Source organism: Mycobacterium sp. NPDC050551 (genome assembly GCF_040674075.1).
Taxonomy (GTDB): domain Bacteria; phylum Actinomycetota; class Actinomycetes; order Mycobacteriales; family Mycobacteriaceae; genus Mycobacterium.
This window is the reverse complement of sequence record NZ_JBFARC010000003.1, coordinates 681,729-793,847: the sequence shown is the minus strand read 5'-3', so window position 1 is coordinate 793,847 and position 112,119 is coordinate 681,729. Positions and strand designations below refer to the sequence as shown.

The following is a 112,119-nucleotide window of genomic DNA, read 5'->3' as shown; positions in this document are numbered from 1 at the left end:
AGGCCGCGCGGACCGCCGGTCATCACGTCGGTCGCGAGGAGACCGATCAGCAGCACACCGACCACGCCGCCGACGAAGTGCACGCCCACGACGTCGAGTGAGTCGTCGTAGCCCAGGCGGAATTTGAGGCCGATCGCGAACGAGCACACGATGCCCGCGACCAGTCCGACCACCGCCGCACCGACCGTGTTGACCGTGCCGCACGACGGAGTGATCGCGACCAGACCGGCGACCACGCCGGAGGCTGCTCCGAACGTGGTCGGCCTGCCGTCGCGCACCTGTTCCACCGTCAGCCAGCCCAGCATGCCCAGGCACCCGGCGACCAGGGTGTTCAAGAAGACCGCCGCGGCCGTTCCGTTCGCGGCCAGCGCCGAGCCGGCATTGAATCCGAACCACCCGAACCACAGCAGACCGACGCCGAGCAGCACGAACGGCAGGTTGTGCGGGCGCATCGCGTCCTTTTTGAACCCGATCCGCGGCCCCAGCACCAGTGCCAGCGCGAGCGCGGAAGCTCCCGAGACGATCTCGACGACGAGCCCGCCCGCGTAGTCCAGCACGCCGAGCTCGAACAACCAGCCGTTCGGCGACCACACCCAGTGCGCCACAACGGCATACACCACCACCGCCCAGACCGGCACGAACACCACCCAGGCGGCGAATTTCGCCCGGTCGGCGATCGCGCCGCTGACCAGGGCCGCGGTGATCACCGCGAAGCTCAGTTGGAAGGTGACGAACAACAATTCGGGGACCTGCCCGTGCAGGGTGTCCGGACCGATGCCGCTCAGGCCGATGTGCGACAGACCGCCGATCAGACCGCCGGGGCCGTCACCGGTGAACGCCAGTGTGTAGCCGAACAGCAGCCACGACACCGTGACCAGCGGGATGGCGATGAAGCTCATCATGATCATGTTGAGCACACCGGTGGTGCGAACCATGCCGCCGTAGAAGATCGCCAGCCCCGGCGTCATGAGCAGCACGAGGGCGGTGCTGGCCAACAGCCAGGCGGTTGCGGCGGGGTCGATCTGGTCCACTGTCCGGCTCCTTCGACGGTTCCGGACGAGAATGTCGGCCGCGCGTTTCATTCAAGCGACGGCGATGTTTCCGGCATGTTTCGTCCCGGATCGCGGCGGCGGCGCGGCCGCCGTGCTTCGCGTCAACGGGTGAGACGAACCACCGCGCTCCACGGCCTGTTGCGCGGCGGCCGGTGAGCGTCGGGTTGAGGCAGGCGGGCCGTCAACCTCAGGAACCACGGCAGCCTGCGCAGCCGGTGCGCGACGACGAACACCGACTCGACTTCGCCCACCCGCCAACCACGGGCCTCGAAGTAGCCGACGCCTTCGGGCGGCGCGAACTTGAACGGCGCGTTCCGCAGCAGACCGCCGCTCCTCTCGTTCATCGCCTTCTTCAGCCCCGGGCCTGCCAGATCGAGCATCCACCACGCGACCTCGGGGCGGGTCAAGGCTCGGGACAGGTCGTCGACATCGGCCGGTTCCAGGTACATGAGCAGGCCCTCGGTGAGCACCAGTGCCTTCGTCGCACCCGCCAGCGCCTCGATCAGGAACCGGTCCCGGGCCTCGGGGTCGGAGAGGTCCACCGGATACCTCGTCAGATGGCACCGCGGCGTCTCACCGGCGAGGAGTTGCTCCTTCTCGGCGACCAGACCCGGCAGATCCGCCTCGATCCAGCGGAACTCGGCGGGCAGATCCAACCGGTACGGCCGGGTGTCCAGCCCGGCGGCAAGGTTGAGTACCCGGTCGCAACCCGCCCGGATGGCGTCGAAGACGAGGTCGTCGATCGTCTTCGTGCGCGCGACCATCCACCAGCCCGTACGCATCATCCGCGGTACTGAGGCGACGATCTGGCGTCCCCGCTCACCGGCGAGCCGATCGGCATGGGGGTCGTCGAACACCGCATCCGGGCGCGCCGACTCGACGGCGCGATACACGGCCACCCACCGTGCGGTGTCCGAGACATTCGACACCGGTGTCGCCGCCGACCCGCCATTGCCGTCAGTGCTCACGTCTTCCCCTCCCGGAGGTGTCGCCCTGCTCGTTCAGGAGCGTAATCACGACAGCGCGAAGTCCGGGACGCCGCCTCGCGGCCGTACGATTCGCGCACCGCCGTCGCACCTGTTCGAACCGGACACGAAAGAGGCCACCCCGAACCGTGAACCGATCGTGCTACCCGCTCGTCGCGTCGGGCGCCGCGCTCATCGCGTGCTGCTACGGGCTCGCGCGCTTCGGATACGGCTTGTTCACGCCGGTGCTCACCGAAGAGTTCGGTCTGACGTCGACGGCGGTCGGCGTGATCGCGGCGGGAAGCTACGTCGGCTACTGCGCGGCGATCGCCGCGAGCGCCGCTGTCACCAACCGTGCCGGACCGCGGGTGGTGGCGGTCGGCGCCGGGGTCGTCGCCACGGCGGGGATGTCGTTGGTCGCGCTCGCGCCGTCGGCGTGGGTGTTGGCCGCCGGCGTCCTCATCGCCGGGACCAGCACAGGTATCGCCTCTCCTCCACTGGCCGCCGCGGTGTCACAACGCATCAGCGGCGATGCCGGTGACCGCGCGCAGACCATCGTCAACGCCGGAACCGGTGTCGGCGTCGTTGTCTCCGGGCCCATCGCCTTCGCGCTGTTCGACCACTGGCGGCTCGCGTGGGGCACATACGCCGTCATCGCCGCCGCCGTCACGGTGTGGGTGGCCGTCACCGTCCGCGGCACGGCGGACTCGACCGCCGGACGGACCGGCCCCCGATGGCGCGGCGGGTCCTTCGGCCTTGTCGCGGCGTCGTTGCTCACCGGGCTCGGCAGCATCGCGGTGTGGAGTTTCGGTCGGGACCTGATCAGCACGACCGGATCGGCGAGTGTCGCCGTCGCATCGATCGCGTGGACGGTCCTGGGCGCCGCAGGCATCGTCGGAGCGCTCGGCGGCGAGCTCACTCAGCGCATCGGCCTCCGGCGGGCATGGGTGATCACCACGCTGGCGATGTCGGCGGCGACGGTGGTCCTCGCGCTCGCCCCGTCGAACGTCGTCGCGGTCATGGTCGGGGTCGCGGTCTTCGGGGCGGCCTATATCGGCCTCACCGGACTCGTCCTCGTCTGGAGCACCCGCGTCTATCCCGACTCGACGTCCTTCGGCGTCGGCCTGGCGTTCTTCATGATCGCGTTCGGCCAGGCGCTCGGCGCTCCCGCCGCGGGAGCGCTGATCGAGACCTTCGGAGCCGCGACCACGTTCGTCGTGATGGCCGTGCTGGGTTCCATCGCGGCGCTGTTCGCGCGAAGATCGGAGAACCCGTGAGCGCAAGTACCGAGAGGGCACTCGAGGACCGTGACCGACATCAGCCGCCTGCATCGCGAGCTCATCGCCCGCGTGCTCGGCAGCGACGCGACGACGACGCCCGAACTCCGCCGGGCCGCATTCGACAACACCGGTCTGGACGAACCGATGCGGTCGTTGGTCGACAAGGTGGCTCTCGACGCTCGTTCGGTGACTGATGAGGACGTCTCCGCCGTCCGTGCCGCGGGTCTGAGCGAGGACCAGATCTTCGAGATCGTGGTGTGCGCGGCGATCGGCCAGGCGGACCGCCAGTACACCACTGCTCGTGCCGCGCTCGCCGATGCCACCGGACAAGGGTCGGGCCGGCGATGAGACTCGAGATCCTGGACCGCGGACACCCCTTCGGCACGAGAGCCCTGCTGGCCGTGATCCGGCTGGTGTCGCGTCACCCGGTGGTCGACGCCGTCAAGCTGGCGCTGTACCGAAAGGATTTCTACGGGGCAGGGGATCTGACCCATGAGGCGATGCGTGGGACGTCGTCCTGGTCGGTCGGCGATCGCGAGTTGATGGCCGCGGTCGTCGCACAGGCCGATGAATCGCCGTTCTGCGTCGCCGCACACTCCGCCACGTCGGAAATGTGGTTCGGCGATCCGGCAAAGGTCAGCGCAGCACTCACGGATCTGGACACGGCGCCGATCGAGGAGCCGCTGCGGGCGACGCTGCGGATGCTCCACAAGCTCGCTCGCGAACACACCGTCGACGCCGATGACATTCGAGATGTGTTGGCGGCAGGGGTTTCCGCCGCGCAGATCGAGGATGCGCTGGCCGTGTGTCTGGCGTTCGACATCACCGCCCGGCTGGCCAATGCCTTCGACTTCGCGATCGCACCGCCCGACGCCATGACGGCCGGGGCGCGACACCTGCTCAAACGCGGATACCGCTGAGCGGCGACCGCTAGCCGAGGTGGTTCAACGCCTCGTCGAGTGTCCGGTGGACGGAGACGATGGCGTCCACGGCGGTGAGCGCAAGCGGCCGGCGGGTGGCGGGACCGTCGGCGACCACCGCGAAAGGCACCGACGGTGGCATGTCGCATTGTGTGACCAGGAGCAGATTCATTCCGGCGGCCGCCAGAAAGTGCACTTCCGACAGGTCCACGATCAGGGCCGCGGGCACTTCGCGCAACGCCGCCTCGATCGCCTCGCTCAGCTCGGGCGCGGTGAGCATGTCAAGGTCTCCCGAGACCGAGATCACCACGAGGCTGTCGATCCACTCCCGGGTGATGCCGAATCCGGCGCGTACAGCGTGCTGGCGGTTCATGATTCCCCTTTCGACACGCTGATGGGTGAGATGCGGAGCGGCAGAGGCCGGCCCCGGTCGGACCGGAGCCGGCCTCTTCGCCGGCGGCGTGCCTAGCGGTGGCTGACGGACCTGCGTCCGCCGACGCGGAGCCAGATCACCAGAACGATGACGGCGCCGATGATCGAGCCGATGAGACCGGCCGGCTGCAGGAATCCGTCTGCACCGTCCTTGTGGAAGAGCAGGTATCCGAGGAAGCCTCCGACGAATGACCCGACGACGCCGAGCAGGACGGTCATCGGGATCGACAGGTTCTGCTTGCCCGGCACGAGCAGGCGCGCGAGGGCGCCGGCGATGAGTCCGATCACGAGGACGGTGATGATGAGACCGATCATGGCTGTCAGCCTTTCTGTTTCAGCGCGGTGTGCGCTGGGATCGGGCGGTCGGGCGGCTGCCTGACACTGACATCAGTCGAACACCCCTAAGGGTGATGCAGATACACCCCTAGGTAGGTAATCTGACGTCATGGCATCGCCGCCGAAGGCACCGATCACCGTCGCCCTGGTCGACGACTACGACGTCGTGCTGATGGGCGTGGCCAACATGTTCGATCGCTACCGCGACCGGGTCGTCGTCGCCGAGATCGATGCGAACATGGGCCTGGAGGACGCGGTCGACATCGTGCTCTACGACTCCTTCGCCCAGCCAGAGTCCGACCACGAGGAGATCGGCCACCTGGTGGCGAATCCGCGTGCGCGCCGGGTCGTGGTGTACACCTGGAACTTTCATCCCGATCTCATTGCGAGCGCCCGCGAACACGGTGCTCACGGATATCTCTCGAAGACGCTGCCCGCACGGGAGCTCGTCGCCGCCATCGAGGCGGTGCACGCCGGTGAGACGATCATCAGTGATCCCCCACCGCGGGTCCGAAGTGCTCCCGGGCTCGACTGGCCGGGCCGCGGCGAGGGGCTCAGCGACCGCGAGGCCGAGATCCTCGCGCTCATCACCCAGGGCAAGAGCAACGCCGACGTCGCGGCCCTGACCTACCTCAGCCCGAACACCATCAAGTCCTACATCCGCACGATCTACCGCAAGCTCGGCGTCGCCAGTCGCACCCAGGCCGTGCTGTGGGGCGTCAAACACGGCTTCACGCCCGACCACAACCGCATCGAGCACTGGAAGGGCGGCCCCTGACACCTCCGAGCACAATGCGCACAAGGGGTTATTCGCGGGTTGCGGAGGTAGTGCACACAACCACGACATCGTCGCTCGAGCTTCGTAATTTGAGGTCGACACCATCACCGGTGTGACCGAGAACGGAGCGCCCGATGCCGCAGGTGACAGCCCAGGCCCGGCGGGAGCCGACCGCTTCCGCCGCACGGCGCATCATCGCGGTGCTGCTAATGGTCAGCCCGCTCGAACAGGTCGCCTTCGACATCTACACCCCCGCTCTGCCGAGGATCGCCGAGCACTTCGCGGCGTCGAACACGATGGTGCAGAACACCGTCACCGCCTACGTGCTGGGAATGGCACTGGTGGTGCTTCCCGCGGGACTGCTCGCCGATGCGATCGGCCGTAAGCGCGTGCTGCTGGCCGGGATCGGGCTGATGACGGTGACGAGCATCGGGTGCGCGCTGGCGAACGATCTGCCGGTGATGATCGGACTGCGCCTGCTACAGGGTTTCGGCGGGGGCACCTGCCTGCTGCTGGCCGCCACGGTGGCGGCGGACTGCTTCCGCGGCGCCAAACTGGTGTCGGTTCTCGGCCTGCTCGGCGCGGCGTGGGGTTCGGCTCCCGTGGTGGCGCCGGCCATCGGCGGCTTCATATCGCAGTTCGGGTCGTGGCGGTTGGTCTTCGTGGTGCTGGCCGCGCTGACGGCGGCGGTCGCGCTGCTGGTGACGGTGGTACTGCCGGAAACGCTGCAGCGGGACCGCCGGTCGCCGGTGGACCTGCGCGTCGCGGCAGGTGTGCTGGGCGAGGCACTGCGGCACCGCGGCTTCGTCGCATTCGCCATGATGTTCGGTGTCGTCGCGGCGGCACAGACGGTGTTCGCAGTCGTCGGCCCCTTCCTGTACCAGGACGGTCTCGGATTCTCCTCAGCCGCTTACGGTTTCGTCGCACTCGGCGTCGGCGCCGCCAACTTCACGGGTGCGGCGACCTGCAGCGCGCTGGCCCGGCGGACGACGACGCGACGGCTGACCATCGCCGCGTCGGCGGTGCTCGCGCTGGCCGGGGCGATCATGCTCGCCTCCGCGCAGTGCGTCGGGTTGTCCGCGTTGGCGATCACCGGCGGCGCAGCGGTCGCGCTGCTCAGCATCGGCGTGCTGGACCCGCTGACCAAGGGTCTGGCGATGGGGGTGTTCTCCCGCAACATCGGCCTGATCACCGGATTGATCAGCACGTTCTGCTACGGGTCGATCGCGCTGGCGACGGCGTTGATGGCGTGGCTGCCCGAGCGGTCGCAGGCGCCGCTGGGCTGGTTCTACGTCGCGGCCGCGGCGGGACTGGTGGCGGTGCTGACGATCACCGCGAAGCAGAGGTCCCGGGCGACGGCCGCAGTGTTCGCCTGAGGCTACCGGCCCGCGTTGCCGGCCAGGTCGATCGCGAACTGGTTGACGAAGGTTCCCGCGCTCGGTGCGCCGCGGCACGAGCCGTCGGACTCACCGGGTCGTTTGACCCACAGGAAGGCATCGACCTGCGGGTTGCCGGTGGCGGTGGTGGGCGCGGCGCCCAGCGCGCGTCCGCTCGGGTTGCACCAGTACAGATCGTCGCCCTCCACCGGACCGGCGCCGTTGCGTGAGGTGTCGATGACGAAGGGCTTGCCGCCGGTCATCCCCGAGATCGCCCCGCCGTACCCGAGGTTCTCCTCGGTGGTGAAGAAGTTCGCGGTGTTGAGGCTGAACCCGCGCGCCTTGGCCACCCCGACGTCGTTCAGCCTGCCCGCCATGACGTCGGCCGCCACCCAGCGCGGATGACCCGCGTCGACGTACACCGCCGTGGCGGGATTGCGGGTGAGGGTGTCGACGGCGTAGCGGATCAGGTCGTAGCGCTCCTGCTGCTGGTCGGGCGACAGGCAGTCGGCCATGGCGAGTGCGTCGGGTTCGAGGATCACCGCGGCCGGTCCGGAGCCCACGGCGGCGGCGACGCCGTCGATCCACCCGCGGTACGAATCGGCGGAGCCGAAGCCGCCCGCGGCGAAGCTCCCGCAGTCGCGATTCGGGATGCCGTACAGCGCCAGGATCGGCACGGTGCCCGCCGCCTGGGCGGTCGCGATGTACTTCGCGTCGACCGAAGGGGTCGACAGGTGGTCCATCCAGTACGCCGTCGGGGTGTCGGCGATGGCGTTGAGCTGAGGGTTCGGCGGATCGACGCCGTCGGCGGCGCGCCTCGCCTTCGACGCCGGGTTGACGTAGAAGGCCTTTCCGGCCAGCGGGTTCGCATCACTGACCAGGCGCACGGCCGGGGCGGGTCCCACCGGCGCCGGGTCGGCGACCAGAGCCATCCCGGCGACGGCCGCCACTGCCAGGAAGGGGGTGAACCACCGCGCGACCGCGCCAACAGCTGAGGACATCACCCAAGGGAAATTAGTGGTTCGAAACACTTCGCGCCAATCTCCCTGTGCGCGGTGCGGGCGGATGGCGCGCCTCGCCCGCCGATAATCGTCGGGTGACCGTTGCGCTGCTGATCGTCATCGCGCTCGAGACCGCCGGCCTGATCGCGCTCGGGATCGTGCTGCTGGTGTCGCGGCGGAGCCTGGCGGCGGCCCGCAGGGCCCTCGAACGCCGACCGCGGGGAGACGACACGAACCACGCCGGCGCAAGCCGGTAGGCGTCGCGCCCCTGGCGGTCAGGGCGGTGACGAACACCGTGCAGACCGCCGACGCGATCCTCCGCAAGGGCATCGGCGGGCAGGTGCGCAGCTCGATCGAGGACCTCGCCGGCTGGGCCCGCGTCGAACGTCCCGACCTCGCGAAGATCACCGCCGCGGGGACGGTGGTCCTGGTGTTCTCCGACATCGAGGGGTCCACCCGGCGCAACGAGGCGATGGGCGACCGCGCCTGGGTGCAGCTGCTGGAACGGCACAACAGGCTGATCGCGGGGCTCGTCACCGACCACGGCGGCTATGTGGTGAAGAACCAGGGCGACGGGTTCATGATCGCCTTCCCCGAGCCGGTCGACGCGGTGCGGTGCTGCATCGCCGTCCAGGACGCCCTGATGCGCGGCGGCGGGCGGTGGGACGGCATCCGGGTGCGGATGGGCGCGCACGTCGGCACATCGGTGCGGCGCGGCGACGACCTGTTCGGCCTCGACGTCGCCGTGGCGGCGCGCGTCGCCGACCTCGCCGACGGTGGCCAGATCCTGGTGACCGCCGCGCTTCAGGAGTCGATCGGTGAGGTCGAAGCCTTCGGTTTCGGCGCGCCCCAGGAGGTGGAGTTCAAGGGGGTCCGCGGCACCCAGACGGTGTACGCGGTGCAGCATCCGCGGGTGCTGCAGCGGTGAGTCGAGCTCAGTGGCCGTTCGCCGGACAGGAACTCCTGGCCTCCATAGCGTTGCGGGGACGGAGGAAGGAACCGCCATGGGACGGTCGGCCTATCAGCGCATCCGCGCCGCCCACCTCGACGCCGTGCAGGCGGCGCTCGACGATCACGTGGGCCGTCTCGACTGGCCGGCGGAGCAGATCCGGCAGCACCGCGACCTGAGGCTGCGTTCCCTGCTCGCGTATGCCCGCGAACGCTCCGCGTTCTACTCCGAACGGCTGCGGGGCGTCGATGTCGCGGCGGTGACAGCCGCAGACCTGGTCTCGATCCCGATGCTGACGAAATCCGAGGCGCAGACCCACTGGGATGCGATCGTGACGACGCCGGACCTCGATCGCGCAGCCGCGGAACGCCTTCTGGGCGAGCAGACATGGTTCTCCTACACCGCTGACGATCACCAGGTGTTCAGTAGCGGCGGCTCGAGCGGCGTGCGGGGGGTGTACGTCTGGGACTGGCAGTTCTTCGTCACCACCGCATGCCTTGCATGGCGCATGCAGGCGCGAGCGGAACGTCGACGCGAGCCGATGCCGAGGGCGCTGCTGGCGGTGCTGACCGCCGGGGTGCCACCGCACGCCAGCACGCCGCTGTTCGACGTGCCCACCGTCGCGGGCATGGACACGGTCGTGATCGAGGCCGGAGCGCCGTTCGACGAGGTGCTCGCGGCGGTGCAGGAGCATGACCCCACCCACCTCGTGGGCTATGCCAGCGTCATCGGCCGACTGGCTCGCGCCACGCTCGCCGGCGATCTGCGGGTCCGGCCGTCGCGAGTGAGCACCAACTCCGAGCCGCTGCTGCCGGAGGATCGTGACGCGATCGTCGATGCGTGGCATGCACCGCTGCACAACCTCTGGGGCTCGACCGAAATCGGCGTGCAAGCGGTGGGTTGCGGGCAGGGGCAGGGGCTGCACATCTGCGAGGACGAGGTCATCCTGGAACGCGTCGACGGCGATGGTCTGCCGGTGGCGCCCGACGAGCCCGCGGTGCGCACCCTGGCCACCGGTCTGTCCAACCGCACGTTCCCGTTCATCCGGTACGACCTCGGCGACCAGATCACGATGATGCCCGAGCCGTGTGCCTGTGGCAGCGCGTTCGCCCGGGTCGCCGACATCAGCGGCCGGCGCGACGACGATTTCGTCTACGGCTCACAGTCGGTGCCCGCCAGCGTCTTTCGACATGTGCTCGGCACCGACCCCCGCGTCGCGGAGTACCAGGTGCTACAGACCGAGGGCGGTGCGGACGTGCTGGTGATCGCCGGCGCCGACGTCTCGTCCCTGGCCCCCGCGCTGGTCGCGGCGATGCAGCGGCACGGCGTCGCGGACCCGGCGATCCGGATACGGGCGGTCGACACGCTGGGCCGTCACGCGACCAGCGGCAAGCTCAAGCGCTTCGTCCCGCTGGCGTCACGCTGACCGGGTCAGCGGAACGAACGCCCGCAACGCGTCCGCCATCGCTTCTGGCTGGTCCTCGGGGATCAGCGTCCAGGAGTCGTCGACGATCACCTTCGTCGCGTCGGGGTACAGCTCGACCAGCCGGTCGGCATGCTCGAGCGGCATCATCAGATCCTCCCGCGCCCAGACCACGAGCACCGGCCGGGTGAATGCCCGCATCTGCTCCGACATCTCGAGCAGACGCCGGCGAGACGGCGCTCCGGTCGCGAACTTGACCAGATCGCGCCGGATCGCGGCGTCCTGCACAGCGGGGCGGAACCACTCGTCGTACAGCGCGTCCGGCAGTCCCTTCTTGCTCATGGCGCCGTAGGCACGCCGGCTGTGACGGAAGAAGCGGGTGCCAAACATCCTGCTCAGGAGCCACCCGCCGCCGGGGAACCGGCAGAGCAGAGCGGCCGGGCGCGCCGGCTCGGGCGGGTAGTTGTCGAAGGCTGTGCACGACGCGAGCACCAGCCTGCCCACGCGCTTGTCCCGGCCTTCCGATATCACGAATTGTCCTCCGCCCCAATCGTTGAGCACCAGGGTCACGTCGTCGAGGTCCAGCGCGTCGAGGAAGTCGGCGAGTATGCGGGCCATGCCGTCCTCGGTCAGCACCGCGTCGTCGTTCATCGGCGTCGTATGGGCGCCCATGGGCAGGGTGGGCGTGATGCAGCGGTACCCGGGCAGCAGGGGCAGCACCTTGCGCCACTGCCTGCCGTCCATCAGCAGGCCGTGGCCGAAGACCAGGACGGGCCCCTGCCCACCGGTGTCCTCGTACGCGATGGGGCCGGCCGGCACGTCGACTGTGGGCATCCAGGCCTCCTAGATAGATCGTTCTACTCAGGCCGACGATATGCTGTGCCAGGACCCTTGCGCAAGGAGGAGTTGTGATGGCGGATCTCGGCACCCGCGACCGGATACTGGAGGCGACGGCGGAGCTGTACCGGCGCCAGGGGATGTCCGCGACCGGCCTCAAGCAGATCTCCGGCGCGGCGCGGGCGCCGTTCGGCTCGATCTACCACCACTTCCCCGGCGGCAAGGAATCGATCAGCGCCGAAGTCATTCGCAGCGAAGGAGTCCGGTACGGCGAATTCGTCGGCGCGCAGTTGGCGCAGGCCGACCCGGCGACCGGCATCCCGCAGTTGTTCATGAACGCCGGCGAGCTGTTGCAGACCCAGGACTACAGCGAGGCCTGCTCGATCGAGACCATCGCCCTCGAGGTGGCGAGCACCAACGAGCGGCTACGCCTGGAGGCCGCCGAGGTCTTCGAAAGCTGGTTGGCCGGGCTCGCGGACTGGTTCGGCCGACTCGACATCACCGCCGAACAGAGCCGGCGATTCGCGCTCGTGACGCTGACGGCGCTGGAGGGAGCGTTCGTGCTGTGCCGCACGCTGCGCTCGATCGAGCCGATGATCGCCGCGGGCGACGGCGTGCAGTCCGCCGTGAGTGCTGCACTCGCGGACGTGCGCGCATAGGGATCGAACCGTCAGGTGGGCTTGGCTCCGGAGAGCTGGCGGATCACCTTGATCTCGTCCTCGTCATGGGGCCGTCCGTCGGGATAGAGCAGGTCACTGAACCACCGCTCCGGTGGCTCGGCGTAGGGTTTCTTCCAGGAATCCCACGGCAGGTACGTCTGCGTCCGTCCGGCGATGAACCCCCAGTTGTAGGCGGCGACGTTGCGCCGCTTCGCCACCGGCAGCACGCCTTCCACGGTGCTGCCCAGGCCCCTCGCCAGGTATTCGGTGCACAGGATCGGCCGTCCGAGCGGCGCGAGTTCGTCGATGCGGGCCTCGAACTCGGCAGGATCGCCGTAGCTGTGGAAGCTGATGACGTCGGAGTGCTCGAGCTGGATGCTGCAGATCTTGCTGCGGCTGCCGGGATCCTGCCAGTGCCCCTGCCAGACGCCGCTGGTCAACGGCTGCACCGGATTGACCGCACGTGTCCACTGGAACACGTGCGGGAGGAACGCGGCCACCAGTTCCTGCTTGTCCTCGTGTTCGACCTTGCGGTAGTCGCGGGCCGGGTTGTCCGGCTCGTTCCACACGTCCCAGCCCAGCACGCGAGGGTCGTTGGCGAACATGCCGACCACGCCCGTGACGTAGCTCTGCAGCACGCGGGTGTAGGCGGGGTCCTGGAGGCGGTGCGCCCCCGGACCTTGCACCCAACCGGAGTTGTGCACTCCGACGACCGGCGCCCGCTGCCGCCCCGGTTTGGGCAGCGGGTCCCAGCACGAGTCGAACAGGACGAAGAGCGGCTTGATGCCGTTGCTGGCCGCGATGCCGACGAACTGCGTCAGCCGGCGCTTGAACCCCTCCCGGTCGGTGGCCCACAGCTGGTCGTGCAGGAACACCCGGACGGTGTTGAATCCGAGGCGCTGCGCCAGCCGGAGCTCGGCGTTGATGCGGGTCGGATCGTAGGTGCCGGCCTGGAACATCTCGATCTGGTTCACAGCGGTCGAGGTGACGTAGTTGGCGCCGAGGAGCCAACCCTGGGCTGCGTACCAGGCGTTGGCGCGGTCAGCCGACCATCGGGGCGCCTCAGCAGAAGCGAGAGGCACCCTGGTCAGCGTCGCAGCTGCTGCGAGGTACAGCGGGAGCTTGAGAGCAGTTCGCCGTTGCACGACGTGACTCTAGTGTTCGTCACGGGACCGACGACCGCCAGAATGCGTCCTGCAACACAACGGATTTCGAATCGTTATCGATTCCCGGCCGAGTGCGGTGCGCGCCGTGGGTCGTCCGTATCGTCTTACGGATGACCGCACAGACATCGGGTCCAGGATGACGCCCGTCGCGGTGCTGATCGCCGTCGCCGCCATCGCACTCGCCGCGATCGGCATCGGCGCGCTGGTGCGACGACGCGCGTCCCCCGACGCCGGCGCGGCCAGGCGATCCCACACGTTCAGTGCGGTGGCGATGCTGCTCACCGCCGCCTTCGCCGTCGCCAACGCGGTCATCGACGCCGACTCGCGCGTGTTCCTCCTGGTCCTGGCCGCGATCATGGCGGTCACCGGCCTCGTCGTTCTGCGGCAGGTCGCCAGGGGACGGTTCGGCCGGCACGGCTGACGAGTGCCGACCCTGCCGCTGATTTGCTTCCGCCCGCAACGGGCACAACAGGGGTCCGCTGTTCCCATGGCCCAGCTCCGCCGGCCACGCCCTTCCAGACAGGACGCTGCGCTTCATGGTCTCCCACGCTGTCATCTCGGGCGCCGGCATCGCCGGCCCCGCGCTCGCCCACCAACTGGCCGCCCGCGGCTGGCGGACGACCGTCGTCGAGCGCTTCCCCCGCCGCCGCGAGGAGGGCCAGAACGTCGACATCCGCGGCGCCGCGCGGGAGGTGGCCGCACGGATGGGCATCGAGGACGACATCCGCGCCGCAGGCACCGGTGAAGTCGGCACGCGCTTCGTCAGGGCGGACGGATCGGCGGCGGCGTCGTTTCCGGTGGCATCGCCCGGCGGTCGCGACGGTCCCACCGCCGAACTGGAGATCCTGCGCGGTGAACTGTCGCGCATCCTGATCGAGCACACCGAGGAGACCACCGACTACCTCTTCGACACCCGGATCGACGACGTCAACGATCAGGGCAGCCACGTCACCGCGATGCTCGACGACGGCGCCGCACTCGACGCCGACCTCGTGGTGATCGCCGAAGGCCTGCACTCGCGCTCACGCCGCTTCATCTCGTCCGTCGACGTCAACGAACTCGGGATGTACTTCGCCTACGCCACCATCCCCCGGCACGAGTCCGACGACCTGTGGTGGAACTGGCAGCATGCGACGCAGCATCGCGGAGTGCATCTGCGGCCCGACAATCTCGGGACCACCCGCGCCATCCTCAGCTTCATCAGCGACGTGCGGGGATTCGACGACCTCGACCGGGACGGTCAGATCACCATCTTGCGCAGCACCTTCGCCGATGTCGGCGGCGCCGCGCCGCGTGTGCTCGCCGCACTCGAAGACGGTGCGCCGATGTACTTCTCGGCTGTCGGACAGGTGCGCACCCCGTCGTGGAGCAGGGGCCGCGTCGCGCTGCTGGGCGACGCCGCATTCTGCAATGCCACATTCGGTGGCGCCGGCACCAGCCTCGCGCTGATCGGCGCCTACGTCCTCGCCGGAGAACTGGCCCGCGGCAGCGACATTCGCACCGCGCTGGTCGATTACCAGCGCGCGATGCAGCCGTTCGTCGACACCGCGCCCAACGTACGGGCCGGCGTGCTACGACTCGCCAATCCCCGGACGCGCAACGGTATTCGTATCCTCCACGCTGGCGCCGGCATAGCCGCGGGCCCCGTCGGCCGGGCCGTCGCCGCACTCAGCAGCAGGGGCCTGGGCAACATCGGAGGCGACTCGCAGGCTCTGCCCGACTACCCGGGCGAACCCCGATGACGGCAGTCACCGCCGCTAGCCGGGCCGGTCCATGGTGAAGACGCCGTCGGGTCCGATCTCCGAGTAGTTGGCGGGCCCGCCTGCCCGCAGGATCGGCCGCGGACCGGGTGTGTCGTAGATCCCGTCGACCAACCACTGCCGGTCGATGTGCACGGCGACCACCTGACCGAGCACCAGCCACGTCTCGACCTCCTCGCCGTCGGTGTCCTGCAGCTGGACGAGCTGCGTCAGCCGGCACTCGAAGTTGACCGGACTCTCCAGCACCCGTGGTGCCGCGACCATCGTCGACGCGACGGGCGTCAGCCCGCCGCGGACGAATTCGTCGTCACCCGGCGGCAGTGTGGCCGAGGTCTCGTTCATCGCGCCCGCGAGTTCCCGTGTGGCGAGGTTCCAGACGAACTCGCCGGTGGCGTCGATGTTGGACACGCTGTCCTTCCAGCCGATCGAGGCGAACCCGACGATCGGAGGACGGTAGTTGAAGCCGTTGAAGAAGCTGTACGGGGCGAGGTTGCGCACCCCGTGCGCGTTCTGCGTGGAGATCCAGCCGATCGGGCGAGGTCCGACGATGGCGTTGAACGGATCGTGCGGGAGCCCCGTTCCGTCGGCTGTCCGGTAGTAATGGGCCCCTGTCCCGGCCATGTCACCTCTTCTGATCGCGCGGCAGCCGTCCCAGTCTGTCAGCATCGTGCGGCACGGACAGCGCCTGATGCGCCGTACGGCTTCACCCGTAGCGCGTTGCTTGCGACACTCGGGTACGGCGCGGGTCGTTTCCCGGCCGACATGTGTGACGGAGGCGGGCGTGGCTGACTTCTTGGTGACCGGCGCCGCCGGCGGGGTCGGCGGAGTGAGCCGATCGCTGGTCGAGCTGTTGATCGGCGCAGGCGCATCCGTTCGGGCCATGGTCCGTCGCGAGGACGAACGGGCGGAGGCGTTGCGGACGCTCGGGGCGCAGGTGGTGGTGGGCGACCTGACCGAGCCGCGCGATGTGTACGCCGCTGTTCAGGGCGTGGGCGCGATGTTCTTCAACATGAGTGTGTCCGAGGCCTACCTGCGCGCCACCGCCGTGGTGTGCGCCGCCGCGCAGGAGTCGGGTGGTCCGGGTCTGCTGGTGAACATGTCGCAGATGACGGTCTCGCAGATGACGCTCACCAGCACGACGGAGTCGCAGCAGCATCGGCTGCACTGGCTGGCCGAACGGGTCATCGACTGGTCGGGGCTGCCCGTCACTCACCTGCGACCGACCGTCTTCATCGACAATCCGCTCTTCGTCCATCTCAATGCCGCATCTGTGCGCGACCGCCACGAGTTGGTGTTGCCGTTCGGCGACGGTCGCACCTCACCCATCGCGCCGGTCGACGTCGCAAGGGTGGCCGCCGCGATACTGCTCGATCCCAGCCGAGGGCGTCCCCGCATCTGTGAGTTGACCGGACCGGAGGTCCTCGATCACCAAGGCCTCGCCCGTGCCATGTCTCAGGCACTGGGGCATCCGGTGGCGGCGGTCGACCTGGACTACGACCTCTGGGTCGCCCAGGTACTGCGGCCCGCGGGCCTGCCGTCCCACGTCGAGCAGCACATCGCGACGATGGCACGCCTGCACCGGATGGGGCGTTACGACCGGCTGACCGACGTGGTGGCCGACGTGACCGGCCGGTCGGCGATGACGGTCGAGCAGTACGTCAGCCGGCATCGCGTCCGATTCGGCGGTTGACATCCGGCTCGGAAATCTCGTGCCGACCGGTCGGCGCAGCGCAGCGGCGTGAATGGTGCGGCAGCCCGCGCGTTAGTGTGCATTGGTCGGCCTCAGCGACCAAGCCGATGGAAGAGTTGAGCACATTCATGACCGCAGCAGCAGAACCTTCGCCGCTCGAGGCGCGGGTCGGCCACTACTACCAGATGGACGGCACCTACCTGGTGGGCCGAGAGACGTTACGCGACTACGCCCGCGCGGTGCAGGACTACCACCCTGCGCACTGGGACGTCGCGGCAGCCGAGAAGCTCGGTTATCCGGACCTGGTGGCGCCGCTGACCTTCACCTCGACGCCGGGCATGAAATGCAACCGCCACATGTTCGAGCAGGTGGTCGTCGGCTACGACACCTACATGCAGACCGAAGAGGTCTTCGAGCAGCACCGCCCCATCGTCGCCGGCGACGAGTTGCACATCGACGTGGAACTGACCTCGGTGCGCCGGATCGCCGGTAGAGACCTCATCACCGTGACCAACACGTTCACCGATGCCGCGGGCGAGCGGGTGCACACCCTGCACACCACCGTCGTGGGCGTCACCGCCGAGGATCTCAACCCGGAGATCAAGACCGCGGTGAACAACGCGATGATGCACGACGTCAACATCTTCGGGGTCGGCGAAGAGGAGTACCGCAAGACCGAGCGACCCGACGGCGAGGTCCGGATCTCCACCCGCGACGCCGACCGCACGCCGGGCACGCCCTCCTTCGACGACGTGAAGGTCGGCGACGAGATCCCGGTGCACCACGCCCGGCTGTCCCGGGGCGACCTGGTGAACTACGCGGGCGTGGCCGGGGACGCGAACCCCATCCACTGGGACGAGGACATCGCCAAGCTGGCGGGGCTGCCTGATGTGATCGCCCACGGAATGCTCACCATGGGTCTCGGGGCGGGCTTCGCCTCGGCGTGGTCGGGCGACCCGGGTGCGGTCACCCGCTATGCGATCCGGCTGTCCGCGCCCGCGGTCGTGTCGGCCGCCGAAGGTGCAGACATCGAGTTCAGTGGCCGGATCAAGTCGCTGGACCCGGCGACCCGCAGCGGCACCGTCATCGTCGGTGCGAAGTCGGGCGGCCGGAAGATCTTCGGCCTGGCGACGATGGACGTCCGCTTCCGCTGACCGACTCCGCGCCGGCGCGGGGAATCGGCGGTTCGCTAGCGGCGACCGCTTATCGTTGCCGGATGAGCACCGGCCGATCGCGCAACGCTGCGCAGACGCGCGCCGACATCCTGGCGGCGGCTCGGCTCCGATTCGGATCAGACGGCTACCAGAACACCACGTTGCGTGCCGTCGCCGCGGATGTCGGCATCGATCCGGCGCTCATCATCCGGTACTTCGGAACCAAACAGGAACTGTTCGCCGAGGCGGCCGAGTTCACGATCGACCTGCCCGACCTGAGTGCCGTCGACCACGATGAGATCGCCGACGTCCTGCTGTCCCGCTTCTTCGCGGTGTGGGAACGCGACACCACGTTCGTCGCCCTGCTTCGTGCGGCGATGACGAGCGAGACGGCGGCGGACACCATGCGCAGGGTGTTCGCCACCCAGGTGGCGCCGGCGTTCGCCGCTGTCGCGCCGGATCATCCCGCCCAGCGCGCAGGCCTTGTGGGCGCGCTGGTGATCGGTTTGGCCACTACGCGTTACGTGCTCGCCAATCCGGCTGTCGCCGATCTGAGCCAGCAGGAGCTCATCCGCTGGACCAGGCCGCTGATCCGGCAACTCCTCGTCGGCCCCTACTCCGCCTGAGTCTCAGCGATTTCGGCAGCCGGTCAGGTGTTGAAGTCGGGTGGGGTCGCGACGGGCTGGTCGGTCGGGTCCTGCGTCTGCGTGTCGTCGTCGAGCGCCTGCTGCTGCACTTCCGCGGCGTGACGCAGATTGTCTCCGGTGTTCTCCGCGTGGTCGGGCGTGGTCATAGAGGGGTTCCTTCCCGTCGAACCCATGGCTTACCCGAATGGCGGTCCGCTCTACCACCTCACAGCTGCGTGACCCGGCCGCCGTCCACCCGCCACGATCGGTCCAGCCGGACGTTCTGCAGCATTCGGCGGTCGTGCGTCACGAGCAACAGCGCGCCCTCGAAGGTGTCGAGTGCCTGCTCCAGCTGCTCGATGGCCGCGAGGTCGAGATGGTTGGTCGGCTCGTCGAGCACCAGCACGTTGGTACCGCATGCCTGCAGCAGAGCCAGGCCGGCTCGGGTCCGCTCACCGGGAGAGAGCGCGTCGACCGGGCGTTCCACGTGATCGGCGCGCAGCCCGAACTTCGCGAGCAGCGTCCGCACGTCGGCGGTCGACCATGTCGGCACGCGCTCCTCGAAGCGATCGACGAGCCGCCCGGTACCGGTGAAATCGGCTCGCGCCTGGTCGATCTCGCCGACCGCGACGTTGGCGCCCATGCTCGCACGGCCCTGATCGGGTCGCCGACGGCCGAGCAGCAGTCGCAACAGCGTCGATTTCCCTGCGCCGTTGGGGCCGGTGATACCGATCCGGTCACCGGCGTCGACCTGTAGCGACACCGGCCCGAGCACGAAATCGCCCTGCTGCACCACGGCTTCGTCGAGCGTCGCGACGACCGAACTCGACCGCGGCGCAGCGCCGATGGTGAATTCGAGCGTCCATTCCTTACGAGGCTCGGCGACCTCCTCGAGGCGCGCGATCCGGCTCTCCATCTGGCGGACCTTCTGCGCCTGCTTCTCACTGGACTCGGTGGCGGCGCGGCGCCGGTTCTTGTCGTTGTCGGGAGCCTTGCGCATCGCATTGCGAACACCCTGGCTCGACCACTCCCGCTGGATTCGGGCGCGCGCCACCAGATCGGCCTTCTTGTCCGCGAACTCGTCGTACTGCTCGCGCCGGTGCCTGCGCGCGACCTCCCGCTCCTCCAGGTAGCTCTCGTAGCCACCGCCGAAGACGGTGGTGGTGTTCTGCGCCAGATCCAGCTCCAGGACACGGGTCACTGTGCGGGCCAGGAACTCCCGATCGTGACTCACCAGCACCACACCGCCGCGGAGCTCGCGGACGAACTGTTCGAGACGGGCCAGCCCGTCCAGGTCGAGATCGTTGGTCGGCTCGTCGAGCAGGATGACGTCGAACCGCGACAGCATCAGCGCCGCGAGACCGACCCGCGCCGCCTGCCCACCGGACAGGGCGGTCATCGGCGTCGCCTCGGGCCGCACCGCATCGGAGTCGAGGCCGAGGTCGGCCAGCACGGCAGGCACCCGCTCGTCGAGGTCGGCTGCGCCGGCGGCGAGCCAGTGATCCAGCGCGGAGGAGTAGACAGCGGCCGGATCGGCGTGCGCAGGGTCTGGGTCCGCCAGGGCCGCGGCCGCTTCTTCCATCGCCCGCGTCGCGTCGGTGCAGCCGGTACGGCGCGCGATGTAGCCGGCAACCGTCTCCCCCGGGACCCGCTCGTGCTCCTGCGGCAGCCACCCGACGAACGCGTCGGCCGGGGCGATGCTGACCGTGCCGTCGAGCGGTTCGAGGTCCCCGGCCAGGATCCGCAGCAGCGTGCTCTTCCCGGCGCCGTTGGCGCCGACCACTCCGACGACGTCCCCGGGTGCCACGGTGAGGTCGAGCCCCTCGAAGAGGGTGCGGTGGGCGAACCCGCCGGCCACGTTCTTCGCGACGAGCGTTGCGGTCATGGGTTCATCGTCGCATCATGCGGTGCGGCGGCCGCTGCCGCGACTACACGTCCGACGCGTACGAAGCTCGCGGCACGTCGCCGTGTGGCTCTTCCCCTTCAGGGCCGAACTTCGACCCCGTCTTGCGCAGTCGGCGTTCGAACAGTCGCTGCAGCGGGGTGGACATGAACGTGGTGATGATCGTCATCAGCGCCAGGATGGTGTAGAGCTTCCCCGATATCAGCCCGGCTTCCAGTCCGATGTTGAGCAGGATCAGTTCCATCAGGCCGCGTGCGTTGGCCAGTGCGCCCATCGAACCGGCCTCGTACCAACTCATTCCTTGCGAGCGCGCAGCCAGTCCGATGGCACCGAACTTCGCGGCGAAGGACACCACCAGCACGAGCCCCGCCATCAGCAGCGTCGACGGGTCGAGGATCAGGGTGAGCTGCGTGTTGAGACCCGAGTAGATGAAGAACGCCGGCAGCAGCAGATATCCCACCAGCGGTTCGAAGCGCTCGCGGATCGCGTCGAGCAGTGCACCGCGAGGCATGACGGCGCCCGCCACGAAAGCGCCGAAGACGGAGTAGATCCCGACCACGTCGGTGAACCAGCTCGCCATCAGCACGACGATGAGGATGATGCTCAGGTGCGCGATCGGCAGCCCGCCGGTGCGTTCGACGTCACCGCGGGGCGGTGTCCACGTCTCCAGCTTGGCGAGCAGCGGGCGACCGAGGTAGACCATGAACACCAGATAGGCGAGCCCTCCTCCGATGGCGAGGAACGCGCCGAACAGACTGCCCTTGGCCGTCGCCACGACGGTGGCCAGCAGGACCCAGGCGCACGCGTCGTCGACCGCGGCGCAGGACAGTGCCATCGTCCCCAGCCGGGTGTTGAGCAGACCCGAGTCGTAGATGATCCACGCCAGCATCGGGAACGCGGTGATGGCGACGGCAGCCGCGACGAACAGCCCGCCCTGCCACTGCACCACCTTGTCGGTGAAGTATCCGCCGAGACCGACCATCCACCATCCGACGAGCCCACCGAGCACCAGGGGGACGCCGATGCCCGCCGCTGCGGTGACACCCGCCTGCCGCACGTGTGCGCCGAGGATGTCCAGCTTGAACGACACCCCCACCAGGAACATGTAGAGCACGAGGCCTAATTGGCCGACGACGTAGATCGCGGTGAGGTTCGGGTGGGTGAACGTCTCGGCCCCGATGGTCATCTTGGTGGGGAACAGCCACTGCTGCGCCGCCGGCCACAGCCAGCCCAGCACCGAAGGGCCGAGCACGAATCCGGCCACCATGATCGCCACCACCTGCACCTGGGCCAGCCGGCGGAACAGCGGCCAGAGCAGGCGGTAGGTCAGCAGGATCACCGCGATCTGCAGGAAGAAGTGGGCGGTGATCGAGAGCAATGAGGGCAATGTGACTCCTAACGCCGGTCCGACCAACGGAACACCGACAGGCACGCCAGCAGACCGGTGATGCTCCATGCGGCCAGCACCAGGAAGATCCGGCCGTGCTCCCAGCTGCCCGCCGGTTCGAAGGCGACCATGTCCGGCGGCAGCAGCACCGAGCGAAAGCCCTGAGCCATCCACTTGACGGGGAATATCGATCCGGCGATCAACATCCAGGTCGGCAACACCATGAGCGGTACGTAGGTTCCCGACAGGAACTGCAGGCCGACGGCCGGGCCGTTGGTGATGACAGCAGCCGAAAGTGCGTTGCTGACAAGGTTGCTGACGAAGATCCCCAGCAGTGAGCAGCTGATGATGCCGAGCACGAAGACCCACGCCAGGGTGAACCACCCGGACACGTCGGCGGGCAGGTTCAGCCCGAAGACCAGCACACCCACCGCCAGCAGGATCACGGCCTCGGCGAGACTCACGATCGCGACGAGCATGATCTTGCCGATGAAGTACGACGACGCGGTGGCCGGTGTGCCGCGCAGTCGCCGCAACGCTCCGGTCTCGCGATCGGCGGCGATGCCGACGCCGAGGTTGACGAACGATGTCGAGAGAATGCCGTAGGCCAACATGCTGGCCGCGATGACGGCGCCCGTACTGGTCTGCGTGCCGGGCAGTTTCGCCGTGAAGATCGAACCCAGTAGCAGGCAGATCACCGCAGGCATCGAGAACGTCAGGACCACCTGTTCGGGCCTGCGGTAGAACATCTTCAGTTCCGGGATCACCCGCGAGAAGCCGATACGGACGGCCGAGGGCAGCACCGGCTCCGGGTTCGGGGCGCGGTGCCGCGCGGGCGTGGTTCCAGTCATGGGCTCGAGGGACATCACGCCTGACCGATCAGATGCAGGTAGGCGTCTTCCAGCGTCGGCCGGGTGATCGTCAGCTGAGCCAGCTCGACCCCGTCTGCACTGCGGCGCCGGACCAGCTCGGTCGGGAAATCCGTTGTCAGTTCCCGGACCTCGCCTCCCTCCACCCAGCGGACCGTCGCCGCCGAGCTGACGTGCTCGGTCAGTTTCACCGGTGAGTCGACGGCCGCCACCCTGCCGCCCGCGATCACCGCGACACGGTCTGCGAGCGCCGCGGCCTCCTCGAGATAGTGGGTGGTCAGCAGGACGGTCGTGCCGTCGGCCGCCAAAAGCTTGATCAGTTGCCAGAACTGGCGCCGGGCCTCCGGGTCGAACCCGGTGGTCGGCTCGTCCAGGAACAGCAACTCGGGCCTGCCGATGATGCCGAGCGCGACGTCGAGCCGGCGGCGTTGCCCGCCGGACAGCGCACGCACCCGCGAGTCCGCGACGGCGCCGAGCCCGACGAGGTCCAGCACCTCTGCGGGTTCGCGCGCCGTGCCGTAACAGCTCGTGAACATGCGTACGGTCTCGTGCACGGTCAGCATCCCGGCGTCGCTGACCTCCTGCAGCACGATGCCGATCCTGGCCCGCCAGTTCCGACCCGCCGTCCCCGGGTCAGCTCCGAGCACCCGCACGTCTCCGGAATCGCGGGTGCGATTGCCCTCCAGGATTTCGATGGTCGTGGACTTGCCTGCGCCGTTGGGTCCGAGGATGGCGAAGACCTCGCCGTAGCCGACGTCGAGATCCAGGTCGCGCACCGCCTGGGTGCGTCCGTAGGCCTTGGACAACCCCCGGACGTGTATCGCGGTCGAGTTCGCCACCGTCATGGGGCGGCGCCACCCTCGAGTTCGGCCAGCAGTTCCCGTAGTTCGGCATCCGACAGCTCGTCGATCAGCCGGTCCACGTCCTGGTCCGTCGCCGGCTCCGCGTGGCTCTCGACGTCGGGCGCGTCGGGCGCCGCACCGATGCCGGTGGCGGTGGGCACGTCGCCGTGAATCGAACGGAGCTCGGCGAGCACCCGTTCGGCCAGTGAGTCGACGCTCACGCCCTTGAGGATCTCGAGCACGGGGAGGTCGATCGAGAACGTGGTGTTGATCCTGACCCTGAAATCCATCGCCATCATGGAGTCCAGCCCGATGTCGTCGAGCATGTCGTCGTTCGCGAAGTCGCTGACCGCGCAGTCGAAGACGGCAGCGACGAGGCGCTCGACCCGGCCGACGACCACACCGAGACGCTCCGGCTCCGGTGTGCTCGAGAGCGCGTCGAGTATCGAGCCGTCCGAGCTGGTGTGTGCGGCCGAGGCGATGGCGGCGTCGAGGTCGGCGTACATCTTCGGCAGGTGCCCGCCGAGGAGTTGCCGTGCGCGGCTCCAGTCGGCCGTGATCGCAACGACGTTCGGAGTCGCCTGGCTGATGAGTCGGTCGAGGATCCGGGCGCCCGCCGAGGGGGTGATCAGTTCGATCCCCCGCATGGCGTAGACCTTTTCGAGGTGGAGGTCCTCGACCATGCCCACCGACCACGGTCCCCACCCGATGGTGAGCGCGGGCAGACCCTGCGCCCGGCGCTGGTGCGCGAAGGCGTCGAGGAAGGCGTTGGCCGCGGCATAGTTGCCCTGGCCGGGCGAGGCGATCACCGATCCGGCAGAGCCGAACATGACGAAGAAGTCGAGGTCCTGGCCGGCGAACGCCGAGTGCAGCGCGCGGGTACCGGTGATCTTGGGAGCCAGCACCTTGAGGAAATCGTCCTCGCTCACGTTGACGAGGAGCTGGTCATGAACCGATCCCGCGGCGTGGATGACTCCGCGGACCGGCCGGCCGCTCTCACGGGTGACGCAGGCCAGCCAGGAGTTCAGCCCGTCGGCGTCGGTGATGTCGACACCGGGGGTGTCCACCTGCGCACCGGCACGTTCGATTGCTCCGATGGTCTGCACGGTGGCGAAGTGCGCGTCGCCCTCGGTCATGTCCGGCCAGCGATCCCGGGGAGGCAGTCCGCTGCGGCTCAGCAGCACGATGTGCCGCGCGCCGCGTTCGGCGAGGAAGGTGGCCACGGTGCGGCCGAGCGCTCCGGTGCCACCGGTGACGACGTAGGTCGCTTCGGCGGCCAGCTTGGTCGGGAACGGCTTCGTGAGCGTCGTGCTGAGACGCAGCCGCGGGACCAGCGTGACCTCGCCGCGGATCGCGACCTGGTCCTCGGACTCCGCGTCGAGGATGTGCCTGCAGACGCGGGCGGTGGTGGCGTCGATGTCGTCGGCGATGTCGATGTCGACGAGTCCTCCCCAGCGTTCGACGAACTCCTGGTGCCCGATGACCCTGCCGAGCCCCCAGATCGCGGCCTGGTCGACGGCCAACGGCTCGGTTCCGAGTGCCGGCTGCGCGTTGGCGGTGATCAGGTACAGCCGGGGGGTGACGGTGTCGTGCGCGGCGAGTGCCTTGGTCAGGCGCAGGATCGTCAGGACGCCAAGGTGCTGACCCTTCTCGGAGGTGTCCGCATCGACGTCCAGCGGCCAGCAGTCGACGATGCCTCCGAGGGCGCCCTCCTTGTCGAGGTGCAGATCGAACAGCCGCGCCAGCTGCTCGGGGCTGCGTGGGTCGATCGCGTATCCGCCGTCGGTCTCGGTGACCGCCTCGACGTCTCGGTGCGCGACGGTGCGCACGCCATGGCCGCTCTGCCGTAGCCGGTCGGCGAGGCCTTCGCCGACCCCGGACTCGTCGACGAACACCAGCCAGGATGTCGGCGTCACCGCGGCGGGGTCCGCGTCCCGGACTGCCTCGGGTTTCGGTTCCCAGTGCAGTTCGTAGAGCCCCTTGTCGATGCGCTCGGGCGACATGCGCGACGAGGCGCTCAGCGACGCGACCGTGAAGCCCTCGAAGACGGCGAGCAGTTCGCCACGGCGGTCGAAGATCGCGATGTCGCTCTCGATCTCCTCCGCGGTGGCCGACACCACCCGCAGCCGCACGGTCATGTCTTCCTCGGGCGAGCCGTACACCGCACTGTGCCGGATCCTGCTCGGCAGGTAGGTGCTGTCGTTCCCGTCGCGGTTGAGAAGCGGTGCGCCGAAGAGCGTCTGGAAGGCGGCATCCACCAGCGCCGGATGGAAGCGGTAGTCGTCGAGTTCCCCGCCGAGCGACGCCGGGATGCGGATGCCGGCGACCACCCAGCTGTCGCCGGCGGTGAGCTCCTTGATCGACCGGAACGCGTCACCGTAGTCGAAGCCGATCGCCCGGGTGAGGGCGTAGAAATCGTCGCCGCTCATCTCGGTGACCGGCTGACCGCCGGTCGTGACGTCGCGGGCACGAGCAGATCTCGGGAGCGTGTTGAGCTCCGCGGTCGCCGTGATCGTCCACTTGAGGTCCCCGTCGGCCGACGCCGTGAAGGCCGCGAATTCCAGTGCGCCGGTGTCCTGATTGAGTGTCGTGCGCAGGATGGGGTCGCAGGTGTCGTCCAGGATCAGCGCACGGTGCAGCACGAGGTCGTCGACGCCGAGGTCCGTACCGTAGGTCTCCCGGGCCGCGGCCGCCGCCATCTCGATGTACACCGCTCCGGGTACGACGACGCTGCCCTGTACGCGGTGATCGGCGAGGAACGGGACGAGGCTGGTGCTCAGCTCGACTTCCCAGGCCGGATGCACCGCGTTCACCGGTTGCCCGAGCAACGGGTGTACCGGGTTGTAGTGCAACGACTCCGCCGCTTCCTGGGTCTCGTTCCAGAACCGCCTCGACTGCCACGGATAGGAGGGCAGCTTCAGCAGCTGTGCGCGAGGATGCAGTGCGTCCCAAGCGATGTCGTGACCGTGGTCGTGCAACGCGCCGACGCCGGCCATGAACGTACGCACGTCGTCGTCGTTGCGCCGCTGAGTCGCGAGGACCACGGCCTTCTCGGTTCCGGCGATCTCGTAGATCGACGCCGCGAGCACGGGATGCGGGCCCAGCTCGATGAAGTGGGTGTAGCCGTCTTCCATCATGCGTCGGACCGCAGGTTCGAAAAGGACTGTGGCGCGCGTGTTCTGCCACCAGTAGGCGGCACCGGCGTCGTATTTGTCCAGGAGTTCGCCGGTGACCGTCGAGTACAGCGGCACGGTTGCCGGGTCGGACGACAGCCCCTCGAAGGCGTCGTGCAGATCGTCTCTGATCGCCTCCATGTAGTGGGTGTGGTAGGGCACCTTGCCGGTGAGGAACCGGGTGAAGATCCCGGATTCGTCCAGCCGGCGTGCGATGTCGTCGAGGACGGCGCCGTCACCGGCGATGGTCACGGCGGACGGACTGTTGATCGCGGCCACGGACACTCGTCGGCCGAACTCGTCGCGCGCCTCCTCGTCCAGTGCCGCCATCAGCGATTCGGCGTCGAGACCGACGGCGAGCATGCGGCCGAGGCCGCTGGTGCGCTGTTGAAGCCTGCTGCGGTGATAGATCACCTCTACGGCCTGCTCGAAGCCGAGCAGCCCCGAGAGATGATGTGCGGCAACCTCACCGGCACTGTGGCCGATGATCGCGTCGGCGGTGATCCCGAACTGTTCGAGTTGCGCGGCCAGGGCGACCTGGATGGCGAAGTTGGCCGGCTGGGCGAACTCGGTTTCGCCCATGCGGGATTGGGTTTCGTCGCGGCGCAGTTCTTCGATGAGTGACCAGTCAGCGTGGCGGGCCAGTTCACGATCGGTGCGGGCGATGCTGTCGGTGAAGGCGGGCAGCACGTCGAGCAGGTCCCGGCACATCCGCCACCACTGGGGACCCATCCCGGTGCAGACGAACGCCAGCTTGGGCGTCGTCGACGCCGTGCGGGCCGAGGAGATCTGACCGCCCTCGGCGAGGGCCAGCAGTTGGTCTCGCGCGTCGGCGACGTCGGCCGTGACCAGAGTGTGGCGATGGTTGAGGTGGGCGCGCCGTCGGGACAGCGTGTAGCCGAGGTCCGGCAGGGTGATGTCGCGGTGCGTGCCCAGGTGGTCGGCCAGCTGGCGGGCCGTGGCCACCAGGGCCTCCTCGCTGCGCGCCGAGATCGGCAGCAGGGTGAGCGGCAGGTCGCGAACCGGCTCCGGAACGGGGTCGGCCACCGGCGCGGGCGGCTCGGCGAGCACGGCGTGGGCGTTGGTGCCACCGAATCCGAACGAGTTGACCCCCGCGACGCGTCGGTCGTGGCCGGGAAACCCGCGGCCCGTTCGAGGCACGTCGAGCTTCAGCTCGGCGAGGGAGACCTGGCTGCTGGGGTTGCGGAGATGCAGGTGCGCGGGGATGTAGCCGTGCTTGAGCACCAGGGCCGTCTTGATCAGTCCGGCCACCCCGGCGCCCGCTTCCAGGTGCCCGATGTTGGTCTTCACCGAGCCGATCAGCAGCGGATCGGTGGCGGACCGGTCCGCCGTCAGTGCGGCGGCGAGTGCCCGCATCTCCACCGGGTCGCCGACGGGGGTTCCGGTGCCGTGCGCCTCGACGTACCCGATGTCGCCGGCGTGCACGCCCGCCCGCCGCAGCGCCGATGTGATCGCCGACGCCTGCGCCTCCGCGCGGGGCACGGTGATGCCGTCGGTGCGGCCGTCCTGCGACACCGCGGTTCCGAGGATCTGCGCGTAGATGTCGTCGCCGTCACGAAGCGCCTGATCGAGCGGCTTGATGACGACGACGGCACCGCCCTCTCCGCGCGCGTAGCCGTCGGCGGACTCGTCGAAGGCCTTGCAGCGGCCGTCGGGGCTGAGGAATCCGCTCTTGGACTCCGCGATCGCCGTGTTCGGGCCGATCATGATGTTCACGCCGCCGGCCAGGGCGAGGTCGCTCTCGCCGTTCCAGATGCTCTGCGCCGCCAGGTGCACCGCGACAAGCGAACTCGAGCACGCCGTGTCGATCGTCATGCTCGGCCCGCGGAAGTCGAAGGCGAACGAGATCCGGTTCGCCAGCATCGTCATCATCATCCCGGCGGCGGAATGGGTCTTGAACTGGTAGCGGCTGCCGCGGCCCAGATTCTGCAGCAGTTGGTAGTCGAGGGTGAAGCCGCCGATGAACACCCCGACGTCACGTCCGGCCAGCCGGTCGGCGGGAATTCCGGCGTCCTCCAACGCCTCCCACGTGGTCTGCAGCATCAGCCGCTGCTGCGGGTCGATCGAATGGGCCTCGCGCGGCGAGATCCCGAAGAACTGCGGATCGAACTGGTCGATGTCGGCCAGGAAGCCACCCCGGCGGGTGACCATCTTGCCCACCTTGGCCGGATTCGGGTCGTGGAATCGTGCGGCACTCCACCGCGATTCGGGTACGTCACCGGTGGCATCGGTGCCGCTGGTCAGCAGGCTCCAGTAGCCGTCCGGAGAGTCGGCGCCGCCGGGCAACCGGCATCCGATCCCCACCACCGCCAACGGAGTTGGCGTCCCTCGATCACTGAGCATCTCCATGCGTGCCCCTCACGCCTCCTGGTGAAACACGGTGAATCGCGCCGACGCGGGAGTGTCGCGACTCAACTCGGACGGAGCTCGGCGACGGCGGTGTGGATCCACTCCGCGCTGACCGGGTTGTCCTGCTGCTCGCGGCGGTAGACGGATCGAAGCTCGCGCAGCAGGGAGTCGCGCTGCCACGCCTGCACCTGCGCGACCGCGGCGTCGTCGGTGAACATGCCGGACTTGGCCGCGAGAACGGTCTCGACCAGCTGACCCGCCAGCTGACGCAGCAGGCGGCCGTTGGCGTCGAACTGCTCGGCGAAATTCGGCGCGGTTCCCATCATCGCTGTGTGCAGCGCCACCATGAAGTTCAACGGCGAGTAGAGATCCACGAACTGCACCGGGGAGCCGCCGCCCTCCACCGCGGCCCACTCGCGGAAGAACCGTTGGACCCGGTTGCTGAGCGCGATCAGCCCTTCGAGGTGCGGCACCACCGCGGGATCGTCGGCGACGGAGACGAAGCGGTCGTTCTGGTAGAGCAGTCCGACGAATCCCCAATAGAAGGCGACGTCCCAGATGATCTTCGCCGACATCACCGTCGGCGTGCCCATGAGCGTGTACTGGTCCTGGTACACCGCGAGCCACATGTCGGTCAGTGAACGGAACAGGGAGTCGCTGATCCCAGACCTCGCCACCACGTCCTCACCGTCGAGGTCGCGGATGACCATGTCGGTGATGAGGCCGTTGCCGATCGCGACCAGGTCCAGCCCCGACGAGTACAGCGGGTCGAGGAAGATCGCCGCGTCACCGGTGACGGCCCAGCGCTCCCGGCCGTCGAACACCTTGGTGGCGCCGTGGCTGTAGTGCTTCATCACCCTGAAGTCCTTGATCAGGTCCTCGTGCTTGGCCAGTTCGTCGGCGCACTGCGGCTCGTGTTCCCGGATCCACGCCTTGGCCTTGGCGAGGGTGTTGAAGTCGTCGAACGCATGGAAGCGGGGATCGGCGACGATGCCGACGCTGGTGGCGCCGGAGGCGAGCCGGATGAGCCACACCCAGTAGCCCTCGCCCATCAGGTGGTTCGTGGACATCGCGCGGTCACCCTCGACCAGGCGCGACTGCCAGCTCGGGTCGTCGCTCCACTGGCCGACGTCGAGTTCCACCGCGACCCGGAACCAGGCGGCGTTGCAGTGGTGCTCGGTCGCCCGCCTCAGATCCAGCTGACGCGGCAGTGTCCGGTTGCGTCCCGAGGCGTCGACCACCCAGCGGGCCGTGGTGCGGGAGGCCTGGTCGCCGTCCTGGAAGGTGACCGTGTGCGGAGCGCCGTCGGCACCGAACTCGACGTGGCGGACCCGGCCGCGGGCGATGTCGACACCGGCCGCCAGGCACCGGCGGACGAGTTCGTTTTCCAGCCTGCCGCGGTCGATCTGGTAGGTCACCTGCGGCACGAAGGACGAACTGCCCAGTTCCACCCGCCGGGCGATGTCGGTGTTGCCGTCGTGCGAGAAGAACATCCGCAGCCCCATCTTGCGGATCTGCGCGGTGCTGAGGTGGTCGCCGAGGCCGAGCCGGTCGCGCAGGTAGTGGGCGGAGACCTCGACGGTCGACTCGCCCACGGTGTGGGTGATCTCGGGGACCGGATGTGCGGCCGGCTCGATGATCCGAATGCGTGTCCTGGGCCTCGCCGAGCGGATCTCCAGAGCCAACGTGAGTGCGGCGACCCCGCCTCCGACGATCACGAGGTCATGGTCGGCGGAGGCACCGGCGCCATCGGAGAGCTGGGATCGGATCCTGCGGGCCAGTGCAGCCCGGGTCTCGGAATCCAGCCGCGACACCTGCGCTCGCACCTCCACGCCGACACCTTTCCTTTCTCGACGCCAGGTCGAACAGATTCCCCCTGACGGCGACGTTACACAGCCGATCTCGGATGAAACGCCTGGTGAGCGGGTTTGTCACGAAGACGTCAGTTTCCTGTGCGCCCGGGTCTCGACAGGCCTCACGTCGTCTGCCTCGGGTACTCAGCCCCGAGGCGATGAGACCGGTCATCGCGTCGACCGCTCCTCCGGCCGTCCGCACTGAATTGACGAAAGCGCAACGCTTTTCACAGTTCCCCCATAGCATCCGGCCGGGTCGTATTCGGGTCGGAGGGGATGCATGAGTCAAGTCTCGGCGTGGGTGGGTGCCGGTGTGTTGACCGCCGGCGTGTCGGCGGCGATGTTCGCGGGGGCGGGCGCGGCCAGCGCCGAGGAAGGAAAGTCGGACGCCGGCGGTGCCGCGACATCGTCGACCAGCGACGCCGCATCGAAGCCGACGGCCCCGGCCGAGCAGCGGAAGCGCCCGGCCTTCGGCGAACGGGATTCCGCAACGGCAAGAGAACCCAGGCGCCACGGTCACCTCCGGCGCGGCGAGGCCTCGGTGCGCGAGAGTGTTCGCGACGACGACCACCCGAGTGCCGAGAACGCCGCATCCGCCGGGCAGGAAACCCCTCGAACCGCGCGGACCGACCGGAAGCCTCGCCGCGTCGTCGGGGCCGACGCACAGGCCGGCACCGAACCCGGCACCGAAGCCGCGGCGGCGCCGACCGTCACCGCTGAGAAGCCGGCCACCCGCCCCGGACTGGCCGGCATCCGGCGCGAGATCAGTGCGCGTCTGACACCGCGGGTGCCGGAGCGGGCGCAGGCCGACGCCGCCGAGACCACCCGCAGCGGGTTGGTCACCGACACCGGCCCGGGCACCGGCACCGGCACCGGCACCGAATCCGTGACCACCCTGCAGACGTCCGCCGCCGCTGACACCGCACCCGTGGACGCGTCACGGAAGATCCCGATCATCGGGGACATCCTCGGGCCGGACCAACCGGATTACCCTCCGCTGGTCAGGGCCGTCGGATCGGCGATCTTCAACATCCTCGGCGCCGTGGTGCAGGCCGTCGACGGACCGCCCCAGGTGCCGCAGGAGTTGCGGGACTCGGTCAAGGTCAGCAGCTCCACGTTGGTCGTCTCGCCCGGTAACGAGGTCGCGGCCGACTGGTACTTCCCCGCCGACGCCGATCCGGCGAAGCCTCCGCAGCGGATCATCTACCTGCAGCACGGCATCCTCGCGAGCGGGCCCATGTACAGCCACACCGCGTCCTATCTGGCGCAACGCACCAACAGCGTCGTCGTCGTGACCACGGTGACCTCCAACCCGTTCGCCGACGACGGCATGTGGCTGGGCGGCGACAACATGCACAAGGCGGTCGCGCAGCTGTTCCTCGACGACGACCGTGAAGCGCTGAACGCCAGCCTCACGACGGCCACACTCAAGGCCGACGCACCCGTCATGACCGTGCCCAAGGATTTCGTCCTCGTCGGGCACTCGCTCGGCGGCGGCTTCGTGCCGGGTGTCGCCGGCCACTACGCCGAGGGCCTGGTGGCCCGCCGCGACGACCCCGCGAACGCCGAGGACGAGGCCAATCACCTGGCGGGTGTGGTGATGCTCGACGCGGTGCCGTTCCACCCGATCATGCCGCGGGCGATGGAACGCCTGAAAACCCTCGAGTCCAGCGGTGACCCCGCCGATTACGTGCCGATGTACGAAATCGGCGCGCCGACCAATCTCCTGAACGCGTTCAGTTCGGTCAACGACGAACTCACCGAGGCGCGGCCGGGGAAGTTCAACGGCGTGGTCATCAACGGCGGTGTCCACATGGACGGGATGCTCGGCGGGAACCCGCTGATCCAGGCGGCGGCTTACCTCGTCGCCGGGATCCCGCAACCGCAGAATCCTCCGGCCGTCCAGTGGCTGATGGCCGGGTGGATCAACGACATGTTCGAGGGGACCATCGATCCGACGACCGGCCGCTGCCTGGGCGCCGACTGCCACGGCATCTACGGGGACACGGGCAGCACGATCCACATCCCCGCCGAGAAGGGTGACGCGTCGGCCGTGGTGATCGACTCCGGTGAGCTTCCTGCCGCCGCACGGCCGACCGACCGGTTCGCACCGCGGGATGCGTCGTCTGCCACTGTGCCGCACGGCTGGCAGTACTGGATCCCGCTGCGCATCGCGGCCTGAGCCTCGCTACCGCGGCTTAGGCCTCAGGAACCTCTGACGCGCCAGCCGACATACGTCACGCCGATGCCCGCCGCGGCAATCAGGGGGCCGGCGATCGACCACGTCGTCGTGTTGCTCATCGGACTGCCGCCCACCAACCCGATCCCCTGCAGGGTGAACAGCACACCCGCCAAGGTCACCAGGATCCCGACCGCCACCAGCAAGACGCTTTTCACCGAATCACCGTATCCCGCCGATCCGGCGCACCTAGCCGCCGGGCGTGGCGAAGACGAACAGCGCCATGAAGGCGACGTTGATGAAGAAGGTCGCCTCCACGAGGCTGATGGTGATGAAGAACGGGGTGTAGAGCCGGGTCAGCGCCTCGGGTTGGCGGGCCACACCCGCGATGAGTTGCGCACCGGCCATGCCGTCGCCGACACCGGCGCCGATCGCTCCGCCGGCGAGGACGATCGCCCCGGCCAGGAGTGCGTTGCCCATGAGTTCGTCAGCGGCCATTTCGTGTCTCCTGCGTCGGGTGAGTGTCCAGTCGTGCCGCGATGTGGCCGGCAGCGACGGCGGCGCCGTCCTCGTCGGCGAGCAGGTGCGAAAGTTGTTCCGCCCCTTCGCGGTATGCCGCAGATGTCGTCGCCGCCGTGATGGCTGCGGCGAGATCGTCGGCGGTCAGCGTATGGCGGTGCAGCGGCCGGGTGGCCGCGCAGAGGCGGTGCAGCCGGTCTGACCAGAACGGTTGGTCGACGATCCCGGCCACCGGTACCGACGGCACACCAGCGCGCAGGGCGGCGGCGGCGGTGCCCGCGCCGCCGTGATGGACGATCGCCGCCATTCGCGGGAACAGCCAGGCGTGCGGGACGTCGTCGACGGTGAGGACGTCGTCGCCTGCGCAATGCAGGCGCGCCCATCCCGACTGCACCACGCCCCGCACACCCGCGCCGTGCAGCGCTCGGGCGATGGTCTCGGAGAGTTCCTCGCCGTGTGCGGTCGCAGTGGAGCCGAACCCCACGTACACCGGAGGTGGCCCGGCTTCGAGGAATTCGACCAGCTCGGCCGGCGGCCGCCAACCTCGCGCTTCTACCGGCCACCAGTAGCCGGTGACGTCCAGACCGGGGCGCCAGTCCCGCGGCCGCGGCACCACGTGCGGACTGAATCCGTACAGGATCGGCCATCGGGCTGCACGCTCCGCCTGATACGCGCGGCGGGAGCGGGGCGGTACACCGAGGCTGCGCCGCAAGTCGTCGATCAGCGGCGTGTAGACCTTCTCTCCGATCCCGCCTGCCACGTGCCACGCCATCCGGTTGCCCATCCGGCCGAAGGATCGCGCCGTCAACGGCGGAGGCGCGAACTCTGCTGTGACACTGGCGGGCTGGAGAGCCACACCCATGCTCGGGACATTCAGTGCCTCGGCGACGTGATAGCCGAGCAGGGACCCGACAGGACCCTCGAGGAGCAGCAGGTCGGCGTCGCGGCCGGCGTGCGCCATCGCCTCCCCCACGCCGGCGAGATCGTCGCGCATCGCGGCCAGCACCGCCTTCGACGGGCGCATACGCGCGCCGTCGACGAGCGCCTGCCCGTAATTCGACGTGCGGGTCGCCTCTTCGGTGTCCCTCGGCAACAGCCGGAATTCCAAGGCGGCCGCCGTGATCATCTCCTCATAGGGTCGCTGCGCGGCGATCGCCACGTCGACCCCGAGGTCATCGCGCAACCGGGCGCCGAGCCCGGTGAGCGGCGACACGTCACCACGTGTGCCGAATGCTTCGATCACTATTCGCGTCATGTCTGCGCCCTCGATGCGAGTTGGAACACGGTCACGAGCTCCTCGCCGTAGCCGACGACGTCGTACTCCGCGTCACGGGCGACCTCCCACACCGCGCCGTCCAGTGCTGCGCGCAACGCGTTCTTCATGAATTCCGCTGACAGCGAGCGGAACTCGCCGCTATCCACTCCTTCGATGAAAATCGTCGACGGGTCGAGCAGCGCCAGGTCGCCGGTGGGCGGATCGTCGCCGACCGACTTCGCCGCCGCCTGGTCGAACCGCAGGCCGTCGCTCGACCGGTAACTGGTGACGATGTCGAGCAGCGCGACCGCCGCGATGCGGTTCTCGGCGATGAAGCGGGCGTTGGCCCGGATGTACGCGGTGAGCCTGCCTGCCGCGGTGGTTTCGGCGCGCACAGCGGGGACGATCGCGGAAGCGGCCTGTGACATGACCGCCGCCACCGCCGCCTCGATGATGTCGTACTTCGATGCGAAGTGGTACAGCACAACGCTTTTGGCAATGCCGATGTGATCGGCGATCTTGGCCACGGAAGCCTGCGCGTAGCCGCCGGTTCCGATGATCTCCATGGCCGCCGCCACGATCTGGTCTCGGCGCGCCCGTTCGGTGAACGTCAACTCGCTGTTAGACCGCATGGTCAGAATATAGACCGATCGGTCAGACGAGGGCAACCGCCAAGGGGTCGATGTCGGCGCGGCCGAACCCTGACGTCGTTTCTCTAGAAATATAGAGAAAAGTCTTCCCTGGCGACGGTCGCGTTGTTACCGTCCAGTAATGCACCGGTCCGGGGGGATCCTTTTCATCGTCATGGTCGCCATCTGCGGCCTCATCACTGCGGCGCCGACGGCGGGCGCCGACAACGGCTACGTCGGCGACTTCTACCTGCCGCCCGATCCGCTACCACCGGGCCCGCCGGGAGAGGTGCTACGCACCGAGCCCTCCCGGATCCCTGCCGCCGTCGACTTCCCGGCCGCGCTCCCCGCAACTGCCACCCGAATCATGTACCGCAGCACCAACGCTCGCGGCGGGGCCATACCGGTCACCGGCACCTACATCCGGCCGACGCTGCCATGGACCGGTCCCGGGCCGAGGCCGCTGGTGTCCTTCGCGGTGGGCACCCACGGTCAGGGCGACCAGTGCGCCCCCTCCCGCCTGATCAACGAATACCTGTATCAGAACCGGGTTCTCGACACCTTCCTCGAGTACGAGCTGTTGCTCATCCAACGCATGATCAAACGCGGATGGGCCGTCGTGGTGACCGACTATGAAGGGCTCGGCACCCCCGGCGTGCACACCTATGTCAACCGCCTCGCATCCGGGCACGCCGTCCTCGACGCCGCCCGTGCCGCCCGCGGTCTTCCCGACTCCGGCCTCGACCCGGCGGGACCGATCGCCCTCTACGGATACTCACAGGGCGGTGCGGCCACCGCATCGGCGGCCGAACTCGCCGCCACCTATGCACCCGACCTGCCCATCGTCGGCACCTACGCCGGCGCACCGCCGGCCGACCTGTCGGTGATGCTGCCGTTCCTCGACGGCAGCGCCGTCGCCGGAATCCTGGGCTACGTCATCAATTCGGCGATCGCGTCCTATCCGGATCACGCCGACGCCATCCACCACGCCCTGACTCCCGACGGTGAAGACCTGATCGCCAAGACCCAGAATCAGTGCCTCGGCGAGACGATGGCGAACTTCCTGTTCCGCCACAATCAGCGCTACTTCACCGTGGACACCGCTGTCGCGCCCACCAGGGAACCATTCAAGGGTCTGTTCGAGCAGCAGCGCATCGGCCGCCTCAAACCGGCTGCCCCGGTGCTGATCGTCAGCAACCGCTACGACCCGCTGGTGCCCCACGAACCGGCGGCGCAAATGGGCCGGGACTGGTGCGCGCTGGGCGCCGACGCCGAGTTCTTCACCAACGAACAACCGCCGCTGTTCAACAAGCTCATCGTCAACCACGCGTTTCCCATCGTCGTCGACGCGCACCGCGCGCTCGAATGGGTCGAGGCCCGCCTCATCGGTGGACCACCCACCGCGCCCAACTGCGGCCGCTTCTGAACCGAATGAATCACGTCGACCTGGCGTGGGCGCTCGAGGCATCGATTCGGTCGTCATCCTCGGTGCCGGCTACGACACCCGCGCATATCGGATGCCCGCCCTGTCGCGGATCAGGGTGTGCGAAGTCGCCTGCCCGGCAACATCAGTGCGAAGACCGCCACAGTTCGCCGGTGCACCGGTGGCGTTTGGAATTCAACGCTGGGTTCGATGCGCGATGTCATCCCACCGACCACAGCACCAGGCTGATCGCGAACGCGGTGAGCCCGAGGGTCGTCTCCAGCACCGTCCACGTCTTGAACGTCGTCTTGACGTCCATCTCGAAGAACCGGCTGACCAACCAGAAGCCGGAGTCGTTGACATGCGACAACACCGTGGCGCCCGCGGCGATGGCGAAGACCAGCGCGCTGAGTTGCAGATTGCTGAGGTCGGCCTCGGCGACCGCCGCGGCAAGTAGACCGGCGGTGGTGGTCAACGCCACCGTGGCCGATCCCTGCGCGACGCGTAGCAATGTCGAGATCAGGAACGCCTGCAGGATCAGCGAGATCCCGAGGTTGGACAGCGAGCCGCTCAGCGCATCGCCGATGCCGCTGAGCCGCAGCACGCCGCCGAACATGCCGCCGGCGCCGGTGATCAGGATGATCGCGCAGATGGGTCCGAGGGCCTTGTCGAGGATGGTGGTGACGTCGGCCATCGAGCCCTCGCGCCTACCCAGTACGAAGATGGCGACGATGACGGTGATGAGCAGCGCCACACTCGTGTTGCCGAGCAGCCGCAGGAACTGCGCCCAGGTGGCGTCTTCACTGATCACTCCTGCGGTCATCAGCGTGTTGAGGACGGTGTTGAACGAGATGAGGACGAACGGCAACATCAGCACGCCGAGGACGACACCGAAGGACGGTGCGGTACGGGCTTTCGTCTCGATGACCGAACCGCCATCTCTCCCAACGCCGGTCGCACCGGCGTCACCGACGGCGGTCTCCTCCGTCGTGCGGCCGTTGTTGATCTCACCGAACAGTGCAGTGGGGACGTCGACGTAGAACCGGCGACCGAGGAACTGCGAGATGAGGAACGCCCCGAGGTACCACGCCACAAAGGCAACCGGAACGCCGACGAGCAAGGTGAGCCCGATGCTGGCACCCAGCGCTTCGGCGGCCGCGACGGGGCCGGGATGGGGCGGCACCAGCGCGTGCATCGCCGCGAATGCGCCGGCCGCGGGCAGCGCGTAGAGCAGTACCGATCCGCCGAATCGCCGGGCGACCGTCATGATGATCGGCAGGAACACGACAAGACCGGCGTCGAAGAAGATCGGGAACCCGAAGATCAACGCTGCGATTCCCAGGGCCAGCGGTGCCCGCTTCTCCCCGAAGCGGCCGATGAGCGTGTCGGCGAGCACCTGCGCACCACCGGTCACCTCCAGGAGTCGGCCGATCATCACGCCGAAACCGACGAGCAGGGCCACCGAGCCGAGGGTGTTGGAGAACCCGTAGGACAGCGCGTCGGGGATGTCGCCGATGGGGATGCCTGCGGCCAGCGCCGTCAACGCGCTCACCAGGACCAGGGCGATGAAGGCATGCAACTTGACCTTCATGATCAGGAACAGCAGAACCGCAACGGCCACCGCTGCGATGAGCAGCAGGATGCCGGAGCTGTATACCGGCTCGATTGCTTCCACGATGCCTCCGATTTGTCAGGGCCGGCTCGGGCCGGACTTCTTTCGATCACTAGGGATTCGCGCACGCGTCATACGGACTCACGCCTCATCAGTGCTGCGGCCCGCCGGCGTCCGGATCGGTTGCGGCGATGAAGTCCTCGATGATGGAGTCGATGTCCTGGCCTACGTCGATGGCGATGCCGCGCTCGTCGGGCTCCAGCGGTTCGAGCGTGCTGAACTGAGAGGCCAACAGCGCTGCAGGCATGAAGTGGCCGGGTCGGCTGGCCTGCCGCCTGCCGATGACTTCGAGCGTGCCGGCCAGGTGTAGGAATTCGACGTCGGCGCGGTGCCGGCGCATCTGGTCCCGGTACCTGCGCTTGAGCGCCGAACAACTCATCACTCCACCGGCCTCACGCGCCGCGAGCCACTCCCCGATCGACTCGAGCCAGGGGTAGCGGTCGTCGTCGTCGAGAGGATGCCCGGCGGTCATCTTGGCGATGTTGGCCGGCGGATGGAAATCATCGGCATCTGCGAAGGGGACCCGCAGACGTTGCGCGAGTGCAGCTCCGACCGTCGACTTGCCGGACCCTGACACTCCCATGACGACGATGGGTGCCACCATCTGCTTCACCTACCCGTTGTGTTTGGCATCACAAACACTGCACCAAATAGGCCTATCTTTGCAAGCATTCCATGCGAAAATCTGCTTAAAGCTCTTCAGCAACTGCTGTGTCAGGATGTGTTCATGTCGGATCGACCAAACGTCGGTGCTCTGCACGGCAGTTTGCTCGCCGCACTCGGCACGGCGATCGTCTCTGGCACGCACCGGCCCGGTGACGTGCTGACTCTCGACGCGGTGAGCGCCGAGCACGGCGTGTCCCGCAGCGTCGCTCGCGAGGCGATCCGCGTCCTGGAGTCGATGGGCATGGTGGGTTCCCGGCGCCGGGTGGGCATCACGATCCGACCCGCGGAGGACTGGAACGCGTTCGATCCCCTACTGGTGCGCTGGCGGCTCGACTCCGGGGAGCGTGCCGCTCAACTGGCCTCGCTGTCGGAACTACGCCGGGGAATCGAGCCGGCCGCGGCGGCGCTGGCCGCGCAGCGGGCGGACGCACACCAGTGCCGGATCATGGCGGCCGCCGTATCCGACATGGTGGTACACGGGCGGTCCGGCGACCTCGCCGCATACCTGCAGGCGGACAAGGTCTTTCACCGGACCCTGCTGGAGGCCAGCGGCAACGAGATGTTCCGGGCACTCAATGTCATCGTCGCCGAGGTGCTCACCGGCCGAACGCAACACGGCATGATGCCCGCGACACCGAACCCTGCTGCCATTGCACTGCATGACGACGTCGCGCGCGCCATCAGGACGGGTGACGAAGCGGGCGCCGAGCGAGCGATGCGCGCGATCATCGACGAATCGGCATCGGCAATGAGCGAAGGGCCCGTCCAGCACGGGTCATGACGCTAAGGGGCCGCCTGCAGACACAGGCGGCAGCCTTCTGTGATGGCTCGCAGGCGATCGATCGAGTGAGTTTCGGTGTGTTACGCCGTGATGCGCATCTCGGCGCCCGGGTGCGAACTGAGCGTGACCATCACCGTGCCGCTGCCCGTTCCGAATGTGGTGTTGGCATAGCCGATGAAGCCGTAGTGCCCGTCGATCGTCGACACCGCCGTGATGGGACTGCTTCCGGAAGCTCCGGTGTCCAGATTCTGCCAGGCGGCGGTCACGGTGAGAGCACAGGAACCGTCGTAGATGCCGGCGTCGTAGTGGATCGCGACGCGGACCCCGTTCTCGGCCCGACCGTCGACCTGCACCGGTGTCACCTGGGCCTCGGCACGGACGCTACCTCCACAGGTCGGGGACGCCACCACCGGAACCGGACCGAGTTCGGCGAAGGGCTCGGCCTGCGCGGCGGCGACCCACCACCAGGGCGCGCTCAGCGCAACGGCGAATGCACCGGCAGTTCGGAACGAGGTCATGCTCTCCTATCGGCGGCGACCGCGTTCGCGTTAGCACGCGGCGCCGCGGGCGGGGACGTCGGCCTCGCACCTGTCCACCAAACAGGTCCGCGGCCGCGGCGGATGCACCACAATATGTCTCTCAGCCGGCCGATGAAAGACCTGGCAGGACCCGCGTGGCACATGACGTGATCGCTTTCGACACGACGCTGGGTCATGCATGTCCGGACGTCTGGCGCATCCTGGAGGCGCCCGACTCTTACCCGCGGTTCTTCCATGGAGTCGGATCCTGCGAGCAGGTCACCGGCGCCGCCCGGCAATTCGAGGTCCGGCTGTCCACACCCCGCGGCGCCGTCGTCGTCCTCGAGATGCGCCAGACGGTCCGCCGGTCGGGCCTCGAGGTGCGGCTGGAGTCGATGCAGGCGAGTCGGAGCTTCGTGTCGATCCGGCTCAACCCCGAGGCGGGCGGCACCCGGATCGCGGTGCGGATCTTCGCGGTCGGCCTGCTCCACCCCGACATCGCAAAAGCCAGTGACAGCGCAGTGGCGCGCTGGGTCGGGGAGGGTCTGATGCGCATCTCCGACTACCTCTCCGGCAAGCCGTCGTCGGTGCTGGCCAACATGGGCGACGGACCTTCGCTGCATCTCAGCGTCGCCAAGACCATGCTCGTCAGCGGGGTGGTTCGCGCCTCGCGACCTGATCGTGGTCTTCGACAGCTGAATTCGCTCGCCCGATGGGGGTTCACGCTGGCCGGTGGCCTCGGGGCGGCCGCGGCCCGGTCACCGCAGAACACCGCGTCGATCGACCGGTACGGGATGTCGACCTACGCGGACGTGGCCCGGCGCACCTCGTACCTGGTCTCGGGCCTCGTCGGCGAGGGCTACACCAAGGACAGCACGTTCGCGGTGCTCGCACGCAATCACTCGGCGATGGTCGAGTGCATGGTCGCGTCGAGCAAGTTGGGCGCCGACCTGGTGTTGCTCAACACCGGCCTGGCGGCGCGCACCATCGAAGACATCGTCCGCCACCATGGAGTCGACGCCATGTTCGTCGACGACGAGTTCGAGCCGCAGGTACGCTACCTTCCCCGCGACATGTCGCTATTCGCCACGCACGTCGAATCTGGTGATCCGCAACGGCGTTCGGTCGAGGATCTCATCTCCGCGGGGGCGGGCGCGGGACCGGTGGCGCCTCCGAAAAAACCCGGCAGGCTGATCGTGCTGACCTCCGGCACCACCGGCACGCCCAAGGGCGCGCGTCGGCCCACACCACCCGGCTTCGGCGCCATCGCCGCGATGTTGTCCCGGATGCCGCTGCGTCGTGACGAAGTGATGCTGCTCGCCGCTCCGCTGTTCCACGCCTGGGGGCTCGCCGCACTACAGGTGAGCACTCCGCTGCTCGCCACAGTGGTGCTGATGGAGCGCTTCGACGCCGAGGAATGCCTGAGAACGATTGAGCGGCATCGCTGTACCGTGCTGGTATTGGTGCCGGTGATGTTGCAGCGCATCCTCGAGCTGGCCGCCGCCGTGATCGGCCGATACGACACGTCGTCGCTCAAAGTGGTCGCGAGCAGCGGGTCGCCGATCGCCGGCGCAGCCGCCGTCAAGTTCATGGACACCTTCGGCGATATTCTCTACAACTTCTACGGTTCGACCGAGGTGTCGTGGGCGACGATCGCCGATCCCACCGACCTGCGCCTCGCGCCGACCACCGCGGGTCGGCCGCCTCTGGGTACCCGGATCGCCATCCTCGATCCGAAGGGCGATCCGCTACCGGTCGGCGCCGTCGGCCGGATATTCGTCGGCAACGACATGCTGTTCGACGGCTACACCAATGCCGCCTCCCCCGCCATCGAGGATCAGTTGATGGACACCGGCGACCTCGGGTACCTCGACGCCAGTGGGCGGCTCTTCGTCGCCGGACGCGACGACGACATGATCATCTCCGGCGGTGAGAACGTCTTCCCGCGGCCGGTCGAAGAAGCGCTTGCCGTGCTACCGCAGGTGGCCGACGTCGCCGTGGTCGGGGTGTCCGACCCGGAGTACGGTCAGCGCCTCTCCGCGTTCGTCGTCCGTGCCGAAGGCGCCTCACTGGACGAGGAGATGGTCAAGACCTACGTCCGCAACCGGCTGAGCCGCTTCTCGATTCCGCGCGACGTCACGTTCGTTCAACAACTTCCGCGCACCACGACGGGAAAGGTGCTCAAGCGCCACCTGGTCGACGGACAGTTTCCGCTGGGGAGCGGCTGGCCGGGCGGCTAGTGCCGGCAGACGTGGCCGCCGCTGCCGCTGTGCGAGTGCGCGCCTACCAGGAGCGAGCCAACCCGTCCCGCGTACGGGGACTGCCACCAGCCCTGCACAGCGTTCTCATGGGCATCGACCAGGAGATGGGGAAAGACATGGACGCAAACCAGATCATCCGTGCCGTCATGGACGAGTGGCAGTCCGCCATCGACGCCCACGACCCGTCCCGGGTGGCCGCCGTGTTCACCGAAGACGCCGTCTTCCAGGGTCTGCGGCCCTACGGCGTCGGACCTGACGCCGTCGCCGCGTACTACGACCCCCAGCCCGCCGGTATGGCGGTCACCTACCGCATTCTCGAAAGCCGCAGTCCGGCAGACGGTGTCGCGGTGGGCTACCTGGGCGCGACGTTCACCTACCCCGACCGGACCGCGGCGGAGCTCACGATCGGTGTGGTGCTCACCCGGAGCAGCGGGCGGTGGCAGATCGCGCAGTACCAGGCGTCGCGGCTGTAGACCCCTGCGGCCTCGGGTGGTGGCACGCCGATGAGTTCCGGCAGGGACGTTCGTCTACATCAGTGAACAGCCGAACGCACCCATTGGAGGAGAGCCGTGACCGCCACCTACACCTTCGACGTCTTCTCCAGCCTCGACGGCTTCGGCGGCGTCAGCAGCGGCGACTGGGGAGGTTACTGGGGCAAGCAGGGCCCCGAACTCCTCGATCACCGCCTCGCGCTGTATCAGACCGAGCAACGGATGGTTCTCGGGCGCACCACCTATCAGATGTTCGCGGAGATGCTGTCCTCGGGCACCGAGCAGGCGGTGCTCGACCCATGGGTGACGCGAATGAGGAGCCTGCCGGCGACGGTGGTCTCGACCACCCTGGCCGGACCTCTCGACTGGCCGGACGCGATCGTCGTGAGCGGTGACGCCGTCGACGTGGTCGCCCGCCTGAAGAAGGAGTCCGCGGTGCCGTTGCGCTCGCACGGCAGCCTGTCGATGAACCGGGCGCTGATGGCCGCCGGCCTCGTCGACCGCCTCCAGGTGACGATCTTCCCCGTGATCACCGGTCAGACCGGCGACGATCCGATCTTCGCGGGCGCGCAGGACTTCGACCTGGAACTCATCGACGGCCGGACGCTGGACGGCGGTATCCAGGAGCTGGTCTACCGGCCCACGCTGCACCGCTGACAGGTGAGGCGCGACAACCTTTCTCAGCAGAAAGGGCGCCCACCGGAGCGGGCGCCCTCTCTGCACTGGGACCGATCAGTTGTGCACGGACGTGTCGACGTGCGGCACCCTCACCGTGGGGTACAGCTGATCGAGCCATGGGTAGTAGCGATCGTCACGGTCGTAGCCGTAGTGATAGCCGTGGCCGTGCCCGCTGATGGCCAGATCAGGTACCTGAGCCTGCGCCGGCCCTGCGAAGCCGATCACGGCCGCCGACAATGCGCCGGCGACAATTCCTGCCAGTCCGAATTTCTTCATCGTCCCGCCTCTTCCCTCTGTACAGCTCTGTCGACAGGCCGAACGCCCGGGACCCTCTCTGTAACGGCAGGATCGGACAGTTGATTCCACCGGGCCGCGAGGTCACGTCGAGCTGCTGACCAGGTGGCGCAGAGCGATTGGCGCAAGACCACCCCCCGTGCGCACGGAATACTCAGGCGCATGTCTGACACGCTCGACCCGGGCCGGCGGCGACACCCGGGAGACATCGCCGGCACGTTGGCGCTGCTGCTGCTGCACGTTCTGCTGGCACTGCTGTTCGTCGTGCTCAGCTTCGGCATCGCGATGAGCACCGATTCGTGCGCGTACGTCGAGTGCGGAGACGAGAAGTGGGTCGGCGTCGCGATGTTCCTGGCGTTCTACGGCAACGTGGCGGTTCTGCTCGCCGACATCGTCACGTCGACGGTGCTCCTCGCCAAGGGGCGAAGGACGGCCATCGTTCCGGCGCTGGGCTGCGTCGTCCACGTGGCTCTCATCATCGCGGCCTTCCAGTTCGCCGCCCTGTCAGGACCCGTGAACGGGTCCTGACAGCGCGTGGCGCCTTCGGCCGCGCGGGGAAAGTCAGTCCTTGCCGCGCGGCGGTGGTTCGACCGCGACACCACCGGACTCGTGTTCGGGTCCAGCGTCAGGATGCTCGGCGGGCACCCGCTCGCGGAAGCGACTGGCTTCACTCGGGCCCTGCGGCCCCGCCCGTCGCTCGCCGCTGCGATATGGGCCGGGCTTCGGCCTCGGCTTTCCGCCGGGGAACGCCAGCCGGAAGATGGTGCGGTGCACCGTGAACCACTGCTTGCCGAATCGGCCTGAGTTGTAGGGCAATTCGTAGCGCTCGCAGATGTCTTTGATCTTCGGCGCGATCTCGGAGTACCGGCTGCTCGGCATGTCCGGGTACAGGTGGTGTTCCACCTGGTAGCCGAGGTTGCCGCTGATGACATGGAACAGCGGGCTGCCCTCGATGTTCGCCGCGCCGATCAGCTGGCGGACGTACCACCCGCCGCGGGTCTCGTTCTCGACTTCCTCTTCACTGAAAGTGTAGGTCTGGTCCGGGAAATGGCCGCAGAAGATGATCGCGTGGGCCCATACGTTGCGGATGAGGTTGGCCAGCGCGTCTGCGGCCAGGGTTCGCAGGAAGGTGCTCTCAACGCCGGGCAGCAGCCGGTCGGCCGTCGCCGCGGCGGCGCCCGTCCGGCCCTTGCTCGAGATCTGGCGGAGCCGACGTCCGACACGGGAATGCGTGGGCTGGTCGATCCGGTCACCCAGCGCCAGCTTGGTCAAGGCGAATGCGCCTGCGCTGATCAGAGGCCACCCGATGTAATCCTTGATGATCTGCAGGCGCGCCTTGCCGGCGATTCCCTTGAAGTCTTCCTTGAGGTCCGCCATCGTCTTCTCGCCCCGCCACAACGCCTCCACGTCGGTGTCGTGCATCGCGACGCCCCACTCGAACAGAAGCGTCAGCAGCAGGTTGTAGAAGGGTTGGCCGAGGTTGGCGGGGCGCCACTGCTGGTTGGGGTCGATCCGCATGATCTCGTAGCCGAGATCCTTGTCCTTACCCCGGATGTTGGTATACGTGTGATGGATGTAGTTGTGGGAGTGCTTCCATGCCTGCGCCGAGGAAGCGGTGTCCCAGTCCCAGACCGAGGAGTGGATGTCGGGATCGTTCATCCAATCCCATTGGCCGTGAAGGATGTTGTGGCCGAGCTCCATGTTCTCCAGGATCTTGGCCATGCCGAGGCATGCGGTGCCGAGTACCCACGCCGTTCGTGACCGCGACCCGAGCAGCAGCACCCGTCCCGCGACGACGATCTGGCGCTGTACCGAGACCACCGTCTTGATGTAGTGCCGGTCGCGGTCACCGAGTTCGGCGAAGATCTCGTCGTGTATCGCGTCCAGCTCTTTGGCGAGCTTCTCGAGATCTTGCTCGCTGAGGCGGGTGAGTGGGCTCTCGATGGTTGTCGTCACAGTTGACTCCTTCACGGTCACAGTGCGAACTCCACGTCACCTTCGGCAGCGTGGATGCAGATCCTGACGTCCTGGTCGACGGGCTCGGTGACTTCCCCGGAACGCAGGTCGCGAACTTTCCCCGACTTCAGCGTCCCGACGCAGGTGTGGCAGATGCCGATTCGGCAGCCGAACGCGAGCTCCAGGCCGGCTTGTTCGCCTGCCTCCAGGATGGGAGTGCCCCCGTCGCAATCGGCGGTCGTGTCGCTGTTGAGGAAGGTGATCTGCCCGCCCTCACCTTCGGCGGCGTCGGCGTCGATCTTCGGCTGGAAACGCTCGAAGCGGAGCCGGTCCTTGTCGCCGTGGTGCTCCCAGTGTTCGATCATCGCGTCGAGCAGTTCGCTCGGACCCGAACAGAACGCGTCGCGTTCGCGCCAGTCCGGGCACACGTCGTCCAGATCTTCTGCCGACATACGGCCGCGATCAGCGGTGAGCCGCAAATCCAACCGCACGCCGTCGTGGCGGCGGTCGAGACCTTCCAGATCCTCCAGGAACATCACCTGGTCGCGGGTGCGGGCCGAGTGCAGCACCACCACGTCGCCGATCTCGCCCCGGTGATCGAGGTTGCGCAACATGCTGATGATCGGAGTGATGCCGCTGCCTGCGCTGATGAACAGCATCTTGGCGGGCACCGGTTCGGGCAGCGTGAAGACGCCCTCCACCTCGCCGAGCCGAACCAGTTCACCCGGCTGGATCTTCTCCACCAGATACGGCGACACCACGCCCTCGTCGACCTTCTTGGGCGTGACGCTGATCAAGCCGTCCTCCGGCTGCGGGTCAGACGTGAGCGAATACGCGCGCCAGTGGTAACGACCGTCGATCACCAGTCCCAGCCGCACATACTGGCCGGGCTTGTGCCCTGGCCACTCGTACCCCGGCCGGATCAGCACGCTGACCGCTTCCGATCCCTGTTGCTCGACGCGCTCGACCTTGCCGCGCAGCTCCTTGGTGGTCCAGAGCGGATTCACCATCTCGAGGTAGTCGTCGGGGCGTAACGGGTTGAACAGGTAACGCACCGCGCGGAGGAACAGCCGACGCCCCCGCGGGACGGGAGGCTCGGCACCGCGTTCCGCCATAATTCCCCGCTTCTCGTGTTCAACTCGGCGAGAATCGACCCCAGCGGCCGACTCAGGTCCCTGTGTTACCGCTCCGCTGTGATCTGAAACACAAGTACGTGGAGGTTGAGCATCTGTGTCAGATCGGGGGTCGAGTCGCTCGGGTCCAGTGCCCGCGGACGTCATCCGGGCCACGCTGCGTTCCGCCGAACGCCTCGGCCGCGACGTCGCCGATGTGCCGATCGTCGTGATCGCGCACGCCCTCGGGGTTTCGCGCAGCACACTGCTGCGTCAGCTCGGCGGGTCGCGTCGCCCCCTCGATGACGCGGTGCGGGACATCGGCGTCGACCCCGGCGGGCGCCCGCCGGTCAAGGTGCGCGCAGTCGAATCGGCGGCCGCGCTGATCGGCGCCGGCGGCGTGTCGTCCGCCACGCTCGAGGCGATCGCCGAGGATGCCGGGTGCTCGGTGCACAGCCTGTATGCGACATTCGGCGGACGTGAAGGCCTGTTGCGCGCGGTCTACGACCGGTACATCCCTGCGCTCGACCTGGAAGACGTCATCGGATCGGCGAGCACTGACCTGAGGCAGACGGTCCGCGACATTCATCGCACCCTCGCCGACCTCTACCTGCGAAAGCCGCGGGTGCTGGCCGCCGTGCTCGGTGAGACGCTGGCCCGTCCGGCGGGCACCGGCGCGGGCGCACTGATCGAGCACGGCGCGCTGCGCCTCATCGCGGTTCTCGAGAGCTGGCTGGATCGCGAGGTCGCCGCGGGCCGGGTACGGGATCTACCCCGTTCCCTGCTCATCCAGCAGCTGATCAGCCCCGTCTCCGTGCACGCCATCATGCGGCCCGGACTGGTCAACTTCCCTCAGGTCGCCCTGCCTGACCTGGAGGCGACGTGCGACTTCTTCGCCGACGCCTTCGTGCGCGCGGTCGCCACCGACCCTAGGTGACGTCCTTTTCCGCGTCGGCCAGCGCCGCGAACTCCTCGTCGGGCGAGTTGGCCACCAGATGGTGCCGGCTGTAGAACCCGAAATAGGCCATGAACGCGGCGAAGACGACCAGACACCAGGTGGCCGCCGTGCTGTCCACCACGAAGGTGGCCACCACCGACAGCGCCGCGATCACCAGCGCAAAACCCGTCGTGACGACGCCGCCCGGGGTCCGGTAGGGCCGCGGCATGTCCGGCTCACGCCTTCTGAGCACGATGTGGCTGATCATCATCAGCACGTAGGACAGGGCGGCGCCGAACACCGCCATGTTGAGCAGCATTGCGCCCTGGCCGGTCAGCGACAGGACGAAGCCGATGATGCCGGGGACGATCAGCGCCAGGGTCGGCGCTTTGCGGGAATTGGTCACCGACAGCCGCTTCGGCAGGTAGCCGGCGCGCGACAGGGCGAACAGCTGGCGGGAGTACGCGTAGATGATCGAGAAGAAGCTGGCGATCAGCCCCGCCAGGCCGATGTAGTTGACCACCTTGGCCATCGTGGAGTCACCCAGCGCCTCCACCAGGGGATTGCCGGATGCGCTGATCACCTCGGCACCGCCGGCCCCCGCCGCCAGCACCAGCACGGTGGTTCCGGTGACCACCAGGACGGCCATCGCCGCGATGATCCCGCGGGGCACATTGCGGGCCGGGTCCTTGGCCTCCTCGGCGGCCAACGGCACACCCTCGATGGCGAGGAAGAACCAGATCGCGAACGGGACTGCCGCCCAGATCCCGAGGTAGCCGAACGGCAGGAACGACGACGCGCCCGCCGCATCGGTGGGGGCGATGTCGGTGAGGTTCGCGGTGTCGAATCTGCCGATCGCCGTGATGGCGAACACGATCAGTCCGGCGAGTGCGATGCCCGTGATGACGAACATGACCTTGAGGGCCTCGCCGACACCACTGAGGTGGATGCCGATGAACAACAGGTACACGGCCAGATACACCCACCAGCCGTCGGTGATGCCGAACAGCCCGAGTGATTCGACGTAGGCGCCGATGAAGGTGGCGATCGCGGCCGGTGCGATCGCGTACTCGATCAGAATGGCTGTGCCGGTGGCGAATCCACCCCATGGCCCGAGTGCGCGACGGGCGAAGGTGTAGCCGCCGCCTGCGGCCGGCAGCGCCGAGGACATCTCGGCCATCCCCAGCACCATCGCGAGATACATGCCTGCGATCAGGACACCGGCGATCAGCAATCCGCCGAACCCGCCCTCGGCGAGGCCGAAGTTCCATCCCGAGTAGTCGCCCGAGATCACATACCCGACGCCGAGACCGGCGAGGAGCAGCCATCCCGCCGTGCCCTGCTTGAGGGTGCGCTTGGCGAGGTACTCGTTGGATTCAGATGCGGTCTCCACTCGCTGATGCTAGATCGCGATCGCCCTCTGCGTCGGTGAACCCGCGGTCTGCGAGGGCGACGGTGAATTCCGCGATCGATCGCGGATCCTGCAGTCGCTCACCGTAGACGTCGCGAAGCTGGCGAAGCCGGTAGCGGACCGTGGAGGGTGACACATGGAGGTCGGCGGCGATCTCGTCACGGCGGCCGTGATGCAGCAGCCAGGAGCGCAGCGTGTCGGCGAGCCGGGCGCGGGTCGCAGCGGGAAATCCCTCGAGTGGTGTCAGCGTGCGTGCCCGCAGGTCGTTCAACGCCTCGGCATCGGCACTGACCACCAATGCCACGAGGATCTGGTCGGTGTCGAGGAGCGCGGCCGGTTGCGCCGGCTGGATCTCCGCTGCCCGTTTGACGCGACGAATCGACGAGTGCGCCTGCATCCACGGGCGGACCGGCCCCACCACCGCGCCTGTCCCGGCGACCGAGTCGAGAAACGGTGCCCGTGCCGTTCCGCCGACACCGGACACCAGGAACATTCGCATTCCCCGTGGCAGCTCGATCGCGTCGTCGGGCACTTCCAACGTGCGCGGATCCGCTGTGATGAACCCGCCACTCTCGTGGTGCCGGTAGGGAAGTGCCACCGCGGTCAGCGTCTGCGACGGTGTCCAGGCTGCCTCTTCAGCCGCCCGTCGCAGTTCGTCGGCGGACCCCTGGCGGAGTAGGGCACGCACCAGCCGCTCCCGGTGGCGCTCCCGCGCCAACCCAAGCCGGGCGAGTTCGTCGGCGTGCCCCGCGACGCCCGCTGCCGAGATCCGATCGAGGTAGGCGAACGACGTCTCGGCGAAGACGCTCACCTCGTCGCTTCCCACGCCGTGGCGGACGGCCAGCGCCGACCACTCGCGCCAGATCTCCCGGACCCCGATTCGGTAGGCCGCCAGCTGCACCTCGGTTGGCCTGCCCTGGCGGGCTTCCCGACGGCCGAATCCGTATGCGGTGTCCAGCACTTCCTGCATCGGCGTCGCCGAGGCCTCGGGGTCGACCGCACCACGGAGCTGTTCGATCAGCGCGGTCAGTAGCTGATCGGCCGACGCGTAGATCACCGGCCGCCATGACTCCTGTGCGGCGAGTGCGAACGCGGGCACCTCCGCGATCACCGCCTCCACCATCCGGTCGGTGAGCGCAGGCAATCCGGCTCGCATGGCCTCCAGCGTTTGTGGTGGCAGTTGAGGAAGCCTCGCCGCGGCGGGCGGCACATTCGACATATCAGGCGATGGTAGGCCGTGTGCGGGCTCACAACTGTCCGCAGGGGACAGTTTCACGCCGAAGTTTGGCCCGCACGAGGCGAGAAACTGTCCAGAGAAGTCGCCATGATGGTCCTCATCGGGTCGCGCGGCATCCGCGTCGGCCGTGCACCCAGTCGTCGAGAGAGGACCTCATGACTGCATCCGCTTCACCCAGCGCCCCGGGCCGGGACGACTTCGCCCTTCGGCTGCTCAAGGGTTCGGCCAAGAAGTCCTACGAACCGGTCGTCGACATCAACTGGGACGCACCGCTTCCCGAGGACAAGTTCTTCCTGCCACCGCAGATGTTGAGCCTCTGCGGCACACCCCTGTGGGAGCGCATGAGCGACCGGCAGCGCCTCGACCTGTCCCGGCAGGAGTTCGTCAACTACATCTCCATGGGAATCTGGTTCGAGAACATGCTCAACCAATCGCTGTTACGGGCGATGATGCACTCCTCGCCGACGGCGCACAGCACCTTCTACGAGCTCACGGAGCTGGGCGACGAGGCGCGCCACATGTTGATGTTCGGCAAGGCCATCGAACGGGTGGGCGTGGAGCCGTTCTGGCCGAAGAAGCGCGGCGCGCGCAGGGTCAACACCTTGGCGCTGATCTTCCGGGGACCCATGCTGTGGATCGGGGCGCTCGTCGGTGAGGAGCTCTTCGACGCAGTGCAACGCCAGATCCTCGACGACGCCGACGAGATCCAGCCTCTCGTGCAACGCGTGATGCGCATCCACGTCACCGAGGAAGCCCGCCACATCCAGTTCGCCCGCGACGGCATCCGCCGCGACGTCGGCGAGTTGGCCCCACTCACGCGACTGGCCATATCGAATCTGCACGGCCTCGGGGCCTCGCTGTACTTCGGCCACTTCACCCGCCGCGGCCTGTACGACCGGATCGGCCTGGACGGGATCGAAGCGCAGCGCCAGGCCCGCGCCAACCCGCAGTTCCACGCGACACTGCAAGCCGGATTCGCGCCGCTGGCCGCATTCCTCGACGAGGTCGGCCTCATGGGTCCGATCGCCCGCCGGATGTGGGCGAGGTGCAATTTCCTGTGACCATCGGCCCTGACGGCGTGTACGACGGGCCGGCCAGCCTCGTCGTCGGCGACCAGCGCCATCCCGTCCGCATCCGACTGGCCGGGCGTCTCAACCCCTTCGACGGCCACTACCACTGGCAGGGCACCGTGCACGACGCACCGGCTCAGATCACCGCGGGCGGAGCCGTCGTACTGTGCGTCGGCGACCGGGACGCCACCGCACGACTGGTCGAGCACACCGCCGCCGGTGACCTCATGATCAGCGGCACGGGGCGTCCGCCGTTCTGGCCGTGACCGCCGACCATCTCGCCGAGGCGAGCCACTGATCGCCGGTGGGGACGCCGCTCAGTCGAGGTAGGTGCCGTGCCCCTCACGCACGAGGACGCCGTCGAAGATGAGGACTTCGTTGACCAGTCCACCGCGCTGATTGCGGTAGTTGATCACCAACAGCGACTCTCCCCGGTACACGCCGAGGAGCTCGAACCGCAGGTCCGCCATGCCGGCCAAGGCCGTCGTCCAGTATTCGCGCAACGCCTGCTTTCCCCGGACCACTCCCCCGCTGCCCGGCAGCACCTGCGCGGCGACCGGCGAGGTGAACAGCACGTCGTCGTGGAAGTGAGCCAGCACCGCCTCGACATCGTGAGAATTCCAGGCGAGCACCCACTCTCGCGCGAACGATTGCGGATCCGGTGTGGGCATCGGCTCAGCCTTCCAGACAAGGGCGGTGTCGGCCGCGCCTCGGTATTGACTGATTATCAGTCACTGTGCCAGCCTAGGGACACTCGATCACATCCGTCTTTGCGCCGGGATCTGCCGATCGAGACGAAAGGGCCACTGTGTCAACACCTCCACGAAGCATGCGCTCATGAGCGGCGGTAGGGTCCACCTCGAGGGCGCCAGGGTGCTGCTCACCGGCGCATCCAGCGGTATCGGCCGGGCATTGGCGGTGCGCCTGGCTTCCGAGGGAGCCGACCTGATCGTGGCCGCCCGTCGCGTCGACCTGCTCGACGAGCTCTGCGACGAGATCGCCGCGTCCGGTCACCCCAGACCGGTGTCCGCGGCCACTGATCTCGGCGTGCCCGGCGAGGCCGCGGTGCTGGCCGCCTTCGCGCTCGATCACTTCGGCCACGAGCTCGACGTGGTGATCAACAATGCCGGCGCGAGCCTCACTGCACCGCAATCGCGTCTCGGCGACGGCGATGCCGCGCGCATGGTGTACGAGGTGAACCTGTGGTCCCCGTTGGCGCTGACCGCGGCCCTGGCTCCGACCATGCTGGCACGCGGGCGAGGGACGATCGTCAACGTCACCTCGACGGTGCAGTCGGTGCCTCTGCCGCTTCTCGGCTACTACGGCTCGTCCAAATCGGCACTGGCGCAGGCGACCCGGTCTCTGCGGCTGGAACTGGCGGACACCCCGCTGACGGTGGTCGAGGTCGTTCCAGGGTCCACCGACACGGCGTTGCGTGACATCGACGAACTGCCCTGGAAAACGTCGCCTCCCCGAACGCTGCCCCCGGTGTCGCCGCGCTCGAGTGCCGCCGCGATCGTCCGGGGCCTCACACGCGGAGCGACCCGCATCGTCTACCCGAGCTATTCACTGATTCCGCTGGAGCTGCCCGCGATCGGCCGGCTGGTCGCCCGTATCGGTGGGCGGCGGGTCAACACCCGCGACGCGGTCGACCCCGACCACCTTGTCGACGAAGGAGCCCGGTGACGTGGCCGACCGGCGACAGCAGCTGATCGACAGCGCCCGCACCCTGTTCGCACAGCGGCCTTACGACCAGGTCACCACCACCGCGATCGCCAAGAAGGCCGGCGTGGCCTACGGCCTCATCGCGCATCACTTCGAGAACAAGCGCGGCTTGTATTCCGCGGTGATGAACGACATCGCCGCGGAGATCGCCGGGGTGCACCTCACGCCGCCACCCGAGGGCGCCACCCTCGACGATCAGTTACGCCACGCGCTGCGCGCCCACATCTCCTACATCGACGACTACTCGAAAAGCTTCATCGCCCTCGTCCGAGGCCATCTCGGCTCCGACCGAGAACAGCAGGACACCGTCGACGGGCTGCGCTGGCTGGGCGCGCAACGGATCCTGCTCGCCGTCGGCATCGGCGAACCGATCTCACCGATTCTGCGCACCGCGATGCACGGCTGGGTCGGCTTCCTCGACGAGATGATGATCGACCGCATCAACAACGGCGATCCCCACCGCGAAGTACTGGTCGAACTTGCCGCCGCCACATTGGTTTCCACTCTGCAGGCCGCTCGCACACTGGACCCTGCAATCCCCCTCGACCCGAGCGTCGTCAAGGTACTGAACGAGTTCCGTGTGAAGACGTCCGGCCGTGAAGTGATCAATCGAGGTAGGCGTCGAGCGTGACACCACCCGTTCCTGCACCGCTGCACGGACTGCCTTTGACTGCGTTCGGCGCGGCCATGATCCGCGCACAGGAGTCCCGGCGGCCCGACCCCTTGTACGCCGACCCCTGGGCGCAACTCTTCCTCGACGCCGCCGAACCCGCCTATCGCGGGCCAACCGCGCCGGCGGGTGCCGCCGAGACGTGGACACGACTGCAGGCGATGGCCGAGGCGATGTACGAGGGCCGAACCATCGGCGTCCGCCTCGTCGACGACGACCTCACCACCTGGGTGGCCGCGGGGAACCGGCAGATCGTCCTGCTCGGCGCAGGACTCGACAGCCACGCCTTCAGACTCGACTGGCCCGGACCGGCGCGCCTTTTCGAAGTCGACCTCCCACCCATCTTCGGCTTCAAGGAGCCGGTGCTCGCAGCGGCGGGGGCCACACCGGTGTGCGAGCGCCATCTGATCGCCGCAGACCTCACCGCGTCCTGGGCCGAGACCCTGCTCGCCGGCGGATTCCGGTCCGACGAACCCACGTGCTGGATCGACCACGCCATACCGTTCACGCCGCGTGAGGCCGCACGCAGCGCAGCCATAGTGATCACCGAACTCTCGGCGCCGGGCAGCACCTACAGCTACCCCTTCATGGCCGCCAGGGCCGTCTCAGCCAACCTGCAGTCGGTCGCACGTCCGCAGTCCCTCCAACGGGATGACGCCGGCGTGACCGGCCTGGGGACGGGCGGGCGCGACCTGCTCGAAAGCCTCGGCTGGACCACGGATTTCGAACCGTTCCCCGAGACGGCCGCCCGCTACGGCCGTGCCCTCGCAGCAGATGCCGAGTCCGGAACCGTCAGGGCGACCCGGCTGTGATCCGGACCCGCCGGTTGGATCATCGGCGCGTGAGTCCCCCGTCGACGGCGTACTGACTGGCGTTGACGTAACTCGAGTCGTCGGAGAGCAGGAACAACGCGACCGCCGCAGCCTCGTCGGGCGTTCCGATGCGGGCCAGCGGTACGCGGTTGAGAACGCCGGATTCGAAGGCGGCTCGGTCGGTGTCGGCCATGAATCCGCGGAAGTCCGTGTCGATGGCGCCGGGAACCAGGGTATTGACCCGGATTCGACGTTGTGCAAGCTCTGCTGCCCACGTTCGGGCGACGGCGATCAGTGCTGCCTTGGTCGCCGCGTACACACCCGTTGCCGGTGCGCCCTCATATGTCGAGGTCGACGAGGTCACCACCACCGACGCCCCGCTGTTGAGATGTCCGCTCAGCGAGGCCATGTGGAGAAGTGGACCTCGGACGTTGGCGGCCATCATCCTGTCGAACAGGTCCGCTGTGACGTGCGGTATCGCGACCACCTCGGCGTAGCCGGCGTTGAGCCAGAGGCCATCGAGGCCGAGACCGGCCGTCGACTCGGCGAGCGACCTCCCCGCATCCGTATCTGTGGCGTCATTGAAGAGCACTGTCGCGGAGGGGAACTCGCGGGCGAGGGCGGACAGCCGCTCGGAGTTGGTGCCGGTGAGTATGAGTTCGGCGCCCTCGGTGGACAACCGGCGGGCGCCCGCCCGTCCGATCCCACTGGTAGCGCCCGTGATCAGCACACGCTTGCCGACGAATCGATCGTTCACACCCAAGAAGCTACGATCTAGAGCGCACTCTAGGTCAAGGCAGTCGGAGGTTCGCGTGACCGTTCACACCATCGGTGAAGTGGCGGAGGCGGTGGGGCTCAGCGTGCACGCACTACGGTTCTACGAGCGCGAAGGCCTGCTCATCGGACCCGTGGAGCGCACCGCAGGCGGGCGCCGCCGCTACCGTCAGATCGACGTCGACTGGCTTCGAATCTGCACCCGGTTGCGGGAATCGCTGATGCCGTTGTCCGAGCTGAAGCGATTCGCCGACCTCGTCCGCTCCGGACCCGGCAACGAAGCCGACCGCCTGGCGCTACTCGACGCGCACCGCGCCCGTGTCGACGCTCAGATTCGGGCTCTGGAGCAGGCCCGCGACATCATCGCTTGGAAGACCGAGGTTTACGAGGAGAAGCTCCGCGGCGGGCAGACTCGCGGCGTGTGGGATCCGACGGTGAGCGAGACCGCCCCGTGACGCGCCGACCGTCGATCACGTGTTCCGTTTGGCCGTTTTCTTCGCCGCCGCGGTGCCGGCCGCCTTCGACGCCGGTTTCGTTGTCGTTGTCGCCGCCGTCTTCTTCGCCGGCGCCCCCTTCGCCGGCACCGTCTTCTTCGCCGGCACCGTCTTCTTCACCGGCGCCGTCTTCTTCGCCGGCGCCGCCGCCGCGGCTGATGCGGCACCTCGCCCCGGTGTCGTCTTCGCCGGAGTCGCAGCGCGCGACGTGGCTGCCGCCTTCTTCGACGGCGTCGCGGTCTTGGGCACCGCCTTCTTCGCCGGCGCCGCCGAGGCCTTTCCAGGTGGTGACTTCTTGGCCGGCGATGGAGGTGGCTTCTTCGCAGGAGCAACACCGGCTGCCGGGGTCGGGGCAGCTTTCGCCGCTGTGCGCGCGACGGACTTCTTGACGGGTGCGGGTTTCGGCGCCGGCTTGGCCTTCTTGGCAGTGCTCGGCGGCGTCGGCTTCTCGGCGGACGATGCGCTGCCGCGCTTCGGTGTTACGCGACCGGCTCGCTTGGCGGCGGATCCGATGGTGCTGTTGACGACTTCGACAGTCGCTTTGACGGCCTGTTCGGCTCCCTCGCGCAGCCTGCGGCCGAGACCCGAGCTCTCTTTGGTCATATGCACCTCACCCCTGGTTCCTTTGCACTCAGGTACCTATTTTTCTTCGGATGCAAACCGGCGGGCGGGTCATGTTCCCGTGATCGCCTGCGCAAGCCCTTTGGCATTCGCCGCGATGCGTCGCTTGCTCATCTTCACCTCGCGGCGTTGATATGCGTAGAGCTGCGGGTCCACTGATGCCAGCAGCACATCGGCGTGCCAGCCGGCGTTCACTGCATCGAGGTCGGGACGGGACGCGCGCAACAGCGTGACGATGTGCAGCCGCCAACCCTGATAGGCACCCACTTTCAGGCGCCCCGGCGGGATCGTGTCGGTCACCAGGAGCGCGCCGAGGTTGCGCTCGGTCAACGACACCAGCGCGTCGAGGAATGCGGCCATCCGGTCGCCGGCGGGGGCGCCGGGGCCGAGGGGTGGAGGTCCGGAGAGTATCGCTTCCTGCAGGGTCTGCTCGTCGTCGCCGACGACGGCGGCCAGCAGTCCGGCCTTGTCACCGAATCTCCGGTAGAGCGTCCCGACGCCCACGCCTGCGCGTAGGGCGATCACGCGCATGTCGACATCGCCGGCGTCGGGTCCACGAAGCAGTGCGCGTGCGGCGTCGAGCACGCTCGCTTCGTTGCGCGCCGCGAGTTCACGTTGCGGCTGCCACCCCGTCGACCCTGTTCGCGGCATGTCGCCATCCTATTGCGGAATACGGTTCCGCACCTACGCGTTGCAGGCACGGAACACGGTTCCGCAACTTGGAGGTTTGGGATGAAACGAGTGCTGCTGGTCAACGCCTCTCCCCGAGGCGAAGACTCCCATTCATTACGTCTGGCCAATCGGTTCCTCGACGCCTATTGCATGAATCAGGCCGACGTTGCGGTGGACCGTCTGGACACGTTCTCCGACCTCGCCCCGTTCGGCCAGGGGCAGGTCGACGCGAAAATGGCGGTGATCACCCGACGGCCGGTTCCGGAGGAAGCAGCCGGCGACTGGGCGAAGGTGCTCGACGTGGCGGCACGCGTGCAACTCGCCGACACACTGGTCTTCGCGGTGCCGATGTGGAATGGCGGCATCCCGTGGTCACTCAAGCTCTTCATCGATACCGTCACGCAGCCCGGCATCGCCTTCACCTTCGATCCAGCGATCGGTTATCGCGGCCTGCTCGGCGGTCGGCGCGCGGTGACGATCTACACCAGCCGGGTGTACGCGCCCGGTGTGAGCCCGGCCTTCGGCGTGGATCACCAATCGGCGTACCTACGGTGGTGGCTCGAATACTGCGGCATCACCGACATCCACGAACTGCGACTGCAGACGCTGACACCAGACGAGGATTCGGCGGTTGATGCGGTTGTGCGGCTCGCCGAAGCACTCGCACCGCGGGTTATCCGATGACAGCGTGGGCCTGGCTGCTGACCGCGGCACTTGCGGAAGTGGCGTGGTCACAGAGCATCAAGCCGACCGAAGGCTTCACCAGACCATGGCCGACACTGCTCTGTCTCGCACTCGCCGTCGCCGCCGTCTACCCGCTCACCCTCGCCATGCGCGACATTCCGGTCGGCACCGCATACGCCGTGTTCACCGGCCTCGGAGCCACCGGCGCCATCCTCCTCGGGATCCTGATCTACGGCGATCCCGTCACGGCGCTGCGACTCACCGGCATCACACTCGTCATCAGCGGAGTCGTCATACTTCAGGCTTCGGGCCCTTGATCGCGATGAGTTCGGCTCCTTGGGGCAGTCTGACCCGCATGGGCACACTCATCTACGGCTTCAACGTGTCGGTGGACGGATACATCGCCGACGCGCACGGCAACATCGACTGGTCCGATCCGAGCGACGAACTGCACCAGTACTGGAACGACTTCGAGCGGGAGACCGCGCTGGCGTTCTACGGGCGACGGCTCTACGACCTGATGTCCGCGTACTGGCCGACCGCGCACGAGGCCCCGGACGCCACCCCGACCATCGTCAACTACGCGAACATCTGGCGCGCCATGCCCAAGGTCGTGTTCTCGCACACCCTCGAGGCCGTCGACTGGAACTCCCGGCTGGAACGCGGCGACCCGGTCGATGTGGTGACGAAGCTCAAAGCCGAAACGGACGGCCAGCTGGAGGTGGCCGGCGCGACGCTGGCCGCACCGATCGTGCAGGCCGGGCTGGTGGACGAGTATCGGATCGTGATGGCGCCCACCGCCGTGGGAGGCGGCACACCGTTCTTCCCGACGCTGCCCTCGTGGATCTCGCTGCGACTGGTGGAGAACCGCACCTTCCCGTGCGGCACAGTCCTGCTGCGCTACGCGGCGAAACACGACTGATCAGGGCCACGCACCCTTCTGAGCCAGTTCGATTAGCCTGATTAACAGGTGGGCACAGGGGCTACCCCCCTGGTTCAGCATCTGGTCAGAGGAGATTCATGCGTCAGCGACTGCCGGGACGGGCAATGACGGGTATGGCGATCGTCGGCGTGGCCGCGCTGCTCGTCAGCGGCTGCGAGGCCCAGGTCTGGGGCACGCCGCCAGCCGCGGAGAACGGCCCGCAGGCACCAGTGGCCGCCCCGCAGGCCCCTGTTCCGGCGATGCCGGCTGCCCCACCTGCCCAGCCGACGGCCTCATTCGACGGACTCGACGCCCGCGTCCAGCAGGCCACCGCCGACGCGGCGGAGTCCGGGGCCGACATCGAGACCGTCGTCATGGACCGCAACACCGGTCAGATCGTGTCCAACGGAGACAACAGACCTTTCCCCATCGCGTCCGTGGTGAAGCTGTTCATCGCCGACGACCTGCTGCTACAGGAGTCGGAGGGCAAGACGCAGCTCTCCGACGCCGACCGCAAGTCGCTCGACGTCATGCTGCGTTCCTCCGATGACGGCGCCGCGCAGAACTTCTGGGATCGCAGCGGCGGGAACGCCATCATCGCCCGCGTGAAGTCGCGGTACGGACTGGCGGGCACCACCGCGCCGTACAACAGTCACTGGGACGTGACCACCAGCACCGCAAGCGATCTGGTCCGTTACTACGACATGCTGCTGGACGGCACGGGCGGGCTGCCGCCCGAACAGGCCAACGTCATCGTCGACAACCTCGCCAAATCCACGCCGACGGGGAACGACGGCTACCCGCAGCGGTTCGGCATCCCCGAGGGGCTCTACGCCGAGCCTGTTGCGGTGAAACAGGGCTGGTTCTGCTGCTGGAACGGCGCCAACCAGTTGCACGTGTCCACCGGCGCGATCGGACCCGAACGCCGCTACGTGATGGCCATCGGCTCCCTGGACCCCACCAGCGAGGCCGCCGCCCGCCAGAACATCACTGCGGCCGTGAAGACGATGTTCCCGGGCGGCAAGATCTGACCTTCGAGAACGAAAACGGTTGACCCGCAGAGGAACCCGAAGGCATCACCTCGCGGCTGGTCGCCGAAATTTGGTGCGTCACACCGGTGCGGCACCCGGTTAGGCTGAGAATTCCGGGACGCGAGGCGGGACAGGGCAATGCTCAGTGAAGTGTGGAATGACTACTGGTGGGTGCTGCCGACACTGCTGTATTTCGCAGTGCTCATCGTTGTGATTCGCCGCGGTCTGTGGGCGACGGTGGGACAGGTGATCTTGTTGGCGTTCCTCTGCCAGCTGATTCTGTACCTCCCGTTCAGCCACCCGCCGATGAGCTACGTCCTGGCAGTGCTCACCGTGGTCAACCTCTTGTTGTTCGTGCGAGTCAACGTTCAGCTCCCGTGGACGGGCCGCGCACGTCGTGGCACCGAGTCCTGAGGCGTCTCTGACCCGCTGATCATCCCCCGCACTGGAGGGTGGCACTTCGTCCGCGATGTAGTGCCGCAGTCTGCAGTCATGCCGTCGCGGCTGCACGAAGATGTCCGACCCGCCGTTTACGATTCCTGCGGCACTCCCGTGACCGTTGGAAGGATCGAGAAGTGAGTTACACCGCCGCCGACATCACCGAGCTCGACGATGTCCAGCACACGCGCCTGCGGCCCGCGGTGAACCTCGGCCTCGACGTGCTCAACACCGCGCTACGCGAGCTGGTGGACAACGCGATCGAAGAGGTCGCCGATCCCAGCCACGGTGGGTCATCCGTCGCCATCACGCTGCACGCCGACGGTTCCGTCAGCGTCGCCGATGACGGACGTGGTCTGCCCGTCGACTCCGACCCGGTGAACGGGAAGAACGGGATCGTCAAGACACTCGGAACGGCACGGGCGGGGGGCAAGTTCTCCGCTCACACCGACGCGACGAGCACCGGCGCCGGCCTGAACGGAATCGGCGCCGCGGCCGCGGTCTTCATCTCCGCGCGAACCGATGTGACGGTCCGCCGCGCCGGCAAGACCTACCTGCAGAGCTTCGGCGGCGGGTATCCCGGCGTGTTCGAGGGCAAGGAGTTCGATCCGGACGCCCCGTTCACCCGTGCCGATACCCAGAAGCTGCGTGGCTCCGGCAACCGCAAGCCCGACGCGCACGGCACCACGGTGCGCATCCTGTTCGACCCTGCCGTGGTGCCGGACTCGAGCGTCGACATCAACGAGGTGCTGCTGCGGGCGCACGCCGCCGCGCGGATGTCGCCCGGAGTGCACCTGATCGTCACCGACGAAGGCTGGCCCGGCGAGGAGGTGCGGCCCGAGCTGACCGAGCCGTTCACCGGACCGTGGGGCACCGACACCCTCCTCGACCTCATGTGCACCGCGGCCGGCACCCCGGTTCCCGGTGTGCGCGCGGTGGTGGAGGGCCGCGGCGAGTACACCACCGGGCGCGGCCCGACGCCGTTCCGCTGGTCGATGACCGCCGGACCCGCCGAGCCGGCCACCGTCGCCGCGTTCTGCAACACCGTGCGGACCCCCGGCGGCGGCTCCCACCTGAACGCCGCCGTGAAGGGGCTGTCCGAAGCGCTCGCCGACCGCGCGTCGCGCATGCGCGATCTCGGCCTGGCCAAGGGCGAGGACGGCCCGGAAGCCCAGGATTTCGCTGCGGTGACCGCGCTGGCCGTGGACACCCGCGCCCCCGATGTGTCATGGGATTCGCAGGCCAAGACCGCCGTCTCGTCGCGATCACTGAACGTCGCGATGGTTCCTGATGTGGCACGCAGCGTCACCATCTGGGCGGCCAATCCCGGCAACGGCGACGCGGTGTCGCTGTGGACCAAGATGGCGCTGGAGGCGGCCCGCGCCCGGCGCAGCGCCGAAGGCGCCAAGGCCCGGTCACGGGCGGCGTCGAAGGCCAAGGGCCTGGGGACCAACCTGTCGCTGCCGCCCAAGCTCCTGCCCAGCCGGGAGACCGGACGCGGGTCCGGAGCCGAGCTGTTCCTGTGCGAGGGCGACTCGGCGCTGGGCACCATCAAGGCGGCGCGCGACGCCACCTTCCAGGCGGCGTTCCCACTGAAAGGCAAGCCCCCCAACGTCTACGGCTTCACCCTGAGCAAGGCCCGGGTCAAGGACGAGTTCGACTCCATCGAACGGATCCTGGGGTGCGGCGTGCGGGACAACTGCGATCCGGAATCGTGCCGCTACGACCGCATCCTGTTCGCCTCGGACGCCGATCCCGACGGCGGCAACATCAACTCGAGCCTCATCTCGATGTTCCTGGACTTCTACCGGCCGCTCGTCAAGGCCGGGATGGTCTATGTGACGTTGCCGCCGCTGTTCGTCGTCAAGGACGGCCAGCAGCGGATCTACTGCCAGGACGAATCCGAGCGCGACGCCGCCGTCGCACAGATGAAGGCCAATTCCAAACGCAAAGTGGAGGTCCAGCGAAACAAGGGTCTCGGCGAGATGGACGCCGACGACTTCTGGAACACCGTGCTGGATCCACAGCGCCGCACTGTGATTCGAGTGCACCTCGACGACGGCGACCCCAAGCTGCACCACACTCTGTTCGGCGGACCGCCGGAAGGCCGGCGCACGTGGATGGCCGATGTCGCCTCGCGCATCGACACCGCTGCTCTGGATCTCGAATAGGAGTTCGACGTGACCGCCATCATCGAGCAGAATCCCGACCTGGTACTCGACCAGAGTGCCGACGACTACTGGAACCACTACCAGCTGACCTTCGCGCTCTACAGCGTCAGCGACCGTGCCATTCCGTCCGCGTTCGACGGCCTCAAGCCGGGGCAGCGCCGTCTGCTGTACCAGATGTACGACTCCAGGCTGCTGCCCGGAAACAAGCCGCAGAAGTCCTCGAAGGTGTGCTCGGCCGTCACCGGCAATCTGCACCCGCACGGCGGCGCGTCGATGTACGGCGCGGCGGCACTGATGGCCGCCGAGTTCCAGCGCGTGAAGGTCATCGACGGGCAAGGTGCCTTTCCGCGCATCCAGGGCGACATCCCCGCGGCGGACCGCTACACCGAGATGCGGTTGTCGGCGCCCGGCGCGGCACTGACCGCCGAACTCGCAGACCACGCGGTGCCGATGGTCTCCACGTTCGACGGCGAATGGATCGAGCCGACGGTGCTGCCGGCGCAATGGCCCGTGCTGCTGTGCAACGGTGCCGTCGGCATCGCCGAGGGTTGGGCCACCAAGGTGCCCGCACACAACCCGCGGGAGATCATGGCTGCCTGCCGAGCGCTGCTGAAGACCCCCAACATGACCGACGACAGGTTGGTCAAACTCATTCCCGGCCCCGACTGGGGCTGCGGCGCAACGGTGGTCGGCGCCACCGGCCTACGGGAGTACATCACCACCGGCCGGGGAGCGTTCACGGTGCGCGGCACGGTGTCCGTCGACGGCAAGAACGTCGTCATCACCGAGCTGCCACCCGGGGTCGCGAGCGCGACTGTGCAGGAACGGATCCGGGCGCTGGTCGACTCGGGCGAACTGTCCGGGGTGGCCGACATGTCGGACCTGACCGACCGCCGCAACGGGCTGCGCATCGTCGTCACGGCCAAACGCGGCCACAGTGCCGACACGATCCGTGAGCAACTGCTTGCCCTCACACCGCTGGAGTCGACGTTCGCCGCCAGTCTGGTCGCACTCGACGAGAACCGGGTACCGCGCTGGTGGTCGGTACGCGAGCTGATCGCCGCGTTCCTGTCGTTGCGCGATTCGGTGGTGCTGCACCGCAGCCAGTACCGGCTGGAGAAGGTCACCGCGCGCCGTCACCTGGTGGCCGGCCTGATGAAGATCCACCTCGACATCGACGCCGCGGTGGCGGTGATCCGCGGATCCGACACCGTCGACGAGGCCCGGCAGGGACTGCAGCAGCGATTCGCGATCGACACCGAACAAGCCGATTACGTTCTGGCGCTGCAGCTGCGCCGGCTGACAAAGCTCGACGTCATCGAGTTGCAGGCCGAAGCGGAGAAGCTGGACGCCGAGTTCGTCGCGCTCACCGAACTGGTGTCGAACCCCGACGCGCGGCGGGTGGTGATCGACCAGGAGCTGGTGGAGACGGCGAAACTGTTCAAGGGGCCCGAATTCGACCGCCGCACGGTGCTCGACGTCGACGCCACACCGACGGTGCACGGATCCGACGAGGACGGCGCGCGCGAGCGAAAGGTCAACACCGCCTGGCGACTCGATGACCGGGGCGTGTTCTCCGACCGCCACGGAGAGCTCCTCAGCTCGGGTCTCGGCTGGGCGGTGTGGACCGACGGTCGGGTGAAGTTCACCAACGGCAATGGCCTGCCGTTCAAGATCCGCGACATCCCGGTGGCGCCGGACATCACCGGGCTGGTGCAGTCGGGGGTCCTCGCACCCGGATCGCATCTGGCCTTGGTGACACGACGCGGCAAGGTGCTGCGGATCGATCCCGCCGCGGTGAACCCGCAGGGCGCGGCCGGTAACGGCGTGGCCGGGGTGAAGTTGGCCCCCGACGGCGACGAGGTGATCGCCGCGTTGCCGCTCACGTGCGAGAACGGCGAGGCGATCCTGTCGATCTCCGAGAAGGGCTGGAAGGTCACCGAAGTCGCCGACATCCCGGTGAAGGGCCGCGGTGGCGCAGGCGTCGGATTCCATCCGTTCGTCGGCGGCGAGTCCGCGCTGCTGGCGGCTGCGGTCTCGGCGACCGGGTACGTACGCGGCAAGCGGGCGGTGCGAGCCGAGAAGCGCGCCAAGGCGTCCGTCAAGGGTTCCGGCAGCGACGTGACCCCTGCGGGGTAACTCGCCGCCAAGCAATCGCGGTCGATCTCGTGCTGTCGGCACTGCGCCCGGCTACCGTCGACCGGGTGACGGTGTCACGCTCGCGCCTTGCCCGGCTCTTCGCGGTTGGAGCCGTGGTGTGCACTTTCGCTGCGGCCCCGGCATGCGGACATACTGCATCTCCACCGCTCGACACCGGCACACCGAGGACGACCGCTCCGACTACCCCGTCGCCGGCACCCGCCGTCGCTGAAGTGACTCCGACCGGAGACTTCTCCCCCGTCTCCCGGCTCATCGAAGACGCCGTCGCGGCGCGGCAGCTACCCGGCGCCGTCGTCCAGGTCGGGCACGAAGGCAAGATCGTCTTCCGCCAGGCCTTCGGCTCGCGCAAGCTTGCCGGCGAACCGGGGCTGGACGGGTCACCCGCCCCGGCGGAGCCGATGACCGAGGACACCATCTTCGACCTGGCCTCGTTGACGAAGAGCCTCGCGACCTCGACCGCCATCATGCAGCTCCACGAAGAAGGCCGGGTTCGGATCGACGAACCGGTTCAGGCGTACCTTCCCGACTTCAACCCGGCCGACGATCCGCGCCGCGCGCAGGTCACTCTGCGCATGTTGCTCACCCATACCTCGGGCATAGCGGGGGACCTGAGCCTGGACGGTCCGTGGGGTCTGGACAAGGCCGACAAGGCGGGGGGCGTTCGCCGTGCGCTCGCCGCGTGGGTGGTCTTCATTCCCGGAGAACGCTTCCACTACTCCGACATCAACTTCATCATCCTGGGCGCGCTGCTGGAGAAGATCACCGGCGAGCCCGAAGATGTCTACGTTGAGCACAACGTGTTCGGACCACTGGGGATGTCAGACACCCACTACCTCCCGGCCACCAAAGCGTGCGGCCCACACCGGATCCGGGGAACGGCGATCGCCCTGGATCCCCGGGGACCGACGGTGGGGAGTTGCCCGGCGGATGCGTGGAGCACCGACTTGCTGGGGCGCATCGCACCGACAGCTCTCGACGAGGACACTCCGGGCATCAACCCCGACTACGGTCACCCGCTTCGCGGGACCGTGCACGACCCGACGGCACGCCGCATGGGCGGGGTGGCTGGGAGCGCCGGAGTGTTCACGACGGTGCACGACGTGGGCCTCTACGCGCAGGCGCTTCTCGACCGGCTCGCCAACCGCCCGAGCACCTTTCCGCTGAGGCAGGCGAGCGTGCAGATGATGACGACTCCGCAGCAACCCGGGCACCATGCCGGCCAGGTCGAGGCGGCGAACGAGGCGACCGAAACGGTCTTCACCGCAACAGATCAACTGCTGGCTGCGGACTACCCGGCAATACCGGGACTTGATCTGCGCGGCTTCGGCTGGGACATCGACACCGCCCACTCCAGACCACGCGGCGCCGTCTTTCCCATCGGTAGCTTCGGCCACACCGGGTTCACCGGAGTCACGTTGTGGATGGATCCGGGGTCTGACACCTACGTGATCGTCCTCGCGAATGTGATCCATCAGCGCGGCGGTCCACCGATTGCCAGACTGAGCGGTTACGTGGCCACCGAGACCGCACGTGCCCTCCATCTTTACGGCACCTAGGTCGAGATCCTCGTCGTGTGGTCTTCACATGCTGCTGCGGATTGATCCGTCGGCTCCGCGCGTCCCCTCGGGGCAACGAACTGGCCGCCGCGCCGATGATGAGCTCAAATCACAGCTGTCACATTGGTAACATCCGCCCGTGTCCCTGTCACGGCGTGATGCGCTGCGCTATGCCGCCGCAGCGTCGGCGCTGGCCGGACTGGGTGCGGCAACGGGTGCCCGCGCACCCGAGGCGGCGGCCGCCGCTCCGACGCTGATCGATTACGCGATGCGTCAGATCCCGGCCCGGGACATCCGGGCCGCCGGCCACGCCGGGGTGATCAACTACGTCTCGACCTCGCGGCCTGGCTCGTCGTTCGGCGCCAAGCCGATCACCCTGCCCTATGCACAGTCGCTGAACGCGGCCGGCCTGGTCATCGTCAGCAACTACCAGTACGGCAAGCCCGGCGGGACAGCGCCGTCGGACTTCACCCGCGGGTACGCCGGAGGCGTCGCCGACGCGCGCACCGCGTGGCAGCTCCACACCGCTGCGGGCGGCGGCCGGAGCGCCCCGATCTTCTTCAGCGTCGACGACGACATCGACCGCGAGGCATGGAACAGACTTGCGCTGCCGTGGTTTCGTGGAATCAATTCGGTGATCGGAGAGATGCGTACCGGGATCTACGCCGGCATCAGACCATGCCAGTGGGCGGCGGCCGACGGTGTGATCGGAAGGTCGAAATCACCCGGCAAAGTGTGGGCGTGGCAGACCCGATCCTGGTCCAACGGTCAGATCTACCCCGGCGCGGTGCTCTACCAGCGGATCATCGACACCGCCTCGAATCCGGGACCGGTGGTCGGCGGCATCCGGGTCGACGTCAACGACGTACTGGCGCAGGACTGCGGCCAGTGGAATCTGCACCCGTGATGGCTAGCCGCGTGGCGTCGTGGTGATGTGCACGTGGTCGTAGTGGCCGTAACCCGATGCCTGCGGACCCGCCGGCGTGTAATACGTGCCGCGCCAGATCACGTCTTGTAACCCGAACCGGCCGGCATTGCTCATCGCGAAGGCGAGTATCTGGTCGCCGAGCGCGATGCCCTCGGGGCTCTCGGGGTTGGGGATCATGATGTCGATCGCCAGTCCGCTCGGATGCCACGGCTTCGAGTCCGGCCGAACGCCGTCGATCTCGGCAATCTGCGGGAACTGCCGGCTGACGGCCCTGGCGGCCAGGACGGTGTTGGGCTGCAACCCGGCCTCTGACGCGACGCCGACGGGCAGGGCCTCCGGGATCTCTGGGACGGCGGCGGCAGGGGGTGGAGCCACGTCGCCGGGAGGCACGCCGGGTGGCGCGGCGATCGGCGGAGCCGGCGCGCTCGGCGGCGGAGGCGCGTTGTCGATGATCGCTCGCTGCTGCGGTGTCAGCGCCGCATACTGCGCCTCCGCGGCGGCGATCTGACGCAGCAGCTCACTCAACTTGGCCTGCAGTTCTTTGCGCACCGCGGCGGCCTTCTCCGCCGCGGAAGTGGCGTCGGCAGCCGATCTCTCCGACGCCTGGGCGGCGGTGGCCGCGCGCCCACGGGCTGCCTGGAAGGCCTTCATCTGATCGGCGATGGTCGAGCCGACCGTCCGTTGCAGCGACAGCTGATCGATCAGCTGTTGGGGCGAAGTTGCGGACAGCACCGCCGCCATCTGGCCGTCACGCCCACTCATGTAGTTCATCGCCGCGATCCGGTCGGCGGCGGTTTGAAGGGGCATCAGCTGTGCGTTCGCGACCTCGAGTGCCGCCAGGTCGGCACGGTGGCGGTCGGCGGCCGCGGCCTGCTCGGCCAGTCTGGCGTCGGCATCCTTTTGAGCGGCCGTCACGGCCTTACGGGTCTGCAGCGCCTGCTGAGACAACTCGTTGAGCTCGGCCAACGCGTCGGCCGCCGGATCCGCGTTGACGCCACCCATCGACATGGCCAGCACCAGGACCGCGGTCGCCACACCGCACACCGTTCGCCGAAGGAGGTCACGCACCCCGGTCACGCGGATTGTCACGATCCTTCGGTCGAAGACTGATCTTGGCTTGGCTCTCGCGGGAAAGGCTACGAACTGGTGCCGTCGATGTCCACTCCGGATGGCCCTGGGCCGCGGTGCGCGACGCGCCTGACGTCAGCCGCCCTCGTTGGCGTCGCCGGGATGGGGCGCATTGTCTTCGTCGACGTAGGCCTCGTGATCGGTGTCGACCCCTTCGTGGTCACGCGGACCTTCGTTGGGGCCGACATTCTCCACCGCGTCTGCGGCGTCACTGGGCATCGTCATGTATTACGTCCTCCTTGTAGCGCCGCCGGGCTCGTCCCGTCGGATGCGAGTGCCCCGTCTGCGCTACGCCCAACCGGGAAGCCGACACATTCTGATGCGGTCATCGGCACCGGGCCGCGCTGATCGATCCCGGCGAGGTGGACGAGCCCTGGCCGCCGACGCGGCGCTGCTAAGGTCGCCGCGTGCCACCACATGACCCGATCGCCGACCATGACAGAACGAGGGTCTGACCACGCGTCGGAGTTGGACCGGGCGGGTGAGATACCCCCGCTCGATGTCGTCGGCTCCGAGATTCTTCCGCCTGTCGCCGACGACGTCCGCAGGCGGTTCCGCCTGCTGGAGCGGCTCGCGCCCCGCTTGGGCTCCCGATGGGCGGTGGAGTTGTGGTGCACCCCGCCAGTCATGGAATCGGCTCTGCGGATGCCGCCGGGTGTGCCGCCGGGCAAGCCGCTCGAGGCGTACTGGGATGGGCACCGGGTGGTCGGTGAAGAGTGGGGCGAGGGAGCGCCGATCTACCTGGTGCACGGCTGGGGCGGGCGACGACCGCATCTGGCGATGTTCGTCAAGCCACTGGTGGCGGCCGGCTACCGCGTCATCGCGTTCGACCTGCCCAGCCACAACGAGTCCGACCCGGGCGAGCTGGCGCCGGGGCGGACGACGTCGGTCGAGTGTGCCGAGGCAATCAAGGCCATGATCGAAACCCACGGGCAGGCCCACGCGGTGGTGGCGCATTCGCTCGGCGGGAATGCCACGGTGTGCGCGGCGGCCGAGGGCGCAAACGTCGGGCGATTGGTTCTTCTCTCGCCGATGGGCGATTTTCCCCTGTATCTGGATCTTTTCGCAGCGCGGCACGATTTCGGCCGCCGGATTCGGGCCGGGCTTCAGCGCCGTCTGGAGAAGCGGATCGGTATGCCGCTGCACGAGACGAACATGGACCACGTCGGCCGGCGCGCGGGCTTCCCGCCGCTGCTCGTCATCCATGATCCCGACGACCCCGATGCCCCGTATGCGGCCAGTCAGCGACTCGCGGCGAGGTGGCCGGGCGCGCGCCTGCTGACGACGAAGGGCCTCGGCCGGCTGGCTCACTACCGGATCCTGCGCCACCGGCCCGCCATCACCGCCGGGGTCGAATTCGTCGTTCAGCCGTAGAGTCATCACCACTATGTCGGTGATGCGCAGGGGCGTGCGATTGGCGCTCGTCCTCGCGGTCTTGCTGTCAGGCAGTGCTCTCGGGTCAGCTACTGCCGGGGCCGTCGGACTCGACGACTACCTCTGGGAACGTCGTCCCCTACTCCTGTTCGCGCCCACGGAAGGCGACCCCCGGCTCCTCGAGACTCTGGCCCGTATCGAGGCCAGCCGATGTGAGTTCGCCGACCGCGACATGGTGCTCGGCCTCGTGGTGACCGAGGGCACGAGCACGCTGGACAGTCAGGTCATCACTGCCGAGGAGTCTCGACGGCTGGCAGGCAAGTATGGGGTCGGTGCCAACGCCTTCGCGGGTGTGCTGATCGGCAAGGACGGCGGCGAGAAATTGCGCGTCGACGACGTGCCCGATCTCCGGAGAATCTATGCCGTCATCGACGGCATGCCCATGCGAGGCCGTGAGACGAGGGCCGCGGGTCGGTGTTGATGCCGGGGGCAGTTCGACGGTGCCTGACGGGTCTCGTCCTCGCATCATCGGCCGTGCTCGTGGTGTCGTGCGGCGCCGCGCCATCGTCCGACGCGAACATGACGACGAACAGGTCGGAGACTCCTCTCGTCGACCTCGACGATGCCGACGAGGTGGCCTCTTGGACCACGGTGAACGATCCCGTCATGGGCGGTGAGTCCACCTCGCGCATCACGTTCGGTAACGACGGCGGCCTGGTGTTCTCCGGCGAGATCTCGCTGGCGAACAAGGGCGGGTTCGCCTCGGCCCGCAGTCCGCAGGACACCGAGATCGGACGCCGAGCAACAGGCGCAACGTCGCTCCGCGTACACGCTGTGGGCGACGGCAAGACCTACCTGGTGAAGGTGGGCATTGAAGGGCAACCCTGGTCCTACGCCCAGCGTTTCGCCACGGAAGCGGACGTCCAGCGGACATACGAACTGCCAATCGAGGCCTTCCAGCCAGTGGGCATGCGACTCGACCCTGAGCCCAACGCGCCACAGACGCTGAATCCTTCACGCCTCAGCCAGGTGTCGGTCTACATACTCGACAAACAGCAGGGCCCCTTCGAGCTCACCATCAGCGCGATCCACGCAACTGCCTGAGGGCTCGAGAGATTGCCTTTGGCCCTCGTCCTGGGTGACGGATCAGTTGTCGGTTCGGGTCACCCGCACTCCCGACCCGAGTCGTGACAGGGCCTCGTTGAGCGTGCGGATGTGCTCATCGTCGCTGTCCACCGCGTCGAGCAGATCCAGCAGGGCCAGCGGCCGTTCCTCCGCGGGGATCAGCAGTGCCCCGTGGTGCTGATTTGTATCGAGCGTGTCGCCCACCCACTCCGGCGTGAGCATTCTGCCGTCGAAACTGCGCATGAAGCCGGCGGTTTGCAGGGTGTTCTCGGCCTTACCGCTGGAGATCTGAACCGACTCCGAGGAATAGGCGTCTGGATGGCTGTAGCGTCCCGTCACGATCCCGTTCCTGTCCATGAGATAGCGCAACCGGCCCTCGCGATAATCGATTCGGCGGGCGTGCAGCAGAACGCTCACGGCGAAGGGGCGCACAAGTACGCGTCCCAGCGCTGAGCGATTCGGGATCGCGTCCAAGCGGATCAGGCCGTGAAGACGTGAGCTGTCTCGAACTTTCGATGAGAGTTCTACGACCATCGTCTGCCCAGGTTCGAGCCAAGGGCGAATCTCACCTGTGACCACGTTCCCGCGCCGCCGGTAGTCCGCGGGCCAATTTCCATACGGCCGATAGTCGGCGTTCCACCTGACTCGTTCCCAGACGTAAGCCTTCCGTTCCTTGCCGGTGTGGACCGGCCAGCCATCGACCGGTGCGAAATCAGCGGTAACGGTGTATCCGACGTCCGAATCCGCGATGTTGGTGATCTGCAACTGGTAGCGGGTGTCCCAGCCGTCGCCTGACGGTTCGCTACCGATCTCGAAGTTGGATACCAGCATGACCGTCTCCGCTCTTCGTTGTGGTCACGGCAGGTTCAGGTGTCCCCACACCCACCCGTGCCCGCCCGGCACCGCGTCGCCCGACACCTCGCACCACGACTCCGGTGCACAGTCGCGCACCAACTTCACGGCGCCGCCCTGGCGCAGGATCCCCATTACCTGCCCGACGCCATCCGGCTCGTTCTTAGCGTTGTAGACGTCGACATCGTCGGCGACGGTGGCGGTCGGGGCAGTCGGCACCGGCCCGTTGAAAGCTGGGAGATCGATTTGCTTCTCGAGGTAGGGCGTCGGTGTGCCACCGTCGACCGGCACCTTCGGGAGCGTGCGGCCGCGATCGTCCACCGGCATCGGAACGGTGAACCTCTTCTCGTCCCACTCGGTCCACGTATGCGAGGCGAAGCTGCCTCCAAAGCCGGTGTCGCCCCCTTGCACCTTGAGCACGTAAGTCGCCCCGGGTTTCACGTCGCGGATCTCCCAGTAGGGGGCGAATGACTCGAACTGGTGCTCCACCAGCGCGGGCGGGAGGCCTGTGATGAGTTCCTCTGCCGTTCCGTACCGAACCTGGTAGACGTCCATGTTGATGGCGCTATCAGTCCACGTGAACTCCAGGGTCGTCGGGTCTTTCATGTAAATCTTGTCGATGCACGGCCGTGCCTTCGGGCTGCACGTCGCATAGGCTGGCGCAGCCCATACCCCGCCGGTCACCATGAACCCCGCGGTCAGGGATGCGACGCTGATGAGAGCTCGCCCCTTGCCAGGGCGGCGGTCGTTGTTGGTCATCGCAAGTCCTCCTCATTTCAGGTGTGGTGAGGAGTCTCGGTCGGGTGGGCGGCGGTGGCGACAGTAGTCCGGTACCTCAAATCTGGCGCGCCACTACTTAACTTCCCTATGCGCACTGGCGTCGTGTGTACGTCAGGTCGGGGCAGACATTAGAAGAGTCCGTTCATACAGGGTTCCCGCCGGCGAAGACCTACCGCATCACCCGCGTCAATCACCGAGCATCGCACCGTTGCGGGCACGCTCTGTCCGTGCGCAATCGAAGACAAAGGTGGGGTGTAGCTTCGCAAACTCCATGTCCAATCGCGACGCGATGAACTGGGGCCAACGCGCGGAAGCCTGCACCAGCGAGGCGGTGGGGTACTCGGCGAAAATTGGATGCCGATGTGGTTGGCGCCGGCCGTGAAATGATCGTTGATCTGGGCGTAACCCAGCTCTTCGAGTTGAGGCGCGTATTCGATACGGGGCGCATCACCCAGTGCGGGATTGAGCCATGCTCCGTATGCGCGAACCGCTCGTGTGTGTCGTTCATCGCGGCGCGATGGTGCTGAAGATCGGCCAGCAGATCTCGGTTGCTGTGAACCGGAACGGATCGGTGGCAGTGCCGCCGAGGTAACGCTCGCGGATGGGCCCCTGGCTGCTGATCAGATGTTCGTTGACGTAGATGCCCAGGGCCGCGTAACTGCGATCGATGCCGTCGTGACCGCCCGGGTGGGTGAGCACCGCGAATTCGGTCCTGGGTAAGACCTCGGCACGGATACCCTCGGGGGGATCTGCGGATGGTGATGCTTCGACGAACATGGTTGCGCTGCCGCGCTGTTCGAGAAACAGCGCGCGGTCGTACAGGCCGCCCGGCACCACCGCGGTCGGCGCGCCTGCTGCCACGGCGACGGCCCGGTGCAGTGTCCGCAGTGACGCCGTGAACCAGTCGTCTATCCCGGAGGTGTCGATGGTGGCGCTCACGGACCACACGGCGAGCGCCGGTTCGTGGCGCGATGTGACGTGTGTGGGAGTACGCACGGGGGAGAGCAGTTCGCGCAGCGCACCCACGGTGTCACGGGTCTGCTGCAGCTGAGCCTCCATCTGTTCGAGATGAGTGGTGATGATGTCGGTACGGGCCCCGGCGTCTTCGGTGCTCAATAGCGCCTTGATGTCGGGAATGGACATTCCGAGCGATCGGAACCGGCGGATGATGTGGGCGTGATCGACCTGGCTGGTGTCGTAGAAGCGGTAGCCGGTATGGGGATCGATGTGGGCGGGTTCGAGAATGCCGATGTCGTGGTAGTGGCGTAGCGCCTTCCTACTCAGACTGGTCATCACTGCGAAGTCTCCGATCGAGACCTGTGCGCCCATGGCGTCCTCCTCTGCGTTTGCATCGCCCACGTGATGGGACACGGCCATCCTCAAGCCTCCCCCTAGGGCAAGGTCAACATCACGGCGCGAGTCGAACCGGGGGTTGACCTTCCCCTTAGGGCAAGTTTCATCGTGGGGTCATGACCAACACCCGAGACTGGGATGCACTCCCAAAGACCATAAGAACGTTCATGACTGCGCTCGATGCCCGTGAGGTGGATCAAGCACTGGCCACACTCAGCACCGATGCCGTGGTGACCGACGAAGGCCACGACTTGAAAGGACATGACGAGATCGGGGCCTGGGTGGCCACCGCGGCCGGCGAGTACACATACACCACTGAGTTCACCGGTGCGACGGTGCTCGAACGGCAGACCGGTACGACTGTCGACGTCGCACAGCACCTGGAGGGCGACTTCCCGGGCGGGGTCGCCGACCTGCGCTACCGCTTCACCCTCGACGGCACAGTGATCAGCCGGGTGGTGATCGAGCCATGACGCGGCGTTGGTTCATCACCGGAGGCACCCCCGGCAACTTCGGAATGGCGTTCGCCGAGGCGGCCCTCGAGACCGGCGACCGCGTGGTACTCACCTCCCGGCGTCCGAAGGAGCTGGCGACGTGGGCCGAGCAGTACGGCGAACGCGTTCTCGTCGTGCCACTGGAACTCACCGATGCGGCGCAGGTGCAGCGTGCGGTGCGTGCCGCCGAGGAGCACTTCGGTGGTATCGACGTGCTGGTCAACAGCGCCGGCCGCGGCTGGTACGGATCGATCGAGGGGATGGACGAGTCCGCGTTGCGGGCGATGTTCGAGCTGAACTTCTTCGCAGTGCTGTCGGTGACGCGTGCGGTGCTGCCGGGGATGCGCGCCCGCCGAAACGGGTGGATTGTCAACGTGTCCTCGGTGGCCGGGCTCGTCTCAGCGCCTGGATTCGGCTACTACAGTGCGACGAAGTTCGCCACCGAAGCCATCACCGACGCGCTGCATGACGAGGTCGCTCCACACGGCATCTCCGTGTTGACCGTCGAACCGGGAGCGTTCCGCACGAACGCCTACACCGGATTCGCCGACGAACCCGTCGACGAGCCGATCCCGGACTACCACGCCATGCTCGAAGAGGTCCGTGCCACCTTCGTCGGGATGGACGGTGTGCAGCCCGGCGATCCGCGTCGCGGTGCCCGTGCGGTGATCGCGGCGATGGCTCAGGACCCACCTCCCCGTCGGCTGGTCCTGGGCAACAGCGGATACGACGCCGTGATCGATGAGCTGGAGAAGAATCTGGCCAAATTCCGGGCGAACGAAACACTCTCCCGCAGCGCCGATTTCCCCACTTGAGAGGCCGACCGAGCGAGACAAGCACGACCCGGGTGTGGCCCCACCAAGTAGGTCTCGATCGGCCGTCCATCTGACCTTGGGGTGACGTCGATGCCGCAGCATCCGATAGGTCGGCAACCGCGGGTGCGGCAGAAGCTACACATGTAGCGGCGGCGGCGGCGACGGCGGCGACGGCGGCGGCGAACTTGAGTCCCACTCAGGTCCTGTGTCCGCGTCGGCCACGCAGTCGGCGGCTTCGGCATTCTGCAAGGTCTAGCGTGGGCGCAATGGGTTTGTTCAGCCATGAGGATTTCCGCGACCCGGACGAGGGCGTTGCTGGCGGCGCTAGTGGTGGGGCCGTCGAGAGGGCTCGCGGTGCTGATGTTGACGAATTCGGGTCAGATCATCCGGTGGTCATTGGTCCGGGGTTACCGCCCGAGGATGGTTCTTGCGGTCAATTCGCCGTGCAGTTTCACGTGTCGACGTCAATGCTGGTCGGGTTGAAACGTATTGCTGATATGCGCGGGGTCAGCGTGCCGGAGGTGTGCCGGCAGGTTATCGGTGTGTTTGTCGCCCAGCAGGAGGGCGAATTGGGTGCGTTGCTCGCTGCTGAGGCCGAAGTGGCGGACTACCGGCCGAGTTTGGGTGACGCATAGGCGCACCCTGCTGGGGTGGATCACTCGGACAGTGTCGTCGGCCGGCGCCGTTCAGACGGACCGGTGTACTCACCGGGGTGTGACAGCCAGCTTTCCTGAACGGTACCTGTCGAGCGCCGTAGTCCGGCGGGTGAGTTCGACGAACATCGGCTCGTGGCCGGGCTCCGCCTCGACCGCCGCCCACAGGCGGTCCCGGCCAGCGGCCGAAATCGGCAGCAGCGCGGAATCATCAACCACCGATAACAGGGCATCGAAGTCCTGCGCGGAGGCGCGCAACGGCCGTGGGTTCGATTCGTCCAGTGCGCGTTTCACGACTGCGGCCATCGGCCCCACGCCGAACAGGCGCAGCGCAGTCTCGTAGTCACCGCCCAGGATGTCGGTCAGGTCGAGCGCCTCGCGCAGACCGACTTCGGCGGCCATGACGAAGGTGTTGGTGATCAGCTTGTACTTCACGCCCGCACCGGCCGGACCCACCCGCTCCACGTTGCCCAGGGAGACGAGCACCCGCTCTGCCCGCGCTACCGCCGCCGGCTCGCCCCCGACGAGAAACGTCACCGACCTCTCCCTGGCGTATTTCACGCCGCCGACGATCGGCGCGTCAACCACGTGTCTGTCCGCGCCAGCCCCATTTCGGACCTCGTCCAGCAGGGTCGGGGTCGTCGTCGAACACAGGACGAGAACCGCGTCAGGGCGCAGACCCGCCAAGATGCCGTCCGCGCCGAAGTGGGCGGCGGGAATGTCCTCGGACATGACCAAGCTCAACGTCACCTCCGAACGCCGGGCCGCATCAGCCGGCGACACGGCGGCCATCGCTCCGTCCCCCACGGCGGCCTTCAACCGTTCGGGGTCGGGGTCGAATGCCCACACCTGATGTCCTTCGGCCACCAGATGGGGAACCATCTCCGAGCCCATGTCTCCTACACCGACCATGCCAATCAAGGTCATCAGCGATCTCCTCAGCTGCGAAAGTTATTCCACGAGAGACGAAATCCCTGATCGGATGGCTCTGTTCCCTCGTCGTCAGAGCTTATTCGCGGACGAGGTCGGTGACATTGCAGCCAGCAGGAGGACCGACCAACTGCTAACCCCCGCGCCAATCGATCACGCCGAAGGCGCGCCGGTCCCGCATGAGTCGCATCGACGTAGGGATACCGCGTGCCGACAGTGCCCGGGAATCCCAGGCAGAGAGGCCAGATCGATCCCTACTTCGCCATGTTGGCGAAACGCGACAGGTGCAGTTGGTGCGCCACGGTGATCGTCTTCGTCGGGCCGTTGCGGTGCTTGCCAAGAATCAGGTCCGCCTCGCCGGCGCGCGGGTCGTCGCGCTCGAACGCGTCCGGCCGGTGCAAGAGAAGCACCATGTCGGCATCCTGCTCGAGGCTGCCTGACTCACGAAGGTCCGACACCATCGGCTTCTTGTCCGTGCGCTGCTCCGGCCCGCGGTTCAGCTGGCTGATCGCGATCACCGGCACGTGGAGTTCCTTGGCCATCAGCTTCAGGCTCCGAGAGAAGTCCGAGACTTCTTGCTGGCGCGACTCATACTTCTTGCCCGACGACATCAGCTGCATGTAGTCGACCACGATCATCCGCAGCCCGACCTTCTGGCTCAGCCGCCGCGCCTTGGCCCGGATCTCCATCATCGTCAGGTTCGGCGAGTCGTCGATGTAGAGCGGCGCCTCGCTGATCTCACTCATCCGCCGGGCGAGGCGCGTCCAGTCGTCGTCACTCATCCGGCCCGACCGCATGTCGGCCAGTTTGATCTTCGCCTCCGCCGACAGCAGCCGCATCACGATCTCGGACTTGCTCATCTCCAGCGAGAAGATGACGCTCGGCAGCTGGTGCTTGATCGAGCACGACCGCATGAAATCCAGTCCAAGCGTCGATTTACCCACGCCTGGACGCGCGGCGATGATGATCATCTGCCCGGAGTGCAGGCCGTTGGTCACCTCGTCGAGTTCGGTGAAGCCCGTCGGCACACCGCGCGCGATACCGCCCTGCGAGGCGATCGCATCGATCTCGTCCATGGTGGGCTGCAGCAGCTCCTCGAGGACGACGAAGTCCTCGGAGGCGCGCCGCTCGGTGACGTCATAGATCTCGGCCTGTGCGCGGTCCACCACGTCGCTCACGTCGGCGCCGTCCGCGCCGGCGTAGCCGTACTGCACCACCCGGGTGCCCGCCTCCACGAGGCGGCGCAGCAACGCCTTCTCCGCCACGATGCCGGCGTAGTACCCGGCGTTCGCGGCCGTCGGCACCGTGGAGATCAGCGTGTGCAGGTACGGCGCACCACCGATGCGGCGCAGCAGGCTCCGGCGGTCCAGTTCGGCGGCGACGGTGACCGCGTCGGCGGGCTCACCGCGGCCGTAGAGGTCGAGGATCGCGTCGTAGACGTTCTGATGCGCCGGCCGGTAGAAGTCGCCGGGCCGCAGCTTCTCGAGCACGTCCGCGATCGCGTCTTTGCTCAGCAGCATGCCGCCCAGTACTGCCTGTTCAGCGGCGGCGTCCTGTGGTGGCTGGCGGCCGAAGTCCTCGCTGGGCGGGGCGTCATCCATACCCGAATGCCCGAGGTCGTCGACCACAGCCACGGCGCCACCCTCCCCAGATCGGCTCGAACGCAGGTTCGATCGTTGTCTATCGCGACTGTAAGGCCGCTCACCGACATCCCACGTCGGCGAACCCCCGAACCGCTCCGCGCACGATCACGTTAGGCGTTGCTGGGGGCACCCGATACCGGCCCTGTGCATAGACCTGTGGATGGTGTGTGGATATCGCTGGACGGCCATGTTGAGTCGCTGGGGACAACCTGTGGAATCTCGTTCGTTATCCGGATAAATCCGCAGATAAGCGCATCACAGGGGACGTGCAGTGTTGTGGATGGAAAGTTCTTCGGCGTGTCGTGCCGGGTTGCCGACTCGGGCGTGTTGTGTTTCGCCTCGGCACCACCGAGGTTAACGGCCGGTTATCTTCGCTGCGGTCGCGCGATAGCACAATGTTCGCCAGCGCGCACAGCAACGCCCGGGTCGAGACCCCGAAGGGTCCCAACCCGGGCGTATTGTCGCGTGCGTTATTACTGGGCGACGACGTTGAGCGTCACCGTGGCCTGAACGTCGGGATGCAGACGCACGGTCACCGGGTGCTCGCCGAGCGCCTTGATGTGTGACTTGGGCAGCGACACGGTCCGCTTGTCGAGGTTCGGTCCGCCGGCCTTCTTGATCGCCGCCACGACGGACGTCGCGGTGACCGAACCGAACAGCTTGCCGGTGTCGGCGGAGGCGTTCACGGGCAGATCCACCGAATCCAGGCCCTCGAGCGCGATCTTGAGCTCGTTGGCATGCTCCAGTCCGCGAACCGTCTTCAGCTCGCGGGCCCGACGGATCTCGTCGGCCTGTCGTTCGGCGCCACGCGACGCGGTGATCGCCATGCCGCGGGGCAGCAGGAAGTTGCGGCCGTAGCCGTCCTTGACCTCGACGGTGTCCCCGGGCACGCCCAGGTTGTCGACGTCGGCAGTGAGGATGAGCTTCATCTCTTCAGTCTTTCGTTCTATCGGGCCGGGACTACCGCGTCGACGCGCTGAACGGCAGCAGCGCGACCTCGCGGGCGTTCTTGACCGCGATGGCGATGTCGCGCTGGTGCTGGACGCAGTTGCCGGTCACGCGGCGGGCACGGATCTTGCCGCGCTCACTGATGTAGGTACGCAGCAGCTGCGTGTCCTTGTAGTCGATGATCTGCCCTTTGCCCTTCTTGGAGCAGAAGACGCACTTGCGGGTCTTGACCGGCTTCTCGGGTGCCGGCCGCCGCTTGGTGGAGGACTTGGCCATGTGTCTTTCTCTTTCTCAAAGTTCGCGGATCGCAGTCCGCTGATATGTGTTGTCTAAAAGGGCGGTTCGTCGTCGGCGCCGGAGAAGGACCCCGACGCAGGCGCGCTGCCCCACGGATCGTCTTTGGGCTGCTCGGCCGGGCGTGAGCCACCGCCGCCGCCACTGCCGCCGCTGGCACCGAAGCCACCGCCGCCGCCGCCACTGCGGCTGGCCTTGTTGACCTTGGCGGTCGCGTAGCGCAGCGACGGGCCGATCTCGTCGACCTCGAGCTCCACCACGGTGCGCTTCTCACCCTCGCGCGTCTCGAACGAGCGCTGCTTGAGCCGGCCCTGCACGATCACCCGCGAACCGCGGGTCAGGCTCTCGGCCACGTTCTCCGCGGCCTCGCGCCAGATGTTGCAGCGCAGGAACAGCGCCTCGCCGTCTTTCCATTCGTTGGTCTGACGATCGAACATGCGCGGGGTCGACGCGACCGTGAAGTTCGCGACGGCCGCGCCCGACGGTGTGAACCGCAGTTCGGGGTCGGCGGTCAGGTTTCCGATGACCGTGATGACGGTGTCACCAGCCACGAAGTCCTCCTGTTGGTTGTCAGCTCTTCGCGCAAGCGCTCATCGCTGGCGGTGTACGCGTTGGACGGCAGTCGCAGGTGAGCCTACGGAACAGCCCCGACGTGCACAGGCCGTCAAGCGACTTAGTGCTTGTCGGTCCGCATGACCTTGGTCCGCAGCACGGACTCGTTCAGGTTGAGCTGGCGATCCAGCTCGGACACCGTGGCCGGTTCGGCCTTCACGTCGACAATGGCGTAGATGCCCTCGGCGTGCTTGGCGATCTCGTAAGCCAGGCGGCGCCGGCCCCAGATGTCGACCTTTTCGACCGTGCCGCCGTCCTTGCGGATGACGTTCAGGAACGTCTCCAGCGAGGGGGACACCGTCCGCTCATCGAGCGTGGGGTCGAGGATGACCATGATTTCGTATGGACGCATAAGGAACCCATCACCTCCTATGGTCGTGTGCGGCCACGGACTGTCCGTGGCAGGAGGGTCGCCTGCGTCGGCAACCGGCCCAGGTTACAGGACAGCGGCCTGAGCTGCGAAATCCGCGCTCTGCGTCCCGGTCATCGGCCGATAGGCTGGGTTCTTCGAGTCCTCGAGGGGGTTGAGTGAGCCATCCGTACGGGCCCTACGGTCAGGGCTATCCGCAGCAGGGCTATCCGCAGCAACCCGGCTACCCGCAGCAGGGCTATCCGCAGCACAACGGCTACTCCGGCGGTTATCAGTACCCGCCGGTGCGGCCCGCCGGTCCGAGTGGCGGCACGGCGAACGCCGCGGCTGTGCTCGCAGGACTCGGCGCGCTCGCCATGCTCGGCTTCGGCCTGCTGCTACTCGCGGCGGTCGGCTCGCCCGATTCTGACCCTGCCTGGGGTACCACACCGTCACGCTCCTCCAACGCGGGCGACGTGATCTTCATCCTCGTCGGCGTGGCCGTCATCGTCGCCGGGATCATGCTGGCGATCGGAGCCCTGACGCTGTTTCAGCGCAAGATGGTGGGCCGATGGCTCGTGGTCGCCGGCTGCGCCATCGCCATCCTGACGAGCGTGCTGTTCATGATCCTGTTCATGGCACTTCTGAGCAAGGCCGACGGCGAAGCCGCCGCAGCCGGAGCCATTTTCGCCATCTACGGCGGCCCCATCTTCCTCGGAGTCGCGTTTCCGATCCTGACGCTCGTGCTCGCACTGCGGCCTTCGACCGCCGCGTGGATCCGTGCGCGACCGAATGTGCCTGCGCCGTACCGGGGTTGACTGAGCATCGCGCCGAGTGTGAATCGTTGGCGGAAAAAGAGCCCGAAAGTCGCCGACGGTTCACACTCGCGACGAGGAGGCCGTCAGGCGTCGACCGTCGCCCGGTCCTGCGCCGGTGGACCCGATGTCCGTATCCGCGGATGCGGCCGCAGCCAGTCGGGCAACCAGCGTGGCGGCGCGTCCGGTGCCCCGTCGAACACCCCGCCCGCCGGATCGTCGACCCGTCCGCCGTGTCGTACCAGGTCGAGCTGCGGCCGGTAAATCTGCCGGATCACCAACGCGCACAACGCGATCACCGCGACGTCACGCAGCAGCACCGTTACGGTGAACCACTGCTCGGGCAGACCGCGGTTCTGCTCGCCGTAGAGGTACAGCATCCGCGGCACCCACACCAGCGCATCGATCGTCATCCACGCCAACAGGATTCGCCGATGCGGCAACGCCAGCACCGCGAGCGGCACCAGCCACAGTGAGAACTGCGGACTCCACACCTTGTTCGTCAACAGGAACGCCGCGACCACCAGGAACGCCAGCTGCGCCACCCGCGGACGCTGCCGCGCCGTCAGCGCGACATACCCGATCGCCACGCAGCACGACGCGAACAGCGCGAACGTGACGGTGTTGAGCACGGTCGGCGCTTCCCAGAACCCCAGCCCATGGTCGAAGCCACGCCAGCCGGTGAAGGACTTCACCACGTTGTACAGCGAATCCATGTCGTCGCCGCGACGGGTGTTGAGCCGGAAGAACTCCGACCAGCCCCGCGGGAACAGCACCATGATCGGCAGGTTCACCAGCAGCCAGGTCAGTGCCGCCGTGCCCGCGGTCTTGGCCACCTCCCGCATCCGCCCCGTGCGCAGCGCGAGCAGCACCAGCGGCACGAGCAGCAGCAACGGATAGAGCTTGGCCGCGACGCCGAGCCCGATCAACACTCCCGCGAGCACCGGTCTTCGGCGCGCCCACGCCAGCATCGCCCCCACCGCGAACGCCGTCGCCAGCGCGTCGAAGTTCGTGAAGATCTGGAAGATCAGTAGCGGTGAACCCGCCACCAGCGCGGCGTCCCACACCCGGCGGCCCGCCAGCCGCGACGTCGCCCACACTGTCGCCATCCACGCCAGCGCCAGCCCGAAGGCGGCGATGTTGAAGAACATCACCACCTCGGCGATCAACGGCAACGACACCGTCGCCGACGCCGCCGTGTAGGTCTTGGCCAGCGCCATCGACAGGTACTGGTAGATGCCGGTGAGCACCGGATACTCCATGTAGCGCACCGCGATGTCGCCGTTGTACTGGATACGCGGTTTGTCCGACGCGTCGGTCTCGATCCAGCTCGACTTGTACGGGAACTTGCCCTGGTTCAGCAGCTCGGCCGTGTAGAGCGGCACCGTGTCCGAATAGCAGAGCTCGTAGTAGGCGCGGTTGTTCTGCCAGTTGGCCACCCGCTGGTCGGCGGGTCCGTCGCCGACGGTCTGCAGGCACGCCGCCTTGGTGGTGTAGCCCAACGCCATGAACACCACGGCGATCGCGAGCATCACCCGAAGCGGCGTGAAGAACCGCTGCCGTCCGATCAGCGCATGCCGCCCGACCGGCCCGCCCGCGACACCGGACAGCGCGGCGCCGAGCGTGTCGTTGCGGCTGGGCAGGTCGCGGTCGTCGGCGCTACGCCGGTCATCGGCCAGCGGCGCCGGGGACTCGGCCGCACACGCCGTGTCGTCGGCGTCCGTCACGGAGGCGGCGGCTGGCCGGGGAATCCTGGAGCGCCGGGCGGCGGCGGAACGGCCGCGCCCGGATCGGGAACCGGCGTCGGCGCACCTGGCACAGGCGGCACGGGCGGACCGATGGGGACGGTGCTGGGCGGCCCGATCGGGATGGTGATACCCGGCGCCACCTCGAGGGTCGGCTGGATCACCGTCATCGACGGCGTCGGTGGCGCGGTGGACGACGGCGGCGGCGGCGGCGCCTGCGGCACACCGGCGTATCCGCCGATCTCCTCCGGCTTGGGGAACGTCTCGTTGTCGGTGTCCTCCAGCGCGCCGTCCATCGTCTCTTTCCAGATGTCCGACGGCAGGCCCGAACCGTAGATCGCCGACCCGCCCGAGGTCTGCAACGGCTTGGTGCCCTCGGTGGTGCCGACCCACACCGCCGTCGACAACGACGGCGTGAAGCCCACCATCCAGGCGTCCCGGTTGTCGCCGGTGTCACCGAGCTGCACGGTGCCCGTCTTCGCTCCGGACGGCCGCCCGCCCGCGAGGTTGTGGCCGTTGGAGTAGCCGGCGATCGGCTGCATCGCCGAGATCGCGTTGTCGGCGACGTTCTTGTCGATGCGCTGCTCGCCGTCGTTGCTCTCCTGCGAGGCGTCGAAGAGCACCTCGCCCTGGGAGTTGACCACCTTCTGCACGAAATGCGGCTTGCGGTAGACGCCCGACGCGGCGATCGTCGCGTACGCCGACGCCATGTCGAGCACCCGCGTCTGGTACTGCCCGAGCACGATGCCGTTGTTCGGCGGGCCACCCTGGCCGTCCTCGCTCAGGGTGTTCTCGACGCCCGGGAAACTCTCCGCGACGCCGGCCTGGTGTGCGGCGTCGGCGACGTCCTGCGGACCGTTCTTCAGCTTCAGCATCAGCCGGTAGTAGCTGGTGTTCAGCGACCGCTTGAGCGCCTCGGCGATGTTGCAGGTGCCGCAGCTGTTGCCCTCGACATTGCTGATCTCGATGCCGTTGACGCTGACAGGCGAGCTGTCGACCTGGTAGCCCAGGCCGATTCCCTGCTGCAGCGCGGCGATCAGCGCGAACACCTTGAACGACGAACCGGTCTGCAGACCCGCCTGCGCGAAGTCGAAGCCGTTGGCGTCCGAACCGCCGTAGTAGGCCCTGACCCCGCCGGTCTTCGGGTCGATCGACACCACCGCCGAGCGCATGTCCGGATCCTGGCCGTCCAGGTTCTCGGTGACCGCCTCCTCGGCGGCCTTCTGCGCCTTCGGGTCGATGGTCGTGGTGATCTGCAGGCCCTCGGTGTTGAGCGTCTGCTCGTTGATGTCGAACAGTTCCAGCAGTTCCTTGGTGACCTGGCGTTCGATCAGACCGTTGGGCCCGGTGGTCTGATTCTGCGCGCGCGCCTGCTCAGGCGGCACCGTCGGCGGGAACACCTGGGCAGCCCGGTCGGTGGCCGACAGCGCGCCGATCTCGACCATGCCGTCGAGCACCCAGTTCCACCGCTCGGCCGCGCCCTCGGCATCGACCGCGGGATCCAGCGTCGACGGCCGCTGGATGAGCGCGGCCAGCAGTGCGCTCTCGGCCACCGTCAGTTGCTCGACGGGCTTGCCGAAGTAGGCGGTGGACGCGGCCGCCACCCCGTAGGCGCCGCGGCCGAAGTAGATGATGTTCAGGTAGGACTGCAGCACCTGGTCCTTGGACCACTCACTCGACATCTTCGTCGAGATGACCAGTTCCTTGGCCTTGCGCGTGACACCACCCAGCCCGGAGCGCTCCGAGCCGACGAGCGCGTTCTTCACGTACTGCTGGGTGATCGTCGAGCCACCCTGCACGTCGCCGCCGAAGATGTTGTTCTTGAAGGCCCGCAGGAAGCCGGTGAAGGAGAAGCCGGGATTGGAGTAGAAGTCGCGGTCCTCGGCGGCCATCACCGCGTCGCGCATCGACACCGGGATCTGCTCGATGGTGACGTCGACCCGGTTGCCCTCCGGCGGCACGATCTTGGCGAGTTCGCTGCCGTCACTGGCGAGGATCGTCGACACCTGATTGGTCCGGATGTCGCCGGGCTTGGGCACGTCGACGATCAGGTAGGCCATGCCGAAGGTGATCAGCGGCAGCAGGATCAGTACCGCGGCGGCCACGATCAGCCCGCGCCGCACCCACTTCCAGTTGATCTGCTGACGCCAGTTTGGCGTCCCGCCCGGAGGCGGGTCCGAGGGCCCGTCGCCACTGCCGCGACCCCGGCGGCGCGGCGGCGGCGGTGGCGGCGTTCCGTCGAGGGCGGCCTTCACCGCGTCGATGGGGTCGCGCGTGGGCGGCGCACCGGCGCGGACGACCGGCAGCACCGCCGTCATCCCGTCGTCGGAGGGCGCCCCTGAGCGCGGACGGCGGCGGGGACCGTCGGGCGGGCCGGGCCTGCGGGCCGAACCCTGGCCGGGCCGGGGGGAACGATCCCACGGCGGCGGACCGCTGGGCGAGCCTGGTGTGGGCGCACCGCCGCGCTCAGCCGCCTGCCCCTTGCGGGCATCGCTGGCTGACCGGTCGTGACGCCCTTCGCTATTCACTGGCCGTGCGCGCACGACTGCGCGCCGTTCGGGTGCCGCGCGACTTCTTCGGAGGTGGAACCGCGCCGAGCACATATGACTTCACCAGGTGATTCCACTCGCAGGTCCGGCATACCTCCACCACGTGTACAGAGAATTCGTCGAATTTGGTCGCCAGCAGCACGAGCTCCTCGGCGGTACGCGCCGAGCCCGACACCGCGCCGAGGTGATCGCCGAACACCCACGACACCAGGGTCAGCTGCTCCTTGCGGCAGATCGGGCACATCACCGAACTCTGCTTGCCGTGGAACTTCGCGGCGCGCAGCAGATACGGATTGGCGTCACAGACCTCCGAGACACCGGTGCGTCCCGAGTAGACCTCGGCCAGCAGGGACCGCCGCCGAAGGGCGTAGTCCACCACCTGTCGCTGCAGTCGCACGGGGACCAGAGTACGTCGGGGCCCCGACCACCGAGGGTCGACCGCATCGGCACGTCCGGGTTCACCCATCTGGACTGCGCCGATGGCCCTACGATCATCGTCGTGGCGACAGCGGGATCGGGGCGGCGGACGTCTGGCACCCGAGCGAGGGACACCGACCGGAACGACACGTGCAAGGTGCTCGACACCGCGCTGGCCGAAGGTCAGCTGTCGATGACCGAGCACGGTGAACGCGTCAAGGCCGCCACCAACGCCGCCACCCTCGGCGATCTGCAGGCGTTGATGAGCGATCTGCAGACCGCCGCACCGGTGCAGCTGCGCGAGCTCAAGGAACCCCGCAAGCTGCCGCTGCCCGGCAAGGGCTCCGGCCCCGGCTGGGGCCTGCGCCTGGCCACCGCCGCGGTGCTGGTGCTCTTCGGCATCGCCGTCGGCTGGGGGCTGTACGGCAACACCAGTTCGCCGCTGAGCTTCGAGACCGATCCGGGCGCGAAGGCCGACGGCATCCCGGCGCGTGTGCTCACCCCGCCGCGGCAACTGCTGTCACTCGGCGGCATCAACGGCCTCTTCGAGCAGATGCGCAAGAAGTTCGGCAGCACCGAGGGCTTCGACCTCGACATCCGGCCCGACCAGGCCTATCTGCGGATCCCCGACCCGCGCGACGCCCGCCGCACATTGATGTACACCTACGCCGGCGGCTGGAGTGACGATCCGTCGGAGTCCAACACCGATTCCGACGCCCGCCCGATCGACCTGGCGAGGTTCAACGTCGAGGCGGTGCTCGGGGCGATGCGCGGCGGTCCGCAGACGGTCGGCCTCCCGGCGAACGATCCGGCCGAACTGCGGCTGGACATCAGTGCGTCCGAGGATCCGCTGACACCCGGCGACGTGAAGCTCATGGTCTATGTGGACGGCGAGTTCAAGGACGGGCACTTCACCCTGACCCCGGACGGCGAGCTCAAGGACGTCTACCGGGCTTCCTGAGCGCCCCGGCGGGTGAACCGCGGGTGAACGAATGTGCGTGCTGATGTAGCGCCATATATATCGGCGCGATACAGTTGGCCGAGGTGTTGAAGCGTCGTAACGACGCGAGCAAATTTCTGCCGAAGGGGGTGAATCGATGCTGGAGCTCGCCATTCTGGGTCTTCTGCTCGAGTCGCCCATGCACGGCTACGAGTTGCGCAAACGCCTGACCGGTTTACTCGGCGCTTTCCGGGCGTTCTCCTACGGTTCGCTCTACCCGGCCCTGCGGCGCATGCAGGCCGACGGCCTCATCGCCGAGGACGCCGCGCCCGAGGGCACGCTCACGCGCCGCCGCGCGCGGCGGGTCTACCGGCTCACCGATACCGGTAAGGCGCGGTTCACCGAACTCGTCGCCGACACCGGTCCCCAGAACTACTCCGACGACGGATTCGGAGTGCACCTCGCCTTCTTCAACCGCACCCCGGCCGAGGCCCGGATGCGAATCCTCGAGGGGCGCCGTCGTCAGGTGGAGGAACGCCGGGAAGGCCTGCGTGAAGCAGTCGCACGGGCCAGCAGCTCATTCGATCGCTATACCCGCCAGCTGCATCAGCTCGGGCTGGAGTCCAGCGAACGAGAAGTGAAGTGGCTCAACGAGCTGATCGCGGCAGAACGTCAGGGCCAGGGGCGCGCTGACAACGCGTGAGAAACCAGAACAGCTGAGCAGTACCGAATTCAGTATCGAGAGGGAGAACGTCGTCATGACTGAGAACACCGAAGTCAGGGTCGCCATCGTCGGTGTGGGCAATTGCGCGTCCTCATTGGTGCAGGGCGTGCAGTACTACCACGATGCCGACGAGACGGCGACCGTGCCCGGTCTGATGCACGTCAAACTCGGCCAGTACCACGTGCGCGACGTGAAGTTCGTCGCCGCGTTCGACGTCGACGCCAAGAAGGTCGGGTTCGACCTGTCCGAGGCGATCTTCGCGTCGGAGAACAACACGATCAAGATCGCCGACGTGCCGCCGACCAACGTGACGGTGCAGCGCGGCCCGACGCTCGACGGGATCGGCAAGTACTACGCCGAGACCATCGAGGTGTCCGATTCCGATCCGGTCGACGTCGTCAAGGCGCTCAAAGACGCCCGCGTCGACGTGCTGGTGTCCTACCTGCCGGTGGGCTCCGAAGAGGCCGACAAGTTCTACGCCCAGTGCGCGATCGACGCCGGCGTGGCCTTCGTCAACGCGCTGCCGGTGTTCATCGCCAGCGATCCGGTGTGGGCGAAGAAGTTCACCGACGCCGGTGTGCCGATCGTGGGCGACGACATCAAGAGCCAGGTCGGCGCCACCATCACCCACCGCGTGATGGCCAAGCTCTTCGAGGACCGCGGCGTGCAGCTCGACCGCACGATGCAGCTCAACGTCGGCGGCAACATGGACTTCCTCAACATGCTCGAGCGTTCGCGGCTGGAGTCCAAGAAGATCTCCAAGACCCAGGCCGTGACCTCGAACCTGCAGCGTGAGTTCAACACCAAGGACGTCCACATCGGACCGTCCGACCACGTCGGTTGGCTCGACGACCGCAAGTGGGCCTACGTGCGCCTCGAGGGCCGCGCCTTCGGTGACGTGCCGCTGAACCTGGAGTACAAGCTCGAGGTGTGGGACTCGCCGAACTCCGCCGGCGTCATCATCGACGCGGTGCGCGCGGCCAAGATCGCCAAGGACCGCGGCATCGGCGGCCCCGTCGTCGCCGCCTCGGCCTACCTGATGAAGAGCCCGCCGCAGCAGCTGCCGGACGACATCGCCCGCACGCAGCTCGAGAGCTTCATCGAGGGCTAGTTTCTCAGCGCGACTTGTGGAGTCCCGCCCGCGCTCAGCGCGGCTGGGGCTCCACATTTCGCGTTATAGGGTCGTAGCGTGATCACCGATGATCAACTGCCGACGGTCGACGAATTCGCGCTGCTGCCCGAGAACGCCGAACAGGCAGGCGTGTCCGACATTCCGCCGGCGCAGCGCCTCGACCGCGGCGCCATCAGCGCGCTGAAGTTCGGCGACGAACCGCCGCGCGTGGTGTTCCTGCACGGCGGCGGGCAGAACGCGCACACCTGGGACACCGTGATCCTCGGGCTCGGCGAACCCGCCCTGGCAATCGATCTGCCCGGCCACGGCAGGTCCGCGTGGCGCGAGGACGGCGACTACGGCCCGCGCGGGAACGCCGTCGCGATCGCCCCGGTGCTGCGCGAGCTCGCGCCGGCGGCCGACCTGATCGTCGGCATGTCGCTGGGTGGACTCACCGCGATCCGGCTGGCCGCCGCCGAACCCGCCCTGGTGCCTCGGCTGGTGCTGGTCGACGTCACGCCGTCGGCGCCCGAGCGGCACACGGAGATGACCGATGCGCAGAAGGGCACCGTCGCGCTCGTCCAGGGTGACCGGACCTTCCCCAGCTTCCAGGCGATGCTCGACGTCACCATCGCCGCCGCCCCACACCGCGACCCGAAATCATTGCGGCGCGGCGTCTTTCACAACACCAAGCAGCTCGACGACGGCACCTGGACGTGGCGGTACGACTCGTTCCGCACCGGCGACGGATTCGAGGGTCTGTGGAACGACGTGCCCGCCCTCACCATGCCCACCACGCTGGTGCGCGGCGCGAACTCCCACTTCGTCAACGACGAGGACGCCGAGGCATTCAGCCGGAACGCGCCCGGCTTCCGGCGCACCGTCGTCGTCGCCGATTCCGGGCACTCGGTGCAGGGCGACCAACCGCTGCGACTGATCGAGATCCTGCGCGACGAGCTCGCGTAGTCCACTACTCACGCCGTCCGGGCGCCGCCGTGTGATCGTCGGGAGACGACCGACGGGAGCAAACATGACCGCCAGTGGAAACACACCGTGACCACACTGGAGGGCCGCTGGCGCCACTCCTTCGAAGAGGACCATGAAGGCATCCGGGTATACCGCCCGGACGACTACGACTTCCCGCCGTCACGCAGGCGCGGCGGCGTCGAGTTCGGCGCCGACGGCACCTTCCTCGACTGGGGTCCGGCGGCGCCCAAGGCGAACGGCCGGCCCGGCTCGTGGACCGTCGACGAGGCCATGCGGCAGCTCGAGCTGACCATCGGCGACTGGCACCGCGTCATCGAGGTCGTCTGCGCACGGGCCGACCGGCTCGAGCTCCGCATCCGCACCCAGTGAGCGCTACGTCGCCTGCTGTTCACCCAATGCTTCCCGGGCGGCGACCAACCTGCCGTAGGTTTCGGCGGGTCACGACCGCCCAGCCCGCGGCCGGTGAGTGGAAGGAATCTGCCCCCATGGCGCTTGTGCCGCTGAACCTGTTCGTCTCCCACGACGGCCGGTCCTCACGTCAACACATCACCTGCCGCTACAAGTGCGGTGACGCCTGCTCCAAGCCCGCGCCGAACACCAGCCCCAACGAATACTTCGGCGACATCGTCAAGGCGGTGTCGCGTCGCTCGATGATCCAGGCCGCCGGCGTGACCGTGCTGGCCGTCGGTGCGGGTTCAGTGCTCGCCGCCTGCGGCTCCGAGGACGCCCCACAGGGATCGCCCACCACGTCTGCGCCGCCCGAGACGCCGCCGGGGATGAAGTTCAGCGCTGTGGCACCCAACAGCGAGGACGCCGTCGTCGTGCCCGAGGGCTACCAGCAGGGCGTCGTGATCAGCTGGGGCGATCCCGTGCTGCCCGGCGCACCGAAGTTCGACGTCGCCAAGCAGACCGCCGCCGCGCAGCGCGGTCAGTTCGGCTTCAACAACGACTTCGCCGCGCTGTTGCCGGTGGACGGCACACCTGGGCACTTCCTGCTGGTGACCAACTTCGAGTACGTCACACCGCAGTTCATGTTCCCCGGCTATAAGGCCGACGCCCCGACGCGGGAGCAGTTCGACATCGAGATCGCCGCGATCGGCATGGGCGTCGTCGAGGTCGAGCGAGCGCCGGGCGGCGGCCTGCGCCCGGTGATGGGCCGCTACAACCGCCGCATCACCGCCGACACACCGTTCACGCTGACCGGCCCCGCCGCGGGCACCGATTTCGTCAAGACGGCCGCGGACCCGACCGGGCGCACCGTCCTCGGCACCTTCGCCAACTGTGCCGGCGGCGTCACCCCGTGGGGCACCGTGCTGTCCGGCGAAGAGAACTTCCACTCCTACTTCGGATCGCCGGAAGGCGCGCCGAAGCCCAGCCCGGTCGACGCCGACCGGCAGGACCGGTACGGCGTCGCGCTCGAACCGTCCGAACTGCTCTGGGAGACCTTCGAGCCCCGCTTCGACGTGGCCACGACGCCGAACGAGGTGAACCGCTTCGGCTACGTCATCGAAGTCAACCCGTGGGACCCGGCGTCCACGCCCGTGAAGCACTCCGCCATGGGCCGGTTCAAGCACGAGGGCGCCAACATCCACGTCACAGGTGACGGCACCGTCGTCGCCTATACCGGCGACGACGAACGCTTCGACTACCTGTACAAGTTCGTCTCGAGCCGGAAGATGCAGCCGGGGAAGGACCCCGCGGCCATGGCCAACAACATGGCGATCCTCGACGAGGGCACGCTCTACGTCGCCAAGCTCAGCAGCGACATCCCGGCCGACGAGATCGACGGGTCGGGCACGCTGCCGGCGAAGGGCTCCTTCAGCGGCACCGGCACCTGGCTGCCACTGCTGCGCTCCGGACCAAACGGGCAGGCCGAGTCGCTGGTGCCCGGGATCACCGCCCAGGAGGCGGCGGTGTTCACCCGGATGGCCGCCGACAAGGCCGGCGCCACCAAGATGGACCGCCCGGAGGACGTCGAAGCCGACCCGAAGACCGGCAAGGTCTACGTCGCGCTGACCAACAACAACGAGCGCGGCGCGCCGGGAGAGGCGCCCGTCGACGCGGCGAACCCGCGTAACGACAACAAGAGCGGACAGGTCCTCGAGATCACCGACAATCACACCGGCACCGACTTCACCTGGGACCTGCTGCTGGTGTGCGGTGACCCCGCCGCGGCCGACACCTACTTCGCCGGGTTCGACAAGACGAAGGTCAGCCCCATCTCCTGCCCGGACAACCTGGCGTTCGACAGCCACGGGAACCTGTGGATCTCCACCGACGGCAACGCTTTGGACTCCAACGACGGCTTGTTCGCCGTCGCGCTGAACGGGCCGAACCGCGGGGAGACCAAGCAGTTCCTGACGGTGCCGCTGGGCGCGGAGACGTGCGGTCCGGTGGTCACCGACGACCTGGTCACCGTCAGCGTGCAGCATCCCGGCGAGTACGACGACAACAGCATCGACAACCCGAAGTCCCGCTGGCCGGAGGGCGGCAACGGCACGGCGCGACCGTCGGTGGTGGCGGTGTGGAAGGCCGACGGCCAGATCGGCATGTGAGCGACGAGCCGCTAGCATCGGCGGATGTCGTCGGGCGAGCTGGTCACCCTGGACCTCGCTCACGAGGGCAACGAGGCGTCGGATCTGGTGCACGTCGACAACGACGCGCTGCTGGACGCGCACGGCTGGGACCTCGGCTTCTGGACCGTACTCGACGAAGGCGCGGCCGAGGACTGCATCGCCGTGCTCGGCCATGCTCGCGGGGCTGCGCCGGACAGCGGCTGGGACATCCACCCGCTACCTGCCGTCGCCGGCCGTGAGAAGGGGCGCACCGAGGACGCCGAAGCGGTCGCGCGGCATGCCGGCTGGGTCTACGTGGTGGGGTCGCATTACGGATCCAAGGGCGGACCACTACAGGCCAAGCGCGCCTTCATCGCCCGATTCGACGAACAGTCGATCGACCGCACGGTGCCCGAAATCGAACTGCCGCTTGACATCCGGCGCAACAAGTTCGGCCTGCACCGGCTGATCAACGACGCGTTGGACGCCTCGCACGTCGTCGCTATCACCCCGGGCGACACCGTGCGCACCCGTTTCATCGCGAACACCATCGAACGCGGCACCCAGCGCAACAAGACCTGGGTGGACCGGCTGACCGAGCGCGACGTGCCGATCAACATCGAGGGCGCCGCCTTCCGCCCCAACGGCAATCTCCTGCTGGCGCTGCGCTTTCCCTCAACAGCGGCGGGAGAGCCCATCCTCGTCGAATTGTCCGGTGTGCCGGCCATGTTCGACGGTGAGGCTGAGGCGCCGACCGTCGAACAGGTGTGGGAGCTGGCCGGGGTGTCCCCGCCGGGCGCTCTTGTCGGCTTCCGCGCCCTGTCCCGGTCGGGCGACGACGTCTACGACGCGATCATCGGCTCCATCGACGCGACCGGCAAGGGCTCGGTGCTGCTCGACGACCACCCCGAGGGCGCCGACGCGCACTGCTCACACTGGCGCTTCACCCTGCCCGGCGACGGCAGGCACGCAGGCACCGTCCGCGCCGAGCTGGTGCGCGACTTCCCCGACCTCCGCAACGTCGAGGGCATCGCCGTCGAGGGCGGACGGACCTACTACGTCACCGACGAAGACCACCGCATCCAGCTGCGATTCGGCTGAACGTTCCGGCGCCCGCTGTCCGGCAGCGGTTACCGTGGCGGGGTGACCTCAGCCTCAACCCGCCCGGTGCGCATCGGCGTGCAGCTCCAGCCCCAGCACTCCCCCGAATACCGCCACATCCGCGACGCCGTGCGGCGTTGCGAGGACATCGGCGTCGACGTGGCCTTCAACTGGGACCACTTCTTCCCCCTCTACGGCGACCCCGAGGGCGCGCACTACGAATGCTGGACGATGCTCGCGGCGTGGGCCGAGCAGACCTCGCGCCTCGAGATCGGCGCGCTGGTGAGCTGCAACTCCTACCGCAACCCGGAACTGCTGGCGGACATGGCGCGCACCGTCGACCACATCTCCGACGGCCGGCTGATCCTCGGCATCGGATCGGGCTGGAAGCAGAAGGACTACGACGAGTACGGCTACGAGTTCGGCACCGCGGGCAGCCGGCTGAACGACCTCGCAGCCGCGCTGCCGCGCATCAAATCCCGGCTCGCCAAGCTGAACCCGACGCCCACCCGGGACATCCCGATCCTGATCGGCGGGCAGGGCGAGAAGAAGACGCTGCGCATGGTCGCCGAGTACGCCGACATCTGGCACGGCTTCACCGACCGCGGCACCTACCCCGGCAAGGCCGAGGTGCTCGACCGGCACTGCGCCGACGTGGGCCGCGAACCCTCGGCCGTCGAACGCTCATCCGGTGTGCCCGAACGCGGACCCGACGCGATGCTCGCCGAGGCCGACGCGCTGGTCGGGCTGGGCGTCACCCTGCTGACCATCGGCGTCAACGGACCCGACTACGACCTGTCGGCCGCTGAGGCGCTGTGCCGGTGGCGCGACGAGCGGGCGGGCTGAGCCCGGCCGGCCCCGTGAGACACTGAGCGCCAGCGGACTGGGGGGTCAGCGCGATGCCGAAGAAGTACGGGGTCAAAGAGAAAGACCTGGTCGTCGCGCACGTCATCAACCTGGTCATGACGGGCAAGCTGCGCGGCGGTGACCGCATCGACCGCAACGAGATCGCCAAGGACCTCGGCCTGAGCCGGGTGCCGATCCAAGAGGCGATGGTGCAACTCGAGCACGACGGCATCGTGTCGACGCGGTACCACCGCGGCGCGTTCGTCGAGCAGTTCGACGAGGCCGCGCTGCGCGAACACCATGAGCTGTACGGGATCCTCAACGGCCTCGCCTGCGCGCGTGCCGCGATGAACCCGACGCCGCGACTGCTCGAAAGGCTCGACAGCGCGCTGCACACGCTGCGTGCGGCGAAGGACCCGAGAACATTCCAGGAAGCCTGCTGGCACTACCGCGACACGGTCAATGACGAGTACGCCGGCCCCCGGCTGCAGGCGGCGATCCGCGCCGCACAGAGCTTCGCGCCGTCGGAGTTCTGGACCACTTACCCCAAGAGCAAGCAGGAGTTCCTGCCCGGCTACGAGGACGAGACCCGAGCAATCCGCGACGGCGACCCCGACGCGGCCCGGGCGGTGTGGGCGCACCGGGCGGAGCTGATGGCCACGATCATGATCGCCGAGCTGACCCGCCGCGGAGTGCTGGGCGACTTGCGATCGCATTGAGGCCTACCGGCGCACGCTGACAGGGGCGGCCGATAGGTTGCATTCATGAGCGCCCGACGACTTTCCGCGTTGGCGGCGACCGTCCTGATGGTCTGGGTGATGGTCGCCGGCCTGGGGTTCGCCGCACCGGCCGCCGCGCAGACCGACCAGTGCGCGCCGCCGGGCGTGCAGAGTGCCAGCGCGCTGCCCACCAACCTGGCCGCGGCGGATCAGGGTCCCGGCGCCGACCGGTACACCACGCCGAACGTGGTGCCCCTCGACCGCGTCGACACCGGTGCGCTGAACCTGAGCCGCCCCGGCGTGCTGACCGTCGGCACCCTGTCCGACGCGCCCCCGAGCATCTGCATCGACTCCGCCGGGCAGTTCACCGGATTCGACAACGAACTGCTGCGCGCGATCGCCGACGAGTTGGGGCTGCAGGTCGAGTTCGTCGGCACCGAGTTCTCCGGGCTGCTGGCCCAGACCGCGGCCCGACGCTTCGACGTCGGCTCCTCGTCGATCACCACCACCGACGCGCGGCGGCGCACCGTCGGATTCACCAACGGCTACGACTTCGGCTACTTCTCGCTGGTGGTGCCGGGCGGCTCGCCGATCACCGGCTTCGGGTCGCTCGAGCCCGGCCAACGCATCGGCGTCGTCCAGGGCACCGTCCAGGAGGCCTACGTCGTCGACACCTTGAAGCTGCAGCCGGTGATCTTCCCCGACTACAACACCGTCTACGCCAGCCTCAAGACCCGCCAGATCGACGCGTGGGTGGCGCCGTCGGCCCAGGCCGAGGGCACCGTGCAGGCCGGCGATCCGGCGCAGATCATCGAGAACACCTTCAGCCTCGACAACTTCATCGCCTACGCGGTGGCCAAGGAGAACCAGCCGCTGATCGACGCGCTGAACTCCGGGCTGGACGCGGTGATCGCCGACGGCACCTGGGCCCGGCTGTACGCCGACTGGGCGCCGCGGGCACTCCCGCCCGGCTGGAAGCCCGGTTCGAAGGCCGCGCCTGCGCCGCAGTTGCCCGATCTCGCGGCGATCGCCGCCCAGCAGGAGCGGCCCGCTGCGACGCCGTCCGCGCCGAAATCGACTCTGGCGCAACTCAAGGACTCGTTCCTCGACTGGGACCTCTACAAGCAGGCGTTCCCCGACCTGCTCAAGACCGGGCTGCCCAACACGCTCATCCTGACGGTGAGTGCAGCCGTCATCGGCCTGGTGCTCGGCATGGCGCTGGCCATCGCGGGCATCTCGCGGTCACGCCTGCTGCGGTGGCCCGCGCGGGTGTACACCGACATCTTCCGCGGGCTGCCCGAAGTGGTGATCATCCTGCTGATCGGTCTCGGCCTCGGACCGGTAGTGGGCGGACTGACCGGCAACAACCCGTTCCCGCTCGGCATCGCGGCGCTGGGTCTGATGGCCGCGGCGTACACCGGCGAGATCTTCCGCTCGGGCATCCAGAGCGTCGAGACCGGGCAACTCGAGGCGTCGAGGGCGCTGGGATTCAGCTACTCGACGTCGATGCAGCTCGTGGTGATCCCGCAGGGAGTGCGGCGGGTGCTGCCCGCGCTGATGAACCAGTTCATCTCGCTGCTCAAGGCGTCGTCACTGGTGTACTTCCTGGGCCTGATCGCCAACCAGCGCGAGCTGTTCCAGGTCGGGCGCGACCTCAACGCGCAGACCGGCAACCTGTCGCCGCTGGTGGCGGCGGGGCTGCTGTATCTGGCGCTGACCATTCCACTGACCCACCTGGTCAACTACGTCGACAACCGGCTGCGCCGCGGCAGACAGGCCCGTGCCGAAGACCCCGAGCTGTCGCCGGCGGCGAACCAGGAGATGATCTGATGGCCGACTTCGAACCGGTCTCGTTGGCCTGCAATGACGTTCACCTGTCCTTCGGACCGAACGCGGTACTGCGCGGGGTGGACCTCGACGTGCCCGCGGGCAGCACCGCCACGGTGATCGGGCCGTCGGGATCGGGCAAGTCGACGCTGCTGCGGGTGATGAACCGGCTCTACGAACCCGACAGCGGTGACATCCTGCTGGACGGCCGCTCGGTGCTCGCCGACAACCCCGACCAACTCCGGCAGCGCATCGGCATGGTGTTCCAGCAGTTCAACCTGTTCCCGCACCGCAGTGTGCTGGACAACGTCACGATGGCGCCGCGCCGATTGAAGAAGCTGCCTGCCGACGCCGCCCGCGAACTGGGCCTCGCCCAGCTGGACCGGGTGGGCCTGCGGCACAAGGCCGACGTGCGGCCGGGCACGCTGTCCGGCGGTCAGCAGCAGCGGGTGGCGATCGCGCGGGCGCTGGCGATGGCGCCGCAGGTGATGTTCTTCGACGAGGCCACCTCGGCGCTCGACCCCGAACTCGTCAAGGGCATCCTGGCGCTGATCGCCGACCTCGGCGCCGACGGCATGACGATGGTGGTGGTCACCCACGAGATGGGTTTCGCCAGGTCGACGGCGGATTCGGTGGTGTTCATGGACCACGGGCAGGTGGTCGAGTCGGGGCCGCCCGAGAGGATCTTCGACGCGGCGGAGACCGACCGGCTGCGCCGGTTCCTCTCCCAAATTCTCTGACGCGAAAATTTACGTTCCGGCCCATATTGGCAGGGACCGACACGTTAGACTGTCGAACTATGGTCGAGACCGATCCGCAGGTCACCGAACTCGCGGGCGAGCTGCAGCGCGTGCTGTCCAGGGTGTTCTCGATCCTGCGCCGTGGAGACGCGAACCGCGGCACCGCAGGCGACCTCACACTGGCGCAGCTGTCGATCCTGCTGACGCTGCTCGATCAGGGCCCCATCCGGATGACCGAGCTGGCCGCGCTCGAGCGGGTCCGCACGCCGACGACCACCGTCGCGATCCGCCGGCTGGAGAAGCTCGGCCTGGTCAAGCGCTCACGCGACCCCTCCGACCTGCGCGCGGTGCTCGTCGACATCACCCCCGACGGCCTGGCCCAGCACCGCGAGGCGCTCGCCGCCCGCCGGGCCGCGCTGGCCGAGCGGCTGTCGAAGCTCAGCGCCGACGAACTCGAGACACTCACCAAGGCGCTGCGTCCGCTCGAGCACCTCGCCGACCCGGAGGACCGAACCGACCGGACCTGACCGGTTCGGTCAGCCCAGCCAGTCCAGCACTGCCGCCGCCGTCCACGACTGCTGCATGCTGCCCAGCGGCTCACCGGTGAACGGTTCGTAGTACTCGGCGAACGTGCCGTCGCTGGCCTGGCGCAACCCCTCGTGCCGCAGCACCCGCGCCCGCTCTGACCAGCCGCGCCGGGCGAAGCACCACGAGAACAGCCACGTCATCACCGGCCACACCGGGCCACGCCAGTACTCGCGCGGCCGGAAGTCCCGCGACACCGGGGACGTCGACGGGATGCACGCGTACTTCAGGTCGGGGTGACCGCAGAACCGCGGTCCCTCCAGCAGGCGCAGCAGCGCGCGCTCCTTATCGTGCGGTAGCCCGCCGCACAGCAGCGGCGCGAACTGTACGACGGTCTCGGTGGCGAGCAGCCGCTCCGCGCGGACATCGTAATCCCTTGCCGCACCCGTTCTCTCGTCGGTGGTCTCGACCACTCCGGCGCGGAACCGCTCCGCCCAGCCGTACAGTTCGCGGACGTCGGCATGCGGGCGCTTGTAGTCCTCGCCGATCTCGGCGAGCACCTGGCAGGCGACCGAGAAGATGGCCGAGACGAACACGTCCTCGACGGCGAAGCTCATCACCTTGGGCAGCAGGCCGTCGTCGTAGCGGACGGACTTCATCTCCTCGAGCAGCCACAGGTAGCGGTCGTACTCGTGGTCGGACGGCCGCTGGCTGGCGTCGGTGACGATGGTGTTGTCGGCGCGCTGGTACTCGGGCACCGCACCCGGAAACACGTTGGCGTAGGCGCTGTCCCAGCGCGGCGAGTTGTCCATGCCGGACTCCCACCCGTGGTAGAGCGTGATCCGGCCGTGCTCGTTCTGATCGCGGGACTCGGCCAGCCAGCGGTGCCACCGCACCAGGTCCGGCCACCGGCGGTCGAGGAACGCCTCGGCGACCGCGCGCGTCGAACGGCCCCTGGTGCGCGCGTGATCGAGGATGCGCTGCACCGCGATCGCGTGCACGGGCGGCTGGGTGATACCCGAGGTGTGCCGGTTGCGCGGCGCGTCGGGGGCCAGCGCCGAACACGCCCACCGGGCCGGGCCCGGGAAGTACCCGTCGACGCCGTTGGCGAACACGATGTGCGGGATCATGCCGTTGCGCCACTGCGCCGACAGCAGCGTGTCGAGCTCCACCACCGCCCGTTCCACGCTCAGCGGCGCAAGGCCGATCGCCACGAACGCCGCGTCCCAGCTCCACATGTGCGGGTACAGCAGCGGCGCGGCGGTGGTCATCGAGCCCAGGTCGTTACCGCGCAGCAGATAGGCGGCGCGGGCCGCGAGCTGGGTGGGCGCGAAGCTGGGATCGTGGGGCATCGGTTCAATGATGCGTCTCCGTGGGCGGATCCGCAGGTCGGTAGGGTCGCACCTGTGCCGACCGCAATGATCACCGGCGCAGGCGGCGGGCTGGGCTCGGCCATCGCCGCCGCGCTGGCGCCGACCCACACGCTGTTCCTCGCCGGCAGGCCGTCGGACCGGCTCGACGAGGTGGCCGACCGCCTCGGCGCCACCACGTGGCCGCTTGACCTGCGCGATCTCGACGGACTCGAGGCGCTCACCGAGCCGATCGTCGAGCTGGACGTGCTGATCCACAATGCCGGGGTGGCCTACCCGGGACGGGTCGCCGAGTCGAGCGTCGACGAGTGGCGCGACACCATGGAGGTCAACGTCGTCGGCGCGGTCGCCCTGACCCTGGCGCTGCTGCCCGCGTTGCGGACCGCGGGCGGTCAGGTGGTGTTCATCAACTCCGGGTCGGGGATCAACGCCTCACCCGGGCTGGCGTCATACTCCGCGAGCAAGTTCGCGTTGCGGGGGTTCGCCGACTCGCTACGCGCCGACGAACCCTCGCTTCGCGTCACGTCCGTGCATCCCGGCCGGATCGCCACCGTCATGCAGGAGGACCTCGTCGCCTACGAGGGCCGCGAGTACCGGCCGGAGGATTTCCTGCAGGCCGAAACCGTCGCCAAGGTGGTGGCCGACGCGGTGTCGGCGCCGCCGGACGCCCACGTACACGAGGTGATCGTCCGCCCCCGCCCCCGCAAGTAGTGATTTCGGCGCGCTCACGTTCGGTGAGCGAACGTTTCCGCGCCGAAATCGCAGAGGGCTAGACGACGAGGTTGACCAGGCGGCCCGGGACGACGATCACCTTCTTCGGCGTCGCGCCGTTCAGGAACGCCTGCACCTTCTCGTCGGCCAGCGCCGCCGTCTCCAGCGCGTCCTTCGCGGCATCGGCCGCGACGGTGATGCGGCTGCGCACCTTGCCGTTCACCTGCACCGGGTACTCGACGGTGTCGGTCACCAGGTACTGCGGGTCGGCCACCGGGAACGGCCCGTGCGCCAGCGGCGTGTCGTGACCGAGCCTGCGCCACAGCTCCTCGGCCATGTGCGGCGCCAGCGGGGCGGCCATCAGCACCAGCGGCTCGATCGCCGCGCGGGCGGTGACGCCCTCCTTGGTGAGGTGGTTGGTGTACTCGATCAGTTTGGCCGCCGCGGTGTTGTTTCGCAGCGCCGCATAGTCTTCCGAGACGCCTGCGATGGTGCGGTGCAGCAGCCGCAGCGTGTCGGTGTCGAGTGCCTCGTGCCCGGCGACCCGCTCGCGGCCGGTCTGCTCGTCGATCACCAGGCGCCACACCCGCTGCAGGAAGCGGTGCGCGCCGACGACGTCCTTGGTGGCCCACGGCCGCGACGCCTCCAGCGGACCCATCGACATCTCGTAGACCCGCAACGTGTCGGCGCCGTAGTTGTCGCAGATCTCGTCCGGCGACACCGAGTTCTTCAGGCTCTTACCGATCTTGCCGAACTCCTGGAAGACCTCGATCTCACCGTCGGGGCCCGGGTACCAGAACTTCCCGTCCCGTTCGACGACGTCGGCGGCGGGCACATACGACCCGCGGGCGTCGGTGTAGGCGAACGCCTGGATGTAGCCCTGGTTGATCAGCCGGCGGTACGGCTCCCGAGAACTGACGTGGCCGAGGTCGTGGAGCACCTTGTGCCAGAACCGGGCGTACAGCAGGTGCAGCACCGCATGCTCGACGCCGCCGACGTAGAGGTCGACGCCACCGGGGTCGTCCGGGCCGTGCTCGGCCGGCCGCGGTCCCATCCAGTAGGCCTCGTTCTCCTTGTCCGCCAACGCTTCCTTGTTGTACGGGTCGGTGTAGCGCAGTTCGTACCACGAGCTGCCCGCCCACTGCGGCATCACGTTGGTGTCGCGGGTGTAGGGCTTGATGCCGTCACCCAGATCGAGTTCCACGTGCACCCATTCGGCGGCCTTGTTCAACGGCGGATTCGGCTCGCTGTCGGCGTCGTCCTGGTCGAACTGCACCGGCGCATAGTCGGGGATGTCCGGAAGTTCGACGGGCAGCGCCGATTCCGGCAGCGGGTGGGCCCGCCCGTCGGCGTCGTAGACGATCGGGAACGGCTCACCCCAGTAACGCTGCCGGGCGAACAGCCAGTCGCGCAGCTTGTACTCCACCCGGGCCCGGCCGCGGCCGTCGGCCTCCAGGCGCTGCGTGATCGCGTGCTTGGCCTCCGAGACGCCGAGGCCGTCCAGATAGTCGGAGTTCACCAGGATGCCGTCGCCGCTGTACGCCCCTTCCGAGATGTCGCCGCCTGCAACCACTTCCACGATCGGCAGGCCGAACTCCTTGGCGAAGTCCCAGTCCCGCTGATCGCCGCCGGGAACGGCCATGATGGCCCCGGTGCCGTAGCCGATCAGCACGTAGTCCGCGATGAACACCGGAACAGGTTGTCCATTGGCGGGATTGACGGCGTGGCTGCCGAGGAACACCCCCGTCTTGGTCTTGTTCTCCTGGCGCTCGAGGTCGGACTTCGCCGCGATGCTCGCGCGGTATGCCGCCACCGCGTCGGCCGGTGTGGCCGCGTCATAGGTCCAGCGCGGATCGACGCCGTCGGGCCATTCGGCGGCGGTCAACTGCTCGACCAGTGGGTGCTCGGGTGCGAGCACCAAGTACGTCGCGCCGAACAGCGTGTCGGGGCGGGTGGTGAACACCTCGACATCGCCCGCGTCGGTGGAGAACTGCACCTCCGCGCCCGTCGAGCGCCCGATCCAGTTGCGCTGCATCGCCTTGACCTTGTCCGGCCAGTCGAGCACGTCCAGGTCGTCGAGCAGCCGATCGGAATAGGCGGTGATCCGCATCATCCACTGCCGCAGCCGCTTCCGGAACACCGGGAAGTTGCCGCGATCGCTGCGGCCGTCGGCGGTGACCTCCTCGTTGGCCAGCACCGTGCCCAGACCCGGACACCAGTTGACCATCGAGTCGGCGCGGTACACCAGCCGGTGGGAGTCGATGACATCGGCACGTTCGGCCGCGTCGAGATCCGCCCAGTCCCGGCCGTCGTCGAGCCGGCGTGTGCCCGATTCGAACTCGGCCACCAGTTCGCCGATCGGCCTGGCCTTGGCGACGGCCGGGTCGAACCAGGCGTTGTAGATCTGCAGGAAGATCCACTGCGTCCACCGGTAGAAGTCGACGTCGGTGGTGGAGAAGCTGCGTCGCGAGTCGTGACCGAGGCCCAACCTGCCGAGCTGGCGGCGGAAGTTGACGATGTTGGCCTCGGTGCGGGTGCGCGGGTGCGTTCCGGTCTGCACGGCGTACTGCTCGGCGGGCAGACCGAACGCATCGAAGCCCAACGCGTGCAACACGTTCCGGCCGGTCATCCGGTAGTACCTGGCGTAGACGTCGGTGGCGATGTAGCCCAGCGGATGCCCGACGTGCAGGCCCTCACCCGACGGGTAGGGGAACATGTCCTGCACGAACATCTTGTCGGCGGGTACGGGTGTGCCGTCGGCGGGCGCCAGCTCACCGACGGGGTTGGCCACGTTGAAGGTGCCGAGCTCCGCCCAGGTCTGCTGCCACGTGCGCTCGATGTCCCCCGCGAGCTCCGCGGTGTAGCGGTGCTGCGGGGTGTCGGCGGTGTCAGGGGAGTCGGTCACCTCACCAGGGTATAAAAGCCCCGATCGCGCACCTCAGCGGCTATGTCGCAGGTGATCTGCGCCACCCGCCGGGCACAGGTTGATATCGGTTGCGTTGCGGAGTTGTCCGCGTTTGATCCCGGGTTGGTTCCAGGCCTACCGGCTGCGTCGGCGCCGTGGATACAGTCGGCGCCTGACCGAGGCACGACGTGCCCGACTGCTCTCGAAAGGTAGGCGTCGATGATCGGAAACGCCCGCCGCTGGCGGGTTCTGGCAGGAGGCATCGCGGCCGGTGTGGCCGGCGTCGTGGGCATCGCGGGCGCGACCGCGTCGGCGCAGCCCACTTACCCGCAACCGTCGGTGCCGATCCCCCCGACGGTCACCCAGACGGTCACCGTCGCGCCGGCCGCCGCCCCCGCGGCGGTCGCCCCCGCCGTCGGACAGGCGGGGCTGCTGCCCGGCTCGGCCGCCGTGCCCGGAACGGTGGCCCTGCCCGGCACCGCGGCGCTGCCCGGCGCCACGCCGGTGGCGCCGATCGCCCAGGCCGCCGCCGTCCCGGCGGTGCCCGCCATCGCGCCCGCCACGTCCGGCACCCTGCGCGAATTCTTCACCGCCAAGAACGTCACGCTCGAGCCGCAGGTCGCGAACGGGTTCACCGCGCTGAACATCGTGCTGCCGATGCCCGCCGGCTGGTCCCAGGTGCCCGACCCCAACGTGCCGGACGCCTTCGCCGTGATCGCCGACCGCAACAGCGGCGATCTCTACACACCGAACGCGCAGGTCGTCGTCTACAAGCTCATCGGAGACTTCGACCCCAAGGAGGCCATCGGCCACGGCCTCATCGACAGCCAGCAGCTGCCGGGCTGGCGGTCCATCGATGCGTCGCTGGCCGAGTTCAACGGCTTCCCGTCGGCGTTCATCGAGGGCAGCTACCGCTCGACCGAACAGATGCTGAACACCTCGCGGCGGCACGTGCTCGCCGCGTCCGGGCAGGACCACTACCTGGTGTCGCTGACGGTGACCGCAGGCGCGGGCAACCAGGGCGCGCCGACGGCGGCCGAAGCGACCGACGCCATCGTGAACGGGTTCAAGGTCGCCGCGCCGGGCACCGCCGCGTCGCCGGCCGCCGCAGCCGCCGCGTCACCCGCCGCCCCGGTGGCCCCACCGAGCCCCGCAGTGCCCGCAGCGCCCCGGGCTCCGGCGGCGCCCGCGCTGGCGGGCTAGAAGACGACGTCCCCCGGGCGAAGCCTGGCGCCCGGGGGGCGCCCCTTCTGAGCGCGCGGCACCGGCGTTTCGTATTGTGAGGCCCATGTTGATCACCGCGGTGCTGTGTCTGTGCGCCGCCGTCGCGATCGCGGGCGTCGGGCTCTGGCTGCTCACCCATCCCCGGCCCGCCGACCCTGTCCGGCAGGTGCTGCGGACCGTCGCACCCACCCAACTCGCCGCCGCGGTCATGCTCGCCGCGGGCGGGATGGTCGCTCTGTCCGCCCAGCCGCACACCGCGGTGCTGGTGGTGATCGTCTGCGTCGTCGGCGCCATCGGCACCGTCGCGGCGGGCTGCTGGCAGAGCGCCAAGCTCGCGGCCGCACACAACGCCGCGGCAGCGCGGACGGGTGCGGGATGCGCCGGCTCCTGCGCGGCGTGCACGCTGTCCTGCCAGTGAGAAGTCGCGGCCGCGCGTAGGGCTCGCGCCCGCTGGGTACGCCTCGTGCTGTGAGCGAACGCACAAAAGTACTCGTCATCGGTGGTGGTTTCGGCGGGTTGTTCTGCGCGCGCCGGCTCGGCCGCCTGGACGTCGACGTCACCCTGCTCGACCGTGCGGCCTGCCACGTCTTCCAGCCCCTGCTCTACCAGTGCGCGACCGGCACGCTGAGCATCGGGCAGATCAGTCGCTCATTGCGGGAGGAACTGGAGCAGTACCGCAACGTGCGGGCGCTGCTCGGCGAGGCGGTTGACCTCGACCCGGATGCGCGACGGGTGACGGCCCGGCGCCCCGACGAGACGACGTTCACCGTCGACTACGACGTGCTGATCCTCGCCGCCGGAATGCAGCAGTCCTATTTCGGGAAGCCGGAGTTCGCTCAATTCGCGCCCGGGATGAAGACCCTTGACGACGCCCTGAGCATCCGCAGGCGACTGTTCTGCGCCTTCGAGATCGCCGAGACGCTGCCGCCGGGGGCCGAGCGGGACAGCTGGCTCACCTTCGTGGTGGCCGGAGGCGGCCCCACCGGCGTCGAGCTGGCTGGTCAGATCCGCGAGATCACCACCCGGGCCCTGGCCAACCAGTTCCACAGCATCGAACCGACCGAGGCGCGCGTGCTGCTCTTCGACGGCGGTGAGCGCGTGCTCGCGGGCTTCAAGCCCCGACTGGCCGTCAAGGCCACCAGGACGCTCGAGGAGCTCGGCGTCGAACTGCGCATGGGTGTCCACGTCACCGATGTGCTCAGCGACAAGGTCACCGTCTCTCCGAAGGACGGCGGCCCCGACGAGCACTACGCCGCGCGCACTGTGCTGTGGACGGCGGGCGTCGAGGCGGTGCCGTTCGCCAGGCGCTTCGCCGACGTGCTGGGCGTCGAGTCCGACCGTGCCGGTCGGATGGCCGTGGAGCCCGACCTGTCCGTGCCCGGCCATCCCGAGATCTTCGTGATCGGTGACCTCGTCGGCCGCGACCGCCTACCGGGTGTCGCCGAGAACGCCATGCAGGGCGGAATGCACGCCGCGGCCTGTGTGCGGCGCGACCTGCAGGGCAAGAAGCGCAAGCCCTACCGCTACCGCGACCTGGGTTCGGCCGCCTACATCAGCCGCGGGCACGCGCTGCTGGAGGCGGGGCCCGTCCAGCTGGCCGGGTTCATGGGCTGGGTGGGCTGGGGCGTCATCCACATCGCATTCCTCACCGGTGTGCAGAACCGCTTCAGCACGGTGGCGACGTGGCTGATGACAATCGCCAGGGCCAGCCGCACGGACCGCACGTTCCTGCTGGGCAGCCCGATACCGCCGGAAGATCCCTACACCTGGCCGACGGAGGCGAACGCGCCCAGACACGCCGTGCCCAAGGCCGACGGCGTCGCCTCGTGACGGCGTCAGTTGCGGCTGATGTCGATCGGATGGGTGGCCAGCAGCGACAACGGCAGCGGTTGACGCCGCAGCACCCTCGACCACAGGTCCACCCGCGGCTCGACCAGCACGTCGGTCGGCAATGCCGACAACACGATCCAGTCGTCGCGCTCGATCTCGCCCTCGAGCTGGCCGATGGTCCAGCCGGAGTACCCGGCGAAGATCCGCACACCCTCGATCAACGGCGCGACCGTGTCCGGATCCGCGTCGAGGTCGACCATCACCATCCGGCCCTGCACGTGCCGCAGCCCTGGCGTGCCGTCGACCTCCACCCCGACCCGCAGGGTCGCCAGACACAGTGCGGCGTCCCGCTTGACCGGACCGCCGATGAACATCGTCTTCGGCTTCGTCGCGAGCTTCGCCCACTGCGGCAGGATGTTGTAGACGGCGGTCTCACTGGGCCGGTTCAGCACGACGCCGAGGGTGCCGCCGTCGTTGTGCTCGACGACATAGATGACGCTGCGGCGGAACGTCGGCTCGAGCAGATCGGTGTTCGCCAGCAGCAGCGTTCCCGCGCGCACCCGGTGGGCAGCGGGGGCGATGAAATCCTCCGGATCCTCTGACTGCGCCACCCCTCCATCATGGCATCAGCCGCTGGCCGACGTGGCCAACAACCGCGCCCCGGGCGATATTTGTACGCTGGACCGGGTTGCCGCTCCCCCGCTGTCTGTAGAGGACGTGATCTCGTCGTGGTCGACTCGCGTCCGCCCCGGATGGCCTGGCGGTCGGTGCGGGCACTGCCGGAGTTCCGGCGGTTGCTGGAGCTTCGCGCGGTCAGTCAGTTCGGTGACGGTCTGTTCGCCGCCGGGCTCGCCGGCGCGCTGTTGTTCAATCCCGAACGCGCCGCCACACCGTGGGCGATCGCCGGTTCGTTCGCGGTGCTGTACCTGCCCTACTCGCTGCTCGGACCGTTCGCCGGTGCGCTGCTGGACCGCTGGGACCGGCGCAGCGTCCTGATCGGCGCCAACGTCGGCCGGCTGCTTCTCGTCCTCGGCGTCGGGGCACTGCTCGCCATGGGAGTCGGCGACCTGCCGATCCTGTTCGGCGCGCTGATCGTCAACGGGTTCACCCGATTCGTCTCGTCGGGATTGTCCGCGGCGCTGCCCGACGTGGTGCCGCGCGACCGGGTGGTCGCGATGAACTCCGTGGCGACGGCCGTCTCAGTGGTCGCGGCCTCCGTGGGTGCCTCCTCGATGCTGGCGTTGCGGTGGGGCTTCGGCTCCGACGACACCGGCGCAGCCGTGGTGATCCTGGTCGTGGCAGCGCCGGTTGCGGTGGCGCTCCTGCTCTCGGTGCGCTTCCCGCCGCGCGTGCTGGGCCCTCACGAAAGCACCCGCTCGATTCACGGCTCGGCCGTCTATGCGGTCGCGACGGGGTGGGTGCACGGCGCCCGCGCGGTCCTCGGCGTCCGGACGGTGGCCGCCACACTGGCCGGCCTGGCCGCCCACCGGATGGTGTTCGGCGTCAACACCCTGCTGGTGCTGGTGATCGTGCGGCACAGCGACACCCAGGCCGTTGCCGGGCTCGGTACCGCGGCGCTGTTCGCCACAGCCGCCGGAGCCGGCCTGTTCCTGGCCATCCTGCTGACGCCCTTCGCGATCGGCCGATGGGGCCGCTATGCCACCGCCAACGGTGCGCTCGCCTTCGCAGCGGTGGTCCAGCTCGCCGGATTCGGCTTGCAGGTGCCGGTGATGGTGGCGTGTGGATTCCTGCTCGGGGCCGCCGGGCAGGTGGTCAAGCTGTGCGCCGACAGTGCCATGCAGATCGACGTCGACGACGCGCTGCGCGGCCACGTGTTCACCGTGCAGGACTCGCTGTTCTGGATGGCGTTCATCGGGGCGATCGCGGTGGCGGCGTTCTTCGTCCCGCCCGACGGCCATGTCCCCGGGCTGGCGATCGCCGGGTCGGTGGTGTATCTGCTCGGGCTGGCCGTGCACGCCGCCGTCGGCCGCCGCGCACCGGCTGGTTAACCTGACCGGCATGGCGGCAGCAGCGGCGGTGGTGGCCGATCTCCGCGCGGAGAGCGACGACCTCGACGCGCTGATCGCCGACCTGCCCGCCGAGCAGTGGGCCCGGATGACGCCTGCGCCGGGCTGGACCATCGCCCATCAGATCGCCCACCTGCTGTGGACCGATCGTGTCGCGCTGCTGTCGGTCACCGACGAGGCCGCGTTCACCGAGGTGCTGGGCGCGGCCGCGACCAACCCGACCGGCTTCGTCGACGAGGGCGCCGCGGAGGTCGCTGCGACCCCGCCCGCCGAGCTGCTCGCCGACTGGCGGCGCACCCGGGCCCGGCTGCACGACGAACTGCTCGGCGTCGCCGACGGCCGCAAGCTGCCGTGGTTCGGCCCGCCGATGAGCGCCGCGTCGATGGCGACCGCGCGGCTGATGGAGACCTGGGCGCACGGCCTCGACGTCGCCGACGCGCTCGGTGTGACGCGGCCTGCGACGGCGCGGCTGCGGTCCATCGCCCACATCGGCGTGCGGACCCGCGACTTCGCGTTCGCCGTGCACGGGCTGCCCGTTCCCGCGGCACCGTTTCACGTGGAACTACGCGCACCCGACGGGTCGTCCTGGACCTGGGGTCCGCCCGACGCCGAACAGCGTGTCACCGGCTCGGCCGAGGACTTCTGCCATCTGGTGACCCAGCGCCGCCCGCGCGCCGAGCTCGACGTGCGGGCCGACGGCGCCGACGCCGAGACGTGGTTGGGCATCGCGCAGGCGTTCGCCGGCCCGCCGGGCGCGGGTCGCGACTAGCCCGTCGCCGTCCGCCCGCCCAGGTGCCGGGCCAGGAAGCGTTCGACCGCGTGATGCAGGTCGATCTGGTTCTCCGGGTTCAGGAAGCCGTGACCTTCGTCGTCCTTGACCATGTACTCCACCTCGACGCCGCGCGCCCGCAGCGCCGCCACGATGTTGTCGGACTCGGCCTTCACCACCCGGACGTCGTTGGCCCCCTGCACCACCAGCAGCGGGGTGCGGATGCGGTCCACCCGGCTGATCGGCGAGCGGGCCAGCATGTCGGCCTCCTGCCCGGGATCGTCGGGATCGCCGACATACCGGTGCCAGTTCGCGGCCAGGTGCGGCCGCGCCCCGGCGGGCAGGGTCCGCATGAAGTTGGCCAGGTTGGAGATCCCGACGTAGTCGATCGCGGCGGCGAACACGTCGGGGGTGAACGTGACGCCGACCAGCGCGGCGTACCCGCCGTAGGAGCCGCCGAAGATCGCCACCCGGTCCGGGTCGGCGTAGCCCTCCTTGACGGCCCACTCGACGGCGTCGACGAGGTCGTCGTGCATGCTGCCTGCGAACTCGCCGACCGCGGCCTGCATGTGGGCCTTGCCGAAGCCCGTCGAGCCGCGGAAGTTGACCTGCAGCACCGCATATCCGCGGTTGGCCAGCAGCTGCACCGTCTGGTCGAAGCCCCAGCTGTCCCTGGCCCACGGACCACCGTGCACGACCAGCACCATCGGCAGGCCGACCGGTTCGATCCCGACCGGCAGGGTCAGATACGACGGCAGCGCCAGCCCGTCCCGCGCCGTGACTGTCACCGGTGTCATCGGCGCCAGCGTGGCCGGGTCGAGGTGGGGCAACGGCCGGAACAGCAGCCGGCTCTCGCCGGTCCCGTGGTCGTAGTAGTAGGTGACGCCGGGGTCGCGGTCGTGGAAGTAGGTGACGACCCAGTGCTGCCCGCTGTCGTCCGACGACGTCAGGGCCAGATCGCCGTCCGAGAGCTTCGTCAGGTTCTCCAGCACTGCGGCGAAGCGGGCGTCCAGCGCCCGGGTCACCCGCCGCTCACCCTGATAGCGAACGCCGATCAACTCGCCGGTCCGGCGATCCTGGATCAGCGGTGACGGCAACAAGGGGACGACGAGGCCGGTGGTGTCGAGGTCGAGTGCCGGATCACTGTCGATCTCGGTCTCCTCGCCGGTGGCGAGGTCGAGACGGGCCAGCCGGGTGTGGTCGGTGCCGCGGTTGGACCCGAACCAGACCCCGGTCCCGTCCGGGGTGATGTCGAACGGGAAGAGCCCGAGCGGGTGGTCGGCCCCGTCGAACACCGCGACGCGCCGCAATCCCACTGCCGCGCCCTCCCACTGCTGGATCTCGATGTCACCGCCTGCCAGCGTCGCCATGGCCAGCACGGTGCCCGCACCGCCGACCACCCACGCCGCGACGTTCCCCGGATTCTCGGCGAGCACCGTCAACTCGCCGGTGGCGATGTCGAGTTCGTAGACGTCGATCAATTCGACTGCGCGCCTGTTCATCTGGACGATTGCGGTGCCGGGCCGCCCGGGGAGCAGCTGATAGAACGCCCGCGCTCCCGGGAAGGGGGTGAGATCGACTGCGGGGGTGTCGGTTTCGTTCGGGTCGGCCCGGAAGACGTGCCAGTTCTCGTCGCCCTTGGTGTCCTGGAGGTAGAGCAGCCAACGAGAATCGCCGGTCCAGTCGGAGCCCATGACGCTGCGGTCCGCGTCCGCGGTCACACAGCGCCCGTCGTCGGTGGCGTCGATGCGCTGCACCCACACGTTGAGCCGGTTCCGCCAGGGTGCGAGGTAGGCGATCCTGGTGCCGTCCGGCGAGATCGTCGCGCGGGCGCGCACCGGCGGGCTGAAGAGCTCCTCGACGGTGATCGGTGGTGGCAGTGGCATGTCGGTCCTTTCTCCAGACGGCGGCGCGCGCCATCGACCGGCCCGGCAGTGTGACCGGACAGGGTGCTGAATTCGGTTGTATTGGTTGGTTTCTCAGGTCGTCACGGGGCCACCGAGCCGGCCGTTGGTGGCCTCGTTGATGGCCCGGTCCATCAGTGCCAGGGCCTCGGTCTGGGTGATCTTGCGGTTGTCCAGGATGACCGCCCTGCTGACGTCCTCGTCGATGACGCGGAACGCCCCGGTGACGGCGGCGGCGCAGAGCCGCACCGTCAGATCGTCCTGCGGGAGGCGCAGTCGCTCGGCGGCCACCGGGATCAGGCCGTGTTCGAGGTGGTCGTGGACCATCAGGTAGGCCGTGCGCAGCGCCGGTTCGTCGTGGGTCATGGTGCTGATGCGCATACCGCTCCACTCGTCCTCGACACCCAGTTCGTCGAGTGGATGACGGGCGATGTCCTCGGCCAGGTGCTCGCCGAGGGACAGTTCGAGCGGCCAGCGGTGCAAGATCTCGAGGAACCGGTCGGCCGAGCGGGCCAGCAGCGGCTCCACGCAGCTCTCCTTCGTGCGGAAGTAGCGCCAGATCGTGCGGGTGGACAGCCCGGCGGCCGCGGCGATGTCGTCGCCGCTGGTGCCCGACACTCCCTTCTCCCAGAACAACGCCGCCGCGTGCCGCGAGACGGTCAGCCGCTTGGCGTCGGTGTCCACGCAGTTACCTCCCGTCTCGGTGTCACTTAGTGACAACCTCGACTGTGTCACTAAGTGACAGCCTCGTCAAGGCGGCGGCTCAGAGCTGCGTGGCGGCGTCGGCCTTCCCGTCTCCGTCGGTGTCGGCGAGCCTCAGGTCCCAGCGGCCGTCGCCGTCGCTGTCCACCAGGGCGACGCCGTCGGAGAACACCCGGTC

General features: G+C 68.2%; 113 protein-coding genes and 1 pseudogene (2 of these 114 running past the window's edge). 64 read left to right on the top strand and 50 right to left on the bottom strand.

The genetic code is table 11. The annotated features are described in order from the left end of the window. Positions 1–1,031, bottom strand: partial view of an ammonium transporter gene (locus tag AB0K11_RS16235; protein WP_364978316.1) — the 5' portion only. The gene continues 319 nt to the left of window position 1, outside the view; the window shows 1,031 of its 1,350 coding nt (coding positions 1–1,031); the start codon lies at positions 1,029–1,031; the stop codon falls past the left edge of the window. 122 nt (positions 1,032–1,153) lie between these two features. Next, positions 1,154–1,981 (bottom strand): class I SAM-dependent methyltransferase, encoded by an 828-nt coding sequence (locus tag AB0K11_RS16230; RefSeq protein WP_364978521.1) that lies wholly within the window; start codon positions 1,979–1,981, stop codon positions 1,154–1,156. A gap of 185 nt (positions 1,982–2,166) precedes the next feature. Here AB0K11_RS16230 and AB0K11_RS16225 point away from each other — a divergent pair, with 185 nt between their 5' ends. Genes AB0K11_RS16225 through AB0K11_RS16215 form a run of 3 tightly spaced genes read left to right on the top strand, consistent with a single transcriptional unit; the run spans position 2,167 to position 4,217 of the window. Further along, a complete protein-coding gene (locus AB0K11_RS16225; protein WP_364978313.1) occupies positions 2,167–3,294 on the top strand; it encodes an MFS transporter in 1,128 nt (375 codons plus the stop codon). 30 nt (positions 3,295–3,324) lie between these two features. Continuing rightward, positions 3,325–3,645, top strand: coding sequence for a hypothetical protein (locus AB0K11_RS16220; protein ID WP_364978310.1), 321 nt, complete (start codon positions 3,325–3,327; stop codon positions 3,643–3,645). Further along, positions 3,642–4,217: an alkylhydroperoxidase AhpD family core domain-containing protein gene (locus tag AB0K11_RS16215; protein WP_364978307.1), complete on the top strand. Its 576-nt coding sequence runs from the start codon at positions 3,642–3,644 to the stop codon at positions 4,215–4,217. Before AB0K11_RS16220 ends, AB0K11_RS16215 begins: the two co-directional genes overlap by 4 nt. A 10-nt stretch (positions 4,218–4,227) precedes the next feature. Here the strand turns inward: AB0K11_RS16215 and AB0K11_RS16210 are convergent, their stop codons facing one another. Both AB0K11_RS16210 and AB0K11_RS16205 read right to left on the bottom strand, forming a co-directional pair. Continuing rightward, positions 4,228–4,590, bottom strand: a complete 363-nt coding sequence (locus AB0K11_RS16210) for an STAS domain-containing protein (RefSeq protein ID WP_364978304.1) — start codon at positions 4,588–4,590, stop codon at positions 4,228–4,230. 92 nt (positions 4,591–4,682) lie between these two features. Then, positions 4,683–4,964 carry a GlsB/YeaQ/YmgE family stress response membrane protein gene (locus tag AB0K11_RS16205; protein WP_364978301.1) on the bottom strand — a complete coding sequence of 94 codons (282 nt, stop codon included), beginning with the start codon at positions 4,962–4,964 and terminating at the stop codon, positions 4,683–4,685. Positions 4,965–5,094: 130 nt separating this feature from the next. Between AB0K11_RS16205 and AB0K11_RS16200 the strand changes: the two genes are divergently transcribed. Next, positions 5,095–5,763 (top strand): response regulator transcription factor, encoded by a 669-nt coding sequence (locus AB0K11_RS16200; protein WP_364978298.1) that lies wholly within the window; start codon positions 5,095–5,097, stop codon positions 5,761–5,763. A gap of 134 nt (positions 5,764–5,897) precedes the next feature. Continuing rightward, a complete protein-coding gene (locus AB0K11_RS16195; RefSeq protein WP_364978295.1) occupies positions 5,898–7,139 on the top strand; it encodes an MFS transporter in 1,242 nt (413 codons plus the stop codon). 2 nt (positions 7,140–7,141) lie between these two features. Here the strand turns inward: AB0K11_RS16195 and AB0K11_RS16190 are convergent, their stop codons facing one another. Continuing rightward, positions 7,142–8,140 (bottom strand): glycoside hydrolase family 6 protein, encoded by a 999-nt coding sequence (locus AB0K11_RS16190; RefSeq protein ID WP_364978292.1) that lies wholly within the window; start codon positions 8,138–8,140, stop codon positions 7,142–7,144. Between the two features lie 95 nt (positions 8,141–8,235). Between AB0K11_RS16190 and AB0K11_RS16185 the strand changes: the two genes are divergently transcribed. From AB0K11_RS16185 to AB0K11_RS16175, 3 genes are all read left to right on the top strand, one after another. Then, a complete protein-coding gene (locus tag AB0K11_RS16185; protein ID WP_364978289.1) occupies positions 8,236–8,397 on the top strand; it encodes a hypothetical protein in 162 nt (53 codons plus the stop codon). A 26-nt stretch (positions 8,398–8,423) separates the two neighbouring features. Next, positions 8,424–9,068, top strand: a complete 645-nt coding sequence (locus AB0K11_RS16180; RefSeq protein WP_364978286.1) for an adenylate/guanylate cyclase domain-containing protein — start codon at positions 8,424–8,426, stop codon at positions 9,066–9,068. 76 nt (positions 9,069–9,144) lie between these two features. Next, a complete protein-coding gene (locus AB0K11_RS16175; protein WP_364978283.1) occupies positions 9,145–10,515 on the top strand; it encodes a phenylacetate--CoA ligase family protein in 1,371 nt (456 codons plus the stop codon). Here AB0K11_RS16175 and AB0K11_RS16170 read toward each other — a convergent pair. Continuing rightward, a complete protein-coding gene (locus AB0K11_RS16170) occupies positions 10,507–11,346 on the bottom strand; it encodes an alpha/beta hydrolase (protein ID WP_364978280.1) in 840 nt (279 codons plus the stop codon). The genes AB0K11_RS16175 and AB0K11_RS16170 overlap by 9 nt on opposite strands. Before the next feature lie 77 nt (positions 11,347–11,423). Here AB0K11_RS16170 and AB0K11_RS16165 point away from each other — a divergent pair, with 77 nt between their 5' ends. Further along, on the top strand, positions 11,424–12,008 hold the full coding sequence (locus tag AB0K11_RS16165; protein ID WP_364978277.1) for a TetR/AcrR family transcriptional regulator: 585 nt from the start codon (positions 11,424–11,426) through the stop codon (positions 12,006–12,008). Positions 12,009–12,019: 11 nt separating this feature from the next. On the opposite strand, the gene AB0K11_RS16160 is transcribed toward AB0K11_RS16165, so the two are convergent. After that, entirely contained in the window at positions 12,020–13,153 is a 1,134-nt protein-coding gene (locus AB0K11_RS16160) for a cellulase family glycosylhydrolase (protein WP_364978274.1), read from the bottom strand. Between the two features lie 157 nt (positions 13,154–13,310). Between AB0K11_RS16160 and AB0K11_RS16155 the strand changes: the two genes are divergently transcribed. Both AB0K11_RS16155 and AB0K11_RS16150 read left to right on the top strand, forming a co-directional pair. Then, on the top strand, positions 13,311–13,595 hold the full coding sequence (locus AB0K11_RS16155) for a hypothetical protein (protein ID WP_364978271.1): 285 nt from the start codon (positions 13,311–13,313) through the stop codon (positions 13,593–13,595). Positions 13,596–13,710: 115 nt separating this feature from the next. Further along, positions 13,711–14,916 (top strand): FAD-dependent monooxygenase, encoded by a 1,206-nt coding sequence (locus AB0K11_RS16150; RefSeq protein ID WP_364978268.1) that lies wholly within the window; start codon positions 13,711–13,713, stop codon positions 14,914–14,916. Between the two features lie 15 nt (positions 14,917–14,931). Here the strand turns inward: AB0K11_RS16150 and AB0K11_RS16145 are convergent, their stop codons facing one another. Further along, on the bottom strand, positions 14,932–15,555 hold the full coding sequence (locus AB0K11_RS16145) for a flavin reductase family protein (RefSeq protein WP_364978265.1): 624 nt from the start codon (positions 15,553–15,555) through the stop codon (positions 14,932–14,934). Positions 15,556–15,715: 160 nt separating this feature from the next. Between AB0K11_RS16145 and AB0K11_RS16140 the strand changes: the two genes are divergently transcribed. From AB0K11_RS16140 to AB0K11_RS16130, 3 genes are all read left to right on the top strand, one after another. Then, a complete protein-coding gene (locus tag AB0K11_RS16140) occupies positions 15,716–16,624 on the top strand; it encodes an NAD(P)H-binding protein (RefSeq protein ID WP_364978262.1) in 909 nt (302 codons plus the stop codon). 128 nt (positions 16,625–16,752) lie between these two features. After that, positions 16,753–17,778 (top strand): fused (3R)-hydroxyacyl-ACP dehydratase subunits HadA/HadB, encoded by a 1,026-nt coding sequence (locus AB0K11_RS16135; RefSeq protein WP_364978259.1) that lies wholly within the window; start codon positions 16,753–16,755, stop codon positions 17,776–17,778. A gap of 62 nt (positions 17,779–17,840) precedes the next feature. Beyond that, the gene (locus tag AB0K11_RS16130; protein ID WP_364978256.1) at positions 17,841–18,404 is read left to right on the top strand and encodes a TetR family transcriptional regulator; all 564 of its coding nucleotides are present in this window, start codon (positions 17,841–17,843) and stop codon (positions 18,402–18,404) included. A gap of 23 nt (positions 18,405–18,427) precedes the next feature. On the opposite strand, the gene AB0K11_RS16125 is transcribed toward AB0K11_RS16130, so the two are convergent. From AB0K11_RS16125 to AB0K11_RS16095, 7 genes are all read right to left on the bottom strand, one after another. Next, complete coding sequence (locus AB0K11_RS16125; protein ID WP_364978253.1) at positions 18,428–18,571, bottom strand: hypothetical protein; 144 nt, start codon at positions 18,569–18,571, stop codon at positions 18,428–18,430. Positions 18,572–18,630: 59 nt separating this feature from the next. Then, entirely contained in the window at positions 18,631–20,289 is a 1,659-nt protein-coding gene (locus AB0K11_RS16120; protein ID WP_364978250.1) for an ABC-F family ATP-binding cassette domain-containing protein, read from the bottom strand. Between the two features lie 43 nt (positions 20,290–20,332). Beyond that, positions 20,333–21,694: a cation:proton antiporter gene (locus AB0K11_RS16115; protein WP_364978247.1), complete on the bottom strand. Its 1,362-nt coding sequence runs from the start codon at positions 21,692–21,694 to the stop codon at positions 20,333–20,335. 8 nt (positions 21,695–21,702) lie between these two features. Then, positions 21,703–22,545 carry an ABC transporter permease gene (locus tag AB0K11_RS16110; protein WP_364978244.1) on the bottom strand — a complete coding sequence of 281 codons (843 nt, stop codon included), beginning with the start codon at positions 22,543–22,545 and terminating at the stop codon, positions 21,703–21,705. 14 nt (positions 22,546–22,559) lie between these two features. Further along, entirely contained in the window at positions 22,560–23,408 is an 849-nt protein-coding gene (locus tag AB0K11_RS16105) for an ABC transporter ATP-binding protein (protein WP_364978241.1), read from the bottom strand. After that, positions 23,405–28,948, bottom strand: a complete 5,544-nt coding sequence (locus AB0K11_RS16100) for a type I polyketide synthase (protein ID WP_364978238.1) — start codon at positions 28,946–28,948, stop codon at positions 23,405–23,407. Before AB0K11_RS16100 ends, AB0K11_RS16105 begins: the two co-directional genes overlap by 4 nt. A gap of 62 nt (positions 28,949–29,010) precedes the next feature. Next, on the bottom strand, positions 29,011–30,780 hold the full coding sequence (locus tag AB0K11_RS16095) for a tryptophan 7-halogenase (protein ID WP_364978235.1): 1,770 nt from the start codon (positions 30,778–30,780) through the stop codon (positions 29,011–29,013). Between the two features lie 301 nt (positions 30,781–31,081). Between AB0K11_RS16095 and AB0K11_RS16090 the strand changes: the two genes are divergently transcribed. Next, positions 31,082–32,983 carry an alpha/beta hydrolase gene (locus AB0K11_RS16090; RefSeq protein WP_364978232.1) on the top strand — a complete coding sequence of 634 codons (1,902 nt, stop codon included), beginning with the start codon at positions 31,082–31,084 and terminating at the stop codon, positions 32,981–32,983. Between the two features lie 23 nt (positions 32,984–33,006). On the opposite strand, the gene AB0K11_RS16085 is transcribed toward AB0K11_RS16090, so the two are convergent. Genes AB0K11_RS16085 through AB0K11_RS16070 form a run of 4 tightly spaced genes read right to left on the bottom strand, consistent with a single transcriptional unit; the run spans position 33,007 to position 35,386 of the window. Further along, the gene (locus AB0K11_RS16085) at positions 33,007–33,198 is read right to left on the bottom strand and encodes a hypothetical protein (RefSeq protein WP_364978229.1); all 192 of its coding nucleotides are present in this window, start codon (positions 33,196–33,198) and stop codon (positions 33,007–33,009) included. 31 nt (positions 33,199–33,229) lie between these two features. Further along, positions 33,230–33,478: a F0F1 ATP synthase subunit C gene (locus AB0K11_RS16080; RefSeq protein ID WP_364978226.1), complete on the bottom strand. Its 249-nt coding sequence runs from the start codon at positions 33,476–33,478 to the stop codon at positions 33,230–33,232. Continuing rightward, positions 33,468–34,754, bottom strand: coding sequence for a glycosyltransferase (locus AB0K11_RS16075; protein WP_364978224.1), 1,287 nt, complete (start codon positions 34,752–34,754; stop codon positions 33,468–33,470). Before AB0K11_RS16075 ends, AB0K11_RS16080 begins: the two co-directional genes overlap by 11 nt. Then, positions 34,751–35,386, bottom strand: coding sequence for a TetR/AcrR family transcriptional regulator (locus AB0K11_RS16070; protein ID WP_364978221.1), 636 nt, complete (start codon positions 35,384–35,386; stop codon positions 34,751–34,753). The genes AB0K11_RS16075 and AB0K11_RS16070 overlap by 4 nt, the downstream gene beginning before the upstream one ends. A gap of 139 nt (positions 35,387–35,525) precedes the next feature. Between AB0K11_RS16070 and AB0K11_RS16065 the strand changes: the two genes are divergently transcribed. Next, the gene (locus tag AB0K11_RS16065) at positions 35,526–36,809 is read left to right on the top strand and encodes a lipase family protein (RefSeq protein WP_364978219.1); all 1,284 of its coding nucleotides are present in this window, start codon (positions 35,526–35,528) and stop codon (positions 36,807–36,809) included. Further along, positions 36,772–36,900 (top strand): annotated as a pseudogene (locus AB0K11_RS16060) (class I SAM-dependent methyltransferase); the annotation flags it as partial. The gene AB0K11_RS16065 and the pseudogene AB0K11_RS16060, both read left to right, overlap by 38 nt. A 126-nt stretch (positions 36,901–37,026) precedes the next feature. Here AB0K11_RS16060 and AB0K11_RS16055 read toward each other — a convergent pair. Then, positions 37,027–38,481 (bottom strand): gluconate:H+ symporter, encoded by a 1,455-nt coding sequence (locus tag AB0K11_RS16055; RefSeq protein ID WP_364978216.1) that lies wholly within the window; start codon positions 38,479–38,481, stop codon positions 37,027–37,029. Positions 38,482–38,569: 88 nt separating this feature from the next. Beyond that, positions 38,570–39,082, bottom strand: a complete 513-nt coding sequence (locus AB0K11_RS16050; RefSeq protein WP_364978213.1) for a gluconokinase — start codon at positions 39,080–39,082, stop codon at positions 38,570–38,572. A 123-nt stretch (positions 39,083–39,205) separates the two neighbouring features. On the opposite strand from AB0K11_RS16050, the gene AB0K11_RS16045 reads away from it, so the two are divergent. Continuing rightward, positions 39,206–39,925, top strand: a complete 720-nt coding sequence (locus AB0K11_RS16045) for an FCD domain-containing protein (RefSeq protein ID WP_364978210.1) — start codon at positions 39,206–39,208, stop codon at positions 39,923–39,925. Positions 39,926–40,005: 80 nt separating this feature from the next. On the opposite strand, the gene AB0K11_RS16040 is transcribed toward AB0K11_RS16045, so the two are convergent. Continuing rightward, positions 40,006–40,443, bottom strand: coding sequence for a hypothetical protein (locus tag AB0K11_RS16040; RefSeq protein WP_364978207.1), 438 nt, complete (start codon positions 40,441–40,443; stop codon positions 40,006–40,008). Between the two features lie 155 nt (positions 40,444–40,598). On the opposite strand from AB0K11_RS16040, the gene AB0K11_RS16035 reads away from it, so the two are divergent. From AB0K11_RS16035 to AB0K11_RS16025, 3 genes are all read left to right on the top strand, one after another. Beyond that, positions 40,599–42,683 carry an AMP-binding protein gene (locus AB0K11_RS16035; protein WP_364978204.1) on the top strand — a complete coding sequence of 695 codons (2,085 nt, stop codon included), beginning with the start codon at positions 40,599–40,601 and terminating at the stop codon, positions 42,681–42,683. Between the two features lie 137 nt (positions 42,684–42,820). Then, on the top strand, positions 42,821–43,177 hold the full coding sequence (locus AB0K11_RS16030) for an SgcJ/EcaC family oxidoreductase (RefSeq protein WP_364978201.1): 357 nt from the start codon (positions 42,821–42,823) through the stop codon (positions 43,175–43,177). Positions 43,178–43,273: 96 nt separating this feature from the next. Further along, entirely contained in the window at positions 43,274–43,852 is a 579-nt protein-coding gene (locus AB0K11_RS16025; RefSeq protein ID WP_364978196.1) for a dihydrofolate reductase family protein, read from the top strand. A 75-nt stretch (positions 43,853–43,927) separates the two neighbouring features. Here the strand turns inward: AB0K11_RS16025 and AB0K11_RS16020 are convergent, their stop codons facing one another. After that, positions 43,928–44,149, bottom strand: coding sequence for a hypothetical protein (locus tag AB0K11_RS16020; protein WP_364978193.1), 222 nt, complete (start codon positions 44,147–44,149; stop codon positions 43,928–43,930). 180 nt (positions 44,150–44,329) lie between these two features. On the opposite strand from AB0K11_RS16020, the gene AB0K11_RS16015 reads away from it, so the two are divergent. Continuing rightward, a complete protein-coding gene (locus tag AB0K11_RS16015) occupies positions 44,330–44,695 on the top strand; it encodes a hypothetical protein (protein WP_364978190.1) in 366 nt (121 codons plus the stop codon). A gap of 33 nt (positions 44,696–44,728) precedes the next feature. Here AB0K11_RS16015 and AB0K11_RS16010 read toward each other — a convergent pair whose 3' ends face one another. Next, the gene (locus AB0K11_RS16010) at positions 44,729–46,123 is read right to left on the bottom strand and encodes an acyl-CoA desaturase (RefSeq protein WP_364978187.1); all 1,395 of its coding nucleotides are present in this window, start codon (positions 46,121–46,123) and stop codon (positions 44,729–44,731) included. Between the two features lie 17 nt (positions 46,124–46,140). After that, on the bottom strand, positions 46,141–47,238 hold the full coding sequence (locus AB0K11_RS16005; protein ID WP_364978184.1) for a ferredoxin reductase: 1,098 nt from the start codon (positions 47,236–47,238) through the stop codon (positions 46,141–46,143). A 148-nt stretch (positions 47,239–47,386) separates the two neighbouring features. Here AB0K11_RS16005 and AB0K11_RS16000 point away from each other — a divergent pair, with 148 nt between their 5' ends. Beyond that, a complete protein-coding gene (locus tag AB0K11_RS16000; RefSeq protein ID WP_364978181.1) occupies positions 47,387–48,172 on the top strand; it encodes a TetR/AcrR family transcriptional regulator in 786 nt (261 codons plus the stop codon). Here AB0K11_RS16000 and eat read toward each other — a convergent pair. Both eat and AB0K11_RS15990 read right to left on the bottom strand, forming a co-directional pair. After that, complete coding sequence (gene eat / locus AB0K11_RS15995) at positions 48,165–49,565, bottom strand: ethanolamine permease (protein ID WP_364978178.1); 1,401 nt, start codon at positions 49,563–49,565, stop codon at positions 48,165–48,167. The genes AB0K11_RS16000 and eat overlap by 8 nt on opposite strands. After that, positions 49,549–50,739, bottom strand: coding sequence for a helix-turn-helix domain-containing protein (locus AB0K11_RS15990; RefSeq protein WP_364978175.1), 1,191 nt, complete (start codon positions 50,737–50,739; stop codon positions 49,549–49,551). The genes eat and AB0K11_RS15990 overlap by 17 nt, the downstream gene beginning before the upstream one ends. 236 nt (positions 50,740–50,975) lie before the next feature. Between AB0K11_RS15990 and AB0K11_RS15985 the strand changes: the two genes are divergently transcribed. Next, entirely contained in the window at positions 50,976–51,881 is a 906-nt protein-coding gene (locus AB0K11_RS15985) for a diiron oxygenase (protein ID WP_364978172.1), read from the top strand. Beyond that, positions 51,878–52,156: a DUF4873 domain-containing protein gene (locus tag AB0K11_RS15980; protein ID WP_364978169.1), complete on the top strand. Its 279-nt coding sequence runs from the start codon at positions 51,878–51,880 to the stop codon at positions 52,154–52,156. The genes AB0K11_RS15985 and AB0K11_RS15980 overlap by 4 nt, the downstream gene beginning before the upstream one ends. Positions 52,157–52,207: 51 nt before the next feature. Here the strand turns inward: AB0K11_RS15980 and AB0K11_RS15975 are convergent, their stop codons facing one another. Continuing rightward, positions 52,208–52,561, bottom strand: coding sequence for a nuclear transport factor 2 family protein (locus AB0K11_RS15975; protein ID WP_364978166.1), 354 nt, complete (start codon positions 52,559–52,561; stop codon positions 52,208–52,210). Positions 52,562–52,727: 166 nt separating this feature from the next. Between AB0K11_RS15975 and AB0K11_RS15970 the strand changes: the two genes are divergently transcribed. The 3 genes from AB0K11_RS15970 to AB0K11_RS15960 are packed head-to-tail and all read left to right on the top strand — an operon-like array spanning position 52,728 to position 55,097. Next, positions 52,728–53,576 (top strand): SDR family NAD(P)-dependent oxidoreductase, encoded by an 849-nt coding sequence (locus tag AB0K11_RS15970; RefSeq protein ID WP_364978163.1) that lies wholly within the window; start codon positions 52,728–52,730, stop codon positions 53,574–53,576. Between the two features lies 1 nt (position 53,577). Beyond that, the gene (locus AB0K11_RS15965; protein ID WP_364978160.1) at positions 53,578–54,246 is read left to right on the top strand and encodes a TetR/AcrR family transcriptional regulator; all 669 of its coding nucleotides are present in this window, start codon (positions 53,578–53,580) and stop codon (positions 54,244–54,246) included. 35 nt (positions 54,247–54,281) lie between these two features. Then, positions 54,282–55,097 (top strand): SAM-dependent methyltransferase, encoded by an 816-nt coding sequence (locus AB0K11_RS15960; RefSeq protein WP_364978158.1) that lies wholly within the window; start codon positions 54,282–54,284, stop codon positions 55,095–55,097. A gap of 19 nt (positions 55,098–55,116) precedes the next feature. On the opposite strand, the gene AB0K11_RS15955 is transcribed toward AB0K11_RS15960, so the two are convergent. Next, positions 55,117–55,854, bottom strand: coding sequence for an SDR family oxidoreductase (locus AB0K11_RS15955; protein ID WP_364978155.1), 738 nt, complete (start codon positions 55,852–55,854; stop codon positions 55,117–55,119). Positions 55,855–55,909: 55 nt separating this feature from the next. Between AB0K11_RS15955 and AB0K11_RS15950 the strand changes: the two genes are divergently transcribed. Together AB0K11_RS15950 and AB0K11_RS15945 are read left to right on the top strand one after the other, a co-directional pair. Continuing rightward, on the top strand, positions 55,910–56,326 hold the full coding sequence (locus AB0K11_RS15950; RefSeq protein ID WP_364978152.1) for a MerR family transcriptional regulator: 417 nt from the start codon (positions 55,910–55,912) through the stop codon (positions 56,324–56,326). A gap of 19 nt (positions 56,327–56,345) precedes the next feature. Next, complete coding sequence (locus AB0K11_RS15945) at positions 56,346–57,119, top strand: hypothetical protein (protein ID WP_364978149.1); 774 nt, start codon at positions 56,346–56,348, stop codon at positions 57,117–57,119. Here AB0K11_RS15945 and AB0K11_RS15940 read toward each other — a convergent pair. Beyond that, positions 57,038–57,637 (bottom strand): helix-turn-helix domain-containing protein, encoded by a 600-nt coding sequence (locus AB0K11_RS15940; RefSeq protein ID WP_364978146.1) that lies wholly within the window; start codon positions 57,635–57,637, stop codon positions 57,038–57,040. The two genes, AB0K11_RS15945 and AB0K11_RS15940, sit on opposite strands and share 82 nt — an antisense overlap. Before the next feature lie 90 nt (positions 57,638–57,727). Between AB0K11_RS15940 and AB0K11_RS15935 the strand changes: the two genes are divergently transcribed. From AB0K11_RS15935 to AB0K11_RS15895, 9 genes are all read left to right on the top strand, one after another. After that, positions 57,728–58,342 (top strand): NAD(P)H-dependent oxidoreductase, encoded by a 615-nt coding sequence (locus AB0K11_RS15935; protein WP_364978143.1) that lies wholly within the window; start codon positions 57,728–57,730, stop codon positions 58,340–58,342. Then, entirely contained in the window at positions 58,339–58,659 is a 321-nt protein-coding gene (locus tag AB0K11_RS15930) for a multidrug efflux SMR transporter (RefSeq protein ID WP_364978140.1), read from the top strand. Before AB0K11_RS15935 ends, AB0K11_RS15930 begins: the two co-directional genes overlap by 4 nt. A gap of 38 nt (positions 58,660–58,697) precedes the next feature. Further along, positions 58,698–59,264: a dihydrofolate reductase family protein gene (locus AB0K11_RS15925; RefSeq protein WP_364978137.1), complete on the top strand. Its 567-nt coding sequence runs from the start codon at positions 58,698–58,700 to the stop codon at positions 59,262–59,264. Between the two features lie 98 nt (positions 59,265–59,362). Further along, positions 59,363–60,295: a hypothetical protein gene (locus AB0K11_RS15920; RefSeq protein ID WP_364978134.1), complete on the top strand. Its 933-nt coding sequence runs from the start codon at positions 59,363–59,365 to the stop codon at positions 60,293–60,295. A gap of 138 nt (positions 60,296–60,433) precedes the next feature. Continuing rightward, on the top strand, positions 60,434–60,709 hold the full coding sequence (locus AB0K11_RS15915; RefSeq protein WP_364978131.1) for a hypothetical protein: 276 nt from the start codon (positions 60,434–60,436) through the stop codon (positions 60,707–60,709). A 161-nt stretch (positions 60,710–60,870) separates the two neighbouring features. Then, entirely contained in the window at positions 60,871–62,904 is a 2,034-nt protein-coding gene (locus AB0K11_RS15910) for a toprim domain-containing protein (RefSeq protein WP_364978128.1), read from the top strand. A 9-nt stretch (positions 62,905–62,913) separates the two neighbouring features. Then, positions 62,914–65,043 (top strand): DNA gyrase subunit A, encoded by a 2,130-nt coding sequence (locus AB0K11_RS15905; protein ID WP_364978125.1) that lies wholly within the window; start codon positions 62,914–62,916, stop codon positions 65,041–65,043. Positions 65,044–65,276: 233 nt separating this feature from the next. Next, positions 65,277–66,620 carry a serine hydrolase domain-containing protein gene (locus tag AB0K11_RS15900; RefSeq protein WP_364978121.1) on the top strand — a complete coding sequence of 448 codons (1,344 nt, stop codon included), beginning with the start codon at positions 65,277–65,279 and terminating at the stop codon, positions 66,618–66,620. A 139-nt stretch (positions 66,621–66,759) separates the two neighbouring features. Beyond that, a complete protein-coding gene (locus tag AB0K11_RS15895; RefSeq protein WP_364978118.1) occupies positions 66,760–67,527 on the top strand; it encodes a DUF1906 domain-containing protein in 768 nt (255 codons plus the stop codon). A gap of 3 nt (positions 67,528–67,530) precedes the next feature. Here AB0K11_RS15895 and AB0K11_RS15890 read toward each other — a convergent pair whose 3' ends face one another. Both AB0K11_RS15890 and AB0K11_RS15885 read right to left on the bottom strand, forming a co-directional pair. After that, positions 67,531–68,625 carry a glycoside hydrolase gene (locus tag AB0K11_RS15890; RefSeq protein WP_364978519.1) on the bottom strand — a complete coding sequence of 365 codons (1,095 nt, stop codon included), beginning with the start codon at positions 68,623–68,625 and terminating at the stop codon, positions 67,531–67,533. A gap of 126 nt (positions 68,626–68,751) precedes the next feature. Next, positions 68,752–68,901 (bottom strand): hypothetical protein, encoded by a 150-nt coding sequence (locus tag AB0K11_RS15885; RefSeq protein WP_364978115.1) that lies wholly within the window; start codon positions 68,899–68,901, stop codon positions 68,752–68,754. Between the two features lie 210 nt (positions 68,902–69,111). Here AB0K11_RS15885 and AB0K11_RS15880 point away from each other — a divergent pair, with 210 nt between their 5' ends. Genes AB0K11_RS15880 through AB0K11_RS15870 form a run of 3 tightly spaced genes read left to right on the top strand, consistent with a single transcriptional unit; the run spans position 69,112 to position 71,154 of the window. Continuing rightward, entirely contained in the window at positions 69,112–70,050 is a 939-nt protein-coding gene (locus tag AB0K11_RS15880) for an alpha/beta fold hydrolase (protein WP_364978516.1), read from the top strand. A 22-nt stretch (positions 70,051–70,072) separates the two neighbouring features. Then, positions 70,073–70,531 (top strand): DUF4174 domain-containing protein, encoded by a 459-nt coding sequence (locus AB0K11_RS15875; RefSeq protein ID WP_364978112.1) that lies wholly within the window; start codon positions 70,073–70,075, stop codon positions 70,529–70,531. 53 nt (positions 70,532–70,584) lie between these two features. After that, positions 70,585–71,154: a CIA30 family protein gene (locus tag AB0K11_RS15870; protein ID WP_364978109.1), complete on the top strand. Its 570-nt coding sequence runs from the start codon at positions 70,585–70,587 to the stop codon at positions 71,152–71,154. 42 nt (positions 71,155–71,196) lie between these two features. Here the strand turns inward: AB0K11_RS15870 and AB0K11_RS15865 are convergent, their stop codons facing one another. From AB0K11_RS15865 to AB0K11_RS15855, 3 genes are all read right to left on the bottom strand, one after another. Then, positions 71,197–72,006 (bottom strand): hypothetical protein, encoded by an 810-nt coding sequence (locus AB0K11_RS15865; protein ID WP_364978106.1) that lies wholly within the window; start codon positions 72,004–72,006, stop codon positions 71,197–71,199. Between the two features lie 24 nt (positions 72,007–72,030). Continuing rightward, positions 72,031–72,786, bottom strand: a complete 756-nt coding sequence (locus AB0K11_RS15860; RefSeq protein WP_364978103.1) for a hypothetical protein — start codon at positions 72,784–72,786, stop codon at positions 72,031–72,033. A gap of 525 nt (positions 72,787–73,311) precedes the next feature. Beyond that, the gene (locus AB0K11_RS15855) at positions 73,312–74,136 is read right to left on the bottom strand and encodes a MerR family transcriptional regulator (RefSeq protein WP_364978100.1); all 825 of its coding nucleotides are present in this window, start codon (positions 74,134–74,136) and stop codon (positions 73,312–73,314) included. A gap of 191 nt (positions 74,137–74,327) precedes the next feature. Here AB0K11_RS15855 and AB0K11_RS15850 point away from each other — a divergent pair, with 191 nt between their 5' ends. From AB0K11_RS15850 to AB0K11_RS15840, 3 genes are all read left to right on the top strand, one after another. Next, positions 74,328–74,633: a nuclear transport factor 2 family protein gene (locus tag AB0K11_RS15850; protein WP_364978097.1), complete on the top strand. Its 306-nt coding sequence runs from the start codon at positions 74,328–74,330 to the stop codon at positions 74,631–74,633. Beyond that, the gene (locus AB0K11_RS15845; protein WP_364978094.1) at positions 74,630–75,469 is read left to right on the top strand and encodes an SDR family NAD(P)-dependent oxidoreductase; all 840 of its coding nucleotides are present in this window, start codon (positions 74,630–74,632) and stop codon (positions 75,467–75,469) included. The genes AB0K11_RS15850 and AB0K11_RS15845 overlap by 4 nt, the downstream gene beginning before the upstream one ends. A gap of 266 nt (positions 75,470–75,735) precedes the next feature. Beyond that, positions 75,736–76,104, top strand: a complete 369-nt coding sequence (locus AB0K11_RS15840) for a hypothetical protein (RefSeq protein WP_364978091.1) — start codon at positions 75,736–75,738, stop codon at positions 76,102–76,104. A 69-nt stretch (positions 76,105–76,173) separates the two neighbouring features. On the opposite strand, the gene AB0K11_RS15835 is transcribed toward AB0K11_RS15840, so the two are convergent. From AB0K11_RS15835 to rpsF, 6 genes are all read right to left on the bottom strand, one after another. Beyond that, the gene (locus AB0K11_RS15835; RefSeq protein ID WP_364978088.1) at positions 76,174–77,049 is read right to left on the bottom strand and encodes an NAD(P)-binding domain-containing protein; all 876 of its coding nucleotides are present in this window, start codon (positions 77,047–77,049) and stop codon (positions 76,174–76,176) included. Positions 77,050–77,306: 257 nt separating this feature from the next. Then, the gene (gene dnaB / locus AB0K11_RS15830) at positions 77,307–78,686 is read right to left on the bottom strand and encodes a replicative DNA helicase (RefSeq protein ID WP_364978086.1); all 1,380 of its coding nucleotides are present in this window, start codon (positions 78,684–78,686) and stop codon (positions 77,307–77,309) included. A 482-nt stretch (positions 78,687–79,168) separates the two neighbouring features. Beyond that, positions 79,169–79,624 (bottom strand): 50S ribosomal protein L9, encoded by a 456-nt coding sequence (gene rplI, locus AB0K11_RS15825; RefSeq protein WP_364978083.1) that lies wholly within the window; start codon positions 79,622–79,624, stop codon positions 79,169–79,171. 31 nt (positions 79,625–79,655) lie between these two features. Next, the gene (gene rpsR, locus AB0K11_RS15820) at positions 79,656–79,919 is read right to left on the bottom strand and encodes a 30S ribosomal protein S18 (RefSeq protein WP_364978080.1); all 264 of its coding nucleotides are present in this window, start codon (positions 79,917–79,919) and stop codon (positions 79,656–79,658) included. Positions 79,920–79,972: 53 nt separating this feature from the next. After that, a complete protein-coding gene (locus AB0K11_RS15815) occupies positions 79,973–80,488 on the bottom strand; it encodes a single-stranded DNA-binding protein (RefSeq protein ID WP_364978077.1) in 516 nt (171 codons plus the stop codon). Between the two features lie 122 nt (positions 80,489–80,610). Then, entirely contained in the window at positions 80,611–80,901 is a 291-nt protein-coding gene (gene rpsF / locus AB0K11_RS15810; RefSeq protein ID WP_364978074.1) for a 30S ribosomal protein S6, read from the bottom strand. 176 nt (positions 80,902–81,077) lie between these two features. Between rpsF and AB0K11_RS15805 the strand changes: the two genes are divergently transcribed. Beyond that, entirely contained in the window at positions 81,078–81,716 is a 639-nt protein-coding gene (locus tag AB0K11_RS15805; RefSeq protein WP_364978071.1) for a hypothetical protein, read from the top strand. 83 nt (positions 81,717–81,799) lie between these two features. On the opposite strand, the gene AB0K11_RS15800 is transcribed toward AB0K11_RS15805, so the two are convergent. The 3 genes from AB0K11_RS15800 to AB0K11_RS15790 form a co-directional block, all read right to left on the bottom strand. Next, complete coding sequence (locus AB0K11_RS15800; RefSeq protein ID WP_364978068.1) at positions 81,800–83,440, bottom strand: glycosyltransferase family 87 protein; 1,641 nt, start codon at positions 83,438–83,440, stop codon at positions 81,800–81,802. Then, positions 83,437–85,776, bottom strand: a complete 2,340-nt coding sequence (locus AB0K11_RS15795; protein WP_364978065.1) for a transglycosylase domain-containing protein — start codon at positions 85,774–85,776, stop codon at positions 83,437–83,439. The genes AB0K11_RS15800 and AB0K11_RS15795 overlap by 4 nt, the downstream gene beginning before the upstream one ends. 202 nt (positions 85,777–85,978) lie before the next feature. Next, positions 85,979–86,404: a DUF5318 domain-containing protein gene (locus AB0K11_RS15790; protein WP_364978062.1), complete on the bottom strand. Its 426-nt coding sequence runs from the start codon at positions 86,402–86,404 to the stop codon at positions 85,979–85,981. A 102-nt stretch (positions 86,405–86,506) separates the two neighbouring features. Between AB0K11_RS15790 and AB0K11_RS15785 the strand changes: the two genes are divergently transcribed. The 12 genes from AB0K11_RS15785 to AB0K11_RS15730 all read left to right on the top strand — a co-directional run bounded on the left by AB0K11_RS15785 (position 86,507) and on the right by AB0K11_RS15730 (position 98,501). Further along, entirely contained in the window at positions 86,507–87,385 is an 879-nt protein-coding gene (locus AB0K11_RS15785; protein WP_364978059.1) for a DUF1707 domain-containing protein, read from the top strand. 136 nt (positions 87,386–87,521) lie between these two features. Then, positions 87,522–88,067, top strand: coding sequence for a PadR family transcriptional regulator (locus AB0K11_RS15780; protein ID WP_264013465.1), 546 nt, complete (start codon positions 87,522–87,524; stop codon positions 88,065–88,067). Between the two features lie 55 nt (positions 88,068–88,122). Then, the gene (locus tag AB0K11_RS15775; protein ID WP_364978055.1) at positions 88,123–89,199 is read left to right on the top strand and encodes an inositol-3-phosphate synthase; all 1,077 of its coding nucleotides are present in this window, start codon (positions 88,123–88,125) and stop codon (positions 89,197–89,199) included. Between the two features lie 78 nt (positions 89,200–89,277). Then, the gene (locus AB0K11_RS15770) at positions 89,278–90,165 is read left to right on the top strand and encodes an alpha/beta hydrolase (RefSeq protein ID WP_364978052.1); all 888 of its coding nucleotides are present in this window, start codon (positions 89,278–89,280) and stop codon (positions 90,163–90,165) included. A gap of 87 nt (positions 90,166–90,252) precedes the next feature. Then, positions 90,253–90,555 (top strand): hypothetical protein, encoded by a 303-nt coding sequence (locus AB0K11_RS15765; RefSeq protein WP_364978049.1) that lies wholly within the window; start codon positions 90,253–90,255, stop codon positions 90,553–90,555. A 116-nt stretch (positions 90,556–90,671) separates the two neighbouring features. Beyond that, on the top strand, positions 90,672–92,741 hold the full coding sequence (locus AB0K11_RS15760; protein ID WP_364978046.1) for a PhoX family phosphatase: 2,070 nt from the start codon (positions 90,672–90,674) through the stop codon (positions 92,739–92,741). Between the two features lie 24 nt (positions 92,742–92,765). After that, positions 92,766–93,842 carry a hypothetical protein gene (locus AB0K11_RS15755; RefSeq protein ID WP_364978043.1) on the top strand — a complete coding sequence of 359 codons (1,077 nt, stop codon included), beginning with the start codon at positions 92,766–92,768 and terminating at the stop codon, positions 93,840–93,842. Positions 93,843–93,884: 42 nt separating this feature from the next. Next, entirely contained in the window at positions 93,885–94,688 is an 804-nt protein-coding gene (locus tag AB0K11_RS15750) for an LLM class F420-dependent oxidoreductase (protein ID WP_364978040.1), read from the top strand. A 53-nt stretch (positions 94,689–94,741) separates the two neighbouring features. Next, positions 94,742–95,407: a GntR family transcriptional regulator gene (locus tag AB0K11_RS15745; RefSeq protein WP_364978037.1), complete on the top strand. Its 666-nt coding sequence runs from the start codon at positions 94,742–94,744 to the stop codon at positions 95,405–95,407. 45 nt (positions 95,408–95,452) lie between these two features. Next, a complete protein-coding gene (locus AB0K11_RS15740; protein ID WP_364978034.1) occupies positions 95,453–97,237 on the top strand; it encodes an ABC transporter substrate-binding protein/permease in 1,785 nt (594 codons plus the stop codon). Beyond that, the gene (locus tag AB0K11_RS15735) at positions 97,237–97,974 is read left to right on the top strand and encodes an amino acid ABC transporter ATP-binding protein (protein WP_364978031.1); all 738 of its coding nucleotides are present in this window, start codon (positions 97,237–97,239) and stop codon (positions 97,972–97,974) included. The genes AB0K11_RS15740 and AB0K11_RS15735 overlap by 1 nt, the downstream gene beginning before the upstream one ends. 59 nt (positions 97,975–98,033) lie before the next feature. Continuing rightward, positions 98,034–98,501, top strand: a complete 468-nt coding sequence (locus AB0K11_RS15730; protein ID WP_364978028.1) for a MarR family transcriptional regulator — start codon at positions 98,034–98,036, stop codon at positions 98,499–98,501. Positions 98,502–98,510: 9 nt separating this feature from the next. Here the strand turns inward: AB0K11_RS15730 and AB0K11_RS15725 are convergent, their stop codons facing one another. Next, on the bottom strand, positions 98,511–99,851 hold the full coding sequence (locus AB0K11_RS15725; protein ID WP_364978025.1) for a glycogen debranching protein: 1,341 nt from the start codon (positions 99,849–99,851) through the stop codon (positions 98,511–98,513). A 54-nt stretch (positions 99,852–99,905) separates the two neighbouring features. Between AB0K11_RS15725 and AB0K11_RS15720 the strand changes: the two genes are divergently transcribed. Next, positions 99,906–100,580 carry an SDR family oxidoreductase gene (locus AB0K11_RS15720; RefSeq protein ID WP_364978022.1) on the top strand — a complete coding sequence of 225 codons (675 nt, stop codon included), beginning with the start codon at positions 99,906–99,908 and terminating at the stop codon, positions 100,578–100,580. A 58-nt stretch (positions 100,581–100,638) separates the two neighbouring features. Here the strand turns inward: AB0K11_RS15720 and leuS are convergent, their stop codons facing one another. Further along, entirely contained in the window at positions 100,639–103,485 is a 2,847-nt protein-coding gene (leuS, locus tag AB0K11_RS15715; protein ID WP_364978019.1) for a leucine--tRNA ligase, read from the bottom strand. Between the two features lie 219 nt (positions 103,486–103,704). Between leuS and AB0K11_RS15710 the strand changes: the two genes are divergently transcribed. From AB0K11_RS15710 to AB0K11_RS15700, 3 genes are all read left to right on the top strand, one after another. Then, on the top strand, positions 103,705–104,688 hold the full coding sequence (locus tag AB0K11_RS15710; protein WP_364978016.1) for an LpqN/LpqT family lipoprotein: 984 nt from the start codon (positions 103,705–103,707) through the stop codon (positions 104,686–104,688). Positions 104,689–104,773: 85 nt separating this feature from the next. Further along, entirely contained in the window at positions 104,774–105,127 is a 354-nt protein-coding gene (locus AB0K11_RS15705) for a hypothetical protein (protein WP_364978013.1), read from the top strand. 50 nt (positions 105,128–105,177) lie between these two features. Next, entirely contained in the window at positions 105,178–106,539 is a 1,362-nt protein-coding gene (locus AB0K11_RS15700; protein ID WP_364978010.1) for an NAD(P)/FAD-dependent oxidoreductase, read from the top strand. A gap of 5 nt (positions 106,540–106,544) precedes the next feature. Here the strand turns inward: AB0K11_RS15700 and AB0K11_RS15695 are convergent, their stop codons facing one another. Next, positions 106,545–107,150: a YqgE/AlgH family protein gene (locus tag AB0K11_RS15695; RefSeq protein ID WP_364978007.1), complete on the bottom strand. Its 606-nt coding sequence runs from the start codon at positions 107,148–107,150 to the stop codon at positions 106,545–106,547. 117 nt (positions 107,151–107,267) lie between these two features. On the opposite strand from AB0K11_RS15695, the gene AB0K11_RS15690 reads away from it, so the two are divergent. Both AB0K11_RS15690 and AB0K11_RS15685 read left to right on the top strand, forming a co-directional pair. Continuing rightward, a complete protein-coding gene (locus AB0K11_RS15690; protein WP_364978004.1) occupies positions 107,268–108,548 on the top strand; it encodes an MFS transporter in 1,281 nt (426 codons plus the stop codon). Positions 108,549–108,558: 10 nt separating this feature from the next. Next, entirely contained in the window at positions 108,559–109,335 is a 777-nt protein-coding gene (locus AB0K11_RS15685; RefSeq protein ID WP_364978001.1) for a TIGR03084 family metal-binding protein, read from the top strand. Here AB0K11_RS15685 and AB0K11_RS15680 read toward each other — a convergent pair. The 3 genes from AB0K11_RS15680 to AB0K11_RS15670 form a co-directional block, all read right to left on the bottom strand. Continuing rightward, positions 109,332–111,221 carry a S9 family peptidase gene (locus AB0K11_RS15680; RefSeq protein ID WP_364977999.1) on the bottom strand — a complete coding sequence of 630 codons (1,890 nt, stop codon included), beginning with the start codon at positions 111,219–111,221 and terminating at the stop codon, positions 109,332–109,334. The two genes, AB0K11_RS15685 and AB0K11_RS15680, sit on opposite strands and share 4 nt — an antisense overlap. Before the next feature lie 93 nt (positions 111,222–111,314). Next, positions 111,315–111,923 (bottom strand): TetR family transcriptional regulator, encoded by a 609-nt coding sequence (locus AB0K11_RS15675; protein ID WP_364977996.1) that lies wholly within the window; start codon positions 111,921–111,923, stop codon positions 111,315–111,317. Between the two features lie 79 nt (positions 111,924–112,002). Further along, positions 112,003–112,119, bottom strand: partial view of a pullulanase gene (locus tag AB0K11_RS15670; protein ID WP_364977993.1) — the end only. Its footprint extends 381 nt past the window's final position; 117 of the gene's 498 nt are visible here — the last part of the coding sequence; the start codon falls outside the window, past its right edge; the stop codon is at positions 112,003–112,005.

Bases quoted from the DNA above. Each gene is read 5' to 3' on its own strand.
- AB0K11_RS16215 (WP_364978307.1), top strand. From the start codon at position 3,642: ATGAGACTCGAGATCCTGGACCGCGGACACCCCTTCGGCACGAGAGCC.
- AB0K11_RS16210 (WP_364978304.1), bottom strand. From the start codon at position 4,590: ATGAACCGCCAGCACGCTGTACGCGCCGGATTCGGCATCACCCGGGAG.
- AB0K11_RS16205 (WP_364978301.1), bottom strand. From the start codon at position 4,964: ATGATCGGTCTCATCATCACCGTCCTCGTGATCGGACTCATCGCCGGC.
- AB0K11_RS16200 (WP_364978298.1), top strand. From the start codon at position 5,095: ATGGCATCGCCGCCGAAGGCACCGATCACCGTCGCCCTGGTCGACGAC.
- AB0K11_RS16195 (WP_364978295.1), top strand. From the start codon at position 5,898: ATGCCGCAGGTGACAGCCCAGGCCCGGCGGGAGCCGACCGCTTCCGCC.
- AB0K11_RS16190 (WP_364978292.1), bottom strand. From the start codon at position 8,140: ATGTCCTCAGCTGTTGGCGCGGTCGCGCGGTGGTTCACCCCCTTCCTG.
- AB0K11_RS16175 (WP_364978283.1), top strand. From the start codon at position 9,145: ATGGGACGGTCGGCCTATCAGCGCATCCGCGCCGCCCACCTCGACGCC.
- AB0K11_RS16170 (WP_364978280.1), bottom strand. From the start codon at position 11,346: ATGCCCACAGTCGACGTGCCGGCCGGCCCCATCGCGTACGAGGACACC.
- AB0K11_RS16165 (WP_364978277.1), top strand. From the start codon at position 11,424: ATGGCGGATCTCGGCACCCGCGACCGGATACTGGAGGCGACGGCGGAG.
- AB0K11_RS16155 (WP_364978271.1), top strand. From the start codon at position 13,311: ATGACGCCCGTCGCGGTGCTGATCGCCGTCGCCGCCATCGCACTCGCC.
- AB0K11_RS16150 (WP_364978268.1), top strand. From the start codon at position 13,711: ATGGTCTCCCACGCTGTCATCTCGGGCGCCGGCATCGCCGGCCCCGCG.
- AB0K11_RS16145 (WP_364978265.1), bottom strand. From the start codon at position 15,555: ATGGCCGGGACAGGGGCCCATTACTACCGGACAGCCGACGGAACGGGG.
- AB0K11_RS16135 (WP_364978259.1), top strand. From the start codon at position 16,753: ATGACCGCAGCAGCAGAACCTTCGCCGCTCGAGGCGCGGGTCGGCCAC.
- AB0K11_RS16130 (WP_364978256.1), top strand. From the start codon at position 17,841: ATGAGCACCGGCCGATCGCGCAACGCTGCGCAGACGCGCGCCGACATC.
- AB0K11_RS16125 (WP_364978253.1), bottom strand. From the start codon at position 18,571: ATGACCACGCCCGACCACGCGGAGAACACCGGAGACAATCTGCGTCAC.
- AB0K11_RS16120 (WP_364978250.1), bottom strand. From the start codon at position 20,289: ATGACCGCAACGCTCGTCGCGAAGAACGTGGCCGGCGGGTTCGCCCAC.
- AB0K11_RS16110 (WP_364978244.1), bottom strand. From the start codon at position 22,545: ATGACTGGAACCACGCCCGCGCGGCACCGCGCCCCGAACCCGGAGCCG.
- AB0K11_RS16105 (WP_364978241.1), bottom strand. From the start codon at position 23,408: ATGACGGTGGCGAACTCGACCGCGATACACGTCCGGGGGTTGTCCAAG.
- AB0K11_RS16100 (WP_364978238.1), bottom strand. From the start codon at position 28,948: ATGGAGATGCTCAGTGATCGAGGGACGCCAACTCCGTTGGCGGTGGTG.
- AB0K11_RS16090 (WP_364978232.1), top strand. From the start codon at position 31,082: ATGAGTCAAGTCTCGGCGTGGGTGGGTGCCGGTGTGTTGACCGCCGGC.
- AB0K11_RS16080 (WP_364978226.1), bottom strand. From the start codon at position 33,478: ATGGCCGCTGACGAACTCATGGGCAACGCACTCCTGGCCGGGGCGATC.
- AB0K11_RS16075 (WP_364978224.1), bottom strand. From the start codon at position 34,754: ATGACGCGAATAGTGATCGAAGCATTCGGCACACGTGGTGACGTGTCG.
- AB0K11_RS16070 (WP_364978221.1), bottom strand. From the start codon at position 35,386: ATGCGGTCTAACAGCGAGTTGACGTTCACCGAACGGGCGCGCCGAGAC.
- AB0K11_RS16065 (WP_364978219.1), top strand. From the start codon at position 35,526: ATGCACCGGTCCGGGGGGATCCTTTTCATCGTCATGGTCGCCATCTGC.
- AB0K11_RS16050 (WP_364978213.1), bottom strand. From the start codon at position 39,082: ATGGTGGCACCCATCGTCGTCATGGGAGTGTCAGGGTCCGGCAAGTCG.
- AB0K11_RS16045 (WP_364978210.1), top strand. From the start codon at position 39,206: ATGTCGGATCGACCAAACGTCGGTGCTCTGCACGGCAGTTTGCTCGCC.
- AB0K11_RS16040 (WP_364978207.1), bottom strand. From the start codon at position 40,443: ATGACCTCGTTCCGAACTGCCGGTGCATTCGCCGTTGCGCTGAGCGCG.
- AB0K11_RS16030 (WP_364978201.1), top strand. From the start codon at position 42,821: ATGGACGCAAACCAGATCATCCGTGCCGTCATGGACGAGTGGCAGTCC.
- AB0K11_RS16020 (WP_364978193.1), bottom strand. From the start codon at position 44,149: ATGAAGAAATTCGGACTGGCAGGAATTGTCGCCGGCGCATTGTCGGCG.
- AB0K11_RS16015 (WP_364978190.1), top strand. From the start codon at position 44,330: ATGTCTGACACGCTCGACCCGGGCCGGCGGCGACACCCGGGAGACATC.
- AB0K11_RS16005 (WP_364978184.1), bottom strand. From the start codon at position 47,238: ATGGCGGAACGCGGTGCCGAGCCTCCCGTCCCGCGGGGGCGTCGGCTG.
- AB0K11_RS15990 (WP_364978175.1), bottom strand. From the start codon at position 50,739: ATGCGAGCCGGATTGCCTGCGCTCACCGACCGGATGGTGGAGGCGGTG.
- AB0K11_RS15985 (WP_364978172.1), top strand. From the start codon at position 50,976: ATGACTGCATCCGCTTCACCCAGCGCCCCGGGCCGGGACGACTTCGCC.
- AB0K11_RS15975 (WP_364978166.1), bottom strand. From the start codon at position 52,561: ATGCCCACACCGGATCCGCAATCGTTCGCGCGAGAGTGGGTGCTCGCC.
- AB0K11_RS15970 (WP_364978163.1), top strand. From the start codon at position 52,728: ATGAGCGGCGGTAGGGTCCACCTCGAGGGCGCCAGGGTGCTGCTCACC.
- AB0K11_RS15940 (WP_364978146.1), bottom strand. From the start codon at position 57,637: ATGCCGCGAACAGGGTCGACGGGGTGGCAGCCGCAACGTGAACTCGCG.
- AB0K11_RS15930 (WP_364978140.1), top strand. From the start codon at position 58,339: ATGACAGCGTGGGCCTGGCTGCTGACCGCGGCACTTGCGGAAGTGGCG.
- AB0K11_RS15925 (WP_364978137.1), top strand. From the start codon at position 58,698: ATGGGCACACTCATCTACGGCTTCAACGTGTCGGTGGACGGATACATC.
- AB0K11_RS15920 (WP_364978134.1), top strand. From the start codon at position 59,363: ATGCGTCAGCGACTGCCGGGACGGGCAATGACGGGTATGGCGATCGTC.
- AB0K11_RS15915 (WP_364978131.1), top strand. From the start codon at position 60,434: ATGCTCAGTGAAGTGTGGAATGACTACTGGTGGGTGCTGCCGACACTG.
- AB0K11_RS15885 (WP_364978115.1), bottom strand. From the start codon at position 68,901: ATGACGATGCCCAGTGACGCCGCAGACGCGGTGGAGAATGTCGGCCCC.
- AB0K11_RS15880 (WP_364978516.1), top strand. From the start codon at position 69,112: ATGACAGAACGAGGGTCTGACCACGCGTCGGAGTTGGACCGGGCGGGT.
- AB0K11_RS15875 (WP_364978112.1), top strand. From the start codon at position 70,073: ATGCGCAGGGGCGTGCGATTGGCGCTCGTCCTCGCGGTCTTGCTGTCA.
- AB0K11_RS15865 (WP_364978106.1), bottom strand. From the start codon at position 72,006: ATGCTGGTATCCAACTTCGAGATCGGTAGCGAACCGTCAGGCGACGGC.
- AB0K11_RS15860 (WP_364978103.1), bottom strand. From the start codon at position 72,786: ATGACCAACAACGACCGCCGCCCTGGCAAGGGGCGAGCTCTCATCAGC.
- AB0K11_RS15855 (WP_364978100.1), bottom strand. From the start codon at position 74,136: ATGGGCGCACAGGTCTCGATCGGAGACTTCGCAGTGATGACCAGTCTG.
- AB0K11_RS15850 (WP_364978097.1), top strand. From the start codon at position 74,328: ATGACTGCGCTCGATGCCCGTGAGGTGGATCAAGCACTGGCCACACTC.
- AB0K11_RS15845 (WP_364978094.1), top strand. From the start codon at position 74,630: ATGACGCGGCGTTGGTTCATCACCGGAGGCACCCCCGGCAACTTCGGA.
- AB0K11_RS15840 (WP_364978091.1), top strand. From the start codon at position 75,736: ATGGGTTTGTTCAGCCATGAGGATTTCCGCGACCCGGACGAGGGCGTT.
- AB0K11_RS15835 (WP_364978088.1), bottom strand. From the start codon at position 77,049: ATGACCTTGATTGGCATGGTCGGTGTAGGAGACATGGGCTCGGAGATG.
- rplI (WP_364978083.1), bottom strand. From the start codon at position 79,624: ATGAAGCTCATCCTCACTGCCGACGTCGACAACCTGGGCGTGCCCGGG.
- rpsR (WP_364978080.1), bottom strand. From the start codon at position 79,919: ATGGCCAAGTCCTCCACCAAGCGGCGGCCGGCACCCGAGAAGCCGGTC.
- rpsF (WP_364978074.1), bottom strand. From the start codon at position 80,901: ATGCGTCCATACGAAATCATGGTCATCCTCGACCCCACGCTCGATGAG.
- AB0K11_RS15795 (WP_364978065.1), bottom strand. From the start codon at position 85,776: ATGACGGCGGTGCTGCCGGTCGTCCGCGCCGGTGCGCCGCCCACGCGC.
- AB0K11_RS15780 (WP_264013465.1), top strand. From the start codon at position 87,522: ATGCTGGAGCTCGCCATTCTGGGTCTTCTGCTCGAGTCGCCCATGCAC.
- AB0K11_RS15775 (WP_364978055.1), top strand. From the start codon at position 88,123: ATGACTGAGAACACCGAAGTCAGGGTCGCCATCGTCGGTGTGGGCAAT.
- AB0K11_RS15760 (WP_364978046.1), top strand. From the start codon at position 90,672: ATGGCGCTTGTGCCGCTGAACCTGTTCGTCTCCCACGACGGCCGGTCC.
- AB0K11_RS15755 (WP_364978043.1), top strand. From the start codon at position 92,766: ATGTCGTCGGGCGAGCTGGTCACCCTGGACCTCGCTCACGAGGGCAAC.
- AB0K11_RS15745 (WP_364978037.1), top strand. From the start codon at position 94,742: ATGCCGAAGAAGTACGGGGTCAAAGAGAAAGACCTGGTCGTCGCGCAC.
- AB0K11_RS15740 (WP_364978034.1), top strand. From the start codon at position 95,453: ATGAGCGCCCGACGACTTTCCGCGTTGGCGGCGACCGTCCTGATGGTC.
- AB0K11_RS15735 (WP_364978031.1), top strand. From the start codon at position 97,237: ATGGCCGACTTCGAACCGGTCTCGTTGGCCTGCAATGACGTTCACCTG.
- AB0K11_RS15730 (WP_364978028.1), top strand. From the start codon at position 98,034: ATGGTCGAGACCGATCCGCAGGTCACCGAACTCGCGGGCGAGCTGCAG.
- AB0K11_RS15725 (WP_364978025.1), bottom strand. From the start codon at position 99,851: ATGCCCCACGATCCCAGCTTCGCGCCCACCCAGCTCGCGGCCCGCGCC.
- AB0K11_RS15710 (WP_364978016.1), top strand. From the start codon at position 103,705: ATGATCGGAAACGCCCGCCGCTGGCGGGTTCTGGCAGGAGGCATCGCG.
- AB0K11_RS15705 (WP_364978013.1), top strand. From the start codon at position 104,774: ATGTTGATCACCGCGGTGCTGTGTCTGTGCGCCGCCGTCGCGATCGCG.
- AB0K11_RS15685 (WP_364978001.1), top strand. From the start codon at position 108,559: ATGGCGGCAGCAGCGGCGGTGGTGGCCGATCTCCGCGCGGAGAGCGAC.
- AB0K11_RS15680 (WP_364977999.1), bottom strand. From the start codon at position 111,221: ATGCCACTGCCACCACCGATCACCGTCGAGGAGCTCTTCAGCCCGCCG.